At 50.7% G+C, this 115,343-nt stretch carries 102 protein-coding genes and 1 tRNA gene (2 of these 103 cut by a window edge); 43 read left to right on the top strand and 60 right to left on the bottom strand.

All coding sequences use genetic code 11. The annotated features are described in order from the left end of the window. The 3 genes in view from EHT87_RS04955 to EHT87_RS04945 are tightly spaced (at most 25 nt apart) and all read right to left on the bottom strand, a layout consistent with a single transcriptional unit that may run on beyond the window. On the bottom strand, positions 1–51 hold the beginning of the coding sequence (locus EHT87_RS04955) for a shikimate kinase (protein ID WP_124904436.1). Its footprint begins 459 nt before the window's first position; the window shows 51 of its 510 coding nt (coding positions 1–51); the start codon lies at positions 49–51; its stop codon lies beyond the left edge, outside the window. A 25-nt stretch (positions 52–76) separates the two neighbouring features. Next, on the bottom strand, positions 77–1,225 hold the full coding sequence (locus EHT87_RS04950) for a BT_3928 family protein (protein WP_124904434.1): 1,149 nt from the start codon (positions 1,223–1,225) through the stop codon (positions 77–79). Beyond that, positions 1,222–1,779, bottom strand: coding sequence for a DUF1599 domain-containing protein (locus EHT87_RS04945; RefSeq protein ID WP_124904432.1), 558 nt, complete (start codon positions 1,777–1,779; stop codon positions 1,222–1,224). Before EHT87_RS04945 ends, EHT87_RS04950 begins: the two co-directional genes overlap by 4 nt. A 101-nt stretch (positions 1,780–1,880) precedes the next feature. Between EHT87_RS04945 and folP the strand changes: the two genes are divergently transcribed. From folP to EHT87_RS04930, 3 genes are all read left to right on the top strand, one after another. Then, positions 1,881–2,729: a dihydropteroate synthase gene (gene folP / locus EHT87_RS04940; RefSeq protein ID WP_124904430.1), complete on the top strand. Its 849-nt coding sequence runs from the start codon at positions 1,881–1,883 to the stop codon at positions 2,727–2,729. A gap of 40 nt (positions 2,730–2,769) precedes the next feature. Further along, positions 2,770–3,600, top strand: a complete 831-nt coding sequence (cdaA, locus tag EHT87_RS04935) for a diadenylate cyclase CdaA (RefSeq protein ID WP_124904428.1) — start codon at positions 2,770–2,772, stop codon at positions 3,598–3,600. 181 nt (positions 3,601–3,781) lie between these two features. Further along, positions 3,782–4,075, top strand: a complete 294-nt coding sequence (locus EHT87_RS04930) for a hypothetical protein (protein WP_124904426.1) — start codon at positions 3,782–3,784, stop codon at positions 4,073–4,075. A 14-nt stretch (positions 4,076–4,089) separates the two neighbouring features. On the opposite strand, the gene EHT87_RS04925 is transcribed toward EHT87_RS04930, so the two are convergent. The 3 genes from EHT87_RS04925 to EHT87_RS31230 all read right to left on the bottom strand — a co-directional run bounded on the left by EHT87_RS04925 (position 4,090) and on the right by EHT87_RS31230 (position 7,189). After that, on the bottom strand, positions 4,090–5,613 hold the full coding sequence (locus EHT87_RS04925; protein ID WP_124904424.1) for a capsule assembly Wzi family protein: 1,524 nt from the start codon (positions 5,611–5,613) through the stop codon (positions 4,090–4,092). 175 nt (positions 5,614–5,788) lie between these two features. Then, on the bottom strand, positions 5,789–6,931 hold the full coding sequence (glf, locus tag EHT87_RS04920; RefSeq protein ID WP_124904422.1) for a UDP-galactopyranose mutase: 1,143 nt from the start codon (positions 6,929–6,931) through the stop codon (positions 5,789–5,791). A gap of 81 nt (positions 6,932–7,012) precedes the next feature. Next, entirely contained in the window at positions 7,013–7,189 is a 177-nt protein-coding gene (locus EHT87_RS31230; RefSeq protein WP_185716143.1) for a hypothetical protein, read from the bottom strand. 129 nt (positions 7,190–7,318) lie between these two features. Here EHT87_RS31230 and EHT87_RS04915 point away from each other — a divergent pair, with 129 nt between their 5' ends. Beyond that, on the top strand, positions 7,319–8,341 hold the full coding sequence (locus tag EHT87_RS04915; RefSeq protein WP_124904420.1) for a S1C family serine protease: 1,023 nt from the start codon (positions 7,319–7,321) through the stop codon (positions 8,339–8,341). Positions 8,342–8,413: 72 nt separating this feature from the next. On the opposite strand, the gene EHT87_RS04910 is transcribed toward EHT87_RS04915, so the two are convergent. The 4 genes from EHT87_RS04910 to EHT87_RS04895 form a co-directional block, all read right to left on the bottom strand. Then, a complete protein-coding gene (locus EHT87_RS04910; protein WP_229320854.1) occupies positions 8,414–9,634 on the bottom strand; it encodes an FG-GAP repeat domain-containing protein in 1,221 nt (406 codons plus the stop codon). 82 nt (positions 9,635–9,716) lie between these two features. Continuing rightward, positions 9,717–10,844 (bottom strand): FG-GAP repeat domain-containing protein, encoded by a 1,128-nt coding sequence (locus tag EHT87_RS04905; RefSeq protein ID WP_229320852.1) that lies wholly within the window; start codon positions 10,842–10,844, stop codon positions 9,717–9,719. Between the two features lie 36 nt (positions 10,845–10,880). Then, entirely contained in the window at positions 10,881–12,068 is a 1,188-nt protein-coding gene (locus tag EHT87_RS04900; protein WP_124904414.1) for a class I SAM-dependent rRNA methyltransferase, read from the bottom strand. Between the two features lie 45 nt (positions 12,069–12,113). Next, positions 12,114–13,118 (bottom strand): zinc dependent phospholipase C family protein, encoded by a 1,005-nt coding sequence (locus EHT87_RS04895; RefSeq protein WP_374756017.1) that lies wholly within the window; start codon positions 13,116–13,118, stop codon positions 12,114–12,116. A gap of 90 nt (positions 13,119–13,208) precedes the next feature. Here EHT87_RS04895 and EHT87_RS04890 point away from each other — a divergent pair, with 90 nt between their 5' ends. From EHT87_RS04890 to radC, 3 genes are all read left to right on the top strand, one after another. Beyond that, complete coding sequence (locus EHT87_RS04890; RefSeq protein ID WP_124904412.1) at positions 13,209–13,610, top strand: Dabb family protein; 402 nt, start codon at positions 13,209–13,211, stop codon at positions 13,608–13,610. Positions 13,611–13,705: 95 nt separating this feature from the next. Beyond that, positions 13,706–13,969, top strand: coding sequence for a 30S ribosomal protein S20 (rpsT, locus tag EHT87_RS04885; protein WP_124904410.1), 264 nt, complete (start codon positions 13,706–13,708; stop codon positions 13,967–13,969). Positions 13,970–14,095: 126 nt separating this feature from the next. Beyond that, a complete protein-coding gene (radC, locus tag EHT87_RS04880; RefSeq protein ID WP_124904408.1) occupies positions 14,096–14,791 on the top strand; it encodes a RadC family protein in 696 nt (231 codons plus the stop codon). A gap of 74 nt (positions 14,792–14,865) precedes the next feature. Here the strand turns inward: radC and EHT87_RS04875 are convergent, their stop codons facing one another. Together EHT87_RS04875 and hisB are read right to left on the bottom strand one after the other, a co-directional pair. Beyond that, on the bottom strand, positions 14,866–15,297 hold the full coding sequence (locus tag EHT87_RS04875; RefSeq protein WP_124904406.1) for a hypothetical protein: 432 nt from the start codon (positions 15,295–15,297) through the stop codon (positions 14,866–14,868). Between the two features lie 458 nt (positions 15,298–15,755). Then, positions 15,756–16,880: a bifunctional histidinol-phosphatase/imidazoleglycerol-phosphate dehydratase HisB gene (gene hisB, locus EHT87_RS04870; RefSeq protein WP_124904404.1), complete on the bottom strand. Its 1,125-nt coding sequence runs from the start codon at positions 16,878–16,880 to the stop codon at positions 15,756–15,758. Between the two features lie 243 nt (positions 16,881–17,123). Here hisB and EHT87_RS04865 point away from each other — a divergent pair, with 243 nt between their 5' ends. From EHT87_RS04865 to EHT87_RS04855, 3 genes are all read left to right on the top strand, one after another. Then, complete coding sequence (locus EHT87_RS04865) at positions 17,124–18,083, top strand: NYN domain-containing protein (RefSeq protein WP_124904402.1); 960 nt, start codon at positions 17,124–17,126, stop codon at positions 18,081–18,083. Beyond that, positions 18,083–19,426, top strand: coding sequence for an anthranilate synthase component I family protein (locus EHT87_RS04860; protein WP_124904400.1), 1,344 nt, complete (start codon positions 18,083–18,085; stop codon positions 19,424–19,426). The genes EHT87_RS04865 and EHT87_RS04860 overlap by 1 nt, the downstream gene beginning before the upstream one ends. A gap of 395 nt (positions 19,427–19,821) precedes the next feature. Further along, a complete protein-coding gene (locus tag EHT87_RS04855; RefSeq protein ID WP_124904398.1) occupies positions 19,822–21,717 on the top strand; it encodes a DEAD/DEAH box helicase in 1,896 nt (631 codons plus the stop codon). Between the two features lie 126 nt (positions 21,718–21,843). On the opposite strand, the gene EHT87_RS04850 is transcribed toward EHT87_RS04855, so the two are convergent. The 3 genes from EHT87_RS04850 to apaG form a co-directional block, all read right to left on the bottom strand. Next, a complete protein-coding gene (locus EHT87_RS04850; protein WP_124904396.1) occupies positions 21,844–23,223 on the bottom strand; it encodes a monooxygenase in 1,380 nt (459 codons plus the stop codon). A 77-nt stretch (positions 23,224–23,300) separates the two neighbouring features. Beyond that, a complete protein-coding gene (locus EHT87_RS04845; protein ID WP_310587509.1) occupies positions 23,301–24,032 on the bottom strand; it encodes an O-methyltransferase in 732 nt (243 codons plus the stop codon). An 80-nt stretch (positions 24,033–24,112) separates the two neighbouring features. Then, positions 24,113–24,499, bottom strand: coding sequence for a Co2+/Mg2+ efflux facilitator ApaG/CorD (apaG, locus tag EHT87_RS04840; RefSeq protein WP_124904392.1), 387 nt, complete (start codon positions 24,497–24,499; stop codon positions 24,113–24,115). Between the two features lie 169 nt (positions 24,500–24,668). Between apaG and ung the strand changes: the two genes are divergently transcribed. Beyond that, positions 24,669–25,334 carry a uracil-DNA glycosylase gene (gene ung / locus EHT87_RS04835; RefSeq protein ID WP_124904390.1) on the top strand — a complete coding sequence of 222 codons (666 nt, stop codon included), beginning with the start codon at positions 24,669–24,671 and terminating at the stop codon, positions 25,332–25,334. A gap of 33 nt (positions 25,335–25,367) precedes the next feature. Here ung and EHT87_RS04830 read toward each other — a convergent pair whose 3' ends face one another. The 7 genes from EHT87_RS04830 to EHT87_RS04800 form a co-directional block, all read right to left on the bottom strand. Next, positions 25,368–26,567 carry a hypothetical protein gene (locus EHT87_RS04830; protein ID WP_124904388.1) on the bottom strand — a complete coding sequence of 400 codons (1,200 nt, stop codon included), beginning with the start codon at positions 26,565–26,567 and terminating at the stop codon, positions 25,368–25,370. Positions 26,568–26,902: 335 nt separating this feature from the next. After that, positions 26,903–28,039, bottom strand: a complete 1,137-nt coding sequence (lepB, locus tag EHT87_RS04825) for a signal peptidase I (protein WP_124904386.1) — start codon at positions 28,037–28,039, stop codon at positions 26,903–26,905. Positions 28,040–28,134: 95 nt separating this feature from the next. After that, positions 28,135–28,863: a 4-hydroxy-tetrahydrodipicolinate reductase gene (gene dapB, locus EHT87_RS04820; protein WP_124904384.1), complete on the bottom strand. Its 729-nt coding sequence runs from the start codon at positions 28,861–28,863 to the stop codon at positions 28,135–28,137. Between the two features lie 20 nt (positions 28,864–28,883). Next, entirely contained in the window at positions 28,884–29,561 is a 678-nt protein-coding gene (locus EHT87_RS04815) for a DUF5683 domain-containing protein (protein ID WP_185716142.1), read from the bottom strand. A gap of 85 nt (positions 29,562–29,646) precedes the next feature. After that, positions 29,647–30,564 (bottom strand): ParB/RepB/Spo0J family partition protein, encoded by a 918-nt coding sequence (locus EHT87_RS04810; protein WP_124904380.1) that lies wholly within the window; start codon positions 30,562–30,564, stop codon positions 29,647–29,649. Between the two features lie 22 nt (positions 30,565–30,586). After that, the gene (locus EHT87_RS04805; RefSeq protein ID WP_124904378.1) at positions 30,587–31,375 is read right to left on the bottom strand and encodes a ParA family protein; all 789 of its coding nucleotides are present in this window, start codon (positions 31,373–31,375) and stop codon (positions 30,587–30,589) included. Between the two features lie 191 nt (positions 31,376–31,566). Beyond that, positions 31,567–32,589: an SPASM domain-containing protein gene (locus EHT87_RS04800; RefSeq protein WP_124904376.1), complete on the bottom strand. Its 1,023-nt coding sequence runs from the start codon at positions 32,587–32,589 to the stop codon at positions 31,567–31,569. 258 nt (positions 32,590–32,847) lie between these two features. Between EHT87_RS04800 and EHT87_RS04795 the strand changes: the two genes are divergently transcribed. Together EHT87_RS04795 and EHT87_RS04790 are read left to right on the top strand one after the other, a co-directional pair. Further along, positions 32,848–33,201, top strand: coding sequence for a hypothetical protein (locus tag EHT87_RS04795; protein WP_124904374.1), 354 nt, complete (start codon positions 32,848–32,850; stop codon positions 33,199–33,201). Between the two features lie 185 nt (positions 33,202–33,386). After that, entirely contained in the window at positions 33,387–33,920 is a 534-nt protein-coding gene (locus tag EHT87_RS04790; protein ID WP_124904372.1) for a ferritin, read from the top strand. An 80-nt stretch (positions 33,921–34,000) separates the two neighbouring features. Here the strand turns inward: EHT87_RS04790 and EHT87_RS04785 are convergent, their stop codons facing one another. Further along, positions 34,001–36,004: an alpha-amylase family protein gene (locus EHT87_RS04785; RefSeq protein ID WP_124904370.1), complete on the bottom strand. Its 2,004-nt coding sequence runs from the start codon at positions 36,002–36,004 to the stop codon at positions 34,001–34,003. A gap of 103 nt (positions 36,005–36,107) precedes the next feature. Between EHT87_RS04785 and EHT87_RS04780 the strand changes: the two genes are divergently transcribed. After that, positions 36,108–37,223, top strand: coding sequence for an NAD(P)/FAD-dependent oxidoreductase (locus tag EHT87_RS04780; protein ID WP_124904368.1), 1,116 nt, complete (start codon positions 36,108–36,110; stop codon positions 37,221–37,223). Between the two features lie 6 nt (positions 37,224–37,229). Here the strand turns inward: EHT87_RS04780 and EHT87_RS04775 are convergent, their stop codons facing one another. Beyond that, positions 37,230–37,691: an Lrp/AsnC family transcriptional regulator gene (locus EHT87_RS04775; protein WP_185716141.1), complete on the bottom strand. Its 462-nt coding sequence runs from the start codon at positions 37,689–37,691 to the stop codon at positions 37,230–37,232. A gap of 172 nt (positions 37,692–37,863) precedes the next feature. On the opposite strand from EHT87_RS04775, the gene ald reads away from it, so the two are divergent. Further along, entirely contained in the window at positions 37,864–39,003 is a 1,140-nt protein-coding gene (gene ald / locus EHT87_RS04770; protein ID WP_124906027.1) for an alanine dehydrogenase, read from the top strand. Between the two features lie 152 nt (positions 39,004–39,155). Here the strand turns inward: ald and EHT87_RS04765 are convergent, their stop codons facing one another. From EHT87_RS04765 to EHT87_RS04745, 5 genes are all read right to left on the bottom strand, one after another. Then, positions 39,156–40,376, bottom strand: coding sequence for a PQQ-dependent sugar dehydrogenase (locus EHT87_RS04765; protein WP_124904366.1), 1,221 nt, complete (start codon positions 40,374–40,376; stop codon positions 39,156–39,158). 174 nt (positions 40,377–40,550) lie between these two features. Beyond that, positions 40,551–41,513, bottom strand: a complete 963-nt coding sequence (locus EHT87_RS04760; protein ID WP_124906025.1) for an alpha/beta hydrolase — start codon at positions 41,511–41,513, stop codon at positions 40,551–40,553. Between the two features lie 310 nt (positions 41,514–41,823). Beyond that, entirely contained in the window at positions 41,824–42,618 is a 795-nt protein-coding gene (locus EHT87_RS04755) for a carbohydrate-binding family 9-like protein (protein WP_124904364.1), read from the bottom strand. 102 nt (positions 42,619–42,720) lie between these two features. Next, a tRNA-Thr gene (locus tag EHT87_RS04750) sits at positions 42,721–42,793 on the bottom strand. 151 nt (positions 42,794–42,944) lie between these two features. Then, positions 42,945–45,149, bottom strand: coding sequence for a DUF349 domain-containing protein (locus EHT87_RS04745; RefSeq protein WP_124904362.1), 2,205 nt, complete (start codon positions 45,147–45,149; stop codon positions 42,945–42,947). Positions 45,150–45,245: 96 nt separating this feature from the next. On the opposite strand from EHT87_RS04745, the gene pdxH reads away from it, so the two are divergent. Beyond that, positions 45,246–45,887 (top strand): pyridoxamine 5'-phosphate oxidase, encoded by a 642-nt coding sequence (gene pdxH, locus EHT87_RS04740; protein ID WP_124904360.1) that lies wholly within the window; start codon positions 45,246–45,248, stop codon positions 45,885–45,887. An 88-nt stretch (positions 45,888–45,975) separates the two neighbouring features. Here pdxH and bshB1 read toward each other — a convergent pair whose 3' ends face one another. The 5 genes from bshB1 to EHT87_RS04715 all read right to left on the bottom strand — a co-directional run bounded on the left by bshB1 (position 45,976) and on the right by EHT87_RS04715 (position 51,706). Further along, on the bottom strand, positions 45,976–46,710 hold the full coding sequence (bshB1, locus tag EHT87_RS04735; protein ID WP_124904358.1) for a bacillithiol biosynthesis deacetylase BshB1: 735 nt from the start codon (positions 46,708–46,710) through the stop codon (positions 45,976–45,978). A gap of 14 nt (positions 46,711–46,724) precedes the next feature. Further along, complete coding sequence (locus EHT87_RS04730) at positions 46,725–47,798, bottom strand: peptidoglycan DD-metalloendopeptidase family protein (RefSeq protein WP_124904356.1); 1,074 nt, start codon at positions 47,796–47,798, stop codon at positions 46,725–46,727. 157 nt (positions 47,799–47,955) lie between these two features. Further along, positions 47,956–48,909, bottom strand: a complete 954-nt coding sequence (gene trxB / locus EHT87_RS04725; RefSeq protein ID WP_124904354.1) for a thioredoxin-disulfide reductase — start codon at positions 48,907–48,909, stop codon at positions 47,956–47,958. A 227-nt stretch (positions 48,910–49,136) separates the two neighbouring features. Continuing rightward, positions 49,137–51,119 carry an OmpA family protein gene (locus EHT87_RS04720; protein WP_124904352.1) on the bottom strand — a complete coding sequence of 661 codons (1,983 nt, stop codon included), beginning with the start codon at positions 51,117–51,119 and terminating at the stop codon, positions 49,137–49,139. Continuing rightward, on the bottom strand, positions 51,074–51,706 hold the full coding sequence (locus tag EHT87_RS04715; RefSeq protein ID WP_229320848.1) for a 7-carboxy-7-deazaguanine synthase QueE: 633 nt from the start codon (positions 51,704–51,706) through the stop codon (positions 51,074–51,076). The genes EHT87_RS04720 and EHT87_RS04715 overlap by 46 nt, the downstream gene beginning before the upstream one ends. 62 nt (positions 51,707–51,768) lie before the next feature. On the opposite strand from EHT87_RS04715, the gene EHT87_RS04710 reads away from it, so the two are divergent. Beyond that, the gene (locus EHT87_RS04710; RefSeq protein WP_124904350.1) at positions 51,769–53,154 is read left to right on the top strand and encodes a sulfatase family protein; all 1,386 of its coding nucleotides are present in this window, start codon (positions 51,769–51,771) and stop codon (positions 53,152–53,154) included. Positions 53,155–53,222: 68 nt separating this feature from the next. Continuing rightward, positions 53,223–53,918, top strand: coding sequence for a head GIN domain-containing protein (locus EHT87_RS04705; RefSeq protein WP_124904348.1), 696 nt, complete (start codon positions 53,223–53,225; stop codon positions 53,916–53,918). On the opposite strand, the gene EHT87_RS04700 is transcribed toward EHT87_RS04705, so the two are convergent. From EHT87_RS04700 to EHT87_RS04640, 13 genes are all read right to left on the bottom strand, one after another. Further along, positions 53,915–54,919 (bottom strand): ABC transporter ATP-binding protein, encoded by a 1,005-nt coding sequence (locus tag EHT87_RS04700; RefSeq protein ID WP_124904346.1) that lies wholly within the window; start codon positions 54,917–54,919, stop codon positions 53,915–53,917. The genes EHT87_RS04705 and EHT87_RS04700 overlap by 4 nt on opposite strands. A 238-nt stretch (positions 54,920–55,157) precedes the next feature. Then, positions 55,158–56,255: a TFIIB-type zinc ribbon-containing protein gene (locus tag EHT87_RS04695; protein ID WP_124904344.1), complete on the bottom strand. Its 1,098-nt coding sequence runs from the start codon at positions 56,253–56,255 to the stop codon at positions 55,158–55,160. Positions 56,256–56,299: 44 nt separating this feature from the next. Next, positions 56,300–57,280: an SPFH domain-containing protein gene (locus tag EHT87_RS04690; protein ID WP_124904342.1), complete on the bottom strand. Its 981-nt coding sequence runs from the start codon at positions 57,278–57,280 to the stop codon at positions 56,300–56,302. A 170-nt stretch (positions 57,281–57,450) separates the two neighbouring features. After that, complete coding sequence (locus EHT87_RS04685; RefSeq protein WP_124904340.1) at positions 57,451–58,296, bottom strand: hypothetical protein; 846 nt, start codon at positions 58,294–58,296, stop codon at positions 57,451–57,453. Beyond that, positions 58,293–58,820: a GNAT family N-acetyltransferase gene (locus tag EHT87_RS04680; RefSeq protein WP_124904338.1), complete on the bottom strand. Its 528-nt coding sequence runs from the start codon at positions 58,818–58,820 to the stop codon at positions 58,293–58,295. Before EHT87_RS04680 ends, EHT87_RS04685 begins: the two co-directional genes overlap by 4 nt. Before the next feature lie 82 nt (positions 58,821–58,902). Then, positions 58,903–59,793, bottom strand: coding sequence for a cupin-like domain-containing protein (locus EHT87_RS04675; RefSeq protein WP_124904336.1), 891 nt, complete (start codon positions 59,791–59,793; stop codon positions 58,903–58,905). A 231-nt stretch (positions 59,794–60,024) separates the two neighbouring features. Beyond that, positions 60,025–61,653 carry an NADP-dependent glyceraldehyde-3-phosphate dehydrogenase gene (locus EHT87_RS04670; protein WP_124904334.1) on the bottom strand — a complete coding sequence of 543 codons (1,629 nt, stop codon included), beginning with the start codon at positions 61,651–61,653 and terminating at the stop codon, positions 60,025–60,027. Between the two features lie 301 nt (positions 61,654–61,954). After that, the gene (locus EHT87_RS04665) at positions 61,955–64,324 is read right to left on the bottom strand and encodes a beta-galactosidase (RefSeq protein ID WP_124904332.1); all 2,370 of its coding nucleotides are present in this window, start codon (positions 64,322–64,324) and stop codon (positions 61,955–61,957) included. 329 nt (positions 64,325–64,653) lie between these two features. Next, positions 64,654–65,523 (bottom strand): helix-turn-helix domain-containing protein, encoded by an 870-nt coding sequence (locus EHT87_RS04660; RefSeq protein WP_124904330.1) that lies wholly within the window; start codon positions 65,521–65,523, stop codon positions 64,654–64,656. A gap of 391 nt (positions 65,524–65,914) precedes the next feature. Then, the gene (locus EHT87_RS04655; protein ID WP_124904328.1) at positions 65,915–67,330 is read right to left on the bottom strand and encodes a DegT/DnrJ/EryC1/StrS family aminotransferase; all 1,416 of its coding nucleotides are present in this window, start codon (positions 67,328–67,330) and stop codon (positions 65,915–65,917) included. A gap of 218 nt (positions 67,331–67,548) precedes the next feature. Then, on the bottom strand, positions 67,549–67,842 hold the full coding sequence (locus tag EHT87_RS04650; RefSeq protein WP_124904326.1) for a hypothetical protein: 294 nt from the start codon (positions 67,840–67,842) through the stop codon (positions 67,549–67,551). 4 nt (positions 67,843–67,846) lie between these two features. Continuing rightward, entirely contained in the window at positions 67,847–69,271 is a 1,425-nt protein-coding gene (locus EHT87_RS04645; RefSeq protein WP_124904324.1) for an ATP-dependent DNA helicase, read from the bottom strand. 42 nt (positions 69,272–69,313) lie between these two features. Continuing rightward, entirely contained in the window at positions 69,314–69,703 is a 390-nt protein-coding gene (locus EHT87_RS04640) for a hypothetical protein (RefSeq protein ID WP_124904322.1), read from the bottom strand. Between the two features lie 190 nt (positions 69,704–69,893). On the opposite strand from EHT87_RS04640, the gene EHT87_RS04635 reads away from it, so the two are divergent. From EHT87_RS04635 to coaD, 4 genes are all read left to right on the top strand, one after another. Continuing rightward, positions 69,894–70,331, top strand: a complete 438-nt coding sequence (locus EHT87_RS04635; RefSeq protein ID WP_124904320.1) for a CBS domain-containing protein — start codon at positions 69,894–69,896, stop codon at positions 70,329–70,331. Positions 70,332–70,460: 129 nt separating this feature from the next. Beyond that, complete coding sequence (locus EHT87_RS04630; protein ID WP_124904318.1) at positions 70,461–70,949, top strand: NUDIX domain-containing protein; 489 nt, start codon at positions 70,461–70,463, stop codon at positions 70,947–70,949. 123 nt (positions 70,950–71,072) lie between these two features. Further along, positions 71,073–71,945, top strand: a complete 873-nt coding sequence (locus tag EHT87_RS04625; RefSeq protein ID WP_124904316.1) for a DUF3822 family protein — start codon at positions 71,073–71,075, stop codon at positions 71,943–71,945. 25 nt (positions 71,946–71,970) lie between these two features. Next, positions 71,971–72,426: a pantetheine-phosphate adenylyltransferase gene (gene coaD, locus EHT87_RS04620; protein WP_124904314.1), complete on the top strand. Its 456-nt coding sequence runs from the start codon at positions 71,971–71,973 to the stop codon at positions 72,424–72,426. A 57-nt stretch (positions 72,427–72,483) separates the two neighbouring features. Here coaD and EHT87_RS04615 read toward each other — a convergent pair whose 3' ends face one another. Next, entirely contained in the window at positions 72,484–73,188 is a 705-nt protein-coding gene (locus tag EHT87_RS04615) for an NUDIX hydrolase (RefSeq protein WP_124904312.1), read from the bottom strand. A 146-nt stretch (positions 73,189–73,334) separates the two neighbouring features. Here EHT87_RS04615 and EHT87_RS04610 point away from each other — a divergent pair, with 146 nt between their 5' ends. The 4 genes from EHT87_RS04610 (at position 73,335) to EHT87_RS04595 (ending at position 78,622) form a co-directional block, all read left to right on the top strand. Then, a complete protein-coding gene (locus EHT87_RS04610; RefSeq protein ID WP_124904310.1) occupies positions 73,335–74,618 on the top strand; it encodes a hemolysin family protein in 1,284 nt (427 codons plus the stop codon). A gap of 123 nt (positions 74,619–74,741) precedes the next feature. After that, positions 74,742–75,368 carry an orotate phosphoribosyltransferase gene (pyrE, locus tag EHT87_RS04605; protein WP_124904308.1) on the top strand — a complete coding sequence of 209 codons (627 nt, stop codon included), beginning with the start codon at positions 74,742–74,744 and terminating at the stop codon, positions 75,366–75,368. An 11-nt stretch (positions 75,369–75,379) separates the two neighbouring features. Further along, positions 75,380–76,843, top strand: coding sequence for a capsule assembly Wzi family protein (locus tag EHT87_RS04600; RefSeq protein WP_124904306.1), 1,464 nt, complete (start codon positions 75,380–75,382; stop codon positions 76,841–76,843). 198 nt (positions 76,844–77,041) lie between these two features. Next, positions 77,042–78,622, top strand: coding sequence for a DUF4394 domain-containing protein (locus EHT87_RS04595; protein WP_124904304.1), 1,581 nt, complete (start codon positions 77,042–77,044; stop codon positions 78,620–78,622). An 82-nt stretch (positions 78,623–78,704) separates the two neighbouring features. Here EHT87_RS04595 and dprA read toward each other — a convergent pair whose 3' ends face one another. Next, the gene (gene dprA, locus EHT87_RS04590) at positions 78,705–79,811 is read right to left on the bottom strand and encodes a DNA-processing protein DprA (protein ID WP_445477008.1); all 1,107 of its coding nucleotides are present in this window, start codon (positions 79,809–79,811) and stop codon (positions 78,705–78,707) included. 100 nt (positions 79,812–79,911) lie between these two features. On the opposite strand from dprA, the gene EHT87_RS04585 reads away from it, so the two are divergent. The 4 genes from EHT87_RS04585 (at position 79,912) to EHT87_RS04570 (ending at position 85,657) form a co-directional block, all read left to right on the top strand. Further along, positions 79,912–81,396 carry a PhoX family protein gene (locus tag EHT87_RS04585; RefSeq protein WP_124904302.1) on the top strand — a complete coding sequence of 495 codons (1,485 nt, stop codon included), beginning with the start codon at positions 79,912–79,914 and terminating at the stop codon, positions 81,394–81,396. Next, positions 81,359–83,236: a cytochrome-c peroxidase gene (locus EHT87_RS04580; RefSeq protein WP_229320846.1), complete on the top strand. Its 1,878-nt coding sequence runs from the start codon at positions 81,359–81,361 to the stop codon at positions 83,234–83,236. The genes EHT87_RS04585 and EHT87_RS04580 overlap by 38 nt, the downstream gene beginning before the upstream one ends. 703 nt (positions 83,237–83,939) lie before the next feature. Further along, entirely contained in the window at positions 83,940–84,152 is a 213-nt protein-coding gene (locus EHT87_RS04575; RefSeq protein WP_124904298.1) for a hypothetical protein, read from the top strand. Continuing rightward, positions 84,149–85,657: a capsule assembly Wzi family protein gene (locus tag EHT87_RS04570; protein ID WP_124904296.1), complete on the top strand. Its 1,509-nt coding sequence runs from the start codon at positions 84,149–84,151 to the stop codon at positions 85,655–85,657. The genes EHT87_RS04575 and EHT87_RS04570 overlap by 4 nt, the downstream gene beginning before the upstream one ends. 105 nt (positions 85,658–85,762) lie before the next feature. Here the strand turns inward: EHT87_RS04570 and EHT87_RS04565 are convergent, their stop codons facing one another. Next, a complete protein-coding gene (locus tag EHT87_RS04565; RefSeq protein ID WP_124904294.1) occupies positions 85,763–86,092 on the bottom strand; it encodes a MerR family transcriptional regulator in 330 nt (109 codons plus the stop codon). A 106-nt stretch (positions 86,093–86,198) separates the two neighbouring features. Between EHT87_RS04565 and alaS the strand changes: the two genes are divergently transcribed. After that, positions 86,199–88,856: an alanine--tRNA ligase gene (gene alaS, locus EHT87_RS04560; protein ID WP_124904292.1), complete on the top strand. Its 2,658-nt coding sequence runs from the start codon at positions 86,199–86,201 to the stop codon at positions 88,854–88,856. Between the two features lie 71 nt (positions 88,857–88,927). Here alaS and EHT87_RS04555 read toward each other — a convergent pair whose 3' ends face one another. Then, positions 88,928–89,200 (bottom strand): hypothetical protein, encoded by a 273-nt coding sequence (locus tag EHT87_RS04555; RefSeq protein ID WP_124904290.1) that lies wholly within the window; start codon positions 89,198–89,200, stop codon positions 88,928–88,930. A gap of 185 nt (positions 89,201–89,385) precedes the next feature. Between EHT87_RS04555 and EHT87_RS04550 the strand changes: the two genes are divergently transcribed. The 9 genes from EHT87_RS04550 to EHT87_RS04510 all read left to right on the top strand — a co-directional run bounded on the left by EHT87_RS04550 (position 89,386) and on the right by EHT87_RS04510 (position 99,153). After that, positions 89,386–91,083 carry a tetratricopeptide repeat protein gene (locus EHT87_RS04550; protein ID WP_124904288.1) on the top strand — a complete coding sequence of 566 codons (1,698 nt, stop codon included), beginning with the start codon at positions 89,386–89,388 and terminating at the stop codon, positions 91,081–91,083. 18 nt (positions 91,084–91,101) lie between these two features. Next, complete coding sequence (locus EHT87_RS04545; protein ID WP_124904286.1) at positions 91,102–91,458, top strand: S-adenosylmethionine decarboxylase family protein; 357 nt, start codon at positions 91,102–91,104, stop codon at positions 91,456–91,458. A 14-nt stretch (positions 91,459–91,472) separates the two neighbouring features. After that, positions 91,473–92,741, top strand: a complete 1,269-nt coding sequence (locus EHT87_RS04540) for a DUF4178 domain-containing protein (protein ID WP_124904284.1) — start codon at positions 91,473–91,475, stop codon at positions 92,739–92,741. A gap of 18 nt (positions 92,742–92,759) precedes the next feature. Continuing rightward, positions 92,760–92,954 carry a hypothetical protein gene (locus tag EHT87_RS04535; protein ID WP_124904282.1) on the top strand — a complete coding sequence of 65 codons (195 nt, stop codon included), beginning with the start codon at positions 92,760–92,762 and terminating at the stop codon, positions 92,952–92,954. A gap of 11 nt (positions 92,955–92,965) precedes the next feature. After that, entirely contained in the window at positions 92,966–93,181 is a 216-nt protein-coding gene (locus EHT87_RS04530) for a DUF350 domain-containing protein (RefSeq protein ID WP_114404874.1), read from the top strand. After that, positions 93,174–94,697, top strand: a complete 1,524-nt coding sequence (locus EHT87_RS04525) for a polyamine aminopropyltransferase (protein WP_124904280.1) — start codon at positions 93,174–93,176, stop codon at positions 94,695–94,697. Before EHT87_RS04530 ends, EHT87_RS04525 begins: the two co-directional genes overlap by 8 nt. Beyond that, on the top strand, positions 94,672–96,327 hold the full coding sequence (locus EHT87_RS04520) for an NAD(P)-binding protein (protein WP_124904278.1): 1,656 nt from the start codon (positions 94,672–94,674) through the stop codon (positions 96,325–96,327). The genes EHT87_RS04525 and EHT87_RS04520 overlap by 26 nt, the downstream gene beginning before the upstream one ends. A 79-nt stretch (positions 96,328–96,406) precedes the next feature. Continuing rightward, on the top strand, positions 96,407–96,853 hold the full coding sequence (locus EHT87_RS04515) for a nuclear transport factor 2 family protein (protein ID WP_221621978.1): 447 nt from the start codon (positions 96,407–96,409) through the stop codon (positions 96,851–96,853). Positions 96,854–97,404: 551 nt separating this feature from the next. Next, entirely contained in the window at positions 97,405–99,153 is a 1,749-nt protein-coding gene (locus tag EHT87_RS04510) for a response regulator (RefSeq protein ID WP_124904274.1), read from the top strand. Between the two features lie 64 nt (positions 99,154–99,217). Here the strand turns inward: EHT87_RS04510 and EHT87_RS04505 are convergent, their stop codons facing one another. From EHT87_RS04505 to EHT87_RS04465, 9 genes are all read right to left on the bottom strand, one after another. Beyond that, positions 99,218–100,651 carry a sulfatase family protein gene (locus EHT87_RS04505; RefSeq protein ID WP_229320844.1) on the bottom strand — a complete coding sequence of 478 codons (1,434 nt, stop codon included), beginning with the start codon at positions 100,649–100,651 and terminating at the stop codon, positions 99,218–99,220. 41 nt (positions 100,652–100,692) lie between these two features. After that, positions 100,693–101,994, bottom strand: a complete 1,302-nt coding sequence (locus tag EHT87_RS04500) for an MFS transporter (RefSeq protein ID WP_124904272.1) — start codon at positions 101,992–101,994, stop codon at positions 100,693–100,695. Between the two features lie 48 nt (positions 101,995–102,042). Further along, positions 102,043–102,687 (bottom strand): bifunctional 4-hydroxy-2-oxoglutarate aldolase/2-dehydro-3-deoxy-phosphogluconate aldolase, encoded by a 645-nt coding sequence (locus EHT87_RS04495; RefSeq protein WP_124904270.1) that lies wholly within the window; start codon positions 102,685–102,687, stop codon positions 102,043–102,045. A gap of 11 nt (positions 102,688–102,698) precedes the next feature. Then, entirely contained in the window at positions 102,699–103,697 is a 999-nt protein-coding gene (locus EHT87_RS04490; RefSeq protein ID WP_124904268.1) for a 2-dehydro-3-deoxygalactonokinase, read from the bottom strand. A 110-nt stretch (positions 103,698–103,807) separates the two neighbouring features. Further along, on the bottom strand, positions 103,808–105,043 hold the full coding sequence (dgoD, locus tag EHT87_RS04485) for a galactonate dehydratase (protein WP_124904266.1): 1,236 nt from the start codon (positions 105,041–105,043) through the stop codon (positions 103,808–103,810). A 128-nt stretch (positions 105,044–105,171) separates the two neighbouring features. Then, entirely contained in the window at positions 105,172–106,719 is a 1,548-nt protein-coding gene (locus EHT87_RS04480; RefSeq protein WP_124904264.1) for a SusD/RagB family nutrient-binding outer membrane lipoprotein, read from the bottom strand. A 78-nt stretch (positions 106,720–106,797) separates the two neighbouring features. After that, complete coding sequence (locus tag EHT87_RS04475) at positions 106,798–109,932, bottom strand: SusC/RagA family TonB-linked outer membrane protein (RefSeq protein WP_124904262.1); 3,135 nt, start codon at positions 109,930–109,932, stop codon at positions 106,798–106,800. Positions 109,933–110,061: 129 nt separating this feature from the next. Continuing rightward, positions 110,062–111,303 carry a mandelate racemase/muconate lactonizing enzyme family protein gene (locus EHT87_RS04470; protein ID WP_124904260.1) on the bottom strand — a complete coding sequence of 414 codons (1,242 nt, stop codon included), beginning with the start codon at positions 111,301–111,303 and terminating at the stop codon, positions 110,062–110,064. A gap of 62 nt (positions 111,304–111,365) precedes the next feature. Then, a complete protein-coding gene (locus EHT87_RS04465; RefSeq protein ID WP_124904258.1) occupies positions 111,366–112,403 on the bottom strand; it encodes a LacI family DNA-binding transcriptional regulator in 1,038 nt (345 codons plus the stop codon). Positions 112,404–112,577: 174 nt separating this feature from the next. On the opposite strand from EHT87_RS04465, the gene EHT87_RS04460 reads away from it, so the two are divergent. The 3 genes in view from EHT87_RS04460 to EHT87_RS04450 are tightly spaced (at most 7 nt apart) and all read left to right on the top strand, a layout consistent with a single transcriptional unit that may run on beyond the window. After that, on the top strand, positions 112,578–113,225 hold the full coding sequence (locus EHT87_RS04460; protein WP_124904256.1) for a (2Fe-2S)-binding protein: 648 nt from the start codon (positions 112,578–112,580) through the stop codon (positions 113,223–113,225). Next, a complete protein-coding gene (locus tag EHT87_RS04455) occupies positions 113,222–114,220 on the top strand; it encodes an FAD binding domain-containing protein (RefSeq protein ID WP_124904254.1) in 999 nt (332 codons plus the stop codon). Before EHT87_RS04460 ends, EHT87_RS04455 begins: the two co-directional genes overlap by 4 nt. Positions 114,221–114,227: 7 nt before the next feature. Next, a protein-coding gene (locus EHT87_RS04450; RefSeq protein ID WP_124904252.1) for a xanthine dehydrogenase family protein molybdopterin-binding subunit crosses the window boundary here: on the top strand, positions 114,228–115,343 show its beginning. The gene runs 1,134 nt beyond the window's last position; 1,116 of the gene's 2,250 nt are visible here — the first part of the coding sequence; its start codon is at positions 114,228–114,230; its stop codon lies beyond the right edge, outside the window.

Raw genomic sequence — 115,343 nt, 5'->3', positions numbered from 1 at the left:
GAGCGTGCTTTTTCCCGAAGACGGCATTCCTACCAAAAAAATATTTTTCATTCACTATGCCTTGATAAACAATCACTTATTTCGCAGCCACCAAAGCCACGGCTTCCTCCGGAGTTGGCGTATCGGTATGGTGCCACTTGCCTTTCACAACACCGCCACTAACCAGCCACAAGCCGGGATTGGAGCGAACAATGGTTTTCAGCACCGTGGCATCGGCCTTGTACACCGGAATAGAAAGCTGGTATTCATGGCGAAAATCATTGATTTCTTTATCGCTCACCGACGTCAGAATCATCGGCATGATGTTTTTGGACTCCACCCCTTTCATCAATTTCCGGATGGCCGGCATATCGCCAATGCTCAGATCTTCCAGATCCCGGATAATAAGCATCAGTTTATTGCCTTCAAACGTAGACTGGGTGAAGTCTCCTTCATCGTTCCAGACGCGATAATCCGTAATTTTGGGTTTGGCCGACTCATTGAGCAGGATCATTTCCTTGAACTTGTAGGTCGTATCAGTCGGGTATTTTTCAAACTCAACGTCCTTTCCGTCTTTCTCCATTTTATAGGAAAACCGCAAAGGCTCAGACGGTTGCATTTGGGTAGGAATACTTTTCCCAACCGCATACGGCAATAAATCAAGCGGTGGAAGGTGCTGAATGGCGTAGACGCCAATGCCGATTGAGAGGACCGTGGCCATACCGACCAGAAAACCGGTACGGGTATTGCGAAATACGTTACGCTGCCAGATGATGACCAGAATCAGCACCAGCAAAAAGATATCTTTACTGAACGAAGTCCACGGTTTGAGCTTGATCGCATCGCCAAAACACCCGCAATCCGTCACTTTATTGAAATAGGCCGAATAGAACGTCAAAAATGTAAAAAAGACGATCAGCGCCAGCAATACCCAGGCGGTAAACCGGATTCGGTACGACAGTAGCAGGGCAACGCCCAACACCACTTCGGCTGCGCAGAAAAATACCGACAGAATCAGCGTGAACGGAATCAGACCGTGGAAAAAACCCGCCATCGACGGCACATCGAGCGCAAAGACTTCAAAATATTCGGTGAGTTTAATCTGGGTGCCAACGGGGTCATTGATCTTGATCAATCCCGAAAAAATAAAAATCATCCCCACGATAAAACGGGCGATTTGCGCCATGACGCGCTGCCAGGTTGCCACTTTGGGGACGGCAACGGCACGGGTTTTACTACTATTCATTCAGGTACAGAGGTTGCTACGACGCCTAGTTTTATTAAACAGAATACCGCATAATTGATCATATCCATGTAGTTGGCATCGACGCCTTCGGAGATCAGCGTTTTGCCCTGATTATCCTCAATCTGCTTCGTACGAAGCAATTTCATCAGGATAATGTCAGTCATCGAACTGACCCGCATTTCCCGCCATGCTTCGCCATAATCGTGGTTTTTGGCAAACAGCAGGGTCATTACGTTACTTACCTGCCGGTCATACAGTTGCGTCAATTCGTCCACCGGAATGTCCATCTGGTCGTTATCCGCCAGCTCCAGTTGTATCAACGCCATGACGCAGTAGTTGATAATGCCCATGAATTCCGGGATTACGCCCTCTTCGATGCGCTGCGTTTTGAGTTCCTGTAACGTACGAATGCGTTGCGCTTTAATGTAGATCTGGTCCGTGATCGAGGGCAGCCGCAGAATGCGCCAGGCCGTACCGTAGTCTTTATTCTTTTTCTGGAAAACCTCTTTGCAGAGTTGAATGACTTGCCGATATTGAGCTTCGGTTTGCAACATACGTTGGAATCTTCAGTTGTCAATCTTCAGTAGCCATTCGTTTTCTGCCGCCCTTTGACTTTTGACCGCAGAAAGAGAACCAATGACTACCCACTAATTTCATGCCGAAAGTTAAGAAAAAAACGCTCAATCTACGGGGAAATGTTCTGGACCTGACCACGCCGGTGGTGATGGGAATACTGAACGTGAATGCGGATTCGTTTTATGCTGACAGCCGCATACTGTCTGTCGATCAGGCCATTGAGCGGGCTGCAAGCATGCGTTCGGAAGGCGCTTCGCTGCTCGACATCGGCGGTTACTCAACGCGTCCCGGAGCAGTCGATATTAGCGCGGAAGAAGAATCGGACCGGGTTTTGCCGATTCTTGAAGCCCTTGGACGTACGTTTCCGGATCTGTGGCTGTCGGTCGATACCTTCCGGGCAGCGGTGGCCCGGCAGGCCGTTGAAGCCGGTGCGGTATTGATCAACGACGTTTCGGGGGGAACCCTCGATGCCATGATGTTCGAAACCGTTGCCCGGTTGGGGGTTCCGTATATACTGATGCACATGCGAGGCACTCCGCAAACCATGACCCAGTTTACCAGTTACAACGACCTGGTGCCCGATATTCTTTTCGAAATCCAGCAACAACTGGCCCGGTTGCGGGCCCTGGGCCAAACCGATGTGGTGATCGACCCGGGGTTTGGATTTGCGAAAACGCCACCACAGAACTTTCAGGTGTTGAACCAGCTGGAAGCCTTCCAGACGTTCGACGCTCCGCTGCTGGTGGGGCTGTCACGCAAGTCAACGATTTGGCGAACGCTGGCGATCCGACCCGAAGACGCTTTAAATGGAACGACGGTATTGAATACGATAGCCCTGACAAAAGGGGCGGACATTTTACGGGTTCATGACGTACGCGAAGCCGTGGAAGCCATCAAACTGGTGGCAAGTTGTCAACCTGTTGCTTAAAACCGGATTCCCTGAACCCACTAAAAAGTTGAATTTTGATATGAAAATTGGTTTTCTCGATATTGAATGGTTCGATGTGCTGGACGTACTTCTGCTGGCCTTTCTGCTGTATCAGATCTATTTTCTGGTAAAAGGCACCATCGCCAGCCGGATATTTCTCGGCTATTTGCTGGTTTATTTGCTATATCTGGTGGCAAAAGCCATTGGGCTGGAGTTGCTGACCACACTGTTGGGCTACTTCATCAGCGTCGGTGCGCTGGCATTGATCATCATTTTTCAACAGGAAATCCGACGATTTCTGTTGATTATCGGAAAATCGACCAACATTGCCAACAGCCGGTTTGTGATGCGCTGGTTCCGTCAGCCTTCTGCCACAGAACCAACTACGCCCCTGAAGCCAATTATCGACGCCTGCAAATCCATGTCGTCCGAGTTTACCGGCGGTTTGATCGTTATTGCTAAAAATGATGATCTGGAGAAATTTATTCAATCGGGCGACCGTCTGGATGCTCTGATTTCCAAGCGGTTGCTCCTTTCTATCGCCGGGCAGTATAGCCCCTTGCGCGACGGAGCCGTCATTATTTCCGAAGACCGCATCCGGGCCGCACGGTGTATTTTGCCCATTTCTGAAAACGACGAAATCCTGACATCCACCGGTTTTCGACACCGGGCCGCCATCGGCATTAGCGAAGTCACCGATGCCGCATCCATTGCCATATCGGAAGAAACCGGTCGCATTTCATTAGCGATCGATGGTGAATTATACCCCAATATTTCATCTGGCGAACTGGAAGAAAAACTACAGCAATACTTAATGGAACTAAACAAAGTCAGGAAGCGGGAAGGCGGAAAAGATACCCCGGTCGAGTAATGAAATGTTACTGATTCTTTTTTTTAATTAACTAATAATCAGCCAGCTAGTCGTTATTTAAACAAATAATACCGCTTACTAACTTTGGGAGTTTAATTGCCCTAACCAGCTTATTTTTATAAAGCGGAAACGTAAACTGCATTGTTATACTACCAAACGAACCTAAATTTCACTGCAGCTTATGTTAACTCAAATTGAATATAATCAGCTTCCTCTGCCGAAAAAGGCCGATTTGCTCTGGCGTCATGGTCAGCATTTGTTGAATCGGCCTTCGCCCCCGTTCACGGTTAGCCTCTATCTTGTCGGCGATTTTTTTGTTGAAGCTTATTTCGGTGAGAGTACGTACTACGAAGGCAATCATGAGCTCCTGCATCTGTTTTCACTTCATACTCAAAACCGACGCAAATCGAGGAGCCAATACCCGTTTGAGCGGTATCTGGATCAGATCGATCTGCAGGCACTTATTCGGGATTAGACCGCTTTTACAACTCAATGCGTCGATTTATCACCCCAGTTTTTCCGTAAACTGAGGTAAAAGCCCGAACTGTTCGAATACAGTCTGCCCTGATCGTCCGCAAACGAAACCGTTGCCTGCATGCCCTGCAGAAAAGACACCGGAAAGCCCACCATCAGGAGTGATGAAAACTGACGGATTCTTTCAGGAAACGGTTTGTTATACGTTCCATAGTTTTCACTCCAGGAGCATTTCAGTTGAAAAACATAGACCTCATTACAGCGGCCTTCTACCCCCAGGTGCAGGACTCGTACGCGGTTATTGTTGGAAAATATCACCAGCTGATCGGTGTAGGAGCGCGGTAGCGTGGGGTTTGTATCGTTCGCAGGGGGAATGAAAGGCGTACCAATCGTTCGGCCTACATACGACCAACCATCGATGTATTGCCCGTGATTAAAATAATTATCCGATCCGCGTTCCTTGTTCAGGTAACTAAAAGTAGAACCACCCTGACTTTTGGTAAACAAAAACTCCGCTACGGCCGTTTGAATGCGCCATCGTTGGGTAGCCGGTTTTGTATTCCGAAAACGCACGCCATTCAACCCGTCGGCGATATTGGTTAAATAATAAAGTGAACCATCTTCATAAATACTCTGGCGATAAAAAAGCAGGGTAAATGATTTATTCAGTATTTCAAAACCGACGTCCACCGTCCCCAGGTGATTGCCAACCCGATTTCCCCGGTCGTTTTTGCTGTATTCCGTCGTGTCGATTGCGTTCCCTTTTGCGGCCAGTGACAAGCCGGTTATCGCATTGATATAATTTTTAAAACCGCTTGGAAAGCGGCCGTTCTTAATTACATCATCCCCGGTAATAACCTCACTCCGACCGGCCCACTGCACCTGGTGATTGAATCCGCCGTACAACCGAATCGGCCAGTTGGGTTTGCCCAGACGCCCATACAAGGCCTTCTGATGCAAATAAGAATGCGTGACCGGACCTTTGTTACCGAACCATCCGTGGGCAAACAATCCGCGAAAGGCAATGAGTCCCTTTGTAAAACCGATGGGTGTATAATCGGCCAGTGAAAGCTGGATTTTGGGCATCGGTAGCGCATTTCCCGACCAGCTATACGAACCTGATCCCACGTGGGTCGAGTCGGCGAGCCCAATCGTTTCCCGACGCCGACCCGCCAGCAGTTCAAGACCCCGGAATTTTACTTTTCCGTAGCCTTCGGGAAGTAGAAATGCGGATTTTGATGCGATATTCCCAACCCATTCCAGACCGTAACCCCAGGCGATTCGCCGGTGTTTCCTGGCATAATCGGCACTGATTCCGGCGCGTGCCATCAGGAATGGCGATGTGTTGGGAAAAATACCGTATTGGTTGGTCCGCAGCCAGAAAGGCGTTCGTTTGGCGGTGCTGCCCGACAGACCCAGTTCCGCGAAGATGTGAATGGATGATTTCCTGTCAACGGTTTCTGTGTGCGTAGAATCCTGTCCAAAAACCGGGAGCAAACAAACAAAAAAGTAGAATCCTACCAGCAAACGTATCCTCATACCGCATCGCGTCAACTATAAATCATCCGATGTAGTTTAGACGACGTATGCGGTAAGAAGTAATTAATTCTACACTGAATTTTCAATAAAGCAGAAATAGCCGTTTCCGGTTTTGTACAGATCTGATCAACCAGGATTTGTACAAAACCGGAAACGGCTATTGGAACAACTCTTTTTATTTGCTTGGCACTTTGCCCGCAGCTACATCCGCCAGCGAATCAGCGCCAACCAGTTTTTTATACAGTGTCAATGCCTGGGCCACCACCTGATCCATGTTGTAATAGCGGTAGGTTCCTAGTCGGCCAACAAAGTATACATTTTGTTGTTGATCGGCCAGTTGCTTGTATTTCCGGTACAATTCGGCATTTTCCGGCATCGGAACGGGGTAATAAGGATCGCCCTCCGCTTGTGGATATTCGAAGGTGATACTGGTTTTGGTCGGATGTTCCTGCCCCGTCAAATGCTTGTATTCCGTCACCCGGGTATACGCATTGTCATTGGGATAATTGACAACGGCCACCGGCTGATGCCACTCTTCGTTCAAGGTTTTGTGCTCAAAATGCAGGGACCGATACGGCAGTTTACCAAAACAGTGGTCAAAATATTCGTCGACCGGACCAGTATAAATCAGCTGATCGTATGACAAACTGTCTTTTACATCTTTAAAATCCGTCCCCAGCATCAACGTAATATTCGGATGATCGACCATTTTCTCGAACATCTTCGTAAACCCGTGCAAGGGCATCGACTGAAATTCATCCGAGAAATACCGGTCGTCCTGATTGGTCCGGGTCGGAATTCGGGAGGTAACGGATTTGTCTAATTCCGAGGGGTAAACGCCCCACTGCTTTTTGGTATAATACTTAAAAAACTTCTCGTAAAGATCACGGCCAACCTGGCTAACCACCACATCTTCAGAGGTTTTTATTTCAGCAACCGGTTCTCCTACGGTCTTGAAATAGTCACTGAGTTCTTCCGATGTAAAGTTTTTCCCGTACAGTTTATTGACGGTATCCAGATTAATCGGGATGGGTAGTAACTGCCCTTCGACCGACGCCAGTACCCGGTGTTCATAAGGCCGCCATTCCGTAAAATTAGATAGATAGCCAAATACTTCCGGCGAATTGGTATGAAAAATATGGGGGCCGTACAGATGGATTAAAATACCGTCTTCATTGTAGTAATCATACGCGTTTCCGCCAATGTGGGGGCGTTTATCAATTACCAGAACTTTCTTTCCGGACTGGCTGGCCAACCGTTCGGCCAACACGCTACCGGCGTATCCGGCTCCAACAATTGCAAAGTCGTAATGCTGCATAAACAGACAAAAAGGTGATTTTAACGAAGCTAAAAGTAGTAATTTTTCTTCAATTGACCGTTGAAAACCGGTGATCCTTATTTAACGCATCAGGTATTTGCGCCGAATTTCATTGATCAGGAATTTTTTCTGTGTCGTAAAACTTTCCGGGTGCAATTGTTCGAATTCCGTTTTCCAGACGGCATATCGAACCGGTTCGTTCTGTTTGAATTGCTGTTGGTCGATCTTCTTAACAGCCAGATAGTCTTCAAAGGTCATGGCAGAAGGCCGATAAATATACGGTTAGACATACGATGAACAGGTCCTGACAAATTGGCCGACTTCCCGCTACCACTTGACTTGGTATGTATTTTGAAAGTTGCATTTACAACTAAAACCATTCTTGCTATGGAATTACACTTTGTAACCGATACTGAATCGGAATCGATACCTGGCGGGATCACCGATCAGGATGCGCCCCTGCTCGATGCCTACTCGAATACCGTGGTAAATGTAGCGAAAAAAGTTAGCCCCTCGATTGTACAGATCAAAGTTAGCGGGCGGGCCAAAGAAGGCCAGCCGCCGGCGCGTGGCCGTGGACCGCAGGATGGCGGAACGGGTTCAGGCTTTATTATTTCGTCGGATGGCTATGTGATTACGAATAACCATGTCGTGGCCGGAGCCACTAAAATTGAAGTTGCACTGCCCGATGGCCGTGACTTTGAAGCTACATTGATTGGTCGTGATCCAGCGACGGATATAGCCGTCATTAAAATTTATGGCGAAGGGCTGAAAGCCATTCGGTTTGCCGATTCCAACCAGGTTCAGGTGGGGCAGATTGCCATTGCGGTCGGAAATCCGTACGGTTTTCAGTATTCTGTAACGGCGGGCGTCGTCAGTGCGCTGGGCCGAACCCTCCGCTCGGAATCAGGCCGGCTCATCGATGATGTGATTCAAACCGATGCGTCGCTGAATCCGGGAAATTCCGGCGGTCCGCTGGTCAATTCGCAGGGCGAGGTCATTGGCGTCAATACCGCCGTCATTTTGCCCGCTCAGGGAATCTGTTTCGCGGTATCATCCAATCTGACAGCCCTCGTTGCCGGCAAGTTGATTATGCACGGCCGGGTGCGCCGGGGCTACCTGGGCATTTCGGGCCAGGTAATCAACCTGACCGAACGAATCAAGCAGTATAATCACCTGAACGCCAAAACCGGTGTTATCGTGGTGAGTACCGAAGCCGACGGCGTTTCTTACAACAGCGAACTTATGCAGGGCGACATTATTGTTGAGTTCAATCAACAGCCGGTAGCCTCCGTCGACGACCTGCACAAACTCCTGACGGAAGAAACGATTGGCAATCGCATTTCGATGGCGGTATTGCGGGAAAATTTCCGTCAAACGATTACCGTCATTCCGGGCGAAGTCAAATGAAGCCTTAAAAAAACCGCCCCTGCATCCTGACTAACCAGCAGTCAGGATGCAGGGGCGGTTTTTTTAGGAAGGTTACTTCAACTTTTGCTGTTCAAATACATGAACGCCTTTTTTATTGCCTACGGTAATATCCGGCAAGCCGTCGTTGTTGATGTCTTCGACATTGACGTGTAATCCAACACCGGAATTGGCGTCAATTTGGTGCGGAATCCAGGAAGGGTTTTTACCGGGCTGAAACTGAAACCAGTACAAAACCGAGGGTTCTTCCCGGCCCGGATCATTATCCGTATTGTTGTGGGCGTAATACCGTTTCCCGGTTACCAGATCGGGCTTTTTGTCGCCGTTCATATCCACAAAAGCCAATCCATGGGTTTGAGAAATCGTCTTGTCAATCTCGTGGGTCATCCAGGTTGGATTGCCCTGTCCGTCTTTGCCCTGCTCATGCCACCAGATACCGTATTTATGCGCCGAAGAACTGATCACGTCGTTCAGTCCGTCGCCGTTGACGTCGGTAATGTACATCTGGGCACATTCTTCGCCCAGTTTAGCAGAATGAAAAGCCCAGTTGCTTCGCTTCGGGTCGGTCGGTCCTTCCCACCAGCCGATGTGAAGCACAACATCCGGTTTTTTGTCCCCGTTGATGTCGCCAAAACCCAGGCCGTGGGTAAACATATGGATACCGGGTGTAGAATCGCCTTTGCTGATGACAAACCGCTCCCACTCGTCCGAGAAATTGTTATCCGGGGATTTCAGCCAGATGATTTCCTTCGCCGATGGGTCATTACAGACGATATCCTGCCGGCCGTCCCCGTCGACATCCACGAACAGCGGAGACTCGTTGCCCACCGATGAATGAATCGGATGCGTTTTCCAGTGGCCGGGCTGATTTTTCGGATTTTCGTGCCAGACCGCCGACTTGCCCGGGAAATCGATCCGGATCATATCGATCCAGCCATCCTTATTGACATCCATCGCAAAGTTCAGGAAGGAGTTGCTGTATCCCGTACTGTAGGAGAATTTCTCGGGTTTGGCCAGTTCGTGGGGCGTCCAGTTCGGCGCTTCAAACCAGTAAGCACCGGCCATCACATCCTTTTTGCCATCCTTATTCACATCGCCGACGGTTGCGCCTTCGGTAATGAAATCAGTCGTTAAAACATTCTTTTTAAACGGAATCTCAGCTCCTTTTTTCCCTTTATCCTGAGCGCTGCCGGTCAGAATGCTCATCAGCAGGCAGCCGATAAAGATCATCCCATCTTTCCGCAATACTGCCAACTTGATTGCACTGTTTTTCATTTTTGTCATCATGAATGGAATTTCAGGTTACATCTATACGCAGGTAAGCAATCGGAATGGCGGTTTTACTGGTGGCGTCTGGTTACTTTTCATTGAAAAAGATTTCCAATCCATCTTTGCCCGCAACAACAATGTCGAGACGGCCGGTACCCCGCAGATCGGCGAGCGCAAAGTAAATACCGGTCCCTTTACCTTTGCCCGGCTGACCGTAGGCGATGGTGTGTTTTACAAACTCCTTACCGGTCCAGGTGAAGTAATACAGGCCCACATCATCGTAGGCCCCGTCGTCGCCATCGTTGTGGGCGCGGTAGCGTTTGCCGGTAATGAGTTCCGGCTTTTTATCCCCGTCAAGATCGGCCCATTCCAGAACATGGTATTGCGACGCTTTCTCGTCGATGCTGTGTTTTTTCCAGCCCCGTTTTCCGCCTTCCAGGGTTTGCTCATACCAGTGCAAGCCGTAGCCGTGGCCCTGGCCCACAATCAAATCATTGCGTTTGTCGCCGTTGACATCGACCACTAAAATGGGAACACTGGCGGTACCTAATTCAAATTCAGAATGCAGCGTCCACGGTCCTTTTTCTCGGTCGACGGGTGCTTCGAGCCAGCCTTTACTCACGATAAAATCGTTGCGTCCGTCACCGTTGACGTCGCCCATTCCTAAACCGTGATCCTGGGTTGGGGCCACGTCGATTTGCTTAAAAGTCCCTCCTTTTTCTAATTTGAAGTATTTCAGCGGATGTCGGGGATTATTCGGTACGATTTCGATGGCGCCATCGCCGTCTACATCCCAGGCACGGGTGGTTTCGACATTGCCCACTTTCCCAATTTCGTGTACAGTCCAGAGGTCTTTTTTGCCGACACCGGGATTTTCCAGCCACTTCAAATTCTGCTCGAACCAACCGCCCGTAACCACGTCGAGATTGCCATCGCCATTGACATCCAGCGGAATGGACGAGAAGTCATCGTAATATTGATCAAAGCGTTTCTGGTTACCGATCAAATACCGCTTGCGAAAAAGCGCCTTTGGGTTGGCCGAATTTTCATACCAGAAATCGCCCGAAACCAGATCCGGCCGGCCGTCCTTGTTGACATCCATCACCCCAACCGATTCGTAACTTTCGGCCGCCACAAAATAGCGGCTAAACTGACTATCTTTTGAGTCTGTTGCCAGTGAAACCAAACCCGCAAGTCCGATCGATAATACACTCATCTTCATACTTGCAAGTTTATAAATAATCTCGGTTAATTACTCAACCCATAAAACCAATCCTTTCAAATAACCACCTTCTGGATGAAATAAATTGACGGGATGATCGGCTGGCTGGCTGAGGTGATGCAACACCCGAACCTGACGTCCGGCTTCAATGGCCGCGGCCACAATGGTATTGTAAAACAGCTCCCGATCGATGACCTGTGAACACGAAAAAGTAAACAGAATACCGCCTTTGGCTATCCGACGCAACCCCTCGGCATTCAGCCGTTTGTAGCCCTGCACGGCCCGGTGCCGGGCCGAAAGGCTTTTGGCATAAGCCGGTGGATCTAAAACCATCACGTCATACGGCTCATCGTGGGCATGGAGGTATTTCATGACATCATCGGCATACGCCTGATGCCGCTCCGCCACCGGCGAATCGCCAAAATTGAGCGTCACATTCCGGTTGGTCAGATCGATGGCTTTCTGGGAAGCATCCACGGAATGGACCAATGCGGCCCCGGCTTTGAGCGCATACACCGAAAAGCCACCCGAATAGCAGAAGGCATTCAGAACCTTTTTTCCGGCAGAATAGTGCGCCAGTAACTTCCGGTTGTCGCGTTGATCGAGAAAAAAACCGGTTTTCTGACCACTGATCCAATCGACCAGAAACCGGTGACCGTTTTCCTCCACCTCATGCGGCACGTCCGTGCAACCATACCGGTATGCATTCTGAATCGTGGCTGCGTAGTCGTCGGGAAGGGTTTCGGCACTTTTGTCATACACGGCCAGCAGCTCATTACCAAATACATTTTTCAGCGCTTCGGTAATGAGACTGCGTTCGCGGTGCATCCCGATGGAATGAGCCTGTAAAACCGCGACGCCATTATACAGGTCAATGATAAGACCGGTGCAACCATCGCCTTCGCCGTGAACCAGTCGGAAACAATTCGTATGGGGTGGCAAAAGGGCGGTTCGAATGCGACGGATATTGGCCAGTTTGGCGGTCCAGTAGGCCACATCGGGGATGACGGGTTCAAACGAAAAAATGCGAACCAGGATGCTTCCGTTGTGAAAATGACCGGTGGCCAGGTAGGTGCCTTTTTTATCGAGGACTTCCACTACATCGCCGTCCTGAGGATCGCCTTCGGTTCGGGAAACCGCCCCGGAAAAAACCCAGGGATGAAACCGCCGGATGGCTTCCTCCCGGCCGGGGCGCAGGTATATTTTAGGTAAATTCATTTGTATGGTCGCTTTGAAGGGGCGAAACTACAAAATTCACGGCCGTTAATCTTCGCTCCGCACTTTAAATAACCGCTTTAGCCAGCTTTGCTTTTCATCGGCTTCCGCTTTTTGATCGTCATCGGTTTCGTTTAATTCAGCCAGTTTATTCAAATCCGGCTGCCCGGCATCAACCCAGCAGGTATACCAGAAATCGCCCACCATTTTGATCGACGCCCGCATCTGCCGCTCCACCTGCCCGCGCAATCGCTCGTGGTATTTGCGGGAAAACTCCTCGGAGACTACTTTAACAGTTAACCCGTTACGCTCTTCAAACCCGTATTTCCGGGTTTCGCCAAGCTGGTCGGTCAATTCTTTTTCGAACCGCAGAACGGTATCCAGTGCGGCATGGGCGTCGAAAACCGCTCGCCAGGCGGTTTTCTGGGGAGCGCTTAAGTAACTCGCCGGTCCGGTAAAAAAATCGTAGTCCACACTAAACAGTTCCGGGAGCCTCGACTCCCAGAAACCGTGTATCCCCTGTTGCCCCGAAAGTTGACCGTTGTAATTCCGGGTGGTATGAAGCGGCACATTCGCATCGGCAATGTAATGCCCCAGATCAGCCGAAATTTTCAGGATCCGTTTCGCATCGCGGGCCTTAAAAGCTTCGGTCAACTGAAATTTTGCCAGTTGAATATGCCACGGGACAATGCCATGCAACGCCAGGGTGTCGGCTCCGTAGTGTTCGGTTGCGGTCTTCCACGAACGGGGCAGCGTATGTCCCGATGTATCAGGATACGCATCCAGATCAATGAAGTGCCGGGGCGCTTCACCCACAACCGCATACCGCCGGCGGTCCGGATTGACGGCATTTTCGGTCAAATAATCGATGTGTTTCTTATAGAACCCCATCATCTCCGGCGGTAAGGTAAACACCGCCAGGCGGTTAATGCGCTTATGGGCATAAAACCCCCATTTCGGCTCGACGGGCTGATGCGAATAGGCAACCGATGAAAAAAAAAGTAAGACAACTACTTGATTCAAAACATTTATACTATACCTTTGCTCAAACATGGTACTTTAACAAGAAAAGTTTCTACTTTATTTATAACAGACTATGTTGTTCAGAATAATATTTGGAATAACATCAATTTAGCAAACATCATGAAACGCAAATCACTTGGCTACGGCCTAATTCTTTTATTCTTCGGTATTTTTGGCCTAATTATCTACGGTGCCTACTCACCTGCCCGAAAAGCCCAAAAACAACGAATTGTATGTTTTAAATTCAAAGAAGGCACTAAAAATGAAGCGATTGAGCAACATATGCGTGAGTTTGCCGCTTTAAAGCATGAAATTCCGCAGATCATTTCTTACACATCCGGCAAGACTTTGAACAGCGATGGCGGTCATTCTTCCGAATATGATGTGATGCATTATCTCACGTTCCAAAGTGAAGCTGACATTGAGACGTTTAACCGGAACGAAAAGCAACAGCAATTCGTAAAAAATAATCGCCGTAGCTGGGATAAAGTATTTATTATCAATTCGGACATCCGGCAGTAACCCACAGGGGCAGTTCAAGATTTATTTGCATAGTTTCCTGCAAATGCCTACTTTTGCGGATATTTCTGAGAAACTGTATACTGTATTAATAAGCAATGGCAAATCATAAGTCGGCATTGAAGCGGGTCCGGGCAAACGAAAAGAAACGTTTGTTGAACCGTTTCCAACACAAAACGACCCGTTCAATGATCAAGAGATTGCGGCTGACAACCGACAAGGCGGCTGCAACTGATCTTTACAAAACGGTGGCGTCGCTGCTGGATAAACTGGCAAAGCGTAACATTATTCACAAGAACAAAGCTTCTAACAACAAGTCGAAACTGGCGAAACTCGTCAACGGACTGGCTGTTGCGGCTTAATCAATGTACCTACGGACGTTAGTCGGTATTTGATCTGTATTTAATACGGACTTTAGTCCGTAGGTACGTATGAAAACCTTATCTGAGAAAATCAGGTAAGGTTTTTTTGTTATCCCACCACCCACCATGACCTACGAAAGCTCCCGAAAAATAATGAGTTGGGCCGAAGAAGACCGCCCGCGCGAAAAATTGATGCTCAAAGGGCGGGCAGCTCTTTCGGATGCCGAATTAATTGCCATTCTTATTGGCTCTGGTACGCGGGAAGTATCCGCCGTTGATCTTTCGAAGGTGATTTTGCAAAGTGTGGGCAATAACCTCAATGATTTGGCTAAATTGAGTATAAACGATTTATCGAAGTTTAAAGGTATTGGCGAAGCAAAAGCCATTAGCATTGTGGCCGCCCTCGAGCTGGGCCGTCGCCGGAAGGAGCAGGATCGGCCGGTTCGGCTTCGAATTACCAGCTCGAAAGATGCCTATGACGAAATAAAACCGCACCTGCTCGACAAACAGCACGAAGAATTCTGGATTTTATTGCTGAACCGCGCCAATGAGGTAATCAGGCCGGTGCAGATCAGTTCCGGTGGTGTATCGGGCACGGTGGCCGATCCGAAGCTGATCTTCAAACACGCCATCGAGCAACTGGCGAGTGCCCTGATTTTGATTCACAACCACCCCTCCGGCAATTTAACAGCCTCTCAGGCCGATAGGGATTTAACCAAGAAGCTGAAAGACGCCGGGCGATTGCTGGATATTCCGGTGCTCGATCACCTGATTTTTACGGATCAGTCGTATGTAAGCTTCGCCGATCAGGGCATGTTATAAAGACCGGTAAAAAAAAGACCGGTACAGTTTATAAAACCCTACCGGTCAGGCGTTTCACTCATTCACTTGCCTTCCTATTTCTGGTTGACCGTTATCACGGCTTCTTTCGGTGTACCGTCCGGTTTGGTACCGGGAAATGGCTGCACATCCGTCAGGATCACGTCATAACTTTCGTTCCCCAGCTGAACCGTAACCGCGTCGCGGGTTTTTGATTGTTGGCCGCATTGACCAATGCATAATTCCCCGGTTTTCGTTTCCGTATCATTTTTCAGCGAAAACTTTACGGTTGCATTACCGGCCCAGATACAATTCGCATTGATCGGGCAGCGGCTGTCCGTAATCGTATCGGCAGTCAGGGAAACGTTCGGTTTGATCCGTGCCAACTGATTAATTTTCACCGTAACCGGTTGATTTTCTTCGGCAGGAGTCACTTTGTTATTTTTCTCGCAACCGAATGCCAGTAAGCCTACCAGCAGAAATCCACACAAACTCTTCAATGGTGTCATCTACTTTTGTTGTTTTTTCTTAATGACCCACTTCAATTTGTGACGGTTGGAATGACGACTATTATTTTTTTATGCTTCCATTTAATAATATCTGGCTCGATTCGTCGGATCGGACTGGTACAAGTGGCGTTCATTGGCACGAACAAAAAAGGGCCATAAAGGCCCTTTTTTGTTGAATCATATCCTAACAATGGCATCAGATGACCTGATTAAGCCAACTAACAAATTATTTACGCATTCTTTAGTACTTCCGCTCGTTGTTTTCCAGCCAACGCCCGGTAATGAAGGCGGCAGTTAACAAAACAATATAGAAAATAATGGTTGCGATAGTGGAGATCATGGAGATACCGGTTTATTGGTTGTTATCACAAAAATATAAAAAACTCCATTGGGAGCACACAATTAACGGGATAAATCTGTTCGTTTGGCCCAAATGATTCATCCCAAACCCGATCTTGTTACAGAACCCCCTTGGTACTCGGCAAGGTATCCAGCTCTTTCAGATCGCGCTTTACCGCCATTTTGATGGCTTTGGCGAAGGCTTTGAAGATGGATTCAATCTTGTGGTGTTCGTTCTGGCCTTCCACTTTGATGTTGAGGTTGCAGAGAGCGGCATCGGAAAATGATTTGAAGAAGTGGTAAAACATCTCCGTAGGCATTTCGCCAATCTTCTCCCGGCGAAATTCTGCTTCCCACACCAGCCAGGGCCGACCGGAAAAATCAAGGGCTACCTGAGCCAGGGCTTCATCCATTGGCAACAGAAAACCGTATCGGCTAATGCCCCGTTTGTCGCCCAGCGCCCGGCGATAGGCTTCTCCCAATGCCAGGGCTGTGTCCTCAATCGTGTGATGTTCATCGATTTGCAAATCCCCTTTCACGCGAATCGTCAGATCGGAACCCGAATGGCGCGCAACCTGATCGAGCATATGATCGAAAAAGCCAAGGCCGGTTTCAATCGTAGCACGGCCCCGTCCGTCGAGGTTCAGTTCAATATGGATTTGGGTCTCGTTCGTATTTCGATCGACCGTGGCAGTGCGGGCCGGCAGCTTCAGCAATTCGTAGATCAGGTCCCAATTATCCGTCCGCAAAGCCAGGGCCTTCTCCATGGCCTCGGTCATTCCTTCCGAGGGATCTTCCGAAGCAATCAGGATCGCCTTCGCACCCAGATTGACCGCCATTTGAATATCGGTTAGCCGATCCCCGATTACGTAACTTTCCGGCAAGTTATAGGCGTCGGTCAGGTAATCGGTCAACATACCAATTCCGGGTTTGCGGGTTGCGGCTCCTTCGTGCGGGTAGGTCCGGTCAATATAAACGGCTTCGAAGTGAATCGTTTCTCCTTCGAGGGTTTTCATCATTTTTTCATGGGCGGGCCAGAACGTCTCTTCCGGGAATACCGCCGTTCCGAGGCCATCCTGATTGGTTACCATCACCAATTCAAAATCGGTTTCGTTGGCAATCTTGCGCAGATTTGAAAGCACTTTGGGAATGTATTCCAGCTTTTCCAGTGAATCAACCTGCTGGTCGGGCTGAGGCTCGACGATGATGGTACCATCCCGGTCGATGAACAAAACTTTCTTCATAGAGTTAATTAGTGGTATGCAAAGGTAGCGAATGCATGAAACGGAACGGCATTTCTATTATTTTTTACTACTATTGTACCCAAATACCCTATCCTCTCAATTTCTTACCGATAAGAATTAAAAAAATATCCGTTATCTAACCGGTAGAGTGTTAACTAGATAAATCAGATAGTAATTAGATTAACTCCTGCGTTTTCATTCAAATAGTAGTCTTTTATTGTTTATTTTCCTCTTTGTACAAAAATGCACCCAGAAAAAACCACCAAATTAACCCGGATTGCAGTAATTTATGATGGCAACTATTTTTTACATGTAAGTAATTATTACAACTATTCTCACGAAAGACGAAGTCGCATCAGCATATCGGGATTACATGAATTTATTCGGTCACAAGTAGCCCAGGAAGAAAATACCGATTTCCGCCTGTGCCAAATCGTCGATGCGCACTATTTTCGGGGCCGGTTGAACGCCCACGAAGCCAGCCAGCGCGGCAATCAACTGTTTTATGATCGGCTGTTCGACGATATTTTAATGTCGGAAGGGGTCGTTACACATTACTTACCGGTAAAAACCTTTCAGGGTTCGCGTCAGGAAAAAGGAATCGATGTCTGGCTGGCACTGGAAACGTTTGAATTGACCATTTCCAAAAAGTTCGATGTGGTCGTATTGATTACGGCCGATGGCGATTACGTTCCGCTTATCCGGAAGCTCAATACGCTCGGAACCCGGCTGATGGTATTGAGCTGGGACTTCGAATATTATAACGATGAGGGCGAAAAAATGGTTACCCGCACCTCTCAGGATTTGCTGGCGGAGGTTTCGTATCCGGTAGCCATGCACGAAATGATCGATACCCGGCTGCGGAAAAACGATCCGCTGATTCAGAATCTGTTTGTTAAACAATCGGCGCGCGTACTGATCGGAAATGCCAGCACCGTTGCTACCGGGAACGGTTTTGACAGTTATACCGAAGGACCGGAGGATGATTCTGATCCCTCTGAATTTAAGATCAGCACCATTCGCAGTCTGAAGAATGGGTACGGTTTTATCAATTACCCTCCCAATAATCTATTTTTCCATTACACGAGTTTGAATGACATCGATTTCAATGAATTGCAGGTCGACGACGAGGTAAAATTCCGCATTGGAAAAAATGCCGAAAGTAAGGACATTGCCATCGATGTGCATCTGGAGAGTAATTAATGAGTGAAACGGCCGGAAATAGTCGTCAGGAACGTACGCTACAGCTTAAATCAACGGGTACCCAACCCGTTGATTTTTGGCAAAAAAAGGCCCTGGAATGGGCCGTTAGCCAGTATGATCACGTTGTCTACTTCAACAATGCTCACGCTGATCACCAGAATGCGGCCTTGCCTCACACCGGTTTTCCAAACCGGCTGGCAGCTGGACTTTACAAAATCGTTGACTTTACACCCACTGCCGATCCCTTCGACACCCTGTTTTGGCACCATCAGCAACAGCCCGACTTTTTGATTGGCTACTTTGGTTACGATCTAAAAAACCGTATCGAAGCTTTGACCAGCCGCCATACTGACACGCTGGCCTTTCCGGAAGTTTATTTTTTTCAGCCGCTCCATCTCATTGACTTCCAGGGGGATAGCCTGACGGTTCGATCCTGGGAAGATCCCGATGCCGTCATCGATGCCATTCTAAGCCGTCCCCCGCATTCGGGTATGGCCAACGGTCAACACGCTAAAAGGACGAATACCGTACAATGCCGCGTTTCTCCGGATGACTATGACCAGACCGTTCGCCAGATCCAGCAGGACATTATCGACGGCACGGTTTACGAACTGAATTACTGCATCGAGTTTTTTGTAGAAAACGCCGACCTGGAGCCACTGTCTGTATATAGGACATTGACAGAACGGTCACCCATGCCGTTCTCGCTCTTTCAGCGAATCCGGAATCACTACGTTATGGGCGCGTCACCCGAGCGATTCCTGAAGAAAGCAGGCAACCGCCTTATTTCCCAACCCATCAAAGGCACCATTCGACGCGGAACTACCTCCGACGAAGATGAGCAGCTTCAACACCAACTCCGTACGAGTGAAAAAGAACAGGCCGAAAACCTGATGATTGTCGATTTGGTGCGCAATGATCTGGCCCGCAGTGCCGAAACCGGATCGGTTCAGGTCGATGAATTATTTGGGATCTACCGGTTTCAGCAGCTGTTTCAGATGATTTCGACGGTTTCGGCCACCCTGAGAGACGGACTGCCATTCACGGATGCTATTCAAAACGCCTTTCCGATGGGCAGCATGACGGGCGCGCCCAAAATTCGGGCGATGGAACTGATCGATCAGTACGAAGCGAGTCGCCGGGGTCTGTATTCGGGAGCAGCCGGTTTCATTACGCCCGATGGCGATTTTGATTTTAATGTCATGATTCGTAGTATTTTTTATAATCAGGAGAATGGGGCGGCTTCCTTTTCCGTTGGAAGCGCTATTACCTATGACGCTGATCCTCAACAGGAATACGAAGAATGTTTATTAAAAGCGCAGGCCATCCGGACCCTCTTCTAAAACCGGCTTCGTAAAATAATACAATTAAGAATAGTCATAGCTTGCAAGAATCGAAGTTTTTTCTTACCTTTGCATCAGTTTTCAAGCGGACATCCGTCCGAACTCTGTAACAGATACTCTTCATGAGATTCTTTCTAGTACCACAGAGCTGCACGGATGTCAACCGGTAAGGGGTTTAACATTCGTTGGGCGCATCTGTTGGGGCAATTGCATTGGTGAATCATATTTCACTTTGGGCTAAGCTGGGCATTTTCGGGGGTTCCTTCACGTTTGTATCTCAAAATTTTACGTATCGTTCGCCGATTTTTCGCAATCGGATCTGCATGGCCGTGCAGCACGAGCACTTCTGCCGATAAACGCTTGTATCAGTTTCATTTTTAAAAACTCTTACAAGTATGACTCCTGAAATCATTGAACAGGAAATTGTTGTTACTCCGGGAATTCCACAACGGACATTCGCCGATCTGAATCTTTCAGATGAAATTTTACAAGCGGTTACTGAAATGGGCTTTACGCATCCCTCTCCCATTCAGGCCGAAGCTATTCCTCCCATTCTCGACGGTCGCGACGTCATTGGCCAGGCCCAGACGGGTACCGGAAAAACTGCTGCTTTTGGTATTCCGGCCATCAACATGATCGATGTTACCGAACGCCATCCGCAAGTGCTGGTTCTGTGTCCAACCCGTGAGCTGGCCGTTCAGGTGGCTGAAGAAATTCGGAAACTATCGAAATTTAAACGAGGAATTCGCATCGAAGCGATTTACGGTGGTGATTCCATCGACCGCCAGATCAAGTCGCTCAAAACCGGAGTTCATATCGTGATCGGTACGCCGGGCCGCGTAATGGACCATATGGAACGCCGGACGCTGAAGCTGGATAACGTCCGGATGATGATCCTCGACGAAGCCGACGAAATGCTCGACATGGGTTTCCGGGAAGATATCGAAAGCATTCTGGAAGATATGCCGGAAGAACGTCAGACGATTCTGTTTTCGGCCACGATGTCGAAACCGATCATGACGATCACCCAACGTTTCCAGAAAGATCCCGTTCTGGTGAAAGTGGTTCGGAACGAGCTGACCGCCCAGAATATCGAGCAGGTTTTCTTCGAAGTGAAACCAAAAGCGAAGGTTGAAGTAATGTGTCGTCTGATCGACATGCACAACCTGAATCTGTTGCTGGTTTTCTGTAACCAGAAGAAACGGGTGGATGAAATTGTTGAAGATCTGCAAATCCGGGGCTATCAGGCCGAAGGCTTGCACGGTGATCTGCGTCAGGCGCAACGGAATAACGTTATGTCGAAATTCCGTTCGGGCGTAACCAACATCCTGGTTGCCACCGATGTAGCCGCTCGCGGTATCGACGTTGACAATGTTGACGCCGTTATTAACTTCGACATTCCCCTCGACGAAGAATATTATGTACACCGGATTGGTCGGACTGGCCGCGCCGGAAAATCGGGTAAAGCCTTCTCGCTGGTGGGTAAAGACGAAAAATACCGCCTGCGTGAAATCCAGAACTATACCAAGGTCCGGATTGAAAAAGGCGTTATTCCTTCCTTTGAAGACATCGTTGGTCTGCGCAAGGCTCGCTTTATCGATCAGGTAAAACAAAGCATCGAAACCAGCACCGATCTGAATCTGTATGATGATTTGCTGACGGCTCTGCATCACTCCGGTTTTACAACGGAGCAAATCGTAGCTGCGCTGGTGAAACGGGGTATGGGAATCGAGAAAAACGAATTCTCCGACCAGAACCTGGGCCACGACGACGATCGTCGGGAACGCAAGGAAGGCGGATCACGCTTTGGTGATCGGGCCGGACGGGGCGAAAGCGCCGGACGCTTCGGTGACCGGGATCGCGGTGGTCGCGGAGAAAGCGGATCCCGTTTCGGCGATCGCGCCGGACGGAGCGAAGGCCCCGGACGTTTTAGCGAACGCGGTACACGCGGTGAAAGCCGCTTCGGTGATCGGGAACGGGCTCCCCGTTTTGGAGCCCGCGAAGAAGGCCGGAAATTTGAGCGTGATGACAACCGGGCTCCCCGCGAACAGGAAGCCAATATGACCCGTATTTTTGTTAGCGTTGGGCGTCGGGACTTTATCCGTCCGGGCGACATCGTTGGCGCGATTGCCGGCGAAGCGAATATTCCGGGCAGCAGCATCGGCCACATCGATATCTTTGACAAACACACCTACGTGGACGTTCCCCGCGAATTAGCCAGCCGGGTGGTGGATGTGATGGAAGGAAATACCATTAAAGGCAAGCGCGTTCAGGTTGAAGTTGCCCGATAATTTGCCTGCTACTACCTATAAAAAAACCGCTCTAGTTAATAGAGCGGTTTTTTAATTTACAGGAAATCGGTCGCCTGTTTATCGATCGAACTGGCTTCGTTTTCTTTTATTTTTCTTATAAAAGCACTATTCTTCAATATAATACCCAAAGATAATTCCCATCTCGTCTTCGCTTGTTAAACCGAAACTAACGGGTTTATCGGTGGTGTTATTGTACGTAATTTCAGATACAAGGCCCTCGCCTTTTGCCAGTTGAATGGGTGTTTTCAACGTGACAATTTCAGGATGTTCCCAATCGGTTGTGGTATAAACAATCTCGCCGTTCCTGGCTCCTCCTTTAATTTTAATCACAAATTTTTCTCCCAATTTATGGGTGTGAGACGTCAGAACCAGAATTTTAACTGGTTTTGACATGGTAAATGTTTTAGACAGTGTGACGCGGGTTTTAGCCGGTATATTCAGGTCGGTATTCGCATAATCCATCGTTTTAACCACATTTTTCACCTTGGATTTGTCCATCGTGTACAAATTCATGTACACCTCTCCGGTAATGGGACTCGTGGATTTATTGACATAATGCGAGTTCAGATCCACAGTCACATTAGCGGGCATCAAGAGGGCCGTGCCTTCCGGAAAAGAATAGTCGATGGATGGTGATTGGGTCCCGGCGAAATAGACGTGATTCTGCATCGTAAGTGCTGTCGCCAGGTTATAGGAATTATCGGGATTCCGTAGATCACGAACCTGGTTCATAGCGGGCAAATTCTGATCATTTCGAAAATTATACATCAAAAAGTGATGGCTGTTATTCCGCATTTTAATCTCAAACCGATTCACATAAATGTCCTGCGTATTTCCAATTGACTTTCGGACAAATAACTCCCGTTCAAAATTTGGGATAACCGTAAACGGCTCAAGTTTAACCTGAAATCCCTCCGTAGCCGCCGGCACTTTCAGGCCTTCAAAATTTTCCGCAGCGGGTGTACTCGGTGTTTTGTCGTCGAGCAGCGTCGAATCGGCCACATTGCCTTCTTTGGGTGCTCCGGCTTCAATCCAGCGCCGAACAAACTCGATTTGGCCCACGGTCAGCAGCTCTTTTCCCAACGGCATCGGATTGCCATAATTGGCGCCACTGTGGTGGCTGGCAGCCGCATTGATTTTATGATAAAGAAGACTTTCCAGAGAGGCAAACGGTTTCACCCGAAACAAACCGTTGGTTTTGGCGGTGGCATTGCTGGGTTCAACACCAACCAGATTTTTATAGGCGACATTAGCCGCTAAAACCAGATGGTGCTGGGCAAAAACAGGATCGGTTTCGGAAGAATGGCAACCTGAAACTGCGCAGGTCGGCGTTAGAATCCGCCGTTGTAACTGCTCCAGCGTTGAAACGACGGCTTTAGGTTGGGCCTCGGTTCCATCGTCGGCTTTCTGGCAGGAAGCAATCGCGGTAGCCAAGCCCAAAGCTCCCAGTAAACTCAACTTGAAGGGATGGAAATAGTGTTTCATGTACCAGAGAGTCTTAAGTGAGTATACGGTAATCGTATGGGAAACGCAGCCAGTCAACGCATTCGTTGCGCAGCCATTTAAAACTTCAAGATGAAATCCTGCTTGGGCTGCTGGCTACGGAAAAATACCAGGCCCACGTAGAAAAGATCAATTGAAACCGTCACGGCAGGATGGGCTTTGATGGTGTCCCAAGCCTGCTCCATCTCATCCGACCAGTGAATATCGTCAAAAATAAAACAGGTATCGTTATGAACTTTCAAAAGACAGGTTTCAAAATAGCGCACGGTCGGCTCGTAGCGGTGATTGGCGTCGAAAAAAGCCAAGTCGATGGCCGGGACCGTCTTTAATCGCTCCGCCAGCGTCTCGTCGATATTGCCCGTAATGATTTCAATATTCTGATAATTCAGCTTGCGAAAGTTTCGCTGAGCTACCGCAGCGGTTTGCGGACATCCCTCAAATGTCAGGATTTGGGCGGCTGGTGCGGCAGTAGCCTCATATAAGGTGGTGATGCCGAGCGATGTTCCCAGGTCGACAATCGTCCGGGAATCAAACCGTTGAATCAACCGATACAGCAAGCGCCCGAAACGCGCCGGTTTCTGCGAATTTTTGGCGATGTCCCGAACGGCCCGCTCACGCGAGGCATTGATGCGGGAACCCGCCCCGAAATCCGTAATCTGAATCTTGCGGGCATCTTTTAATAATTCCTGCTGCAAAGCCCGGATTGGAGCAAAGCGTTGCTCGCCCGGATTGTCGCGACGAATGAGATTGGAATACAGATCGAATACAAAAGGCGAATGCAGAGAATGCACATTGCGAGCCTTAAGAAGAAATTTTAAATAAGCTCGAATCAAGAAACTAAAACCGCAAGAACGGCAATTTAACGAATAAATTAATTCAACCGGTACGGAACAACCATCGTGAATTCGGGAATGTTGACCCGAAATTGTTTTCCGTCAATAATGCGCTCCATCAGATAAGTCCCGCCCATTTTACCGAGACTTGACCGCAGGTTACAACCCGAAACGTATTCATGGGTTTCGCCGGGTTCCAGAATGGGCTGCTGACCAACCACGCCCTCGCCTTCCACTTCCCGGGCCATGCCATTGGCATCGTAAATAACCCAATGCCGTCTCAGCAACTGAACGGTTGAGGTACCTTCGTTTTCGATGGTAATCCGATACGTAAAAACATAATGCGCCTGCCCTGGACTGGAATATTCAGGTTGGTATTCGGTCATAACACTAACCTTGACGCCGTCGGTAACTGCCGATATCATTATAGCTGCTGTTGTTTGATTACCTTAAACGAAAATTAAATTTAAGAGTTTATAATTCCAATAAGGGTCAGAAATTAATTTTGGTTTCGTCTACTTTTGTCCTGACAACGAAAAATACGTCCCAAACTTATCCGTTCTGATCGATTCGTTAATCCCAAACCCCAATTAAATGAAGGTTGCTATTGAACCCTCCTGGCAGCAAAGGCTACAGGACGAATTTGAAAAACCGTATTTTCCCAAACTGGTCGAATTTGTCCGGGAAGAATATACCACTCAACGCTGCTACCCACCGGGCAAACTGATCTTCAATGCTTTTGATAAATGTCCGTTCGACCAGACAAAGGTGGTCATTTTAGGCCAGGATCCCTACCACGGCGAAGGACAGGCCAACGGACTGGCGTTTTCGGTCAATGACGGCATTACCAAGCCGCCTTCCCTGGTCAATATTTTTAAAGAGATTCTGGATGATGTCGGAACACCCATTCCGAAATCCGGAAATCTGGAACGCTGGGCGGTTCAGGGGGTTTTGCTGCTGAATGCTACCCTGACGGTGCGGGCCAATCAGGCCGGTTCGCATCAGAATAAAGGCTGGGAAACGTTTACCGATGCGGCTATCCGGCATCTTTCCGACGAAAAAGAAAACCTGGTTTTTCTGTTATGGGGCGCTTATGCCCAAAAGAAAGGCGCGGTTATCGACGGTACAAAACACCTTATTCTGAAAGCCAAGCATCCGTCACCCATGGCAGCCCAATGGGGCGGCTGGTTTGGCAACAAACATTTCAGTCAGACGAACGCGTATTTAAAAAGTAAAGGTTTGAAAGAGATTGAATGGTAAGAAAAGCGCCCAACCGACTGGTTTACCGGTTTTTCAAAAGCCGAAATAGTTGATTATCTGGTTGTAATTAGAAACGACAATCGGAGTTTTACCCAAATAAAAAAGATTAGGATAGACCATGGTGATCAGTAAGGCCGTCAGGATAACGGTCCGGGAAAAATCTGTTTCGTTTAACCGGTGAATGAACACAATTGCAAACAAGATCCATGGGAATGTATAGGTCAGGCTCCTGGTTACATCCACAACACACAAAGAAGAAACAAAGGACATTGAAAAGAACAGCAATACAATTAAAAGCGAGCGTTGATTTTTTCTATTCCACAACCAGTGAATCATCAGAATAAACGGCAACCATAATCCTTCATAGATTGAAAAAACAGAATTAGGCACCGGCTGTAAATTAATCAAAACCATTTTGAAACCAACCAGTGCATTAAATCCTAACGGAATTGTTAAGCCATAAGCGGTGCCTAAGTAGGTTCGGATACCGAAGTAGCAAACTAAACAGGCCAGATACCAGCGCGTAAAAGAGTGCTTAAGGATGTATTTTATGTCAACGTTTTTAAGGTCTTTTTGCTGTAGAACTAACCAGAAAAGCACTATCGGTGAGACAATTAGGGCTCTTTCATCGGTCCAGAAAGCCGCCGTCAGGCTTAAAAAGGCGAAGGCCCAGTTAGCTTTTGAAATGGAATAAAGAGTGACTACCAGCAGAAAATAGGCTATTCCATCAAACCAGCCGTAAAGATCCCAAAAAAACGAGTTTCCAAAATAAATAAAAGAAAATCCCAGCGTAGCAATCAGCGCGTATACGTTGTCTTTTGTTGTCAATACGACCAGTTCCAGTACTAAATAAAAGCAAAGAAAGCCGAGTACATGCTGAAACGCGAACAACCAGATCATTTTGGGCAATGCGCCCTGAACGGGAAATACTTTACCAATAATGGCGGGTAGTAAGCGAAATGTTCTCTTCGACTGATGCGAAATCTGGGGGTGTAGCTGCGGAGTAAGCGGATGACTAATCTGGTTGGTAAGAGCCTGCCAGTTATACCGATAATCCTTGAATTCCGGATTAATGCTTTCCGCATTTTGAAAACGTTGATAATCCGGATTATTTAGAAAAAGGCAAAACGAAACGCAAAGAAAGGCCGTCAATGGTTTCCACAAAGGTAGCCCCGTATAATGCGCTAAATAATCAAAAATAGTTAATCGAAGTTCCAGAAATCGCTCTTTCATATATTAGAAGTATACACGTGTGCGCAGCACCCTATTTGCTATATGAAAGCCGATAAGTGGCTAGCTAAAACAATTGTTTGCCCATAAAAATAATGTAAATATCAAATGTATACAATCCATAGTACGTTTTATTGCCGGCTTTAACTAAAATTTATAAAATACTCACAAACGAAATTATTCGTACAGGTAACATCCTAAGTAAAGTTCTTTTTCCGGAAGGGGTAATACCATTCAATCCTCATTCATCCTTCAAAAGGATAAGAATGAGGATTGAATGGCAGACTACGCTGATTTAAAAGTGATTGAAAAGCAATATAAAAGAAGCAGCAAACTGGTTATTCAATAATCCGGAACAACCGATTCCAGCGAATTTTCTTCAGGACGCTCTCCGGATTCGGATCGATGGACATCCAGATGAAAACCGCCTTGCCAACAATATGATCGGCGGGCACAAACCCCCAATACCGGGAATCGGCGGAGTTGTGGCGGTTGTCGCCCATCATAAAGTAATAATCCTGCTTGAAAGTATAGGAAGTGATGGCTTTCCCGTCAATCTTGATGGTTTTTTCGGCCAGTTCCACCTTTTCATTGTCTTCGTATTTCTGAATGACCGGGCCATAAAGGGCGATATTTTTTTCATCCAGCTGAATAGTCACGCCTTCTTTTGGAATGGTAATTGGGCCGTAATTATCCACATTCCAGGGAAATAAGGAAGACTGCGGATACACTGGCTGGAATGGATTTACCGATCCTTTGGGCGAACTCAGGGTTTCCAGACCCTGCACAAAATCCTGCTGTTTCAGTAAGGCGGCCGTTTCCGGCGTCGTATGGATCCGGTATCCCGAGGCATCATTCGCCGATATGGTATCGTTGAAGGTTTCGGTACTTTGCTCAAAATCAGTAATATCGTAGCGTTTGAATACTTTCGCGCTGATCACCGAGTTGGTTTTCAAAAAATACTCTGTTTCCGATTTTACCGGATCGGGAAAGACTTGCCCGTTGACGTACACCTTCCGGTCACGCACTTCCAGAACATCACCGGCCACGCCAATGCAGCGTTTGATGTAGTTTGTTTTTAAATCGGTCGGATACTCTTCGGGTGGATAATTAAATACCACCACATCGCCCTGCTTGACGGAGGAGAAACCGGGTAGGCGGTATTGGGGCAGTTGAATCCAGTCGAGATACGACGGTATGTCGGTTCCCCATATTTTCTGGTGCGTCAATGGCACCTGTATAGGCGTTTTCGGGGTCCGCGTCCCGTAGTGGAGTTTGCTGACAAACAGAAAATCACCAACCAGCAGACTTTTTTCCATCGACGGCGTTGGAATCGTAAACGCTTCCATAAACAGCCAGCGAATCAGCGTTGCCGCCACAACCGCAAACACAATGGAATCCAGCCACTCGCGGAACGGTGATTTTTTCTTGGCAGTGCGCCGGGTGGCGGTTTCCTGATTTTTAACTACAGACATGATATAAAATGATAAATAATAAATGTAAAATGGATGGTGATGAAGGCTGATGCGATGAACTTTAAAAGTTAAAATTCATCATTTTACACCAAAAATTAAATAGTGCCGGTTTCCCCCAACAAATCTTCCATTCCAAAAACACCTTGTTTACCCACCAGCCATTCACTGGCAATGACGGCTCCCAGAGCGAAGCCCTGACGGCTGCGGGCGACGTGCTGAATCTCGATAAAATCAACGTCCGAGTCATACCGAACGACATGCGTTCCGGGCACGGTTCCCTCGCGCAACGACTCAATCACCACGGCGTCCGGCTCTTCGGGTGCATCGTTGACCCACCGTTTTTTCGAGGGCATCTGCTCGATAATGCCTTCAGCCAGCGTAATGGCCGTTCCACTCGGGGCATCCCGTTTCTCGGTGTGGTGAATTTCCGTCATCGAAACCTGGTAGGACGGATGATTCTTCATAAACCGGGCCAGGATCTTGTTCAGCCGAAAAAACAGATTGACGCCAATGCTGTAATTCGATGCATAGAAAAACGCGCCGTTGGTTTGCCGGCACAGGTCTTCAATTTCAGCCCGGTGTTCGAGCCAGCCGGTTGTGCCGCAAATCACCGGCCAACCCCGCTTCAAACAGTCGCGGATGTTGTCGACGGCAGCTTCCGGCGAACTAAATTCAATCGCCACATCGACGTCGCCCTTCTGAAAAGTTTCCAGCAGGGTGCGGTTATTGACATCGATCCGGCCCACAATTTCGTGCCCCCGGTCCAGCGCAATCTGCTCGATGGTTTTACCCATTTTGCCATATCCGAGTAAGACTATTTTCATTCAACGAAGGAGTTCTGGATTCAATTGGTAAACTGAAAAGCAACCCGTATGCCCGGAACCGGCAGCCCTCCAGTGATGGGCATCAACAGACCGGGTTTTATTTTCATGGTCAAATCTTCCGAAATATCGAATGTTTTAAGGTGAGCCGTCACGTTGGCTTCGATCACATTCACCCCCCATAACAACCCGATTCCCAAATAATTATAATCCCGGTAACGGGCAACTGCACGGGCAGCACGCTCTAATTGCGCCACGGCGATGGGATCGGTATAACCGGGAACGGATGCGGTTTGGCCCGGACTGTAATTGGCTATAATTCCGTATTTCCGGTAAAAGCGGTATTGGTTGCTGTATTTTTGGGAAAAATAAACCATCGTCCCAAACCCGGCATAAATAATCGGCACCTTCCACCAGTGTCCGTTGTGAATCTGACCAAGTCCCGGCAGCATGGCCGAACGAATGGTGGCGGTTCGGGGTACGATCTTGCGAATGTTGGCATTCTGTTTCGGGCTCAGCGGCAGCGTATCAGCGGGCAAACCCATGCGCAACGAATCCGTGGAAATCTGGACGGTCTTCCCATCAGGCACGGCCACCGCAGGATTCTGGCCCCAGGCCATACCGCCCAGCATCATCAACATGCCAGCCCCCACGTAATTCTTCCATTTCATTCGATCAGTAACCCGGTATTCCGTTTTCATGTGTCCAGTCGTTGTATATCAAATCTTTCATGTTGAACGAAAGATGAAGCGGATCAACCACTGGCCTTCAGAAAATTAACATTTTTTATGCCTTGTAATTCAATACTTCCAAAATCCGGTTCATTTCATCCTGCGATGTAAACGGAATTTTGATTTCGCCTTTGTGCTTATCGTCAGCCTTGATGGAAACCTTTGTTCCAAACATCGACGATAACTTGAATTGCAGCCCTCTGATTTCCTGTTTGTAAGGTGTCGAGCGTCGTTCCGGTTCATTTTCGGGCGTTGTCGAAAGGCCTCTTACGGCTTCTTCCACCCGGCGAACCGACCAGTCTTCATCGATGAGCCGATTAAAAAGCTTAATCTGAATATCCGGATTATCGACATTGATAATGGCGCGGGCGTGGCCCATCGAAATCTTGGTATCACGCAAAGCGGCCTGAATTACCGGCGGTAATTTCAGCAATCGGATGTAGTTGTTGACCGTCGTGCGGTTTTTACCAACCCGGGCACCCAGTTCCTCCTGCTTGAGATTACATTCTGTAATGAGCCGCTGATAGCTCAGGGCAATTTCAATTGAATTCAGGTTTTCACGCTGAATGTTCTCGATCAACGCCATTTCCAGCATTTGCTGGTCGTTGGCCTGCCGGACATACGCCGGGATGTGCGTCAACCCAATCAGGCGGGATGCCTGCAACCGCCGTTCTCCGGCAATCAGCTGGTATTGATCGCGACCCAACTGGCGAACGGTAATGGGCTGGATAATACCCTGTACGCGAATCGATTCGGCCAGTTCCATCAGGGCTTCTTCATCGAACCGGGTTCGGGGTTGAAACGGGTTGGTTTCAACATGATTGACGCTGATTTCCGTCATGGTCGAAATCGACTCATACGGCGACGGTTTACTGGGCCGATTGACCTGGTCACTATCGTGCAATAAGGCTCCTAACCCACGGCCCAAACCTATCATTTTCTTCGGATTACTTTTTGCGTTCGTATTATCCATGGCTGTTCATTCTTGTCGGATATTATACGGTCTGATCCTGGGGCAACCGGCCATTCTTTATCAAAATTTCGCGGGCGAGATTGAGATAACTGATGGCACCTTTACTATCGGCATCCTGCGCCAGAACCGGCAACCCGAAGCTGGGAGATTCACTCAGGCGAATGTTACGCGGGATTATGGTATTGAATACCATCTGCTGAAAATGAGCCGTTACTTCACCGACCACCTGATTGGACAACCGAACCCGTAAATCGTACATCGTCAGCAGAATTCCTTCAATCGCCAGGGCCGTGTTCAGCCGCGACTGAATGATCTTGATGGTATTCAGCAATTTACCAAGTCCTTCCAGCGCGAAATACTCGCACTGAACCGGGATGATCACGGAATCGGCGGCAGTCAGACTATTGATGGTAATCAGACCCAGTGAGGGCGAGCAGTCGATGATCACGAAGTCGTATTCATCTTTCACATCATACAAAGCCTCCTTCATTTTTTCCTCCCGGTTTTTGAGATTGATCATCTCAATTTCGGCCCCCACCAGATCGATATGGGAAGGCAACAGGTCGAGGTTCGGGAAGTCGGTCTGGATAATGGCGTCACGCGTGCGGATGTCTTCAATCATGCACTCGTAAATACTGTTTTCAATTTCTTTCGGATTATAACCAAGACCCGACGTGGAATTGGCCTGTGGGTCGGCATCGACAATCAGTGTTCGAAATTCGAGAGCCGCCAGACTGGCGGCCAGATTGATCGTAGTAGTGGTTTTTCCGACGCCCCCCTTTTGGTTGGCAATAGCAATAACTTTACCCATGGGTTTGTTCGTTACAGACCCAAATATCTATAGATGGTTATTCTAAAGCAAGGAACGTTTCACGGTTTTTTAGAAAATGTTTCACGGATGAAAAAATGACGAACAGTGAAACCGGGTTGGTTCTTGAGCTAATCGTCTGACTGTCTATGAAGTTACCCAACCGCGTCCGGGGCTATATTATTTATTCATTATCAAGCCCAGACCTGCGTTCCTTCCGTACAATTCTTACACATCTCGATCCCGGAGCGCGATTGAATGAGCGTCTGCCGGAATTGCTGATACGGTTCACTGGCCCAAAGCCGCGTGAAACTCTGCTCCTTCAAATCGCCCAGTCGGTAATGGGCATCCTTGTCGAAACAACACGGAACCACCAGCCCGTCCCAGGTAATGACGCACGAATGCCACATTTTCCAGCAATGGCCATCCAGCGCATTTTTGATCGCGTAGGTTCCATCGGTTGTTTTTTCGTAGCGGGAATATTTATCGATGGTCGGCATCAGGTCCGAACCGTGTTCGAAATCGTAAATCTGGGCGGTTTTCAAACCGACCTCATCCACGCCCAGTTCTTTGGCCAGTTGATACACCTCCCCGATCTGGTGTTCATTCGGCTTGACGACCAAAAACTGGAAAATAACGTGGGGCGTTTTCGACTTCAGTGCTTTTTTCCACTTGATGATATTCTTCGTTCCCTCGATCACCTTGTGCAGCTTCCCGCCCACCCGGTATTGCTGATACGTTTCCTGCGTCGTGCCGTCGATCGAAATGATCAACCGGTCCAGACCCGACTCTACGGTTTTTTTAGCGTTGGCGTCCGTCAGGTAATGGGCATTCGTGGAGGTTCCGGTATAAATTCCCTTTTGAGAAGCGTAACCGACCAACTTCAAAAAATCGGGATGCAGATACGGTTCGCCCTGAAAATAAAACGTCAGATACAGTAGCGTATCGGCAATTTCATCAATCGTCTGCTTAAAAAGATCCGCAGGCAACATCCCCGTCGGGCGGGTAAACGACCGCAAACCGCTCGGACATTCGGGACACCGAAGGTTACAGGAAGTCGTCGGTTCAAACGAAATGGCGATGGGCGAACCCCGGTGTACGGCCTTGCCGGTCCATTTCGATTCGTAATAACTCGACAACACCTTCAATGCATTCCAGGCCCGTTTTGGCGTTACTTTCGAGAAAAAATTCAAGCCATCGGAAATATTACGATTCATGCGGTTCAATCAAGATGTGGAACAAAAGTAAACGATTAACGTACGGATTAACCGATCTGATGATGAAAATACAGCATAATGGATCTGACGGTTCCCTTCAGCCACCGATTGTTACGGTTCAGACCAATTCCTTTCCGTTTGAAATAAATTTATTTAGAATTGTTTCAAACAACACTTGACACGTCTTCAATCCAAGTGTACTTTTACGGAGTCAAACGCACAGAAGTCGTTTATTCACTGTTTCCACTTGTAGTATCCGTGTCGAATACCCTTCCATTAACCGAATTGTTTGCCAGCTCCAAAGGCGCAACCTACCAATGCGATACAACCAATCGTATTATTATTCAGTTCGGTGATGCCCGCGTTTCGCTCCGTATTTCCGATTTTCTGACGTTCAAGAAGCGTGTGGATTCGGTGGATATTCATACCATGATTTTCAATACCGACGACGCTTATGACGTCGAAGTGATCGATGCCCCCCGCACTGACCATCTGTTTGTTCTCAGCCTCTGCGACCTCATCGCCCTGCGCGACCTGCTGGCCGGAACCCGCTTCGTGCTGGATTTGAACACCCTGCTTAACGAACGTATTTACAGCTCATTAGTTTATTAATCTGCCGGATCGGATAAAAATCAACGGCGATTGACGGCACCCTCCTTTCTACGGTGTCCAATCACTGCAATTAGACTGTTTCCAAATTTTGTTTGTTCAAAACTTTTTTCATCCGAAATCAGTATTCTTGTAACAGAAAAGGCACATCCCCTCCATCTGGTCAAGGACCAAAAACTGAAATAACGATGAAAGATTTAGTGAGAATGAGAACGTCGCTGAAAGAAGAAATCGAGCGGATTCTCAACGAACAGATAAAAATGGAAGCCCACTCGTCAGCCATTTATTTGGCGATGGCAGCCTGGTGCGACCGCAACGGATTTGATTACAGCGCAGGCTATTTCTATAAGCAATCGAACGAAGAACGGAACCACATGCTGAAGCTTTTCAACTACGTTTCAGACATGGGTGGCCATGCCCTTTCGCCCGAAATAACCAACGTTCCGCAGGAATTTGACGGCTTCCGGGATGTATTCGAACTCGCTCTGCAACAGGAAATTGCGGTTACCAACTCGATCAACCGCATTGTTGGAACAGCGCGGCAATTGAACGATTTTGCTACGGATCAATTCATGCAGTGGTTTGTTAAAGAACAGATTGAAGAAGAATATGTAGCACGCCGGGCAGTCGAATTATTCGATGTCATTGGTGAAGAAGGCGTGGGTCGTTATATGATCGACAAGGCTATTCCCAAAATTACGTACGGGGATGTTGAAGCGTAGTTAAACGCGAAGTCTACCCATTTTCTATAGCTCACTTACTGGATTTATAAACCCGGATTTAAAACGTCCGGGTTTCGTTTTTATACGATTTTATAAACCCGGCATGCCCCCGGATTTAAACCGGGTAAGGGATAATGATACCCGTTAGCCATACAACAGTCTGCTGCCTGTTCGTCTGTCGTATCCAGCACACGCTCCAATTTTCCTGCCTCCCCGGTAAATAAAGGCAGGGACACGTGCCGCACCGGTTTTGCCGGATCCAGATTTACGACAAACACATACGCCGGTCGATGCCGCTGCGTCCAGGCAATTGCCGACTGAACTCCGGCCGGATCGGGCGGAATGAGCCAGTGAACGGGCTGATCCATGATTTCCGAACCTAGCTGATCGGCTAAAAGCCGGAGTTGCAAAATCGCCTGAAATTGTTCCGCATTTTGCCCCCATTGAAACGGGCCGTGGGTAACCTTGTCGATTTCAGTATCGTCCTGAATGCTGAAAACGTACAGTTTGCTGTATTCTTCATTCGCTCCCCGTTCCTCATGCCGATTCCGGACTTCGAAACCCAAGCCGACGTAACTGGGTAAGCTGTTCATAAACAACGCGATAAAATAGCGAATACGGTTTCCGGCCCGGTAAAACCCGTCGAACCGCGGATCATCCTTATCAGCCGTCATCACCGTAAAATTTGGCGCAAACCGCCGGGTTTGCGCCAGATCGAGGTATTGACGAAACCGGGCGCGAAATTCAGCGGAGTTCACGACAGTCGATTGCAAATCGCCCAGGGTGGTTTCCGCTTCAATGGCTTCCAGATGCGACAGTTCATCGCCATAGCCCATGGTGTCGGGTGGGGCCAGAAAAGTTTCGGCAAAGAACCCGAAGTGGCCAACGCCCTGCCCCCGAATGAATCGTTTAATGGTGCGCAACGGATCGTAATACGCATCGATTTGAGCTGGCACTCCTTCCGGTCGCATTTGAACATGCGCCATATCACCCCGCATAAAATCAAATGCATACCGCTGCTGACACTCGAAGTAACGCTGGGACACATACGACCAGGCGGACGAATTCGGCTGGTCAAAATTCAATTCGCCGGTAGTGTCATTCGTTTTCGTATGATAGAATTTGTACCTCGCCAGCGGGCCAAACACTCTCGACATCGGGCCGGGCTTCAGAAAACCGTATTGATACCAGGTTTGTCCGTATTCATCGACCACAAACTCATCCGGCTTGCTGTACAAACCGCGGTAAGGTGGTGCCATCGTCATCGGTACGGTTTCAAAACCGCCCGCTACCAACTGCTGAATGAGCGACAAACGCCGGTTGAGCCGTCCACCGTAATCGGACACTTCCCCAAAAAGTGCCTCTGGCGTCAAGGGTGCCCCGTCGGGTAGTGATCGGTTAGCCCCGGCCCAGTCGGCAATGGCGTGCCTGACCTGTTCTGTAACGGATTCGGATGTGTCGACCAAAACCGGGCCTTCCCGCCGAACCCATTCAAAAAGCTCCGGCTCGCTCAGCACCATTTCCGAAAACCGGTCAGTATGCGGAATGACATCCATTCCAACGGTCCGGCCCATCAAATGCAGCAGGTTGACAACCACTTTCAATTGTTTCTCCGGCGTATCCAGTTGATTGAGAACCTGATAGAGATCATGACTAAAAAATTCCGGATTGATATTCCAGCTGATCATACCGTACAGACTTCCCACGACGCCCGGTTCCCAGATGGGCAATAAATGGATGCTATCATGCAGGGCGGGCAACGTCAGCGCATAGTTGACCGCATTCCAGAACGTACCGATGGTTCGTACGTTGATGCCGACCATTTTACTTTTTTTCAGCCAATCGCCATTCTTCTGACCGGCCACCGGGCTATCCACCGACTGGTTCGGATCAAGTGCCTGCTGAACGGAAGAAAATCCAAACCGCTTCGCCAGAATATCCAGGGTCTGGTAAACCGGAAAATCCACCGCTTGCTGCGGCAGCAAATTCGGTATAAACGACTGCTGTCCAACCTGATAGGCATCCAGGTAAGCAGCACGATTCTGCTGCCAATCATCCCGAAAATGGTGATACAATGTCGGCATACCGCAAATGTAGGACGGTTTTGCAAACTGTCCCGTGTTGAATCGGTTTTGTTTATATTTACCGTTTCCAATCGGAAAATACGGTTAAAATTCCGGCTATAGCATGGATGTCATCATCATTGGAGGAGGGTTGGCCGGTCTGGTCAGTGGGTTGGAACTGGCGCGCGCCGGGCACCTGGTTACGATCGTCGAACGGAAAACGTACCCCTTTCACAAAGTGTGTGGCGAGTATGTCTCCAATGAAGTCCGGCCCTACATCGAATCCCTGGGCGTTAATTTACAGGTTTTAGGCGCAACCCACATCAACCGGTTTCAGTTTACCTCCCCATCGGGGCGGCTGCTGGAAACGGTGCTCGATTCGGGCGGTTTCGGCATCAGCCGGTATACACTGGACGACACGCTTTACCAACTGGGACAGTCGGCGGGAGTCCGGTTTTTACTCGGCAAACAGGTTGAAAGTGTCCATTTTATGGCCAACCGGTTTTCGGTTGACGTAAACGACGGTCAGGTTCTGACCAGCCGGCTTGTGATTGGGGCTTTCGGAAAACGGTCGAAAATCGATAAGCAACTGCAACGGTCGTTTGTGCAGAAGCCGTCGCCGTACCTCGGTGTCAAATACCACATCCGAACCGATTTTCCGGCTGACACCATTGCACTCCACAATTTCAGCGATGGCTACTGCGGTTTATCATCGATCGAAGACGGCAAGCACTGTCTGTGCTACCTGACGACCCGCAAAAACCTCCGTCCGTTTGGCTCGATTCCGGCGATGGAGCGGGCGGTTTTATATCAAAATCCGCATCTGAAACGGATTTATGAACAGGCGGAATTTATCTACGAAAAACCGGAAGTGATCAACGAATTTTCTTTTGCTCCCAAGCGCGCCGTCGAGCAGCACATTCTGATGGCCGGTGATTCGGCGGGTTTGATTACGCCACTTTGCGGCAACGGTATGGCCCTGGCAATTCACAGCGGCAAGCTGGTCAGTGAGCTAGGATCGGCTTTCCTGCGGGGGCAACTAACCCGTCAAGAGCTGGAGCAACGGTATCAGGCCGAATGGTCAAACCGCTTTGCCCGGCGGCTTTGGGTTGGCCGAACCGTCCAGCGACTGTTTGGCGATCAGTGGCTATCCGAAGTCGCGGTTTCGGTTTTCGGTAGCTTTAAGCCCTTGCTGCGCGGAGTAATCCGGCAGACGCACGGAGATGTTATTCCGGTGTGAGTCTCATTAAACCGGAATAACCGTCGTATTTTTCACCTCCGACATCACAAAAAAACTGCTGATATTCAGAATACCGGGAATAACGGAAAGCCGTTCCTGGTAAAACCGGTTGTAGGCTTCCATGTCGTGGACAACAATTTTCAGCAGATAATCAAACGTGCCCGACACCAGGTTACACTCCATAATTTCCGGAAGTTCGGCAATGGCCTGGTCAAACTCCACGAACGTATCACGGGTTTGCTTGTCGAGGGTGACGTGGCAGAAAACCACCAGCAGATTTCCGAGCTTTTTCTTGTTCAACAAGGTTACGTATTTTTCAATAACCCCTTCGCGTTCAAGCCGTTTGATTCGTTCGTGAACGGGTGATTTGGAGAGGTTGATCCGCTGCCCGATCTCCTGAATCGTCAGTTGGGCGTTTTCCTGCAATAGAGCCATGATCTGCCGATCAATCTTGTCTACCTGAATCATAACGGAATTTTTTCTTTCAGAAGCCTTTCGCAGCGCCGGTTGCCAAATTATTTCCTTCTATACTACGATAATTAAACAGAATTTCCCAAAACGCGTTGTAGAATCAGAAATCTGTTTGGCAATTTGTACCTTTGTGCCTTCAAATCTGTACCACTCCCAACCGCAGAACAAAATGGTAATCGGTGTTCCTAAAGAAATCAAAAACAATGAAAACCGGGTGGCACTGACACCGGCCGGTGTTGCCGAATTCCGGCGATATGGTCATACGGTTTATGTTCAGGTCAATGCGGGGGTGGAAAGTGGTTTTGAAGACGAAGAATACATTGATGCGGGTGCGATCATGCTGCCGACCATCGAGGAAGTGTATGGTATTTCCGAGATGATCATGAAGGTAAAGGAGCCCATCGCTTCTGAATATGAATTGATTAAAGAAGATCAACTGCTTTTCACGTATTTCCACTTTGCCTCTTCCGAAGAATTAACGCACGCCATGATCGACCGTAAGGCGGTTTGTCTGGCCTACGAAACGGTGGAGAAAACGGATCGCAGTTTGCCCCTGCTCATTCCCATGTCGGAAGTGGCCGGCCGAATGGCCGTGCAGGAAGGGGCAAAATACCTGGAAAAACCGCAGAAAGGCCGGGGTATCCTGCTGGGCGGAGTTCCGGGGGTAAAACCGGCCCACGTCCTGATTCTGGGTGGTGGAATTGTCGGCACACAGGCGGCCAAAATGGCGGCTGGTTTGGGAGCACACGTCACCATTATGGATATCAGCCTGCCACGTCTGCGGTATCTGTCGGATATCATGCCCGAAAATGTCGACACGCTGATGTCGAACGAATACAGCATTCGGGAAGCCGTGAAAACTTCCGATCTCATCATCGGTGCGGTATTGATTCCGGGCGCCAAGGCCCCTCACCTCATTACACGCGACATGCTGAAACTGATGCGGGCCGGAACCGTTCTTGTCGATGTAGCGGTCGATCAGGGCGGTTGCATTGAAACCTGCGTACCCACGACGCACGAAAATCCGACGTATGTCATCGACAATGTGGTGCACTATTGCGTGGCCAACATGCCGGGTGCCGTGCCCTACACCTCCACCGTTGCGCTGACGAATGCAACGCTTACCTACGCCCTGCAACTGGCCAACAAAGGCTGGCAGAAAGCGTGCCTCGACAACGACGAACTGAAACGCGGCCTGAATGTCGTTAACGGAAAAATCGTCTATAAAGGCGTTGCCGATGCGTTTGGGTTGCCGCTGGAAGACGTTACTGAACTGCTCAAAAAAGAAGAAGAACAAATCGATTTTTGATACGTATCCATTCCAACCTGGTTAAGAGAACACTTCATCGACCTCATTAAAAGTACGACTTCATCAACATGATTTTTTAAGGGTTTAGGAATAAAAACAGCAAAGACACGACCACTATGAGTCGTGTCTTTTTTTTGCTATGAATGCGCGGATTACTTTTGGTAGCTGACCCGATAAATAACGCCGTTGTTGTCATCGGTGAACAGCAGGGAACCGTCGGGCATGGTGGTGATACCGACCGGCCGGCCAAATTGCGCGCGGTTGTTGTCCACCAGGAATCCCGTTACAAAATCGTCAATGCGGACCGGTTTTCCGTTTTCAAAATGCACGCGGACCACTTTATAACCTGACGGCTTTGTGCGGTTCCAGGAGCCGCGCATCGTAGCAAAAGCATCGTTTTGATACTCCGCAGGGAAATAGGTTGCCGTGTAAAAAATCAGTCCCATTGGTGCCGCGTGAGCCTCATAGGAATAGCTGGGAAGCGTCGTTTTCGCCAGAATCTGCGCGTAGGTCGTATCACCCATCGGGCGGGGATGTGGGTTGTAAGCCCCGTCTCCGTAAATGTACGGCCAGCCATAAAAGGCCCCCGGTTTGATCTGGTTCAGTTCTTCTTTCTGCTGTTCGTCGCCAAGCCAGTCAATCCCGTGGTCTAAACCGTACAGCTCGCCCGTTTGCGGATGCCAGTCGAAACCGATGGTGTTGCGCAGGCCACTGGCGAATATAATTCGCCCGCTGCCATCGGGGTTGGCCCGGAGAATCGTCGCATTTTCGGCATTGGGTTCCGCGCAGGCGTTGCAGGTACTGCCAACGGTGAGGTACATCAGGCCGTCCGGGCCGAAATCGATGGTCCGGTTGGGGTGCTGCCCGCCGTCGGGCAGGTTATTGATGAGTTGCTGAAGGGTACCCAGGGTACCATTGGAATTGATGTCGGCCCGGTATACTTCCTTAACCGTAACCAGATACATTTTCCCCTCGTGGATCGTGATTCCGTGTACAGCCTTCAGGTTGGCCACCACCTGGTTCTGGTCCGCTTTTCCATCGGCATCCGAATCAATAAGTAGCGTCACGGTGCCGGCTTCCCGGCTGGTCACGTAAACGTTGCCCGCTGGACTGACGGCCAGCATCCGGGGCTTACCAAGCTTATCAGCAAATTTGGCAATTTTGAAACCCGCCGGAAGCTTTAACTGCGCAATTCGGGCATCGGTGGCTTCGACCAGCGCGGGTTCAAAGACGTTTCCCTGGATACTGGCCGAAGTGGGTTCTTTGTTGGTTTCGGGAATTTGGGCATCAATCAGGTGATCGTTCGTACAGGAGCTTACCGTCGCTAGTCCGGCCAGCCCCACCATCAGGGAGGTAATCCGTAAACTTTTCATTGAGTTGGATGTAAACGTTGAGTGAATTGAATCAGGTATTAGTTTTCGTTTTACAGGTACAGAAGAATACCGTAACTCCAGCGAAAAAAAATGGTTAGAAAATCCGGCTGGGTTTTAAGGAAACGGAGCTGCTAACCATTTTCCAGTTCGTAGCGTCTTATATTAAAAGACCGTTTATTTAAACGCTTCTTTCAACTGGGCGGCAGCAAAATTCTGCGCCTGCTCGGCTTTCGACACAAGGGCGTTTGTGCCAAAAAATTCGTGTGTAGTCCCTTCGTAAAGCAGGTAAGTGACCTTAACCCCGGATTTCATAAACTTATCCCGTAGTTGTTGCCCTTCCGTTTGCAGCGGATCGATCTGGGCAGCGATGATGGTTGCCGGTGGCAGGCCACTGAGATTGGCAACATCTACCAGTGAAATCAACGGACTGTCGCCATCGGCGGGAGTCTTGAAATACCGAGCGGTAAACCATTCAATCAAGGGTTTATCCAGCGGTTTTGCGTTCTGGTATTTAATATATGACTCGGTCATCAGGTCGTTATTGGCTACGGGATACACCAATAACTGATGCACGGGCAAGGCCGTACCGCTGTCGCGGGCCATCATACAAACCCCAACCGACATGTTGCCGCCCGCACTTTCGCCGGCTACGGCTACCTTAGCCGGATCACCGCCCAGTGAGGCCGCATTCTCTTTCACCCATTTGTAGGCTTTGTAGCAATCCACATGAGCAGTGGCAAACTTATTTTCGGGGGCCCGGTGGTAATCGACCGAAACGACGATGGCTCCTACTTTTTCGGCCAGCCCTTTTGTAGAAGCTTCATACACTTCCGGACTAGCCAGCACCCAGCCACCACCGTGATAATAGACAATAACGGGTAAGGGACCCGTAGCTGTAGCGGGTTTGTAGACCACCGCCCGAACCATAAGTGGCGGAGATCCTGGCAGAAAGAGTTCGCTGGTGGTAACGTTGGGCATAGGAATTGGTTGCCCTTTTTTTACCAAAAGCGAATTGACGGCATCTTTTATAGTAGGCCTTTTGCGGGCCTCCTCCGTACTGAGTTGCCAGAGTGGCGTAGGATTTAGAAGCAGGAATTCATCGATGACCTCCTTCATCTGCGGATCAAGCTCCGACATCCAATCTACCGGACCGGCAATTTGGGAAGGAGGCAGGTGATCACGCAGACAGGAGGACAAACTAGCAATCAGTACAATTGCAATCCAAATGGACTTAATAAACCTACTCTTTTTCTGAAGCAATCCCCATCTACTGCCTCGTTCGTCTACACCGGAAAACACTTGGTCAAAAGAATTCATACGACGTTGTTTTAAGTTGATTTTAAAAAAACTTACGTACGTATGAACACCTTTGGGCGGATTTAAAAAAGGAGAAGAGTGAGGTTTCGGCCCAGGCAGGTGCAGCCTCATGGCTCAACTTCGCGGTAATTTAGTCCTGAAAGTCAATCTCACTCCAGCGCTCGGGCAGGTGAGTGTCATACAGGCCGTGGGGCGTCAGAACCATCGCCTGATGTGATTGCGCCCTACTAGCCGAAACCGGTAACTTTTGAAAGCGACCCAAAAACAGTCGCCAGATATCGCCTTTTTTGGGTGGCAAAGAGCGTCCGTTGGCCAGCCACCCCAGGCTCTGCCAGGGAATTGCGATCTCCAGGCTCCAGCCGCGGTCTATATCCCCGTTATTGTTGAGCGTTCCGTCCACCTGCACGGCGGTTTCCAGCCCCGGTAAATCGTAGTTGAGAAAAGCCCAGCGCAGGCCACGCGGATGCGTCCCATACCAGAATGTCTCGCCGTCGCGGTCGAAGTTGCCCCCAAACGTGAGTGCCTTCGGATCGTGAACGTCGAACAGGGGAACATCGAACCGCCCTCCCCGCTGATAGGCGTCACGCCAGATAAAAAACACTTCATAAATCGTATTCCGGGCGTTCACTTCCAGTTCATAATAGCAATCGCCCCCGTCGATCAAAAGCTCAAGATCGTTCTCCAGAAAAATAATCGAATCCCGTTCAGTCATATGGGCTTCCACAAAAGGTTCTTCGGCAATGAAAGCGACATAGAGATGGGTGTCGTTCCAGAGAATAGCCGTCCGCGTATCATACAGACCCGGAGCTGCGGTTTCCATGTCCACAAATCGCTGGCTCCAGGTTGCCGATTGCCAGGCCGATTTAGATAGGTCACCGTTTATTTCCAACGTTTCGTTAATTTTCCGAGCGGTATAGTGCGACATGAGCGGTTTTTTTGGCAAATATACACTTGTTTGCCAATGCGGGGGCTGGAAATGAAAACAAAAAAAGCACTTACGATTTCTCATAAGTGCTTGATTTTGAAGAGCCCCCAGTCGGGATCGAACCAACGACCTACTGATTACAAGTCAGTTGCTCTACCAGCTGAGCTATGGAGGCAAATAGATTTGAGTTTCCCACCACTTGGCAGTCGACTGAAAACCGGATTCGCTGGAATGGCTTTCTTTAAATCTGGTGCAAAAATAGCAATTTTGCTTTTTCGGTCAAACAAAGCTTCCTTTATTTTTCCCGATAGAGGCAGTTTTTTCGTTTACTGAGCTTCGCGGATCACCTTAAGCTGGTGCTTCAGATCGTCCAGCTGCTTCTGGGCAGCCTGAATCTTCTTATCAATGTCGGCCCGTAATTTTTCGGCCCCTTTCGAGCGACCAAAAAATTCGATGTTGTTGTTATAAACCGCAATATCGTTTTCGAGCGTCGTCATTTTCCGGCGAATATCCCCTTCTTTTTTATACAGATCCCGCGACGAACCGGTATCCCGAATCATCTCGGCTTCGTTCTCCAGCGTCAGCCGTTCTTTTTCTTTCGGCGAAATTTTTCCATTGGCACCCACAAACGAATTGACGGCGTTGATGTAGCGCTTCTGGATCGACTGCATGTCTTTTTTGGGTACATACCCGATCTGGGCCCACTCTTTTTTGAAGTCGTTCAACTGGGCTAAATCGGCATTGCCACTCGCTGCCACGGTTTCGATCCGCTCACAAAGGGCAATTTTCTTCGCCAGATTTTCTTCAAATTCTTTTTCAACTTCCTGATTCCGCGACCGTTTCTTATTGAAGAATCCGTCGCAGGCGGCTTTGAACCGCTCGAAAATGGTGTCTTTGAATTTTTCGGGAACCTGGCCGATGGTTTTCCACTGGCGTTGCAGTTCAATGACTTTCTGGGTCGTTTCGGCCGATTCTTCGCCCGACTCCAGAATGGCTTCAACTTCTTCGCACAACTGCGTTTTTGCCTTCAGATTTTGCTCCCGTTTCCCCTCCAGTTGCTTGAAAAATTCTCCCTTGTGGTGGAAAAACTGTTTGAGAGCCGCCCAGAACTTCTTGCTCAAATCCTTGCCTTCATCGCGTGGCATAGGCCCCCGAATGGCGTTCCAACGATCCTGAATCGTCATCACTTCGCGGGTTTTCTCGTTCCAGTCGTTGATGCTGTTTGATGAAAATGACGTAAAAGGAATTAGCTCTTCGTATAATTTCGATTTTTCATCATACAACTGAGCGCCCTCTTTCCGAATCTCCTCGTTCTGGCCCCGACGACGGTCGTACAAAGTATCCAGTGCCTTTTTGAAACGCTGCCAAAGTACTTCCTGCTCCGCTTTTGGGGCCGGGCCAATGTGTTTATATTCCTCGAACAGGGCATTGGCTTCGTCGATAACGGCTTTGGTTACCGGACTGCCTTCATTAGCCTGAACCAGTGCTTCAACCTTCTCACAGAGTTCGGCTTTCTGGGTCTGATTCTTTTTTCGATCGAGTTCTTTTAATTCAAAATAAATATTCCGGTTGCTGTAATACCGGTCAACGAGAGCGTGGTAAGTAGCCCAAAGCGTGGCGTTGTGGGGTGACGAAACATTCCCGGCCGCTTTCCATTCATCCTGAATGTGCTTGAAACCGTTCCAGCTCGTTTTTGGATCACCGGCGTTATTTTCATCGGCTTCCACCAATTCGCGCAACCGGCGCAGCAACTCCGTTTTGACGTTAAAGTTGTTATCCTTGGCCTTTTCGAGCTGCTGAAAATACTGGTTTTTCTGGTCTTTAATCTGCTTATACAGACTATCGAACCGACCCACCAGTTCGTCCTGCTTAAACTCAAAACCTTCTTCCGAACCGGTTTCCTGAATATAGCGCTGCAAGGCATCGGCCCGATCCGACGCTTTCGATTGGTCAAACAACGGACGTAACTCCTTCAGCACTTCATCGGCCCGGCGATAATCCGAGGCAGAAACCGTATCCGTCTTGAGAGAAGCCAGATTCTTTTCGAGCAAAGCAACCATGTCGGCCCGGGAAAGCTGGCTGTAATCCGCTGCCGGCGTTACCTCTTCCAGTTCCAGTTCGACGGCTTCAGTCGGATCAGCATGCATTTCAGTAGCCACAGGAGGTTGTGGTGCTGCTTCATCACGATCAGCATCGGGCACTTCTGCCACGGGTTCCCCCGCATCCGCGGGCTCCGCTACGGATTCAGCAGCGGGCTCCGGCGTCGAAGCTTCCGGCGTTGCAGTCGATTCCGGACCCGGTTCCAGCAGACCCGTCGTTTCCTGATTACTTTCCGGTTCCCCCTGTTCAGTTGGTTCCGAAGCCGAATCTACTCCTTCAGCCGGTTCTTTTTTCGATTCCAGTTCCACCGTGTCAGTTGGTTCCTCATTTAATTCTACCGCATCAGTCGGTTCCGCATCCGGTTTTATCTCGGGAGATACTTCCGGATTCAGATCCTTGCGTTCAGTTATTTCTTGCTCTTCGCTCGCCATACGATTTTTAGGAATCGTTACTTTTGCAAAAATACGAAAAAAAGCGGATTATTATTTCTTTGCAGACCGCATCGCCGGTTCGAAACCCATACATCCATGTTATCTTCCCTGGCTGAGTTACGAAAAGAGTACACCCTAAACGGTTTAGACCCTTTAGATGTTTCAATAAACCCGCTCGCTCAATTTCAGCGTTGGTTCACCGAAGCCCTGAGCGCGGGAGTTCCGGAGCCTAATGCCATGCATCTGGCCACGGTTGGGCCGGAAGGGCGTCCTTCGGGGCGGATTGTGCTGCTGAAAGGGTTCGATGAAAAGGGTTTTTCATTTTTCACCAATTACCAAAGCCGGAAAGGAGTTGAACTGGCTTCCCATCCGTTTGCTTCGCTGACATTTTTTTATCCCGAACTCGAACGCCAGATTCGGATCGAAGGCACAATTCAGAAATTATCCCCGGCCGAGTCCGATGTGTATTTCCAGAGCCGACCCCGGGGCAGCCAGATTGGGGCCTGGGTTTCGCATCAGAGTTCGACGATTGAAAGCCGCGACGTCCTTGAAAACCGGCAGCGGGAACTGGAGCATCAGTTTGAAAACCAGCCTGTGCCGCGTCCTCCGCACTGGGGCGGTTTTAGCCTCATTCCCGACCATATAGAGTTCTGGCAGGGCCGCCCCAGCCGCCTGCACGACCGGGTCCTGTACCGAAAAGAAGGCGAAAACTGGGTGATTGAGCGGCTGGCTCCCTAAGGAGTTAAAAGTGAAGAGTTTAAAGTGAAGAGTTTAAAGTGAAGAGTTAAGAGTTGGCTGACCCAAGCTATTCTTAACTCTTTACTCATTAAGCTAAATCAAATAGATTTTTCACGCCAATTGTCCGGTCGACGGTGAATCCTTCGCCGTATTTGACACCGATGACATGGCCGAATTCCTCGGCGCGGGCTTTCAGAAATTCCATAAATTCCTGGCTGGCAATGTAACTCATGGGTTCATTGCTGTTCGGATCGTAAAACTGACTTTTATACGCCAGCAACGACGCCTGTTTTTGGTCGTAGAAATCGGTGATGTCGACAATAAAGTCGGGTTTGATGTAGCGATCCTGAATCAGATGATATACGATTTTCGGCCGCCAGGCTTCCTGCTCCAGGCCCGTAGCCTCTTCACCCAGGTTGTCCACGGTTTTGATTTGCCGCAAACCGGAATAAAAACACGCATCGACCACCAGTTCCGACGCCCGTCCGTGATCCGGGTGGCGATCGTAAATAGCATTGGTAATGACAATTTCCGGTTGATATTTCCGAATAGCCGAAATCAGCGCCTTCTGATGGTCTTCATCGTTCCGAAAAAAACCGTCCCGGAACCGCATGTTTTCCCGGGCTGACAACCCCAGAATTTTGGCAGCGGCTTCCGCTTCCTGCAACCGGATTTCGGGTGTGCCGCGCGTGCCCAGTTCCCCGCGGGTTAAATCAACGATACCCACTTTTTTGCCTTGCGCAACCAGGGATAGAATGGTTCCTGCACAGCCTAATTCGGCGTCGTCGGGATGTACGGCAATAACCAGAAGGTCGAGTTTCATTCGGTAAAGTTCGATTAATGCACTCTCAGTTTCTGCCCCGGCCGGATTCGCGAACGGGTCGAAAGGTGATTTTTACGGGCCAGCGTCGACGCCGTCAAACCATACCTCCGGGCAATGCTCGAAAGGGTTTCTCCCGAACGAACGCGGTGAAGAACCGTGCGCTTGAAACGGGGTTTAAAACCGGATAAGCTGACGTTCCGGCCCCGCAAATAATCCCAAACGGAAGCCGTTAAAATAAAATGATCCGAAATCAGGGAGTTGGTCGGGAAATCGTAGACGAACGTCGGGCTGAACGGATTGCCTTCGTAGCGGGTTTCAAAGTGAAGATGGGAACCGGAGCTGCGGCCGGTGCTGCCGCCCAGCCCAATCTGGTCCCCGGCTTTGACCAACTGACCGGACTCCACCAGGGCTTTGGATAAGTGGCCGTATACGGTTTCCAGTCCGTTGTAATGCCGCACGGTCAGATACCGTCCGAAACCACCACCGTCCCAGCCCGATACGCGCACAATACCGTCGAAAGCGGCATAAACCGGGTCGCCGGTTTCCAGGTCGAGGTCCATTCCTTTGTGCCACCGACCCCAGCGAGGACCAAACATCGAGGTTACTTTGCCGTCGACGGTTGGGGCCGACCAGAACCGGTTTTGCGATGGGTCGTATAATTTCAGGTCGATTACTTCGTCAAACTGAAGCGGGTCGATGCCGTAGGGATCGACGTTGTGCGGGTCCCAGATGGCGTAATAATCCGCAATCTTTACCCAATCATCGCCGACCTGTACGGAGTCAATGTACTCGACTACGGCGGGTTCGCCTTCATCGATCGTGGACGTATCTTCGGCAACAACGGGATTCACCTCTTTTCGGGGTTCAAACTGGTTGTTGAAGCGCAGATTGGAAGGTTCCTGTTCAAATTCATCATCCGGTTGCTGAACCGGTGACTGCGTGGGAAAATTGGGGTTTTCTTTTTCCGATTTCTTTGGCTTGATGCTCAGGTTCTTTTTAAACTTACCACGTTCCTGTGCTTCTACGGTCGTTACGCTTGCCATACAGCAAACGCTGGCGAACAGCCACCAGACTGCCAGTTTTCTCATCCTTGGGGATAAAGTTTGACAAAAAGAATGAAGAGTTAGGAGTTAAGAATGAAGAGTTGGCTGACGCGCTTCATTTTCAGTGCCTGCGTCAGCCAACTCTTCATTCTTAACTCTTCATTCTTAACTCCTTTTGTGGTGGTACTTAATTGTATATCATTTACGCTTCCGCGTGCATTTCGACTTCTTTCATGGCTAAGTAGCGCTCGGCATCCAGAGCGGCCATACAGCCCGTACCGGCGGCTGTAACTGCCTGACGGTACGTATTATCCTGCGCATCACCACAGGCAAATACACCCGGCATACTGGTGCGGGTGCTGCCTTTCTCGGTAATGATGTATCCGGTTTCGTCCAGCTCGATATACGGCTTGAAAATGGCGGTATTCGGGACGTGGCCAATGGCGACGAAAAACCCGGAAATGTCGATGACCCGTTTTTCACCCGTCACGGCATTCTTGATCAGCGCACCGGTAACTTCTTCTTCACCAAGCACTTCCTCCGTCTCACTGTTCCAGAGAATTTCAATATTGGGCAGCGACTTTACGCGGTTTTGCATAAACTTGGAAGCCCGCATTTCGCCCCGACGAACGATCATGTAAACTTTTCGGCACAAATTGGCGAGATAGCTGGCTTCTTCAGCCGCCGTATCACCCGCACCGACGATGGCAACATCTTTGCCCCGAAAGAAAAATCCGTCACACACCGCACAGGCTGAAACGCCTAATCCATTGAGCCGCATTTCCGACGGCAACCCGAGCCACTTGGCCGAGGCACCGGTGGATATAATAACGACATTGGCACTGATTTCCTGCTGATCGTCAATGACGGCTTTATGAATAGGGCCGGAAAAATCGACGGACGTAACCACCCCATACCGGATATCGCTGCCAAACCGACGGGCCTGCTGTTCGAGATCCGCCATCAGCTGGGGGCCATTTACACCGTCGGGATAGCCCGGGAAATTATCAACTTCGTTGGTGATGGTTAATTGACCGCCCGGTTGCATTCCCTGGTATAAAACGGGTTTCATGCCCGCACGGGAAGCATAAATGGCGGCAGTGTATCCGGCCGGGCCGGAACCAATAATTAGGCAATTGACGTGTTCGGTGGTCATCGTCTGACAAAGAATAGAATGTTTAATCTGGTCAGTTTTTAGTCAAATCGTAGGCCAGACACAGAAAAAACAAGCGCAAAGGTGCAAAAAATTCCCGGCGAAACCAACTTAACGGATAATGAACAATTAACCATGAATAATGAACACCAGCCCACAACTAATGCATCACTGATCGCTTCAAAGCCCCTTTTGGCCGTTCACTGAGCCGTCGTAACCGGCCGTTTCAACTATAAAATCCGCCACTCGATTCGGCGGTTAAGTTTGCGGTTTTCTTCCGTTGTGTTGGGCGCAACCGGGCGGGTTTCGCCATACCCCGCCGATTTAATCCGGGTTTGCGCCACACCCGCTTTGGCCAGATAACCGACGACGGCCTGCGCCCGCTTTCTGGATAGTTCCAGATTATTGGCCGTACCACCCTGGTTATCAGTATGTCCGGCGATTTCAATCGTGACGGTCGGGTTAACTTCAAGAAACTTTACCAGCCGGTCAAGTTCGGTGCGCGACTTGTCGGCCAGATCATACCGGCCGGTTTCGAAGAAAATATTGTTCAGCGTTTCTTTCGAAGCCGCCCCCCCATCCAACGGCTTGATCGGTTCCAGCGGCACCGTCATCGTCAATCCTTCTCCTTCCCGTTTCTGCGTAAAGTCGAACGACAGACTTTTGAATAAATAGCCCGGTCCAATGACATACAATGCATATTCGCCACCCGTCGGCAAGACGGCGGTATAGTGCCCCGTCTGCGGGTCGGACTGTACCCGCGTAACCAGTTGATTGGTTGCCAGATCGATCAGTTCAATCGTGGCCTTGAGCGGTTTTTTCGTGCGCGCATCGGCCACCAGTCCTTTTAAATAGCTGACCGGACGGACTTTCTGGCGAAGGGCATCGGGTAAATCGAATACGTAGAGCTTGGAGCGCTGCTTGCCGTCACTCGCCCCCTGTTCCTGCGAATAATAGGCGTGCGTGCCGTTGGCCGACACAAACAAAGCCGCCTGATCGTCGGATGTGTTGATGGGATAGCCCAGATTCTGCGGATTCGACCAGCCGGTGGCCGTACTGTCGGCCACAAATAAATCGTAGCCGCCCAGGCCCATGTGGCCTTCCGAAGCAAAAAACAGGCTCAGACCGTTGGCATGAATAAAGGGCGACGCTTCATCAAAAGGCGTGTTGATCGTTTTCAGATTGTAGGGCGGTTTCCACTCGCCATCGTCGCCGAGTTCACTGCACCAGATATCGCGCCGTCCGACCCCGCCTTTCCGGTCAGAAACAAAATACAACCGCCGGCCGTCCGCCGACAAAGCCGGTTGCGACTCCCACGAGCGGGTGTTGATCACCGGACCCAGGTTCTGTGGCTCCGACCAGGCCGTACCGGTTTTGTGACTGATGTAAAGATCACAACTTCCGTAGCCGGTGCGTCCCTGACAAACCGTAAAAACCAGCGTCCGGCCATCGGCTGAAAGCGACGGCGTGCCCTCGTTATTGATCGAGTTGATGAGGGGCGAAATCGATTCCGGTGGGCTCCAGGTTTCGCCTTTTTGGGTCGAAACCATCAGATCCTCGTCGCCTTCCGGTTTCAAAACCGTGTAGACCAGCGTCTGTTCATCGGCGGTCAGGACCGGGAAATATTGCGAAGGAAACGCCTGAACCGTGGCCGATAAGGGTTGCGGCTTCACCGGCAGCGGATTTTGAACCGCCTGTTCCCCAAAATGCGCCGTTTGCAGCAAGCGATCGACGCGCTTCCATTGCAGGGACTGGGGCGTAAACAGTTTCTGATACCGCTCGATGTAAGGAATCGCTACCTGATAATTCCCTTTTTTGAGCAAATATCCGCTCACAAACTGATAAGCCGGCCCCGTGATGGGATTCTCAGGCTTCTGACGGATTGCCCGCTGATACACCTGTAATGCCTGATCGGGTTGCCGCATAAATTCGTACACCTGCCCCAGTTTCAGGTACGCTTCTGTGTAGCCGGTATCCCGTTCAACCGCTTGATGAAACAATTCCAGCGACTCCGGCATTTGGCGATTAGCCAGGGCATCGACTGCCTTTTTATAAAGCTCAACGGCTTTTTTATTTTGGCCGAACGAAGAAAAAACGAACGGGGGAAAAAATAGAACGGCAAAAAGAACGGCAAAAAACACGCCCGTTTGTTGCCGATTCGCTTCCCCTACGGAATGTCCATGAACTTGTGTGTTTGCAACGAAACCTGCCATTGCGGATGCTGTTTTACATAGTCAACGATCAGAGGGAGCATTTCATTTGAACGACTCCACTCCGGTTGTAAAAACAATTTGCAATGCGGTTGCAGCGACCCGACAAAGGACTCTGCAAACGCAAAATCGCTTTTGTTATAGATAATAACCTTCAATTCGCTGGCCTTCTGAAAAATATCAGGATTCGGTTCTTTGAATTTCTTGGGCGAAAAACAAATCCAGTCCCAGATGCCGTTCACCGGATAAACGCCCGAAGTTTCAATATTCGTCTGAAAACCGGCTTTTTTGAGTGCCAGCGTCAATTCCGTCAAATCGTGCATCAAGGGTTCTCCGCCCGTAATGACCGCCAGGCGTCCGGGATACTGCAAGGCCCCTTCAACCAGCGCATCGATGGTGTATTTTGGATGCGCATGAACATCCCAGGACTCCTTGACATCGCACCAGTGACAACCCACGTCGCAGCCCCCAAGCCGGATGAAGTAAGCGGCTCGGCCGGTATGCGCCCCCTCCCCCTGCAGCGTGTAGAACGATTCCATGACGGGAAGCTGTTCCATCGTGTCAGTTTGTTGATTCAATACTTGATTCATGGCGCAAAGTTACAGAATTTGCGGGCGATGGTTTATGTATTCCCCGGCTTTCCGCAGCCTTTATGAAATATCGCCCTTGGATGTCCCTGATTGCCGGTCTGGTTTTGGCGGCAATCAGCACCTTATTCATCAGTACCCGTCCGCAACGTGCGGCCACGAGACCCAATATCGTGTTCATTTTTGCCGATGATCTTGGCTGGGGTGATCTCTCCGGGTATGGTGCTACCGACCTGAAAACGCCCCACATCGACAGCCTGATGCGGGCCGGCCTGCGCTTTACCCGCTTCTACGCCAACAGCTCGGTCTGCTCGCCCAGCCGGGCCGCTTTGCTCTCGGGTCGCTGGCCCGAACGCGTGGGTGTTCCCGGCGTGATCCGGGATGATTCGACCGATAGCTGGGGCTATCTGGCACCGGGTCTGCTCCTGCCGAATTATTTACAAAAGGCGGGCTACCATACGGCTTTGGTTGGAAAATGGCATCTGGGATTGGAGCCGGAGAACGCGCCCAACGAACGCGGTTTTCAGGAATTTTACGGTTTTCTGGGTGATATGATGGATGATTATTATACCAAGCTGCGGAACGGACATAATTTCATGCGCCACAACCGCCAAACTATCGATCCGCCCGGCCACGCTACGGAGGTGTTTACGGATGCCGCCATCCGGTATCTGACGGCTCGAAAGGGGAACTCCAAACCGTTCTTTTTATACCTGGCCTACAACGCTCCCCATAACCCGTTGCAACCACCCGCCGAATGGCTCGAACGGGTTTTGCAGCGCGACTCCGCCATCGACCCGACACGCGCTAAACTGGTGGCACTCATCGAGCATATGGACGCCAACGTTGGCCGGGTAGTCGCGGCTTTAAAAGCCAATGGTCAGCTGGCAAACACCTTGATCGTTTTCACAAGCGACAACGGCGGCTGGAAACCGGGGAAAGCCAACAATGGCCCGGTTCGGGATTATAAAGGAACTCTGTACGAGGGCGGTATTCGCGTTCCGGCCGGTGTGGCCTGGCCGGGTCACATTCAGCCGGGCCGGGTGTCGGACGAACGATTGCAGCTCAGCGACTGGATGCCAACCTTCCTTGAATTAGCCGGGATCAAAGCCCCTGCGGAGCTTGACGGAAAGTCGATGACCGGGGTGTTGCTGACTGATCAACCGGACGCTTCCACCCTGGAAGCGATCCGGCAGCGGCCACTCTTTTTTATCCGGCGCGAAGGCAACGATACCTACAAGGGGCTGACGACGCAGGCGGTTCGGCTGGGCGACTGGAAACTGCTGCAACCCAATCCGTTTGCTCCCTATGAATTGTATAATCTGCAAAAAGATCCGAAGGAGACGACCAATCTGGTCAGTCAGGAAAAACAGAAAGCCACGGAGCTAACCCAGTTGATAATGACTCATATCCGGCAAAGTGGCGCAACGCCGTGGCAGAAAAGAAAATAGGTACCGATGCAACTTACCGGTTTTTCACCGCATCTTGTGAGCAGGACACTTACCATTATCTAACCACCATGCAAACGAAAAGAGCATACCTGTCCGTACTGGCGTTAACGCTTCTGGCGGGTTTTTCAGAAGCCCAATCCGTTACGAAGCAATTCAGTATCAAGCCATTCGACCGCATCGACATTGCCAACGCGATTGATGTCGAGATCCGCAAAGGCGGTTTTGAAATTGTAGCGGACCTGTCTCCCGGCGAAACGGAGTATTTGACCGTTAAAAGTGAAAACGGGGTTCTGGTGGCACGCTTCAACCGGCCAGCCGGGCACTGGATTCCGGGTAAAAACCGCAAATCGCCCCGATTGCTGGTTACCATGCCAGCCTTGCGGGGCATCACCCTCTCCGGCGCTTCGGACGGCGAAGTGACGGATTCGTTCGACACGGAAGAATTGGATATTACGTTGTCGGGAGCCGCCGATTTGACGATGAAAGACGTTTCGGCCCATCGCATCCGGCTGAAAGCTTCCGGTGCTTCTGACACCAAACTACGCGGAAAAGCCAAACTGCTCGATGCCGATATCTCGGGGGCGTCGGATTTACAGGCTTACGATTTAACCGTCGATGAAGCCCTCATCCGGGCTTCGGGTGCCAGTGATGCGTCGGTTACGGTTACGAAACGGCTGGAGAAATATACGCGGGGTGGCGCCGATGTTTCACACCGGGGCAATCCGCAGACGGTTATTACCAACGAAAAAAAATCGGATGATTAAGCCGACGACCCCCGCATCCAGTGTACCGCATCGGGTGCCATTTCGAGGCCAACCAACTGCCCAACCTTGATTTTTTCGTTGGATGCGGCCATAAACGTGAGGTTTACGAAGCGGTTCATCTCCACTTCCACCTCAATGAAAGCGCCTTTAAAAAAGATATTCCGAATCGTGCCACCAAAGCGTCCGTGGTCGGACATCCGGATGTTTTCCGGCCGAACGCAGGCCAGGGCGTTCGGCTGATAAGCGTGGATGATGCCCATCAAAGGCAGGTGCTTGGCCCGGATCAGGTTGGCAGGCCCCGTCATCTGGGCCGCATACGCATTGTACGGTCGCCGGTATACATCCATCGGGGCGCCCATCTGAACCAGTTGGCCTTCCTGTAAAATACCGATGCGGCTGGAGATAGACAGCGCGTCGGTCGAATCGTGGGTTACAAACAGACAGGCGGTTTTTTCGTTGCGAACCAGATCCAGCAACATGCTCCGGATCAGTTCGCGGTTGGGCAAATCAAGGTGGCTGAACGGTTCGTCGAGCAATAATACGGCGGGTTTTTCGGCAACGGCGCGGGCGATGGCCGTCCGCTGTTTTTCTCCGCCCGATACCTGACGGGGTAAGCGGTGCTGGACCGATTCCAGCCGGCACAGACTGACCAACTGATCGACGCGAAAATCCTGGTAGCGTTTTTCGTAAAACCGCAACGAGTAGGCAATATTTTCCCGAATCGATACATTGGGCATCAACTGATACTCCTGATGCACCAATTTGATATGCGGATGCCCCGCCACCAACTGTTCCGATGGCCCTTTTATCCGTTCGTTATTAAGCGTAACGACGCCCTCTGTTGCATCGGTCAGACCGGCAAACAGATTCAGAAGCGTACTTTTCCCCGAGCCACTAGCGCCTATCAACCCCACAACCTCACCCGGTTTTATAACCAGAGAAACGCCCCGAACGGCGGTTACGTCCCCGAAAGATTTTATAAGATGGATAGATTCAAGCAATTGATCATACTCTTTTTCTGTGCATACAATTCACTCATCAGCAATGACTTATCGATATTTTAAACCAAATTAAGCTTTGCCGAAGCTGTAAAATTAATGAATTACGGGAATAACCCGCCGATAAGATTTTGTCATGTGTAAGAAAATAAATCCCTACATCCCAACCGTCGGACCGGTTTGAAGGGACTTTTCAGGGGCCCGTTCCTTCCGGCCGGGCCCTGTTCAGAATGCAGCGGTTTTATCGCTTTCCAAGCCAGTAGAAGAACACGACCAGCAAAATAAAAGCCAGGATCACCAGGGCAATTTTCCAGGCCGATTTGGGTCGCTCTCCGGCAATCTGGCCGGTCTGCCCGTTGACCAAAAACCGGTATTGCTTGCCGTTATAGAGATACATGCAGATCCAGAGCGGCAGCAGAATGTGTTTAAACGTCTGATCGGTCAGGGTCGTATCGACAGTCAGGTTGCGCTGCGTATCGCCCCCCATCTGCGACGCACAGGCACTTTCTTCGCGGCTCCGAATCTGTTCTTCGGCTTTCCGCGCACTTTCCTCCAGGTCGATGCTGTAGACTTCAGCTTCCCAACCCAGCAAAATACGGGGGTCGTAATCGACCACTTCTTCCAGGTTGTAGCGACTGGCTTCCTGGACCTGACTTTCCTGCTGCGACAGGTTCCGGGACGCCATTTCGAGCATATCGTCGTAGAAAGCCTGGTGCGAACCACTCCGGTATTCCCACCGAACCCGTTGCTGCTGCTGCGTTACGACTTTCCCGTTGGCATCCCGTACCTGCACCGGAACATAATAATAGAAACCGGCTTCGCCCGAATAATCCGAATGAGCCTGCGCGTCGAACGTCCAGAATGGAATATAAATACCGTGCAGATTATCCAGCATGGCACCCGCTTTCAGGTCCGAAGGAGCCAGCCAGCTATCCCCCACCCAATGCCTGAACCGTTCCAGGGCCTGCTCTTTCGAAATTCGAAACGGTAACAAACCCGCCGGTTCGATGAGCCGGGTTTTCTGAGCATCCGGATTGACATTTTTAGAATTACAAAATGCGCAGGTAATCGTCGGCGCATCGTAATTGACGGTGGTTTTCGCACCGCAATTCTGGCAGGTAAACAGACGCTTTTCTTCCGTCGGCGCGTTGGGCAACTGGCGGTTTTCCACCCGAAACGAAAGCGGATTTTCGTGTAATTTACTCTTGGTGAACGCAATAGCTTCCGTGTTGCCACAGTAGTCGCAACTCAGTTTTTGTTTCTCCGCCGAAAATTTCAACTGCGCTCCGCAGGTCTTGCAGGGAGCACGAACCAGGTCCGAAAGTTCTGATGGCTGCATGGTGGGACGCGTAAACGGCTTGCCGTATACCTACCAAATTTGGGCTATAATCGGGCTAATAACTCGGCTTTCTTGGCATTGAACTCTTCCTCGGTCAGAATCCCGGCGGCTTTCAGTTCGCCGAGCTGTTTGAGCAGATTCATCACTTCGGTTTTGTCTTCTTTCTGCGGTTGGGGCGTGTTGGCAGCGTTGGTGTTCTGCATGAAGTTGCCGAGTCCGCCCAGCAAAACGGCGGCCCCGCCGGCGCCACCGTTTTCGGCGGCATCTTCGAGTGCAACGCCAGCCTGAAACTGCTGAAAACGAGCCATATCACCCACCATATTCATCTGCGTCGTTTTGTCGAGGAACGCTTCGACTTCGGGCGGCAGACTGGTATTTTCGACGTAGAACTTGGTCAGCTCAAGGCCGTAGCCCGTAAAATCGGACTGGAGCAACGGCAGCAGTTTGTCGCCAATTTCCTTGTAATTGCGCGCTAAATCATAGACCGAAATCCCGGCTTCGGCAATTGTATCGGTAAAATTGGTGACGATGGCCGACCGGAGTTGATCTTCCACATCGCTAATGCGGACGATTGGCGTCGTTCCGGCAAATTCCTTGATAAACTTCCCGGCATCGGCCACCCGCAGCGCAAAAACGCCAAAGGCCCGAACCCGCACCTGTTTCAGTTCGGGGTCACGAACAATAAACGGGTTTTGGGTGCCCCATTTCAGGTTGGTGAATTGCTTGGTGGAAACAAAATAAATATCGACTTTGAACGGCGACTCGAAACCCATCTTCCACGAACGCAGGGTGGTCATGATCGGCATGTTCTGGGTCGTCAGTTCATACCGGCCCGGCTGATAAACATCGGCAATCCGGCCTTCGTTGATGAATACCGCCACCTGCGACTCCCGAACGGTTAGTTGCGCTCCGTATTTGATGTTATTGCCGTTGTCCGGAAATTTCCAGATAACCGTATCGTTCGAGTTGTCGACCCAGTCGATAACCTCGATAAACTCATTTCGGATGAAGTCGAAAAGTCCCATATGCTGGTCTTCGACGGCCCTAAGACCATCGCATTTCAGGGTTTTGAAGTTTTATATGCCCAATTCTACGCAAAAAAATCGAACCCGCACGGATTCGATTTTTTGAACGGCAAGAAAAACCCGTCAGGCGTTCCAATTCCGGTAAGAAAGTGATGAAGGCGACCGGGTGGTTATTCCTGCCAGCCGTATTGATCTTTATCCAGAAGCAACAGGCTCATTAACAGGTGGTCGCGCCTATCCTCGGGCGTTGATGGCCCGAAGGTCACTTGTGGGCCGTTACGATCACCCCAATGTCTCCTGTAATTTTCTTCGTTTAAAGTCGTCAGTTCAGCAAACTTCGTTTTTACATGGTCGTAGATTTTGTCCTGGATGTAGTAAAGTTTTTGCCGTAGATAAGTTGCCGTAGCCCGGGTTGGTTCGTCCATCCATTGATTAAACTGAAAGTAATTCGGCCATATATAATCCAGTTTATGCTGCAGTAACGTTATCTTCAACAGATTGGGCATACACGTTCGGGCAAACCGAAAATGATCAACCAACAACATCTTTTTGGTTGCGTTTAAATACCGCTTGTATTCCGCCTTTAAAAAGTCAATTTTGGTAGTTTCCTGAAATAGCCCCGTCAATTTTACCGCAGCTGCCTGGTTTAAACAATCAGGTAAAATTTTTTCTTCAAGAATCGTTAGCAGCGATTGATTGTACTCAATTTCATGAAATTTCCGGTTGTCTTCCTCCACCAGTGCGCTTTCGTAATTGCGAAGGCGAGTTTTCAGGTCGGCTTCATACATTTCGAATTGATCGCTCGTCAGAATATCTTTATACGTTGCCCATTCAAAGTCATATTCTTCCCACTGCAAAAAGTCCTTATCTTTTGATTCCAGATTTTTATCCGCTTCGTATTTATAAATACATTCCGCCTGACCCCGGGTTAACGTGAGAGCATGCAGAGCTTTATATCTCCCCTGCACCAGTTTAATCAGTCGGCTGTATTCCTTAGGAGTTGTTTGAAAGCTCATTTTCCAAAATTTCGATTAAACCAGGCCATTGGAATATCGGCTTCAAACGGACCGGTTTTGGTATCAATTCGTTTTTCAAATCGCCCTTCACTTGTAAAGCCTATTTTCTGATAAAATTCAATCGCTCTTGCGTTGCTTTCTCTGGCAATCAATTCGATCCGTAAAATATCCGATCGGTTTTCTTCAACGTGCTTTAACAAATCCATAAAAAGGCGTTTTCCCAGCCCCTGATTCTGAAAATCTGGATGAACGACGATTGTTAATTCAGACAGAATGTGATTAAAAACGCGGGGTTCCAGCTTATAACTGTGAATTTCAGCACGTATAACGCCAGGATTTTCCGGATCTTCGATGACCAGCGAAACACCATTCCGAATCGATTTTTGCAAATTACCAGCCACATAACCGGGCGTTATTTCGTCTACTTCCCGGGCAATTCCGCCGGGTATCCGGGCAACCTGTTGATAGAGGTCGTAAATGCCAGCCTCATCTTTTAATTCGGCAAACCGGGTTTTGTAGTTCATAGTCAGTCGGAATTTACTAAATCCAGGTAAAATAAAAACCATCCCCTATACAGAGAATGGTTTACTATCGTTTAAAGGACGTTTAAATTTCCACATTTTCTACCTTCTGAAAGTGCTTCATCGCTTCATTTGCATTTTCAAATGCTTTCCGGTTTTTATAGCGAAACCAGCGCTGGGTAAAATATTTCTTCATAAAATTATCGATCCGCATTTCACCAAGCAGGTTCCAGGCGCCTTCGATCCGTTTCAACCAGGACTCGTTCAGCACCCGAAGAGACAAGGCATAACCGCCATCGATGTATTCGATGTAATGCCAGTAACCCGCTGGAATATAGAGCGTTTCACCGTAATCCAGCGTGCATTCATAGCCTTTTACGTGTTGCAAAGCCGGGTATTTTTCGTAATCCGGCTTATTGACATTCATGTACGAAATAACCGAAAATGGCAGTCGATACAGCAACGGGGTGTATTCGGGGGCAAATAAAACCACCCGCTTCCGACCCACAAACTGCGTCAGGAATACGTGCGAAAGGTCGATATCATAATGCATATGCACTACCGAACCGGCCCCGCCGTAAAACATGAAGGGCAGACTCATGGCAAAACCATCGACCAGATCCGGTTTCAGAATATCTTTCTTCAGCGAGGGAATATGCTTGAAAATATTGAAGAGAAAAATGCGGAGTTCAACTTGCTGATTGGAGGAGATTTTATCCAGATAGTCGCCGAAGTTCATGCGCTCGTCGACAAACATGGTGCTCTTATCGGGATCAGCTGGCTTGTTATTGTACAAATCAACGGTTAAATGCCCGGCGCGCTCTTTTAATTTATCAAACGACCAGTTTTTATACGCAGGCCAGTCGTGGCAAAAATCCTGAATAACGGCGGGTTGGTGATTTTTAAAATAAGACTGCTGAAAAAGTGCTTTATCGTGCTTACTAATGCGATCGATTGGTACGAGGTCCAGTGCCATACGGGTAGATGAATACAATGTACAATCAAAATTTTATTGGATGTAACAAGATTCTTACCGATGAGTTCACGAAAAGGCGGGAAAGTTAGGTAGTTTTAGAATTAAAATTGGATTAATTTTATCCAAAAACGAGACCGATCAGCCTTGCCGCCGTACCCCGTCCAACGATCATCTGTAAACGTGCAAAATGATGGGTTGAAAGGTACGGCGGAGGCTGGCCAGGATGACGAATCAGAAGATAAATTTCGTCGATAAAAACTCGGATTTATGCTGCTCGACGATGTCGTTCAAAATGCTCTTGTTTTGTTCCGTGTCTTTCGTAGCCACAACGGTACGAATGGAAAACGACCGTAGCGCATCTTCCACTGACAGGGTTCCTTCGGCCGAATCTTTCCGACCCGTAAACGGAAACGTATCCGGCCCGCGCTGACACTGGGCATTGATATTCACGCGGCTCACCTGATTGACCAACGGGTCGATCAAATGGGCGATCTGCCCGGTTTCGCTACCGAAAATACTCACCTGCTGCCCGTGATCCGAATTGATGATGTAGTCGATCGGCTCTTCAATGTCATCGAACGGTACCACCGGAACGACGGGGCCGAATTGCTCTTCACGGTATAGTTTCATGCCTTCTTTAACCGGATAAACCAGCGCCGGAAACACAAACGATTCCACGGTTGTGCCGCCCCCTTCGTTCATAATCCGGGCCCCCTGCGCTTCGGCATCACGCAGACATTCGTCTAGATAAGCCGGTTTTCCGGGTTCGGGCAGCGGGGTAACCTGCGCGCCTTTGCCCCACGGCATACCGGGTTTCAGCTTGTTCAGTTCTTCGCCGAACCGCTGCAAAAAGGCATCGGCTACCGACCGGTGCACCCAGAGAATTTTTAAAGCCGTACACCGCTGCCCGTTGAACGACATCGTCCCCAACATGCACTCTTTTACGGTCAGTTCAATGTCGGCGTCGGGCAAAATGATGGCCGCATTTTTGGCATCCAGACTCAAAATAGCCCGCAGTCGGTTGCTTTTGGGGTGCATTTTTTTGAGACTATCGGCCACCCGGCTCGAGCCGATCAGGGCTAACACATTGATCTTGCCGGACTTCATCAGGGTCGGCACCACCGTAGCCCCCCGGCCATATACGGTATTGACAACTCCTTTGGGAAACGAGGTCCGGAACGCTTCCAGCAACGGATAATGCAACAAGGTTCCGTGTTTCGGAGGTTTGAATAAAACCGTATTTCCCATTAAAATAGCGGGAATCAGAGTCGTATACGTTTCGTTGAGCGGGTAATTGAACGGCCCCATACACAACACCACGCCCAACGGCGACCGGCGGATTTGCCCGATGATGCCCTCCTCGATCCGGAAGCGCGAACCGGCCCGGTCAATGTCCTTGAAGGCATCGATCGTATCGTAAATATACTGCACCGTGCGGTCGAATTCCTTGATGGAGTCGGCCAGTGTTTTACCGATTTCCCACATCAGCAGGTTCACGACGTCTTTTTTCTGCTCCATCATTTTTCCGACGAAGCGCTCCATGCAGTGAATACGATCGGTTACGGATAAGGTCGGCCATTCGCCCCGACCGTTGTCGAAAGCCCGTACGGCCGCATCCAGCGCGTCCAGGGCTTCGTTGTCGTCCATCGGAAGCGGATAACTACCGATCACTTTCCGCACCAGCCCGTTTGGCGTTTGAATAAAAACCGGTGACACTACCTCCTGCGTCGGGCCATCCCACGGGCGGATTTCACCGTCGACGAGATATTCCCGCTGGTGCAATTCTTCGATCCGAAATTCGTCCGGAACCTGGTCTTCTGCCGGAAATAACATTTCCAGCTGCTGCGCTAAATTAGTCATACTATAAAATTAGAAATGGTACTTGCAGAGCAAATTGACACAAAAAACCGCCCCGGATTAAGGCCGGCCGGTCAATGAATACGAAGTCGATGAAGAAGATAAAGGTACGCGCATTCCTGGAACCCTTGTGCAAAAGTACGGAAACTGTACTTAAACGAAGCGAAAACACCAGGCGAAAAATGGATTGAAGGAACGATTTGGCGCTCTATATTTCCTGCTTTTTTAAACAATACGGCGCACTAGTTCAAAAAAACAGCCCAAACCGGGTCGTTTGGGCTATTTTAAAAAAAAAGGATTCAACTTACTGCTTCAGCAATTTCACCGTAACCGCCCGCAGGCCACTACTGACCCGCAAGATCAGCATACCAGTCCGTTCGCGGTCCATGCTAAATCGTTGCGTTTCCAGAGCGCCGGCGGTTTCTACCAACCGCTCACTCACAACACGCCCGCCAAGGTCGGAGATTTGCAGACGAACCGTTTTTCCTTCCGCTCCGCGTATTTCCACCTCGACCTGGTCTGTAACCGGGTTGCCCAATACCGTTACGTCCAAACCGGGTTCCGCCGGTTCGGCCGACAACCGCGCTGACGATGAGCAAGTCAACGATTTAGGAGCATATTTCAAGACATACGAACTATTCAGCACCCGGGCACTTATCTGGTGCGGGAGGTTATCTTTCAAACTCGCCGGGGTGGTAAAGCTATAGGCGTGACTGCCATTTCCTTTGCCGGCATCCAATAGATCGGTTCTGAAAATAGTCGCGTTTGTGGTGCCAATCACTTTGCCATCGGCCGAAAATTCGAGCATTACCGGCGAATTCGGCTTGTTGCGGTCCCAAACCCACCCCCGGATGGTTCCACACTCGACTTTGTCCAGATACCCCTCAAAATTGCCGGAACCATCCTGATCAGGTGGAGAATCGGAGCCCGGCGGGGTGGCAGAACTCACCTTTATCAGAAAGTGGTCCGTCACCGAAGCGCCATCGTTATCCGTTGCTTTCACCGTCACACCAAGGGTTGTTGCCGACGTTGGGGTGCCCAAAATGAGATTGGTGGATGAATTATAACTCAATCCCGCCGACAAGCCAGTTACTTCCACCTTCGCAATGGTTCCGTCCGAATCCCTGAATTGATTCTCAGACACTTCACAACTAAAAGGTTTGCCAACCGTTGCGTCGCGGTCCGCAAAGGCATTGATGACCTGCGGAGCCTTGTTGACGTCCGGCGAAACGGGCGCATCCGTCTCATTCAGTAAATCTTCGATCAGTGTCACCTGTACCGGTTTCTGATCTGAATTAGTATATTGATTGGTCCAGCGGGTGCTGACCGGCGAATAGGAATCGCGGAGTATTTCCGACAGTTTGTAGCTGATGGTTCCGCCGGTTTGTACCTGCGTTACGGGCTGGTTGAGTAAACCGGCATCGACCACCCGCCGGATCAATTGATTGAGCATACCCCGAGCCTCCGACCCGCCAAAGTTGGCCAGCGTCATCATGGAGGCCCCATGTTCGAAACACTCCTTTACCTGGTCGAAATACGTCCCGACCGTCGTTGTTCGAAAAAACATGCCATCTACCGCATTGATCAGAAACGCACCGGGGGTTAGATTGCTCCGCACCACGTCCATCGAAAACCGGTGGTTGTAGGTGGGGCCGTCGTTAAACTTCAACCCGTCGGCATTCTGGTTCAAACTTTTGAAAGCATACGTCCCCCGCAAGCCGCTCAACCGATCCCACACCGCTCCGTGCTGGTTGACCACCCGGATTGACCCATCGACGGATTTTATCGTATTGGTTATATCATTCAAAAACCGTTCGAGCATGCGGTGACGAAAAACGTACCAGTCGAGTCCCTGGCGGCTGGCACTGAATACACCCCGCGGATCGCTGGCGTTGCCGGACGGTGGCGACACGGAATTCCAGTCGCCAAAACCGGTATTCCAGCGTTTATTCAGATCGCTTAATGAAAACCGGCCCCGGAGCCACTGCCGGAATGCTTCCCGCATGGGATCACTGTAATCAAAGCCGATGGTAACCTTGGTGCCGTCGGCTTTGTCTAGCACCGGAGAATACTCCGATTCCAGAGCCGGAGAAGTCACCACGGAGAAAAATAACAGGCGGTTTTGCTCCTGCAAATACCGGTACCGCTGCGTACTTTCCCTGACAAACGCCTTCGCCAGCTCAACGGAGGGCTGGTAGGCGTAGCTGAACTGGGTAATCCCACTCCCCGTGCTGCGTGAACCATCGGCGGCCTGCATCGTTTCGTTCGTTCCCCAAAAGCCGCCCAGTTGCGAAATTTCGCGCCCTACGTGAATGCGCAGGGCAATTTTCAAACCAAGTCGCATGGCGGTCTGCACGTGTGAATCAATGACCTTCCAATTGGCCACGCTTTGCCGGGTTGGATACACTTTGTCCCAATTGATGGTAATTTCAACGGCATTACAGCCGGCAGCGGCCGAATTTTCGATGTTTTCATCGTCGACCCGGGGATCCGTTTCAAAATTAAAAATGGTAATACCCACATATCGCTGGTGGTTGACGGGCACCGATTCCCTCAGAAGCCGGGCAGCACGGACGGGCGCAGGAGGAGCGGCAGCCCCCGTACACCAGTAGGAATTAAAACTGAATCCCAAAAGGAAAGCAAGGGAAAACACTGAAAAGTTACGGTTTTTCATTTTGTGTTGAGTTGGTGGAAAAAAAGCGTATGCCGTTAGTTTGCTTGCAAAAGCACACGACTATGCCTCTCGGGTAGAAACCCCGAAACAGCTTGTGATCCGGTAGCTGGCTACTTACCGGTTTTCCCCCTTTTGAATGAAGTACTTGATTTACCTACATGCAGGACGCCACGACCTTTTGCTTATTATCAGACAGGACCAGTACCAAAGTTTCTGATAAAAAAACCACAATTGCCTAAAAAGGCGATAGAAGTATGTTTACAAAACGCACAAAAGTACCAATGACGGCAGTATCCTGCTAAGACAAAACCGACCTTTTATGGTACATATCAGCGTTTATCTTTTTGGTGTAATCTGAAGTTGGCGGGTGTTTCGCCCGAATTTTTCCTGAAGAAACGAACGAAATAAGAAGGATCCTGAAAGCCTAGCCGGAATCCAATTTCTTTGATGGAGAGCGTCGTATTTCGCAACAAGTAGCTGGCTTCAAGCAGGATACGCTCCTGAAATAACTGACTGGCGGTTTTCCCAAGAATCTTTTTACAGAGCTGGTTCAGGTAATGCGGAGTCAGATGCATCTGGGCAGCATACGCGCTGACTTCACGAACCGTTAAGAATTGATCTTCGATGAGTTGTTCATATTGCCGCACACGATCATACAGATACGTATCCTCATTGGTCCACTGTTGATTGTACAAGCGGTCCGCCAATTCCAGAACAATGTGACAGGCCGACAAAATTACTTCATAGCGATTGGACTGGTTGCCCGTGTATTCCTCATAGATAAAATCAAAAATACCGCTAAACAAGCTCTGCTGGTCCGTAATGACCAGAAAGGGTTCATGCTTTGTTGATTGAAAGAACGGATAATGGTATAGACGACGGCTGACCCGGCCCCGGCAGAAATTGGAATCGAAATACAAGTTATAGCCTTTGCTATCGGCCGACGCTTGCCAGCTGTGCACTTTTCCGGGCGAAAGAAAATACAGTTGATTGGGCGCAATGGAATAGGTTTTGGCATCGATGGTATGAGTGCCACTGCCGTCTTTAATCCACATGACGAGGTAAAAGGAGTGAGAATGCGGTTTGTTGATGTCCTTAAACTCCTGCAAAACCGTTTCCAGACGGCGCATGTGAAAGAGTTTTTCGGCCTCATTCTCCGAAAATGCCTGCAATTGATAAACCGGCTTTTGAGATAGCATGGCAGGAAACTATCGTAAAACAAGTTTCTGATTTATACTTCCTGAAGCGTTCAACTCCCGGGAAATATCATCTCCGATTTACCCGGCCCAATTAGTTTAAAACTAACCGGTTGTACTGTAAGACTAGCCAACGGTATAAACCGTCACTTTTTACAAACTACGCACTAGATAAACATGACCAGTAATTACTCAGTAAATCACCTGATTATATTCTGAAAACAATACTACCTGGTTTAAATACAAATTATCAGACAATAATAAATTCTACCTATAATTATTTAAAACCGTTATCGACCCGGTCAGGTCGTTGCTTCGAAAGAGTAAGTGAACGAATTTTAAGTGATCTATTCGGCAAAAATCAGTCAATCCGCATTCCTGGTTTCTCCTTTTTTCATTTCTGCGTCAGCAATTTATCAGCGTGCGTATGGATTTTCAGGATTGCGTTGGCAATCTCGTCCATGTCGGCCCGGGTGCCCAGCAACATGTTTTGCGTAAACCAGACGGCTTCTTCATTACATAAGCGGTCGTTTTGAGGGCAGTGGTTCCGCTCGACATAACTCTTGAAGTCCAGCATGGTTTTGGGATACATTTTCCGGAAATTCTTCGACTGAAACGTATCGTTGAGATAGGGCATGGTATTCAGGGGGGCATACCCTTTTGAACACGGTATTCCTTCCGCCGAAAGTGCCTTCAAAAACACCTCGCGCGGCAGCCCCTTGAACGCTTCTTTCTGGTATCGAAACGGAAATAAATGAAAAGCCGCCCGGGTTACATCATCGTACAGTTTGTACGGAACAATACCCGGAATGTCTTTGATTTTCGATTTCAGATACTCCGCATTTTCGTTCCGAAGCGTCGTTTGTGCGTCGAGTCGTTTCAATTGCGCCAGACCGATCGCGGCCTGGTATTCCGTTAAACGCAACTTGGTTCCCTGAATCAGCGAGCCCGCACCGATCACCCCCGACACCATCCCGAAGGGGTTGCCATAGTTGTGGTACGAAAAACAGCGATCCATAAAAGCGTCGTCGTTACTGACGATGGCCCCGCCTTCACCAATGGCCAGGTTCTTGGAGTTCTGGAAGCTAAAACAGCCCGCATGGCCCAGTGTACCCACTTTCCGGTGATTAATTTCGGCCAGATGAGCCTGGCAGGCGTCTTCGATCACCACCAGATTGTGCTTTTTAGCAATCGGCAGAATTTGCGTCATGTTGGCGGGCAAACCCAGAATATGCACCGGAATAATGGCCCGGGTCCGGGGTGTAATTTTGGCTTCAATTTTGGCCGGATCAATCTGAAACGTTTCGGGATCAACGTCCACGAAAACCGGCATGGCGCCGGTCGCCAGTACGGGTGCCACTGTTCCGATAAAAGTGTAGGGCGGCACCAGCACTTCATCTCCTCCCCGAACGTCCAGTTGCGCCAGCGCGGCCATGATCGCATTCGTGCCGTTTACGACCGCCAGCGAACGTTTGACGCCGAGCGCGGCCGCCCATTGGGTTTCAAATTCGCTCACTACACCCGCCCGCGACCAGATTCCGCTCCGGATCACTTCCAACAGTTGCTTTTCGTCACTTTCCGGTTTCCACAACGGCCAGGTTGGCCACTCCCGGGCGCGCACGGGTTTTCCGCCCAGCAAAGCCGGTGATTCGGCGAGCGAAAAAGAGGTCGGCGTGGTGGCTGGAGAAGCCGCCGGTGGTGGCAAACCAGCCGGACTACCGGTTAGCAGTGAAGGCGTCAGAACCGCACCGAGCCCGGTTAACGAATGACGTCGGATAAACTCACGTCTTGAGAAATTGGTAGACGACATGGACCTGCTTTTTGAGAGTAGAGCTTCGTTTCAAGGCTGGCATTTTCGGGGGCAATGTAAAAAATACCGGAAACTTTTGCGTTATAACACGCTAACTTTTAGTAGATTGAATAAACCGACCGGCATTCCGGGTGCGCATTCAACGACCACAGACAAACCGGTTTTTCGGGAACCGTCCGGCCCGGTCTTGCCCAGTCCGTCTGTCTGGCCCTGATCGCCTATTTTGCCAGAAAAGTCTCCGTCAGTTCCTTCCACTCTTCTTCCAGAGTACCGGCAAAAACCGGTGCTCCGGCCCGGCGATACCAGTAACCCGCGTTATACTCATCGCCTTCCTTGCGGTGAAGATAGGCGTGTAAGTGGTCGTAGTCGCGGGTGCCTTCCCGGCTTTGCGCAATGTTGTGGGCCTGTTCCCAGTTTCCTTTGGCGTCGTACCAGAGGGCTTCGGCAACCGGGTGCAGGCCGAACGGTGGTTTGGCGTTCGCCAGCGTGGCCGTAAAGTCGTTGAGTGTCATGGGTTTATTGCTCAAAAAATTGGGGCATAAAATTCATCAGAAAAGCTTCGTCGGTGGCTCGGGTGATGGCCGTGTAGAGCCATCGCACAAAATCCTGATTTACCTGGCCGTCAGGCAAATAGCCCTGGTCGACAAAAACCGCCGGCCACTGCCCCCCCTGCGCCTTGTGGCAGGTCAGGGCGTAGGCAAATTTCACCTGCAGGGCGCTCAGATACGGGTCGCGACGGATGGCATCGGAGCGCTCTTTTTTCGACTTAATATAAAAATAATCCTTCTGGACGCTTTCGTACAACTGCTTGTTTTCCTCCCGCCCCAGCGAAGGTTGCGGAGAATACAGCGTGTCGAGGATAATTTTGCTTTCAAATTCGGGTTGCTCCTCCAGATCGACCAGCCGCAGGGTTACGGTTGCAAATTTGAGTCCGTGCTGCTCTTCGCGCTTCCGGATTTTCATCACTTCCACAAAGTCGCCATTGGCCAGAAAACCCGCCGGAGAATCGTCGTCCAAGACGGAATAATTGTTCTTGACAATCATCAGCATATCGCCCGCGTCGAGTTCTTCCTCGCACTGGTTGATGGCCCGGCGGATGTACTGATTATACTGCACGGCCATTTTGTTCGACCGCGTAATGATGATGGTATTTTCGCGACCGTATTTATCGTAGCAATACCGAATCCCGTCTTCCAGCTTTTCGCCGGTCATTTTATAAATATCCCGGTATTTCCGAACATTCAGATTGATCTGTGGACTCGGGTCATTGAGCACATCCCGCAAATTGGTCGCATTCAACAGAATACCCGAATTTTCGTCCTGCCGCATAACTTCCATCAGTTCCTGCTCAACGACCACCATATCGAAATGCCGTTCCAGATAGCCCTTGTCGAGAGCCGGGCTGATCTCTTTGCCAACGGGGGGCAGCTGCGCCACATCACCCACCAGCATCAGGCGGTTTCCGGGGTTTTCAAAAACAAAATCGACCAGATCGGCCAGCAGACCGTTCATGCCGATTTCCGAATCGTCGCTGATCATCGACGCTTCATCGACGATAAAAACCGTGTCTTCGTGGTAATTTTTCTGCCGCTGAAACACCAGATTTCCCGAACTGGAATCGGCCACCTGGCGGTATATTTTCCGGTGAATGGTCTGGGCCATCCGTTTTGAATAGTTGGCCATCACCTTGGCCGCCCGGCCCGTGGGCGCCAGTAAAACGGATTTGAATCCAAACTTCGGCAACACTTTGATCAGTGTACTGATCAGGGTGGTTTTACCGGTACCGGCATACCCTTTCAGCAAGAAGCAATCCCGATAATTCTCGTGTTCAGTACGAATCATGAACTGATTCATCTGTTCAAAAAAATGCTGCTGTCCGGAAGTAGGCTTAAAAGGGAAGCGTTTCGCCAGCAACTCTGCGGGCGTGAGAGTTTCATTCATTGGACTAATATACGGAAAAAGGACCGGTATTTTCAACCGGTTTTACATACGGCGATAGGGAACCTGGCAACCCTGTTCGTCTTCAAACGTAACCATTCCATTTTTGATAACAAACCGGTACGTCTTCGAAACTTCCAGGGCATTGGCGATCTTAACGATCTGCCGATCGACTTCATACGTTCCGGCGTCCCAGGCCATGGGAACGGAGGTCAGCTCCGACTGCGTTTGGTAGACTCCGTTCGCACTGAATTCGATCACATCGGGATAAATCTGGCTGCATTTTGCCGGGCTCACTTTTTCCCACGAACCCACCAGCACGTTGGTGTCTTCCCCGCTTTCCTTCACCGGGGCCCGGTGACAGGAAATGCCCAGCAATGCGCTGCAATGTAGCCAGATAAGCAGTCGGACCAGTCGGAATGTGGTGGTATTCATACGATGTTTTTTCAAACTTATAAGAACCCTGTTTCAAAAACAAATCGACAGGTGCCCTTGGATAAGCAAACAAGTTTTGACAATTCGTAGAAATTTAATGCCTTTATCCAGCAAAATGCAACCTTGGATTGCTTTTATCATACCTTTTTTCTATTTTGAACCCGACCCATTCACCAAACTTCCTCCGATCATGAATATCCGCCAGATTTTGCAGGGCAAAACCATTAACACCATCTATTCCGTCACCTCCGAAACGACGGTTTATGAAGCATTGGAAGCGATGGCTACAAAAAATATCGGGGCCGTACTGGTCATCGATGAGGGAAACCTGTCCGGAATCTTCTCCGAACGCGATTATGCCCGGAAAGGGATTCTGAAGGGGCGGGCCTCGAAAGACACCCTCATCCGGGATGTAATGACCGCCAATCTGATCACCATCAGCAGTGACCAGCGGCTGGAAGACGCGATGCTCATCATGTCGGATAAACACATTCGCCACCTGCCCGTTGTCGATGAAGGGAAACTGATTGGCATCATTTCGATCAACGATGTCGTTTCCGCCATTATCCACGACCAGAAAGCCCGCATCAATTCACTGGAAAGCTACATTTCCGGAAGCCCCTATTGAGTTAGGAGTGAATAGTCAGGAGTTAAGAGTGAAGAATTAAGAGTTGGCTAGCGCATAGCAACTCTTAATTCTTCACTCTTAACTCTTAACTCCTGTTATATTTGCGGGCTGAAACTACCAAAAACCAAATTGGATATTGCACGCGAAGAAGTTAAGCGGCTCTACGGCAATCGCCTGCGGCTGCGGGTATGCGGTTTATGCCTGATCGACGGGAAACTGCTGATGGTTCGGCACCGGGGTATTGGCCCCACCGATACGTTCTGGTGTCCGCCAGGAGGTGGACCACAGTATGGCGAAACGGCTTATGAAGCCCTCATCCGGGAATTTCACGAGGAAACGGGACTTGACATCGAGGTTGGAGAACTCCAGTTTGTCAACGAATTCATGCAAACTCCGCTGCACGCGATGGAGTTGTTTTTCGACGTCCGGATTGTGGGTGGCCAGCTCCGCCAGGGTTTCGATCCGGAAATGGATGCCGAAAGCCAGATTATCACCGAAGTGCGGCTGATGACGTTCGATGAAATCAAGAGTTATCCCGAAAATGAAGTCCATCGCCTGTTCCGACTTTGCCGGTCGATGGAAGATGTATTCCACTTAAAAGGTTATTTAAAACAATAACCGTAGTCTGTCGGGTATTTTTGTACATTTAACGCAAGATCGGTTTCCGGTTTCGGCAACCGATCACTTCCCACTGTACTCCATCAATAATTTACTTTTGTGCGTATCGAGAACATTGCTACTGTGACCCCAACCGTCGCCATTCGGGAAGATTCCTTTGATGTTTCGATGACCGACTCCTATCAGCTCTGCCTGGAAATGGGCAACGACCGTTTCCGGTTTTGCGTGGTCGAACCCGGAGTTCGGCAGTGCTTCTGGCTGGAAGATTATATATTTCCGACCTTGCTGACCGAAAACCCTCTATTGCCCTCATTACGAACCATTTACCAGAATCATCCGATCCTTCAGTCGTCGTACTGGAAAACCATTCATGTGTCGGTCAATTCGCCGTCTTTCACCCTTGTTCCGTCCAGCCTGTTTCGGAAAGAATACGCGGCCCAGTATCTTCAGCTGATGCGTGGCAATCCGCTTTCTACGTCGGAACATGCGCTGGCCCACGCTCATAAAAAAGATGATTTTCACGCGGTTTTCAGCATCGACAATGCCCTGACCGACTGGCTTTCGGCGACCTATCCGCTGCAGCAAATCACCCTGGTTCATCAGTCGAGCACCCTTATTCAGGCTACTTCCCTGACGGATTCGGTCTTAAACTCCGACCAAAAACTATCCCTGAACTTTGAAGGAGAATCGGTTACGGTTATTTTTCGCAAAGGGGGGCAATTTATGTTTTGCAACCGGTTTGCCTATAAAAACGCCACCGACCTGGTATACTACATCCTGTACGTCATCAACGAGCTCAAGACGGAACCGAAGGAGTTGCAGGTCGTTTTGTACGGCGAGATCACCCCTTTTGCCGAAAACTACGCGTCACTCGAACGGTTTTTACCGCACATTTCCTTTGGCTCAACTCCCACGGAACTGCAATTGACGCCCGCATTCGATGATTTGCCGGAACACCGCTATTTCAGCCTGTACGGGAACACGCTGATCGAGTGATCATGTCTTTCTTCCTCAAACCTTTATGAAACGAATTGCGCTTTTCCCCGGCTCCTTCGACCCTTTTACGAAGGGGCATGAAGACATTGTTTTGCGGGGCCTTCGGTTGTTCGATGAAATCGTTATCGGCATTGGCCGCAACGCCAGCAAACAGCGGTATTTTCCGCTGGAAATGATGGTTGGCCTGATCGAGAAAACATTTGCCAGTTATCCGGCGGTAAAAGTGGTGAGTTATGACGATCTGACCGCCAACGTCGCCCGCGATCTGGGCGCCCGGTTTTTGCTTAGGGGGCTGCGCAACACAACGGATTTTGAATACGAAAACAGCATTTCCCAGGTCAACCGGTACGTTTACGAAGACGTTGAAACCGTCTTCCTGATCACTTCGCCCCACCTCGCTCCCATCAGTTCGAGCATCATCCGGGAATTGCACCGGTATTCAAAAAACATCGACGAGTTCCTGCCATACAAGCTTAAGTAGTGAAGAGTTAAAAATTAAAGACCAGGCGGATAACTTTTAACTCTTCACTTTTAACTCTTAACTCTTCATTCTTAATTCTTCATTTACGGTTTCGATCACAAAGCGGATCGAGCTGAACGAGTTGGTCAGGGCCAAGGCCGTTTGTTTCTGGTCCATCCACTCAAGCCGCTCGATGTCTTCGTCCGTTTGTGGTTTCATCCGGACATCGTCGATGCAATTCATGTGGTACCATTTCGTCTTTTTCAGAATTCGGCTGCCGTTGATCGTATAGGTATGCCAGGTCGTGCAGATCCGGTTTTCCAGAGCGGCCACCACGCCGGTTTCTTCTTCTACTTCGCGGAGCGCGGCCACCCGGGACGATTCATCGCCATCCAGTTTCCCTTTCGGTAAATCCCACTTGCCCCGGCGGAAAATCAGCAACATTTTGTCTTCTTTGAACACCACTCCCCCGGCCGCTTTCACAATCTTGTACATACTCTTGAACTTGTCTTCAACGGCGGTCTTGTCGACGGCCACCATCGTTACCGAGCTCAATTCGCCCATTTCGTAGTTATTGAGCAAAGTGACCAGTTTTTCAATGGTGATGGGGGTTGCGTTGAGCACCAGTAAATGCCCTTTCAGCATGCCCAGTTTCAACCCATCGAGACGGGCGTCGATAATCCGGTCATAGTCCACGTGATTATCCAGCGCAGCGTCCTGCAATTTTGCTGCCTTCTTGGAACCCTTCAAATGAATGGGTCGGTCATCAATAAAAATGGTCATCAGGGTAGTTGAACTGCTGGATGAATTTACCCGTCGAATCGTCGACGTGCCGAATAGCGCGAATTAGAAAACAAATTTAGATAAACCATTCATCTTTGAAGAGAAACTAAATCCACTATTTTTGCAGAACGCCAACTTTCCCCCGTGTGGAACTTGCAATAATTCTTTTTTTAGTGATTTTGAACGGTGTTTTCTCTTTATCGGAGATTGCGCTTGTGTCCTCCCGCAAAGCCCGACTCGAAACCGACGCCCGAAATGGCGACCGCCGGGCCGAAGAGGCTCTAAAACTGGCCGAATCACCCAACCGTTTTCTGGCAACCGTTCAGATCGGTATTACCCTGATCGGTATTTTAACCGGTATTTTCAGTGGCGACAGCCTGACGGACCAGATTTCGGGCTTCGTTTCGCAGTTTCCTCTCCTGCAGCCCTACGCCAATAGCATTGCCGTGACGCTGACGGTGATCCTGATCACCTACCTTTCGCTCGTTCTGGGCGAGCTGGTTCCCAAACGAATCGGTCTGTCCAATCCGGAGGGAATTGCCAAATTTATGGCGGGTCCCATGAATATGCTCTCCCGCATTACGTCGCCATTCATCAGCCTGCTCGGTTTTTCCAGCGATTTGATCATCAAAATCCTGAACATCAAACCCAATTCCAGTGCGGTGACGGAAGATGAGATTAAAAGTCTGATTCAGGAAGGCACCTCCGGGGGCGTTATTGAGGAAATTGAACAGGAAATCGTACAGAACGTTTTTCAACTCGGCGACCGACGGATCACCTCCCTGATGACCAATCGGCAGGAAATGGTTTTTCTGGACCTGGAAGCTACCGTTGAAGAAAACCGCCAGTACATTATCGAACACCGCCATTCCCACTATCCGCTCTGCAAGGGGGGCGTCGATGAAATGATCGGCCTCATTCACAGCAAGGATTTTCTGGGAAAAGACCTCGATGACCAGCTCACCCGGCTGGAAGAACTCAAACGCGATATTCTCTACATTCCCGAAAGCAATATGGCCTACCAGGTGCTGGAACGCTTTCGCGAACGCCGGCAGTACGTGGGCATCATCGTCGACGAATACGGTGGCGTTTTGGGCATGGTCACGCTCAATGACATTGTTGATGCACTGGTGGGCGACATTTCAGACACCAACGAATTCGAGTTCGAAATCGTGGATCGTGGCGACGGCAGTTACCTCATCGACGCCCAGATTCCCTTCGATGATTTTCTGGATTACTTTGACATCGTTATCCAGAACCGACGCGAAATGACCGGTTTTGACACGCTGGGCGGCTTTGCCCTGCAGATTATCAAAGATATTCCGAAAACCGGGGAGACATTTTCCTGGCAGGATTACCAGTTTGAAATTATCGATATGGACAAAAGTCGGATCGACAAAATTCTGGTTACGAAACGGGTTGAAGAGTAAGTAAAAATAAGGATGAATGATGGATGATGAACGATGAATGGGCTGTCGCATTTCATACCCCGAATGGCTCCTTGATCGTACGCATCCATCATTCATCGTTCATCATCCATCATTTATTGCTACATGATTGCAAACCAGGTTGCCCGATTGCTGTTGGAAGTGAAGGCCGTTCGATTACGGCCGGAAGACCCTTTTACGTGGAGTTCAGGCTGGAAATCACCCATCTATTGCGATAACCGGCTTACGCTTTCCTATCCCGAAGCCCGGACTTACATCCGAAATGCGTTAGCCGGGGCGATTCAAAAAGAATTTCCCGACGTCCAGGCCATTGCAGGGGTTGCCACGGCCGGAATTGCGCAAGGTGCGCTCGTGGCCGACGCCCTGAACCTGCCATTCCTGTATGTTCGGCCCGAACCTAAAAAGCACGGCATGGGCAATCAGATCGAAGGTCGTCTGGAAGATGGGCAACGCGTAGTAGTGATTGAAGATTTGATTTCGACCGGCGGAAGTTCGCTCAAAGTGGTCGATGTGCTGCGGGCAGTCGGCGCTGAGGTGCTGGGTATGGCGGCCATTTTCACGTACGGTTTTCCGGTAGCAACGCAGAATTTTGCGGATAAAAACGTCAAACTGATTTGCCTGAGCAATTATGAAACGCTGGTCGGCGAAGCCCGTGATTTGAACTACATTGCCGCAGACGCCATGGATTCGCTTTCGGCCTGGCGCCAAAATCCGGCCGAATGGAACAATTAGCGTAACGGCCGATGAAGCGGCTTTGTAGTTTGGCACTCAGCGGGCTGCTGATGGCCACCACCTGGGCACAATCTCCTCACCCGATTCAGGCCGATCTGGAATTGGGCGCAATGGGGGCGTCTACCCGCCAAACTCCGTTCTGGCTCCGCACCAATCAATACGGTATTGTGCCTTTGCAGGGCCCTTTCGGCACGTTGCGGGGCAGCCTGAAGCGCGATTACCGATCCGATCCGGATTCAGCAAAAAAACACCGGTTGGACTGGGGAGCGGGCGGTTATGCCGTCGTAAATGCGGGCAAAACCAGCCAGTTTCTACTGCCGGAAGGGTATGCCAAAGTCCGTTTTGGCAAATTCGAACTCTGGGGCGGGCGACGGCGCGAAGTATACGGTATCGGCGACACGACGCTGACCTCCGGTTTTGTGGCCTGGTCGGCCAATGCCCTGCCCATCCCCAAAATTCAGATACACACGCCGGATTTCGTCCCGATCGGTTTTCTGAAAAATAGTGTCGCTTTCCGACTGGGCTACGCCCACGGCTGGTTCAATGCGCCCTATATCAAAGGCGCTTATCTGCATCAGAAATACCTGTATGGCCGGTTTGGAAAACCGCACTGGAAGGTCAAACTGTATGCCGGGATGAACCACCAGGTGCAATGGGGTGGCCACGCCGATTATTTGGTGGGCAGTATTTATGCCGTCGATGGCAAATTACCCTCTTCGTTTCAGGACTACCTCAGTCTCATTTTAGGGCGGTATCCAAAAGATCTCGTCAACCGGCAACATACCGCATTCGACGGCGAAAACCGGATCGGGAACCACATTGGTTCCATTGATTTCGGGTTCGAATGGACAACCTCCCGGCTGAACGCACTGCTTTATTACCAGCATTTTTACGAAGATGTCAGTGGAATCGTTTTTCTCAATTTCCCGGACGGTTTATGGGGCCTTCGTTTGCGGAATAAAACCAGCGTTTCCGCTTCGCGATTCCGGTGGAATGCCGCCGTTGTGGAATGGCTGCCCATGACCAGTCAAAGCGGATCGGTTTTTGACCAAACGGCTCAATACCAGGGTGCCGATAATTATTTTAACCACGGACAATACCGGGAAGGCTGGTCGTATTATGGCCGCACCATCGGGACCCCCTTCATTGCCCCGCGCACCGATTTTACGGCTAAAGTCAACAGCTATACCGGTGGCGGTTTTTTTCCAAATAACCGCGTAAATGTCTGGTATCTGGGGTTGGAAGGTGGTGTCTACCGGGTTCAACTCACTGCCCGTGCGTCGTTCAGCCGCAATTACGGTACGTACAACCAGCCGTATCCCACTCGCTTCGAACAATTCTCGGCTTTGCTAACCGCTCAGTACGCCCTTCCCCGGCTTTCGCATACCGCTCTGTCGGCTTCTTTTGCCCTTGACCGGGGCGGGTTATATCCGACTCAAACCGGCGCTTATGTGTCGGTTAAAAAGAGCTGGTAGGCCGCTTTTCCCTTTTTACTCCGATTATTTTTCAGACCGGCCCGCTTCGCTAAACACTTGCCTGCCAAGCTGTTGAACAGCTCTGCTGATTCTGTACGCTACGATTATTTTTTCGCGGCAATCCAAAGGCCCCGCTTCATTCGTATGGCTGTCAATATCCTATCTCATCCATTCAACCATTCTTAACCAATTTGAAACATGAGTACGACACAACACGGTGAATTTCGCCTGACCGCCAGCGCGTGGGTGATTGGCCTGCTGCTCGGCCTAAATGCGTGTACCTCTTCGGACAATGCGCTGAAGCCCGACCCGGCCAGGCACCAGAGCGGGCGCGAAAGTGCAGTGGAACCCGAGTTTTTTGTTTTGACGGATGACAATCGGCTGAACAAAAAGAGCCTGCTGAATCCCGCTGCCGATCTTTCCTCGACCGGGATTTCGGGTTTGCAGGACAATGAAAAAATGCTGGCGATTGACTTCCGGCCAGCGACGGGTCAACTCTACGGCCTGGGCAGCACCAGCCGGATTTACGTTATCAATCAGGAAACCGGGGCGGCCCGCGCGGTGAGCACGGATGCCTTCTCACCCGCCCTGAGCGGAGATGCCATTGGCTTCGACTTCAATCCGACGGTTGACCTGATTCGCGTCGTTACCAACACCGGTCAGAATCTGCGACTCAATCCCAATACGGGCCTGCTGCAACCAGGGGGCCAGGATGGCGCCATCAATGGAGGAATGAACCCGACGATTTCGGCGGTGGCCTACACCAACAGCAAAGGTGTAGCCCGGAACACAACGCTGTACGACATCGATCCGGTTTCCGATCGGCTGTATATCCAAAATCCACCCAACAACGGCACACTGGTGGAGGTAGGTTCGCTGGAGAAAGACATCGCGGGTACGGCTGGTTTTGATATTTCTTCCGACAACAATTACGCGCTGCTGGCCTACCAGATCGGCGGCAAATCGGAATTGGGCCGGGTGGATCTAACCAAAGGTGCGATCAAAACGCTGGGCGGTCTCGGTCCCAAAACCATCATTGGGCTGGCCATTCCGACCGACCCGGTTGCCTACGCCGTCAGTGGAAACGATCTGCTGATTTTTAATCCCTGGGATCTGGGGCCGACGTTGCGGAACATCACCGGCCTGCAACCCGGCGAAACGATTCGGGGAATCGACATGCGACCGGCAACGGGGCAACTGTACGCGCTGGGAACGTCCAGCCGCATCTACGCCGTAAGCTATCCGGCCGGTACCACCAATGCGCAACTGACCGTTGTGGGTTCGGGAGCGTTTACACCCGCCCTGACCGGCAGCGACTACGGCTTTGACTTTAACCCAACCGTCGACCGGATTCGGGTGATCAGCAATTCGGGACAAAACCTGCGCATCAATCCGGTAACCGGCGAAGTGACGGTGGATAAACCGCTCAATTACGGACCAACGGCGGTGGATAAACCGTCAGTCCGGGCGGCTGCCTATTCGAACAACTTCCAGGGTGCCACGACGACGGTTTTGTACGATCTCGATGACTTTTCCAACCGCCTATACCGTCAAGTTCCGCCCAACGACGGAACCGTGGTCGGTGGCAGTCCGCTGGGAATCGACATCACCGGCACCAACGGGTTCGATATTGGCGGACGCAGCAACAAAGGGTATGCGTTGCTGACGTCGGGCAATTCCACTAACCTGTATATGATCGATCTGAACAACGGCGGTCTCACGAACATGGGTCAATTTTCGACCACCGTTCGCGGTTTTTGTATTGGATTAGGATTTTAGTGTATGTACCCACGGACTTCAGTCCGTGAGATTCCTGTCACTCGAAAGCGACTGGTTCTCACGGACTGAAGTCCGTGGGTACTTAATACAGCTGGTATTTTTTTCCTGGCAACGTCCTCAGAATTCCTTTAAATTCCAGATTCAGCAACAGCGACGCCAGCTTGCCCAGGTGAATCTGCGTCTGCCAGCTAAGTTCATCGATGTGCCACTCCGGCTGTTGCCGAAACAGGCTCATAATCTGACTTTCTTCTTCAGTGAATTCCAGAGCCAGCGGGCTTTTGTCGATCGATGCGGTTTTGGCAGCGGGCTGATCCCAATTCAAGGCTTCGATCAAGTCTTCGGGTTTGGTATAAATCTGGGCTTTATTTTCCCGAATGAGTTTATTACACCCCTGCGAAAACGTCTGGTTCAGATGCCCCGGCACGGCAAAAACTTCCCGGTGGTAATTGTTGGCGTATTCAGCCGTAATGAGCGCCCCTCCTTTCGTGGCCGCTTCCACCACCACAATGGCATCACTCAAGCCCGCGATGATGCGGTTTCGGGCCGGAAACAAACGGGCATCCGGTTTAATACCGGGCCGGTTTTCGGTCAATAAACCGCCGAGTACCAGCATCTCCTGCGCGGTTTTTTTGTGGACATACGGATAGACAATATCAACCCCGCTGGCCATTACGCCTATGGTTGGCAAATGCGTCTGCAAACTCGCCCGGTGAGCGGCAATGTCAATGCCATAAGCCAATCCGCTGATGATCAACGGCTGATACGGTTGAACCGCCTGAATGATTTCTTCGGTTATGCGTCGCCCGTAGTCGGTGGCCTGCCGGGTGCCGACGATGCCAATGGTTCGGGCGGTATTCAGGTCGGCCGTTCCCTGAAAGTAGAGCATCGCCGGCGAATCGTACAGCGCTTTTAACCGGGCCGGATAGCGTTTGTCGGTGTAGAATAGCTGCTCGATCCCTAATTTTTCGCACCGCTGCTGGATTTGCTCGGCTTCCCGCAACACTTCCGGATGCAGAACGGCCCGGGCGATGACTTCCCCAACGCCCGGCGTTTTTCTCAATTTTGCTAATGGCGACCGGAAAACTTCCGATGCGGAGCCACAATAACTCATCAATTGACGAATCAAAACATCGCCTACGCCGGGTACGGCGGTCAGAGCCGATTGGTAGAATAATTCGGGTTGGTTCACAAGCTTGCAGCAACGGTTTTTATCAAGACGTAAGGGGAACCCCGGAGTAACGGTGCGGGGCAAAATAAAAATTAGTTACATTTGGCAAATGCCTTTCGCCATGTCAACGTTTCCCTTTTTTTTCTCTTCGAAGTCGCTCGTCTTTGCGGTATCCATCCTTGCGCTGGCCGGCTGTCATAAAGATGACAAAGGCGGTTCGGGCACTACCAACCCGGATGTGGTCCTTAAAGCGCATTCCGTTTCACCCCCGTTGGTGAAGGCCCTGCCCGGTTTTGAAAGCCTGGAAATCCTGCCACTCATCAGCAGCGACGATAAACTGGAACAATCGCCCGGTTTTGTTTTTGCCGGAGAGCCCGACGGGGCGGGCTTACTGAAGAATCCGACGGGAGACGGGTATATTTTACTGACCAATCACGAGATCATCCGCTCCCTTTCCAGGGTGTATCTGGATAAAACGTTCAAACCGGTCAAGGGTGAATACCTTCTCGATGCGGAAGGCGGCCTGTGGCGGCTGTGCTCGGCAACGCTGGCCACCCCGGCCGAACACGGTTTTGGCCCGATTTTTCTGACCGCCGGCGAGAGCGATGCCGAAGGCCGGGTTCACGCCATCGATCCGGTGGGAGCGGCTGACAAAAAAAACAGCAGCCGGACGCTCCCGGCTTTGGGCAAGGCATCGTTCGAAAACGCGCTTCCCCTGCCCAAAGGTGCCTATCCCAACAAAACCGTCATCTTGATGTCGGAAGATGAAGGAAATGGTCAGGTGACACTCTACGTTTCCAACACGGTGGGGGATTTGCAAAACGGAAAACTCTACACCCTGCGCCGAACCAACCTTGATCCGGTCGAGAAAACCATGCAGGCCGACCAGCGGTATGACGTCGAATTTGTCGAGATCGCTAACGCCAAAACCGCTACCGGAGCCCAGATTGCCGCTCAGCAACTGGAGAAAAACGCCATCCAGTTTGCCCGCGTCGAAGATATTGACTACCGGAAAGGCAGTGCTGCCAACGGGCGCGAAGTTTTTTTTGCCGTAACCGGTTCGTTCGCCAGCGACCGGGTGCAGTGGGGCCGCGTCTACCACCTCGAACTCGATGCCAGCGACCCGTTGAAGGGCAAATTGTCGTTTATTGCCGAAGGATATTCCAATCCCGGCAAGAGCCTCGTCAACCCCGACAACATCTGCGTTACCGAGAATTACGTTTACATTGGCGAAGATGGCGATGCACCGATTTCAACGCCCGATCACGACGGTCGAATCTGGCAATACGGCATTGCCACCAAACAATTGAAACCGTTTCTGGAAATGAATCACCGCCGTTCCGATGCCGAATTTCAGAAAAAATTCAATCTGATCGGGCACCAGGGTATCAGTACCTGGGAATATGGTGCCATGACCGATATTTCGGAGGTGGTTGGAATATCGAATACGTTTTTAATCAATCTGCAACCCCACACCTGGCGCGATACCAAATTCGTCAATGCAGACGGGAGTTCGATTACCAAAGACGTTAACATTTACGATAACGCGATTGGAAATATGGGCGAAGGTGGACAGATCGTTCTTGTGCGCGGTGTTCCGAAATAAGGCACTGCTTCCGGCTTTTTTTCTGGGGACGACCTGGCTGTTTGTGGTCCTGCTTGGTCAGCTCGACTCGCAGCCGTCGGTCGCCAAATCCGCAACGCAGCGGGTCAAGGGGCAATTTTCCACGGATCTGGCCGCGTTCGATGCGGTTCTTAGCGAGCAACTTTTACCGCTGGCCGAAAATAGCCGCCATTCCGATTCACTGAAAGCCGCCTTTCGGGCCTGCCGCCGGGCCTATAAAAAGCTGGAACCGTTTACCGCGTATTATTTTCCGGCAACAACCCGCCTGGTGAACGGCCCGCCCCTGCCCGAGATTGAAGCGGAGGACAACCGGATTTCGGAACCCGGCGGTTTGCAGGTAATCGAAGCGTTTATTTTTCCGGAATTTAACCTCGACCAACGCTCTGGTCTGGTTCGTGAAATCAAAAAACTCCGGCGCGAACTGGTCCGGTATGCGAATTTCTGGCAGGATACCGAGTTAACCGACGCGCACGTTTTCGATCTGTTGCGGTTGCAGATTTTTCGCCTACTTACGCTCGGAATCAGCGGATTCGACACGCCTATTTGCCAAACGGCCCTTCCGGAAGCCGCCACCTCGATAGCCGGTTTGCGAACGTATGTTAGTTTTTACGAACGAACCCAACCCGGTTTCAGCCAGCTTGACCGGCTGTTGCAGAAAACCGAAGCCCACCTGAATCAGGCAACCGATTTCAATGCATTCGATCGCGCCCATTTCATCATCACCTACGCCAATCCCCTCTCAACCCAGCTACTGGCTTACCAGAAACAGCTGGCTATTCACCCTTTTAAAGAAATTCGGGCGCTGCGAACGGAGGCCAAAACCCTGTTCGATCCTAACGCTTTCGATGCGGATTTCTACGCACCCACTTCGGCCATGCGTTCGAATGAGGCCAAAATCCTGGTAGGAAAAAAGCTGTTTTCCGACCTCCTCCTGTCGACGAGCAACGATTCTTCGGGCGGAAAACGGTCGTGTGCTACCTGCCACCAGCCGGGCCGGGCCTTCACGGATGGTTTACCCAAAAACGCAACGCTTTCCGGGCGGGGAACGGTCCGGCGCAACACGCCTACGCTGCTGAATGCCGCTTTGCAAAACCGTCAGTTCTACGATTTACGGTCCCATACGCTCGAAAACCAGTCGTCGGATGTGATTCAGAACACGGACGAAATGCACGGTTCTCTCGAATTCGCGGCCCGAACCCTGCAGCATAACAGCGCGTATAAAAGCGGGTTTAAACGGGCCTTCCCGACTATGCGGGATTCGATCGAACCCATTCACATCCAGAATGCACTTGCCGCCTACGAACGTTCGCTGGTTCGTCTCAACGCCCGGTTCGACCGGTATATGCGGGGAGAACGGGATGCGTCGGGCAAGCCGGTTATGACGGCCGAGGAAGTTTTCGGTTTTAACCTTTTCATGGGAAAAGCCAAATGCGGCACCTGCCACTTCATGCCACTGTTCAACGGTACGGTTCCGCCGGAATTTACCCAAACCGAGTCCGAAGTCATCGGCGTCCCGGTTCGGCCAAACTGCCGGCAGATCGATCCGGATCCGGGTCGTTACGCCCTCTTCCCGCTCGATCCGCTCAACTATGCCTTCAAAACACCGTCCGTTCGAAATGTAGCCCGGACGGCCCCGTATATGCACAACGGTGCGTTCCAAACGCTGGAGGAAGTGATCGAATTTTATGACCGGGGCGGTGGCCAGGGGTTGGGAATTGCGCTCGACAATCAGACTCTGCCATCCGACAAACTAAATCTGACCTCCAGCGAAAAAAAGGCATTGATCGCCTTTATGAATGCGCTCACCGACTCCATTCCGTAGTTGGCGATGGTTACGCAGTCAGGCAAAAACCAGAAAATTCATGTCTTAAACGTATAGTGATGAATGTTGTTTTTAACATGTAAATTTACTCAGCATACTGAATAAACCGACTTCCAAAAAAATCCCCGTTTCATTTAAACTCCTCTAAAACAGTCATTCAGTACCTTAATTTGGGCCATTTTTGCTTTTTTTGTAGACACTCAATCCGGCTGGCAGAAATAATTACCTATTTTTTTACAAGTAGACTGTTTATAAATTACCTAAAATCACCGTTCAGGGCAAACATATTTTGTAACTGAAAGTTCTAAGTTGACAACATACATCAGACCTAAAATCAATGCTTGCCTTTTTACTTGCTGAAGCGTCGAACGGAAAAGAAAACCTGTCTAAATCGGGCAGAATCGACTGTTCGCCACGACCTAGTGGGACCAAAACAACTTCCGGTCCTTTCAATTCGAGGTCTCATCTCGATTAATCCCGTTTAGTACCCACCCCGTACGTAGCCTTTTTTTTGAATCTTTTTGGATTGGCTGGCATGCCGGCCACTGAACCCGGTTGTTCTTTTGGTGCCTGGCCCAGGCCAGTTGACTAGCGTTCCCCGCTAAAAATGATCCGGCAGACCACGATTGGGGCTTCGTTTCGGCCCGTTCAATCTGCCGCTGCGGATTGTACCAAAACATGTTTCATTTTTCTTAACCAAACGATGGCACCTAAGCAAGGTACGTTTAAACACCAGGCCCTTTACTGGAGTCTATTTTCTCTTCTTCTGGTAATCAGTGGTTTCCTGGCTTTGGGAAGCGGCTATATGGCGTATCAGCTAACCCGGGAAAGTTCAATTACCGTTGGTTCTGCCGGTATCGGCTTTTACGTAATGTATTATCTGGGCAGTTCATTTTTACTGGTCAGATCAAAATGAAAACGCTGCTCCTTTTTCTCTGTCCCCTCCTTGGATTTTGCCAAAACCGGATTGAAGTCAAACCCATCCAGCTTTTTGCGGAGGTCGGTGGCTTTTATGGAAATTCCGCTCAAACGCCGTTTTGGCTTCGGACCAACCAATACGGTATTGTTCCGACATCGCTGCCTTATGCCACGGTGCGCGCCGGACTTCGCCGGGATTACCGGTATTATCCGGTCACGGATAGCCTACCGGCAAAACGCCGTGATTTTTTTGGTTTTGGCTACGGTGCCGAACTGGTTGGCAATACCGGTACGAGCGCAAAAACGGATGTACTAATCCCGGAACTGTACGCCAAAGTCCGCGCTGGTGCTTTCGAATTGGTCGCCGGGCGACGTCGGGAAGTCGTCGGTCTGGTGGATTCGACACTCAGTTCGGGGTCCTACAGTTGGTCGGGCAACGCTCTGCCAATCCCCAAAATCCAGATCGGACTTCCGCAGTTCACCCCGATTCCATTCACCAACGGAATCATTTCGGTCAGAGGCTTTTATGCGCATGGCTGGTTTGAAAACCGGGGCATAGTTCACCATGCGTATCTGCATCAAAAGGCGTTGTATACGCGATTGGGAAAAGCCAGGTGGCCGATCAAACTATACGCCGGTTTCAACCACCAGGTAGAATGGGGCGGAGTGACGCAGGAGCTTTCCGATGGCCTGGTTAAGAACGGGCGCTTTCCGGCCAACTTTCAATCGTATGCGTATCTGGTGACGGGTAGTAGTCTGGGGTATAATCACAACGTTGACACCACGTATTACAGCCGGTTCGACCGGGAAAACCGGATCGGAAATCACCTGGGGAGCATTGACATCGGGATGGAATTCAGTAGTAAAAAACTGTCGATTCTGGTCTACCGCCAAAGCGTTTATGAGGATGGTTCACTCTTTTACCGCACCAACCTCGAAGACGGCCTCAATGGGATTCGTTTCCGGAAGTTGACCCCGTCGTCGTCCGGGTTCCACATTACGGGCGCCGTCGTTGAGCTTTTGTACACAAAAAGCCAGGGTGGCAGTGTTTTTCAGGATCTGGATAAATTACGGGGTCGGGATAATTATTTCAACCATACGCAATACCGGAACGGCTGGTCCTATTTTGGCAACACGATCGGGACGCCTTTCATCACCCCCATGAATGATACCCGTCCGGACCTGCCGCGCTACGGTTTCTTTGCCAACAACCGGGTTCGGGCTTTCCACACGGGCCTCCAGGGCGGGTTTGCCCCATATTGTACCTTTCAGGTAAAGGTGTCCTACAGTGAAAATTTCGGAACCTATGACGTGCCCTACCCCAACACCGTCGAGCAGTTTTCGTCGCTTTTGCAAGTGGGCGTGCCGCTCAATCAAAACGGCCTGCTCTTCACGCTTGCCGCAGCTTCCGACCGGGGCGGTTTGTTCCCCAACAGCAATGCCGTATACGCCAGCGTGCGTAAAACGTGGGATTATTATAAATACCGGTCCCGAAAGGGGTAAGGAACGGTTTTCGGAATTCGGTTTAGCGTTTACAGGGCGTGCCGCCTACCTAAGAACGCGTCAGTCAGCAGGCGGCAGCTACTGTAAACCGAATACCGTAACCCGTTATCCTTCCAGTTGATTCCGCGTCTCGACCAGAAATTTGCGGATTTCCTGCAAACGTCCAATCATCTGCTTGATCTCATTCTGGCGCGACGACCGGGCTTTCAGGTGTTGCCGGGCCCCTTCCAGCGTCAGTTTTTTTTCTTCCACCAGCTCCAGGATTTCCCGCAGGTGCTCAATGTCCTCTTTGGTATAAATCCGGTCACCGGCGCGGTTTTTTCGGGGCTTGAGCGTGGGAAACTCTTTCTCGTAAAACCGCAGTTTTGATATATTGGCCCCCAGCATATCGGCCACCTCGCGAATGCCGTAATACCGTTTTGTTAACTGCTCCATAGAACAAACTTCCGTTCAAACCGGAAGAAACACAAGTTTTCCGTAAATTTGCGAATCAATTCAATCCATGAGTCGTCAACCCGTTGATGACGGACCCTAAAGTACCATGACTTCTTCCGAAATTCGCCAGCATTTTCTAGACTTTTTTCAGCGTAAAAACCACCTGATTGTTCAGTCAGCGCCCCTGGTTGCCAAAAACGACCCGACGCTCATGTTCAACAACTCAGGCATGGCTCAATTTAAGGATTTTTTTCTGGGCAACGGAACACCGCCCGCCAAACGGGTGGCCGATACCCAAAAATGTCTGCGGGTTTCGGGCAAGCACAACGACCTCGAAGATGTCGGTTTCGACACCTACCACCACACCATGTTCGAGATGCTCGGCAACTGGTCGTTTGGTGATTATTTCAAAACCGAAGCCATCACCTGGGCCTGGGAACTGCTGACGGAAGTCTATAAATTACCGAAAGACCGGCTGTATGTTTCTGTTTTTGAGGGCGATACAAAAGACAACGTTCCCTTCGATCAGGAAGCCTGGGATTTGTGGAAGCCCATTGTGGGGGAAGATCGCATCATTCTCGGCAATAAAAAAGATAATTTCTGGGAAATGGGCGATACGGGTCCGTGCGGTCCCTGCTCCGAAATCCACGTCGATTTGCGGCCTCAGTCGGAAGTCGACGTACAATCCGGCCGGGAACTGGTGAACGCCGATCACCCGCAGGTGGTCGAAATCTGGAACCTCGTTTTCATGCAGTTCAACCGCAAAGCCGACGGCTCGCTCGAACCGCTGCCCGCCCGGCACGTCGATACCGGCATGGGTTTCGAACGGCTTTGCATGGCCATTCAGGGCAAGATGTCGAACTACGACACCGACGTTTTCACGCATACCATCAAGGTGATCGAAGAACTGTCGGGCATTCCCTACGGTGGTTCGCAGCGCGATTATCCGGACGTGGCCATGCGTGTAATTGCCGACCACATTCGGGCGGTTTCGTTCGCCATCGCCGACGGGCTGATTCCCTCGAACGCGCGGGCGGGCTACGTTATCCGCCGGATTCTGCGCCGGGCCGTTCGCTACGGGTATTCGTATCTGGGCTTTACCGAACCGTTTCTGACCAAGCTGGTGCCAACGCTGGCGATGCAGTTCGCCAACGTTTTTCCCGAACTGAATGCCCAGCGTGATTTTGTGGCGACGGTGATTCGGGAAGAAGAAGCGGCTTTTCTGCGGACGCTGGAGAATGGTCTGAAACTCCTGGATAAAATTACCGCCGATTTAACGCAATCGGGTGGCACCGTCATCGACGGCGAAACGGTTTTCGAACTTAACGACACGTTTGGGTTCCCGTCGGACTTAACGGCCCTGATTGCCCGCGAAAAAGGACTTTCCATCGATGAAGCCGGTTTTCAGAAAGCCCTTCAGCAACAGAAAGAACGCTCGCGCAAGGATGCATCCTCGGCAACCGGCGACTGGACGGAACTGAATGACATCGACGGTGTCGAATTTTTAGGCTACGATCAGACCGAAGCCGAAGCCCGGATTGCCAAATACCGCAAAGTTCAAAACAAGCAGGGGACGCAATACCAGATTGTGCTGGACCGGACGCCGTTTTATGCCGAATCCGGGGGACAGATTGGCGATACCGGCCGTCTTGAAGTACGGGTTGGTGACCAAACGGTTTTAATCCGGATTGCCGATACGAAGAAAGAAAACGACCTGATCATTCATATTTCCAACGACAAGAATCTGGAGGAAATTTTGGATACTCATTCGTCGGTTCTGGCCAAAATCGACAGCAGTCGGCGCACGGCGATCAGCGATAATCACTCGGCCACGCACCTGCTTCACGCGGCTTTGCGCGATGTTCTGGGCAAGCACGTTGGTCAGAAGGGTTCGTACGTCGGGCCGGATGCGCTGCGGTTTGACTTCTCGCATTTCGCTAAAGTGACGGATGAAGAACTGGCTGAGGTTGAACGTATTGTGAATGAAAAGATCCGCGAAAACATTCCGCTGGACGAACGACGGAACGTGCCCATCGATGAAGCCAAAAACCTCGGGGCGATGGCATTGTTCGGTGAAAAATACGGCGATTTCGTCCGGGTTATCACCTTCGATCCCGCCTATTCCGTCGAACTTTGCGGAGGCACGCACGTTCCGGCCACGGGGCAGATCGGCCTTTTCAAATTTACATCCGAAGGGTCGGTATCGACCGGTATCCGACGCATCGAAGCGGTAACGGCTGAACGGGCGCTGGCCCTCCTGAACGAACAGCAAGCAACGGTTGACCAATTAAAAGAACTCCTGAAAGCGCCGAAAGACGTCCTGAAAGCCGTTCAAAGTCTGATCGATGAACGGCATCAGTTACAGAAGAAAATCGAGGCCCTGGAGTCCGAAAAGTTACAACAGATAAAAACCGACTTACTGACGAAAGTTCGGGCCAGCAATGGGCATTCGGTGATCGTTGAACGCGTCGAGGTGCCTTCGGCGGATGCGTTGAAACAACTGGCGTATGATCTGAAAGCCAAAGTCGACAACCTCGCTCTGGTACTGGGTTCGGATATCAACGGAAAACCGCAACTGGCCGTGATGCTGCCGGACGAATTGATCAAGGGAAAAAATCTTCACGCCGGGAATCTGGTGAAGGAACTGGCGAAGGAAATCCGCGGGGGTGGCGGTGGGCAGCCGTTTTTCGCCACCGCCGGCGGTACCGATGCCAGCGGACTGGATCGGGCGCTGGCAAAAGGCCGGGAGTTATTGGAAAAATAGTTTTCGGTTTACGGTTTACGGTGGCTGACGCACGCTTACGAAAAAATGCGCCAGCTACCGTAAACCAAAACTCAATTCTCGGCGTCTTTCTCTTCCTCCACTGCGGGAAGATCCGTCCCCATGACCGACCCCAGAAACGAATGATGCCAGTTATCGACTTCGCCGGGCGTTTTCAGTTCTTCAATTTCAACGACCCGGTGTTTCAGGTGCGGATATTGTTCATTCAAATCCTGCTCAATGAGAGCCGCATCGGGTGAAGTCTCAAATTTCATCGGGATGGTGGCCGGGGTTTCGGCCCCTAAATCATCGACACCCACCACCCGAACTACGAACATCTTTTCCATATTTTTTGACGCTGTTTTTTACTTAACTCGCCAGCCGGACAAAAGTTGCCGATTCGTCATTTATTGAACGGCAATCATCTCAACCATTTAATTGCTATTTTTACGTACCTACGGACTAAAGTCCGTATTTTTTCTTCTTCCAATACGGCTTAAATCGGAACGCCGGCCGGTCAACAGGTACGACTATGAAACGACTCTACGCTTACTCTTTTTTGCCCATACTCCTGATCGCCGTTCTGGCCGGAAAATTTTTCAATACGGAAAAACAGTCCGCGCCGGAGCCTATCACCCCCACGCCCGATGTTCCCTACGCGCCCATCTGCGGCATGGCGAGCGTCGGCGGTATTCCCAGTTCATTATTACAACAGGCTGTTGCCCTGCGATCGGATGTCGGACAATACCCGACGCCGACGTCCACCAAAAATCCGAAAGCGCAGGCGTATTTTGAGCAGGGCATGGCGTATCTGCACGGTTATTCCCTGGTCGAAGCCGCCCGGTCGTTTCACGAAGCCCTCAAGTATGATTCGACGTTCGTTATGGCGCATGTCGGACTGAGCCGCCTGTATATTCAGCTGGAAGACAATAAAGCCGCCCTGAAAGCCGCCGAAACGGCCAAATCGCTTTCGAAATACGCTTCGGAACGGGAGAAAGCCCACATTGATTTGCGGTTTGCGCAGTTGAAAGCCGTCGATTCGCTGAGCAATCAAAAGCTGCTGAATGACTACCGGTCGAAGGTCAACGGGGCTGTAAAACGCTTCCCGACCGATCCGGAACTGTGGTTGCTGTCGGGGAATTCTTACGAGAAATTTGCCACGGGCCGCGGCCAAGGTTCGTCCACGGGGAGCATCGCCATTTATGAAAAAATCCTCCAGTTTGCGCCCGAACACCCGGCAGCCCATCATTATCTGATTCACGCCTACGAAGGCATGAGCGATTATTCAGAAGCCCTGAAACACGGTAAAGCCTACGCCCGGCTGGCTCCGAATCTGGCCCACGCGCTCCACATGTACGCCCACGACCTGATGAAAACCGGGGATGTGGACAGTGCCATTTCGGAAATGAAACAGACGGACGCCATCGAACGCAGTTTGTATACCAGCGAAAAATACGATCCGATGTACGACTGGCATCACATTCACAACATTTCACTTTTGGCGCTGTGTTACCAGTATCAGGGCCGGATTCAGGAAGCGGAGCGGCTGGTCAGGGAGCGGTTTGAGATCAAACGCCCGATCAACCAGGAACGCACCTTTTACAATAAAATGGGCTACCCTACCCTGTTGATTACCCAAAACCGGGACGGAGAAGCCGCCCCCATCGCCGAAGACATGACGAAGGGCAAAACTCCGGGTGAGCGCGTGATCGGCCATTATCTGCTGGGGATGATTGCGCTGAAAAAGAACCAGCTCGAACCGGCACGGGCGTCGTTGAAAGCCGCCCAGACAGAACTGGTCGAGGCTAAAAAGATTGCCCAAACAGACTGGCTGAATGCCTGGCTCGATCCGCATCCGAAGTTTTTAGCGGCACTTCTGGCACTTCATGATCCTGCCGACCGCGAAAAAGGTCTGGCCGACATCCGGAAATTCCAGGCCAGCGCCCGCGACCAGACTGGCCCCGACCCCTGGATCGAAGCCCTGTTCCAGCTCGAAATGATTGCGCAGGTGGCCTACCAGTTGAAACTGAACGATTTCGCCGAAGAGGCCACAAAAGTACTGGCGGAGCACGATCCGTATTACCCCGGAACGCACCTGGCACTCGCCCGGATAGCCGATCTGAAAGGCGATAAACCCACCGCCGAACGCGAGCGTCAGCTGGCGCGGCAAGGCTGGTCGAAAGCCGATGCGGTATTTTTAACCCAGAATTTTTCCAAAAAGAAACCGTAAAATTTTATCTTGCAGGCGATGAGTCCCTACCGCCCCGGCCTGCACATCCTGTCGACTTTCAAAGCGCCACTGGCTGCGCTGACGGACGTTGAGCAATGCCGCCGGGGTTTCGACCGGCTGATTCAGGAACTGGAGCTGGCAAAAGTCGGCGAGGTGTATCATGGGTTTCCGAACGGCGGTTTTACGGCGGTCGTTTGCCTGACCGAATCCCACGTTTCCATTCATACCTGGCCCGAGAGCGGCCTGGCGACGTTCGACGTTTTTCTGTCTAATTTCCAGCAGGATAACACCCAAAAAGTCCGGCGGTTTTATGACGAATCCCTGCGTTTGTTCGGGGCAACGGCGGTCATCAATGAACAGGAAATTATCCGTTGAATTTGTCCGAAATTATGCCCACCGATCCACCCGTTCCCGAAACATCGTTTAACTGCCCGCATTGCCAGGCTCCGATTCCGGCCTACGACCTGGCCGAGAGTTCGTATTTCTGCTGCGGCCAGTGTTACACCTATTTTCAGTATGGTGACACCGGACCACCGCGCATCATCACGGCGTTTCCGGCCTTACCTACACCGCCGGCCTTGCCGCTCGGGGCAGAAGGTTATCTCGACGGAAAATGGGTTCGGGTGACGGGGATTCTGCAAAAACGGGAAGTACAGTATGAGGATACGTGGCTGGAGTATGTCCTGATGACCAAAGAAAACGGCCACCAGATGCTGTCTGAATACAACGGTCACTGGATGCTGATTCGGCCGGAAGACGGCGACTTTAAAGAGGCAGAACGCTCTAAAATCCGGGATAACGAACGCGAGTATGCGCTTTACAACCGTTATAACTGCCTCACGCTTAACGCCATTGGAGAGTTTTACTGGGATATCCTGGATGATACCAAACTGACCATTTCGGAATACATTCATCCGCCCTATATGCTGAGCCGGGAGGCTACCAGCCAGAAAACCGAGTACTACAAAGCCGTCTACAAAACACCGAACGAAATTGCGGCCGGGTTCGGTCTGGAAGCTGCGGCCTTGCCTCATGTAATTGGCGTCGGGGCCCTTCAACCCAATCCGGCAACCGAAAAATTGCCGCCAGCCGTTTGGCTGGCCACCCGACTGGCCTTGCTGGTGGTGGTTATTCAGGTATTTTTCTATTTTCTCAAACCGCATCAAACCCTTTTTACCCATACGTATACCTGGAACTCGGATTCGACGAAGCAGAGCTATTCGCAACCCCTTGTATCGCCGGAATTTGCCGTCGACGGACCGGCTGCTCTCGCCATCCGGTTGCGGGTGAATGTCGACAATAACTGGGTTGAATTACCGGTGAGTCTCATCAACGGGGAATCCGGGCAGACCTACGAGTTCACCCGAATCGTTGAATACTACCACGGCATCGACGGGGGTGAAAGCTGGGTAGAAGGGGCCCAGGAAGATGAAGCTATTTTGGCACGAATACCGTCAGGGCGTTATCACCTCAACTTTTACCCCTCTTCCGAAGGGAAAAACCTGCTCAATTTTGAGGTAAAAGTCGTGCAAAACCCGGTTTTATATTCCAATCTGTTTCTTGTGCTGGCGCTGATTGCGCTTTACCCGCTGATCCTGTTTTTTCAAAAAAACGCTTTTGAACAGAAACGGTGGGAACAAAGTGATTACACGGCCTAACTGTATGACCCGAAAACGATGTGGCAGAACCTCAAAAAAGTCAAATACGTTGCCCTGGCTGGCGGTTTGCTGGTAGCGGGCTACACCTGGGTCGAATTTTCCGGCTCCCGGCTGCTGGGCGACGACCTGGAAAGCGTCGATAAGCTCGAAAACTACAAACAAGGTTCAGGAGGTCGGCATTCGGGCCGACGCAGTTATTTTTACCACAAATAAACCCCATTCCCATGGACTTGTCTACGCTGAAGTACATCGTTCCCTCCGTCGTTTATTCCTTTGTCGGTATTCTGATTCTGGTCATCAGTTTCGTCATCATCGAGAAAATTGCGCCCGAAAACCTCTGGAAAAAGATCGTCGACGAAGAAAACGTCGCCCTTTCCATTCTGGCAGCCGCCTTTATGATTGCGGTGGCCATTATCATCAGTTCGGCCATACATGAGTAACCCCGAAAATCGGCACCGGCACCTGCTTTTGCTGTTGTCCGTTTTTGTCATTGCTACCTGCGGACTCATTTACGAACTGGTGGCCGGAACCCTAGCGAGTTACCTGCTCGGGGATTCGGTTACGCAGTTTTCGACCATCATCGGGGTCTATCTGTTTTCAATGGGCATCGGCTCGTGGCTCTCCAAATACCTCGACGGCAATCTGTTGAAGTGGTTTATCCGCATTGAAATTCTGGTGGGGCTGGTCGGCGGTTGCAGTGCTCCCCTGTTGTTTGTGTTGTTCGAATACGCGGCCTCGTTCCGGCTGGTTTTGTATACGCTGGTGAGTCTGACCGGTATTCTGGTGGGGCTGGAAATCCCGTTGCTGATGCGGATTCTGGAAAATCAGTTAACCTTCAAAGACCTGGTTTCCAGAGTATTTACATTCGATTACATCGGTGCGTTGCTGGCATCGCTGATCTTCCCGCTGGTGCTCGTTCCGTATCTGGGATTGATCCGGACCTCGCTGTTTTTTGGCCTCCTAAACATCGCCGTCGCCGGGTTTCTGCTTCATCAGTTTGCCGACACCAAACCGTATCGACGGTCGCTCGTCAGCATTCTCGCCCTTTCCTCGTTGCTTCTGCTGAGCGGTTTTGTCTACGCCGAACGGATCATGACCTACACCGAAAATCTGACGTTTCAGGACAAAGTCATTTACAGCAAAAGTACGTCCTACCAACGGATCGTGCTCACCGCCAACCCCCGCGAGCTGCGGCTTTTCCTGAACGGCAATCTTCAGTTCAGTTCGGCGGATGAATACCGCTACCACGAAGCCCTCGTCCACCCGGCTTTGCAGGCACTTCCGAAGGCAAACCGGGTGCTCGTGCTGGGTGGCGGAGACGGTTTGGCCGTTCGCGAAATCCTGAAATACCCGCAGATCCAGTCGGTTACGCTCGTCGATCTCGATGCCGGTATGACGGATTTATTTCGGCAAAATGACCTTCTGGTCAAACTGAATAACCGCTCTTTACATTCGTCTAAAGTCCGGATTATCAACACTGATGCTTATAATTTTGTCCGGCAGGATACGGCCCGCTACGACCTGATCGTGGTGGACTTTCCCGACCCGTCCAACTATTCGATCGGCAAATTATACAGTACAGCCTTTTACCGGGAACTCAACCGCCTGATGCGTCCGGGTGGGCTGGCGGTGGTGCAATCGACCTCGCCCTACATCGCCCGGCAGTCGTTCTGGTGCATCCGGAATACGATTGCCGCTTCCGGTTTTCAGACCATTCCCTACCATGCCTACATTCCCTCGTTTGGCGAATGGGGTTACGTTCTGTTGCTACGCAATCAGCACTGGCGGGGCGACGGGCCGTTGCCCGCGGGTCTGCGGTTTATCAATGCGCGAACGATTCACGACATGCTGAATTTTCCGCCCGACATGGCCGAAGTGCCGACCGAAATCAACAAGCTCAACAACCAGGTTCTGGTGCATTATTTTGAAGATGACTGGACGCCCTACGCCCACTGACCCGCCCGAATCGCCGGGCCGCCGTCAGTTTCTGGAACAGGCCGCCGGGCTTGGCTTTTCGGTTTTGCTGGCCGGTTCTGCCGGTTTGAACGCCTGTCAATCGTCGGCGTCCATCGCTCACATCAAAGGCGGGATGATCGGGGCCAATCACCAGACCGGCCATTTGCTGCGGTATCCGGAAAAACTGCCCCAGCCGACGCAAACCCGGGAAACGGATGTTCTAATTGTGGGGGGTGGCATCGCCGGACTGTCGGCCCGGCGCTGGCTCTGGCAGCAGGGCAAGCGGGATGTGTTGCTGGTGGAACTGAGTGGGCAGTTGGGCGGCAATTCCGTCGGTGGGCAGAATACCGTATCGGCCTATCCGTGGGGGGCTCACTACCTGCCCATTCCCGATCCGAGAAACCGCGAACTGGTTGATTTTCTGAAAGAATGCCACGCCATCACGGGTTTCGACGCGAACGCGCTACCGGTTTATAATGACTATTACCTTTGTCACGACCCCGAAGAGCGGCTTTTCATCAACGGACACTGGCAGGAAGGGCTGGTGCCGGATGTGGGGATTTCGGACGACGACCGGCAGCAGATTTCCCGGTTTTTCAAACTGGTTGAAGAGCTGAAACAAGCCAAAGGAAGCGATGGCCGGGACGCGTTTGCCATTCCGCTCGACCGTTCCTCGACCGATATTATTTACCGGCAACTGGATGGTATTTCGTTTGAAACCTACCTGAATCAGCACCAGTTTACGTCGCCGTATTTGCGCTGGTTTCTGGAATACGGCTGCAAGGACGATTACGGAACCACGCTGGCGAACACGTCGGCCTGGGCGGGTTTGCATTATTTTGCTTCCCGCAAAGGCGTCGCAGCCAATGCCGGAGCCAATTCGGTGCTGACCTGGCCGGAAGGCAATAGCTTTTTAGTCAAGCAGTTAGAGCAACAGGCCCAGTCTGCCATTGAGTCCAACAAACTGGTATTCGGTATTCAGGAAAATGCCGAAGGCGTCCGGGTTACGTGCTACGATGTGCTCAAAAAGGAAACCGTTGCTATTCAGGCCCGAACCGTGTTGCTGGCGACTCCGCAGTTTATTACCCAAAACCTGCTGAAAAACCGGGTTGCAAGCGGCTTTCAGTACGCGCCCTGGCTCGTTGCCAACCTGACGGTCAGCGTTTTACCGCAAAGCCGGGGCATGCCGCTTTGCTGGGATAATGTTATTTACAACAGCGCTTCGGTTGGCTACGTCACGGCCACCCACCAGCACCTCAACGCAAGTGACCAGAAAGTGATTACAGTCTATTGGCCGCTGGTGCAGGAACCGCCCGACGTGGCCCGCCGAAAAGCGTACGAAACGACGTATGCAACGTGGTTGTCGCGCCTTGTGGCCGAATTGGAAACCGCCCATCCTGGTGTTACGGAATACATTTCGGCGGCCGACTGCTGGGTTTGGGGCCACGGGATGATTGCGCCAACGCCCGGTTTTATCTGGGAGGAATCGCGCCGGAATGCCGCCCGATCAGTCAACAACAAACTGTTTTTCGCCCACTCCGACCTCAGCGGTATTTCGATTTTCGAAGAAGCATTTTACCAGGGTATTCGGGCAGCCACCGAAATTTTAGCGCAAATTCCTTCCGCCTGACACTATACCCCGGCGGCTGATCGTTGCTGCAACAGGAAGCATCCACCGCTCGTTCGTAATGAAACACCTTGTACTTAGTATGCTCTGCCTTTTTGGATTTCTGATTGACTGCCCGGCCCAGTTGACAAACCGGAAACCAATCAACCGGGCGGAATTTATTCATCTCATGCAAACCGTTGCCGCCGGTTTGAACGAAAACAACGGACGAAAAGCCGCCGACTGCTTTGCGCTGGATGCCATTTACTCCGAACCACCCAACAAACAGATTTATAGGGGCCGCGACCGGATTTTTGAATTTTTCGGGGGCTGGAAAGGCCGCCCGAAAGTGGTGCAGATGGTCTGGCATCATCTGGCTTTCGATGAGCAGACGCAGGTGGGTTCCGGCGAGTTTACCATCACGTACGGGTCAACGGTCCACGGTATGGTCAGCGTGAAAATCCGCGAAGGGCTGATCGGCAACTGGCGGGAATATTTCTACCCGTCCGCACTGGACTGGAACGGTTTTATTCTACAAAACCCGTTTTGACACGGGCTCAAAATTAATGAACCCTAGCAAAAGAAGCCTGGCCGTGCTGGCTGGGGTAGCGTTCCAAACAGTTCACTTTTAGCCGCTGTAGCGACTCCATAACCCCGTGATGCCGGGGTTTCCGATGCCAAAAAGCAACCACGCTTTTCCGGAACACCTGCTAAGTTCATTGGCTTTTGTCAGACAGACCCCTATCAGGACCGAACTTTACCAGGTTCAGTCGCCAGTCATTCAAAATTTCTTAATTTTAGCGCCGGTTGTCAGTGAAAAGGAAACGCACAAATTGTCCCGGCATAGTTTGCAAAATCGATCGGAAGGCAAAGCAACCTCGATTTTAGCTTCCACTGAGCAATGAGCTTCTCCCGATTTAAAGGGACAAATCAAGGGCTGTCTTCGGTTTAGCGTCTGGAAAGTTGCTCAATCCGGCTGTAAAATTTGCCTACTTTTATTTGAGCAGGCTGGCCACCGTTATACCGGGTATACCAACTTTACGGAATAGCAGGAGACCGGACCACTCTGCTCTTTTTAATATAGTGTTGTCTAAAGTGCTTATGACCAAAAAGTTATCCTCCTGGAATTTCTCCTTAACCAAAACGCTCGATACGGTTTCCGATTCGCTGATGAAAGAACAGATTCGGATCTTCTATTTCATGTTCATCATGAACATTCCGAAATTGTCCGTACAACTCGTCAGCTCGTACCAGGCCCACGACCAGACCGCGATGGCCAAACAGGCCCGTGCCTTCATCATAACGCTGGTGGTACTCAAAATCCTCCTGTCCAGACCCAAATCGATTTATGTCCTGATCCATATCCTTCAACTTTCGCGTGTTTTTTTTGCGGGACTGGCCTTCTACAACCAGCACATTGTCTGGGGGATTAATGCCTTTCTCCAACTGTTCATGTTTATTCTCGCCGGTTTCTTCGGACTGGGTCGAAAATGGGGCCTTATTTATTCCATTCTGCACATTTTACCGTTCCTGATCGGGTTGGTCGGCCTGAGTGGATTGGTTAACCCTTACACGGTCTTTGTAGATGAACCCGTTAATGCGGAATTCCTTTTTGTCACAGCGGCCAATTTTGTGGTCCTGGTGGTTTCCTGTTACATTTTTCACCGCGCCCTTTTTAACACCATCCACGAGAAAAACGCACTGAATGCCCAACTGGAAGAATCCATTCAGGCTAAATCCTATTTTCTGTCAACCATGTCGCATGAACTGCGGACACCCCTCAACACGGTGATTGGGATGACCAACCTGCTGCTCGCGGACAAACCCCGTACTAATCAACTGGAAAACCTCAACATTCTGCGATTTTCGGCCGAAAGCCTGCTTTCGCTCATCAACAACGTTTTAGATTTTAACAAGATCGATTTAAAGAAGATCGAACTCGAAGTCATCCCTTTTTACCTGCCCAAGCTGATCGAAGACACCAGCGCAGGTTTACAGTTGATCGCCTTCGAAAAGGGCCTGACGTTTGAGGTAGTGATTGACCCGGAATTAACCAAATGCAACGTGATTGGCGACCCCACCCGACTCACCCAGATTCTGTTCAATCTAGGGGGAAATGCCGTTAAATTCACGCTGGAGGGCAAAGTTGTCCTCAGTGCCCAGATTCTTTCTCAGAAAGCCGACGCGCTCGACATCCGGTTTACGGTTCAGGATACCGGTATTGGCATTAGCCCCGAGCAGCAAACCGCCATCTTCGATCCGTTCACGCAGGCATCCCGTGAAATCAACCGTAAATTTGGGGGTACGGGCCTAGGTCTGGCTATTGTAAAGCACTTGTTGCAGTTGCACAATAGCCAGATCCATGTAAAGAGCCAACTGAATCAAGGTTCGCAATTTTATTTCGATCTACACTATGCAACAACTCCACTTCAACAAACGCTCCACAGCCCGGCAACAGGCCAACCCAAAAGCCTGGAACAACTACACATCTTGTTGGCTGAAGACAATGCGATGAATGCCTTATTGATGCAAAAGCTTTTTACCCGATGGGGTTCCAGAATGACACTGGCAGAAAATGGCCAGCAAGTACTGGAGTTGATGGAAGCAAATCAGTATGATGTCATTTTAATGGATATCAATATGCCGGAATTAAATGGTTTTCAGACAACGGAACGCATTCGGCAATTCGCCGACCCGCAAAAAGCCAACATCCCCATTATTGCGCTGACAGCCGCGATATCGGCGGATATTATTGTTCAGATAAAAAAGAGTGGAATGAACGATTATATTGGAAAACCATTCAAAATAATTGAATTACAGAATAAGCTCATCAACAACAGCAGTCGTTAATCGTTACGATCTGGCCCTCATTCTGGCCACTGCCGGAAAGCAACCGCCTACTGATTTTAACCCCTTAGTTCCCGACCCGCCCCGCCGGGCGCCCGTTTTTTCCGGCCCGTTTCTGTAAATCATCGCCCAGATCCGCGCGGGCTTCTTCCGCCAATTTTTCCAAAACCGCCACTATTTTCGGGTTCTGTTCCCGAACATCATACCGCTCGCCGGGGTCGCGCCGGAGATCATACAAAGCCGTCGGAAACTCGTGTTCTTCGGTAGAAGGCCCCGGTTGACCGCCTTTACCCGGCAAAAATCCTTCGTAGGTGCGCCCCGGATGCGCAAACACCAGCTTCCAGTCGCCTTTTCGGACGGCTTCCAGACTATTTTTCCGGTAATAATAAAAGAAATGATCGCGCGGGGTAACGGTTTCGTCGCCTTTCAACAAGGCCACCATATCCACGCCATCGATCGATTTTTTGGGCAGTCGGGTTCCACACAGTTTCGCAACCGTCGGCAGGATTTCCAGCGTCGTCAGCAGCTTGTTGCAAACCCGCCCCGCCGGAACCACGCCCGGCCAGCGAATGAGGCACGGCACCCGGTGACCGCCCTCGAACGACGTTCCTTTTCCTTCCCGAAAACCGCCCGCCGAACCCGCATGGTCGCCGTAATTCAGCCACGGACCGTTGTCACTCGTGAAAATCACAATGGTATTTTTATCCAGCCCCTGCTGCTTCAGTTCCTGCATGATCTGCCCCACCGACCAGTCCAGTTCCATCATCACATCGCCCAGCAAACCGATGGCACTTTTACCGCGAAACCGCCTGGAAGCTGCCAGCGGCACGTGTGGCAACGGGTGTGGTACGTACAGAAAGAACGGTTCTTTCTTGTGTTTCCGAATAAATCCGACCGCCCGCTCGGTAATTGAGGACGTTAGCTGGCTCGCATCTTCCAGCGTTTTCACTTCCTGGGTGGGCGCGCTGCCCTCAATCAGGTACAAAGGCGGATAATGGGCCTGCGCCTGGTTGGGGTGTAACGGCCACATGTCGTGCGAATACGGCACCCCATAATAGTCATCGAAACCCTGCTGCTGCGGTAAAAACTTCGCCTGACTCCCCAAGTGCCACTTGCCAAAAATGCCGGTCGCATAGCCTTTCTCTTTCAACAATTCGGCAATCGTTTCTTCATCTGGATTCAGACCAATGGGTGAATTTGGACCGAGCGCACCAAACATGCCGACGCGGTTGGGGTAACAGCCCGTCAGCAAAGCCGCCCGCGACGCACTACAAACCGCCTGAGCCGCCAGAAAACTCGTAAACCGGATTCCCTCAGTGGCCATCTGGTCGAGGTTGGGAGTGGTGTATCCCGAAGCGCCATTGCAAGACAAATCGCCGTAGCCCAGGTCGTCGATAAAAAACAGCACCACGTTGGGCGTAGTGGCCGCTGGCCGGGCAACCCAGCCGCCGAGGGCCGACCAGACTCCGGCTATCAATACGATGAAAAAGGTAATTTTCAAGAACGGTTTTCTATAAATCCAGGTCATTCGAGTCATTCTGATCAGAGCAATTGATTTAGCTCGACCAATTTAGAATTTCTCGTTAATAAATGAATAATAGTCCAGACAAGTAAATACGTAAATCCGCAAATGGTAAACAATAGGTTATAACCGGCCGACAAATTTCCGGCGGCTTTATAGGTGTCGAGTAAATACCCGACCAGCATCGGAAAAAAGATTCCGCCGATCGCTCCGGCCATTCCGCCGATGCCGACAACGGAACTGACGGCCTGTTTGGGGAACAGATCCGAAGCAATCGTAAAAATGTTCGTCGCCCAGGCCTGATGCACCGCCACCGCCAGACTGATCAGCGCAACCACCATCCAGACGTTGGTTGCAAACTGGGCGAGGATGATGGAAACTTCTAAAATCGCGAACAGAAACAGGACGGTTTTCCGTGCCTTTAAGGTAGGCCAGCCCCGTTTGATGAGCCAGGAAGAGAAATACCCCCCGCCAATACTACCAATCGTCGTGGCCGTATAAATGATCAATAACTCCGGGCTAAATTTCTTTAAATCCAGTTGGTATGCGGAAGAAAAATAGGATGGCAACCAGAATAAAAAGAACCAGAATATCGGATCGATCAGCGCTTTTCCGACAATAAAAGCCCAGGTTTGCGGCAAGGCAACTAATTTAAACCAGTTGATCGAAACGCGTCCCGCTTCATGCTCTTCCTTTTCCTGCCCCGCGGTAATGAAGGCAAACTCCTGAGCAGTAAGCCGCTTTTGTTTGGTCGGTATTTCGTAAAAAATCAACCAGAAAATTAGCCAGACAAAACCCAACCCGCCGGTAATCCAGAACACTTCCTGCCAGCCGTAGTGATTTAATATCCAGGGGACAATCATTAAAGCCAGAACAACACCCACGCTCGTTCCCGAATTAAAAATACCGGTGGCCAACCCGCGTTCTTTTTTAGGAAACCATTCGGCAACGGTTTTTACGGCCGCCGGAAAATTTCCCGCTTCGCCCAGTCCCAAACCAACACGCGCGATGGCAAAGCCCATAGCGCTGCGGGCCACGGCATGAAGCATTCCGGCCACACTCCAGAATACAATCGTAAGGGTATATCCTAATTTGGTGCCGGTTTTGTCGATCAGCCAGCCCGACAGCCCTAATCCGATGGCATAAGCCGCCGTAAAAGCCATCACAATCCGGGCATAATCCGTTTCCGACCAGTTAAATTCCAGTTCGAGAATGGGTTTTAACAAACCAATAATCTGGCGGTCGAGGTAATTAATCGTCGTTGCTAGAAAAACAAGGAATACGACAATCCAGCGGTAATACTTAATTTTATAATCAGTCACAAGGATGGGGCTTAGGAATTTATCTGCACTACTAAAACGACGCCATTTTCATTTAACCGGATTCAGCTGATTGACAAATTTCTCAAAATGAAAGCCTAAACCAGTCCAGTCTTTTTTCAAAATTAACCCGGAATCGAAGAGGTGCCCGCCAACACCTAATCCATCGGCACCGGCTTTTAAAAAGTCGGTCATATTGGCAAGGCTAATTCCACCAGTCGGCACCAGTTTGACCTGATTCAACGGTGCTTTCACCTCTTTCAGATACGCCGGGCCGAGTGTGGCCGCCGGAAAAACTTTGACCATTGTGGCACCCAGCGACCAGGCTTTATAGATTTCGGAGGGTGTAAATGCCCCCGGAAAAATGGGAACGCCCCGCTCGACGCACGCCCGAATGACCGTCTCGTTGATGATGGGCGTTACAATAAACTGCGCTCCAGCCGCCAGCGCCCGTTCCAGATCCTGTTCGGTGCAAACCGTTCCGGCTCCAATGTTCAATCCGGTTGACTCATGCTCCAGGGCATAGCGAATAAGATCCTCAGCGCCAGCGGTATTCAGGGTTATTTCGATGGTTGTCAGTCCGGATTTGCGGTAAATCGGCAACATTTCCACGACATCCTCAGCCGCAACATTCCGCACAATCCCGATCAGGGGCGCTTTCGCAAATAGATCCCACGAAAAATTAGTTTGACTCATTTCAATGCGACTTAAACTTTTAAATTCTGATTTTGAAACAGGATTATCTGACCAACAATGGCGGCTTTATCGATTAGGTCAGCGGGAATAGTGGTCGTCCGACCGGACAGGTTCAGGTAGTCGATTGCCTGTTTGTAGAAGGGAAATAAATTCGTACCACTGCACAAAACCAGCTGCCAATTTGCTTTCTCCTGAAGCGGTTTTAATTCACTGCCAATTAGTAAACCGCTTAAATAAAACGCGTTTTGTATTTTGGTTAAATGACCAAATAACTGGTTGGTTCGTACGGTAAAAAGCCGATTAAGCAGCGGAGATTCTGACTCGGCAAGGCCCGATTTAAAAGCGGTCAGGTTAAGTTCCGAGAAATCACTTAAACCACTCACGTCAACCGAATCTTTTAGAATACTTTGGGATGCCATCAGATTAAAAATCTCGCCGGTCATGTAGGTTTCAAAATTCATCAGCTGCCCCCCCTGCACGTACATGTGCTTGGAATGCGTTCCGGGGAAAATAAAAATGGCCTCGTTTAACCGCTCCTTTTCCGAATCGAGTAACGCGGTTAAACCGATCAGCTGAGTCTCTTCTCCCCGCATGACGTCTTCCTGACTTTTCACGCCGGAAATCAAAATCAGTTCATGCGGAAACGTTTCGCTGGCTTCGAAAAGCCGCATGCTCGCCTGACTTCCGTCCATCGCAAACGGTAAAGAAGCATACGGCAGTTCGGCCATACCAATGGAAGAAGATGCCATACCGGAAACCGCAATGGGAACATTTTCCAGTTTTATCGCAGCTTTATCCGCCACTAATTCAATGTGTTTTCGAAGTTCTTCACGAAAGAACTGTTCCTTTAAACTACCGGAACGCTCACCAAAATTCTTCCACTTGGTAAACGTACTGGCAATTCCCTGCTGCGAAGTAACTTCTTCAATCAGTCGATAATCAGAACGATTAACTAATCGCAACCGAAAAAAGGAAGTCCCCCAGTCGCAGCACAAAAGATAGTTTATCATCAATTAGTTTGAGTTAAGAAGATGGTTTATAGTTTACAGTCTTCAGTTTACGGTAGTTGACGCACGAGTGACCGTACTTCGTCAGCCATCGACAAACCATAAACTAAAGATTACCAATCAACAACTGAGCCATCCAGGGCATTGTACGTCTCCGGATTTTTCCAATCGTGACCAATTTTATCTTTAAGTTGCGCTTCATCCAGTTCAACACCCAGGCCCGGCCCCGAAGGAATCAAAACCGTACCATCTTTTTCCAGTTTAAACGGTTTTTTTAAGTACCCTTCGCCCAGTGAGACCTGCTCCTGCACCAGAAAATTGGGCACACTGGCCGCCAGATGCAACCCAACGGCCAGCGAAATGGGTCCCATCGGGTTATGCGGAGCAATCGGCACGTAATACGCTTCGGCCATTCCGGCGATGATGCGCCCCTCCGTAATGCCGCCCGCGTGACAAAGATCCGGCTGAATGATGCTGGCGGCCCCTTTTTCAAGAATTTCACGGAAGCCCCATTTCGTAAAAATCCGCTCGCCGGTGGCAATTGGCAAATGAGTTCCCCGCGCAATGTCCACCATCGTATCGACGTTTTGCGCCTGACAGGGCTCCTCGACAAACATGGGTTGGTAGGGTTCCAGCCCTTTGATCAGGACCTTGGCCAGCTGCGGAGAAATGGCTCCGTGAAAATCGATGGCGATGTCCATTTCCGGCCCTCCGGCTTCCCGAAGTGAAGCAAAATTATCAATTGCGTACTTCACAAACTGCGGGTTCTCCACAATATTAGCCGGATTCTTTTTAGCAACGCTGGTTTTGATCACCGTATACCCTTCCGCCTTCCGTTTCTTCATGTCCTCGGGAGTACTGGCCCGGCCATAAATCCGGACGCGGTCGCGGGTTGGCCCCCCGAATAATTCATACACCGGCACATTCAACAGTTTGCCTTTAATGTCCCACAATGCGTGATCGATGCCACTCAGGGCACTGGTTAAAATGGGGCCACCCCGGTAAAACGCGTGCCGGTAAATCGCCTGCCAGTGGTGAATAATATGTCGCGGATCTTTGCCAATCAGATACGGTTCCACTTCCTTGATGGCGGTTTGAATGGTCAGCGCCCGGCCCTCCAGCAGCGGTTCGCCCAAACCAACCACGCCCACATCGGTGTGAATTTTCAGGAAAATCCAGCGGGGCTTGACCAGAAACGTTTCCAGTTTGGTGATTTTCACTTTGCCGTAATCCCGAAATGGGCCGGGGTTGGAGGCATACGAAGTCTGGGGTAGAGCGGCCATGGCCGTACCGGCAACGCCCAAAACCGACTGGATCGCCGTGCGCCGGGAAATACTCGATTTTTTCATGTTTTTATACAGTTAAGTATGTACTGTTACACAGAGTTAATCAGGGAACATCAGAGTCTATCAGAGAATAATTTCTCTTTTTTGCTCTGATAAACTCTGATGTTCTCTGATTAACCCTGTGTAATAACTCATTTTTTATCCCACCAAACCCGCGTGCTCAAGGTGTTTGGCCCCTGCCGGGCGATGGCGGCATTCACATTTTGCAGATTGACGATGGTTTCGCTGTCCGGATACGGCATCCGGCGAATGAAATCCTCGGTAATTTCAGAAGCCGGATACGGGTTTTTGGCTAAAGTCGGAAAGCCGCTCCGGCGGAAATTGGCGAACAATTCGGGGCCATTCAGGAACGACGCTACCCAGTATTGGGTATTGATTTGATCCAACGCCTTCGTCATGTCCAGCGGGTGAGCCGCGAGGTAGGCCTGAATGGCGTCTTCCTTAATGGCCGCACTGACGTCGTAAGCGGCCATTTGCTCCATATTCGCCCGAATTCCTTTGGCAAAATAATCGGCCGCATTGCCCGTCACCCAGCCGCGCACTGCCGCTTCGGCCAGCAGCAATTGCGTCTGGGAATAGGTGACGTGAAACTCCGGCGCGTCCAGTTTCAATACCGTGTTGAGGTTGACCTGCGTAAAATCCCACAGACTGGCAACGCCATATTGGGCGAGAACCGCCGGGGTCGAAACCGTCACATTATCGTAACCCATCGGCATTCCGACCTGAACTTTGGGATCCGTCGAAGCCCGGGAAGCAACCTGTTCCGGACCGCCTTTTGCGCCCACATACCGCACCGCAATCGAGCCCAGCCGCGGATCGTTGTTGGTTTTCAGGTAATTGACGAAGGGCGCAGCCAGGTAAAAATTGGTTTTCTCGCGGGCCTGCAAATGGTTGCCAATCCAGTTGTTATACAAAGCCGAATGCCGCATCACCGAGTTATCGTCGTTGGACTGCATCACCCCACCGGCAACGGCTTTTGTCACGTATGTTTTGGCCGTTGTCGGGTCCACTTTGGTCAGTCGCATGGCCGCCCGCAGCATCAGCGAATACCCCAGCTTCTTCCATTTGGCCACATTACCACCGTACAGAATATCCGTCGATTCAACGGCCCTGGTGGCGTCCAAACCCGCCGAAGCTTCGTCCAGTTCCTTGAGCAAATCCTTGTAAATCACCTCCTGGGCGTCGTATTTCGGCGATGTGATCTCGCTGATGTAGCCTTTGGCGGCTTCCGTGTAGGGAATATCGCCGTAGGTATCGGTCAGAATCATGAACGAATACGCCTTCCAGATCCGGGCGGAATGGTATAAATTCGTCCGATTGGCATCGTCTTTGGTTCGCTCCACCACATCCACGATTTGCTTCAGCACATTGCGGTAAAAATTCTGCCACACCAGGGGCGTGTTGCTCACGTTGTTCTGGTTGTAATTGGCCCCGGCCAGCGAACTGCCGTAGGGCGTAATGATCTGCTGCACAATACCGAACTCGTAGCATAGCATTTCGAGGGTTCCAAAACCGTCCAGATAGGTCGCATCGATGATGGCCTTGTTCATCACAAATGACGGTGCCAGCGTGGTTGGGTCCACTTTGTTGGTGTTGATTTCGTCAAACTTATCGTCACAACCCGAGAGCAAACCGAGGGTCGTGAGCAAACCAAGAAGGTATATCAGTTTCGTTTTCATCGTTAAAAAATGAGTGGTTGAGTGATTGAATGGGCTGCCAGTGTGGCAACTGATCGAACCGGAGCCATGAAAACAAGCTTAAAACTTGATGTTCAGGTTGAAACCCATGCTTCGGGTGGGCGGCAAACTCGGCCAGAAATCCAGCCCGGTGGCGTTATCCGACGCGTTGTTCACCATTTCGGGGTCCATGTTTTCCGTCCATTTTTTCAATACCGCCACGTTGTTGGCCACGGCACTCAACCGAAGGCCCTTGATGAAAAATTTCTGCGGCAACAGCTTCGTAAAATCGTAGCCCAGGGTGAGCTGACGCAGTTTCCAGAAACCGGCATTGTAAATGAAGTCCTCGTAAATCCCGAGCACATTCGGCGTTTCATAGAACGGCTGAACGGCGGAGCGCGTCGTGTTCACTTCGCCATCCGGATTGACGCCCTTGCCGATGACGTAGCCTTCCGCCCGGCCATCCAGCGTCTTTTTGTGCAGGCCATGACGCAAATAATTCATGTTCTGACCGCCAATCATTTTGAAACCCAGCTTGAAATCGACGAGAGCCGTAAGCGTTATGCCCTTGTAATTGAAGGTGTTGGTAATACCGCCAAAATATTTCGGCAGCGCATTGCCGACGTTCACCGGCGTGTTGTTGCGCAAGGGCCGTCCGCTGCCTTTGTCAAAAACCTGACGCCCCTGGGCATCCCGCAAATAGTTGAAGGTGAACAATTGTCCGATCGGTTTGCCCACCACCTGACGGAGGGTACTGCCGCCCGAACCGCCAACGGTAATCATGGTGTCGCCGGCCGATAAGCCCAGGGTCAGCACTTCGGAAGTGTTGTAGGCAAAATTCGCGCTGACATCCCAGCGGAAAGCCGCGGTATTGACCGGCGAACCGGTCAGCAATACCTCAATGCCTTTGTTCATACTTTTGCCGACGTTGATCAGCTTGTTGGTATACGACGAAGCATCCGAAACCTGCGTCGCCAGAATCTGATCCTGCGTGATTTTGCGGTAATACGTAAAATCGAGGCCGAGCCGGTTATTGAGAAATTTCAGCTCCACACCCGCTTCGGCCTCCGACACCCGCAGCGGTCGCAGGTTGCGGTTGGGCACCGACGTGGCGCTGATCCCGCCCACCGGAACCAGCTGACCCGAAGGCGTTGCGAAGTTGTTGTTGTTGACGGCATAAAACAGCGCGTTGGAATACGGGCTCACGTTGTCGTCTCCCACCTGCGCATAAGCCGCCCGGATTTTCCCAAACGTCAGCCAGGCTGGCAGGTCGGAAAAAGCTTGGGAGAACACGAAACTTCCGGTTACGGACGGATATAAAATGCTGCGGTTTTCGGGCGAAAGTGTTGAAAACCAGTCATTCCTGGCAGTCGCATTCAGGTACAGAAATTCCTTGTAAGAGATCGTCGCGGCCGCGTACAACGAATTGATTTTTCGTTCCGACAAACTGTACAACGGGTTTTTGACCCGCCCGTTCATTACCGTATACAAGCCGGGTTGCACAAAATCCTGCACGGTTACGCTGTTGTAATCCATGCGCACATACCGCTGGTTGCCACCGAGGGTGACGTCGACACCGATGTTTCCGAAGGTGTGGTTACCACCCAGAATGAAGTCATAATTCCGTTCCACAAACTTGCGAACGTCCTGCGTATACGAGCCATTGACGTAACCCGCCGGAGCTTTGGCAATCGGGGCATAGCCGTTCGGAATGTTGTAATCCTGATCGCGGGTATACAGATCCTGCGCCAGCCGCCCCTGCAAATACAGCCATTTGGTGAACTGGTATTTCAGCGCAACATTCCCGAAAAGCCGGTCGCGTTTGATATTTTCGAAGTGATAATTGACGGAATAATACGGATTGTTGCGCACTAAAAACCGGGAAAACACGAACTCATCGCCATTGGGCAGCACCTGGTTCTTTTTCAGAGCTTCAAACGGCATGGAATTCGCGAGGGTCATCACCACCGTCGGCGTCGCAAAATCCTGGGCGTTGAGCTGGGTCGGGTTGCGGTTATACTCGTTGGAATAATTGACATTCCCCGAAGCCACCAGGTTTTTGCTGATGTTCTGCGTAAACCCGATGTTGATCGTTTTCCGGTTAAAATCCGAATTTGGCGTGATGGCTTTGTTGTCGGTATTCGAAAACGACAAGCTGAATCCGCCATTCTCACCGTTGTTGGCCACCGTCAGGGTATTCGTAAAATTGGTCCCGATGTTATAAAACTGCCGAACACGGTTGCGCACCGGCTCATACGGATAGGTTTCGCCCCCGAACAAAACCTGCGTCATACCCGGCTGAAATTTCTCACCGAAACTCCACACACCCGATGTCGGATTCGGCGTGGTGGGCCGGATACCGCCTTCGCCCTGGCCGTATTCGTACTGAAAATCCGTAAAATCCAGCGGTGTATCGGTCGTAAAATTGGTGTTGTATTCCACGCCGAAACCTTTGCCCGCGCCCCGGTTTTTGGTGGTAATCATCACCACGCCGTCTTTGGCGCGCGATCCGTAGAGCGCAGCCGCCGTCGCGCCTTTCAACACCGTCATCGTCTCGATGTCGTCGGGATTGATGCTCGAAAGGCCGTCTCCCCCATCCGAATTGTTGGCCGACCGGGCACCGAAGTTGCCGCCGATGGCGTAATTGGAATTATCGACCGGAACGCCGTTGATGACAATCAGCGGATTATTCTGGCCGCTAAACGACGACTGGCCGCGAATCCGGATTTTGGAGCTGCCACCTGGCCCGGTCGACATCGTTGAAATATTGACCCCCGCCATTTTTCCCTGTAAACCCGTCATCAGATTCGGACTGCGGTTGGTCGAAATCTGGTCCGCATTCACCGTTGCCGTGGCATATCCCAGTGTCTTGGCTTCGCGTTTAATCCCCAGCGCCGTCACCACCACCTCGTTCAGATTCTTGGTATCTTCCGCCAGTTGCACATTGATCACCGAACGACCGTTCACCGGAACCGTCTGACTCACGTAGCTGATGTACGAAAAGACCAGTGACGCATTGGAAGGCGCATTGATCGCGTAATTACCGTCGGCATCCGCGACCGTGCCCACCGTCGTACCGCTCACCAGCACGTTGACGCCGGGCAGTACCTTATTGTCGGAACCGGTGACCTTTCCGGTCACCCGGTTGTTCTGGGCAAAGCCGTAGCTCTGGCTCAGAAACAGCAGTAGAATCAGGAGTTTTACAGGTTTTTTCATGTTCAGGAATGGGATAAGGATGAAGGAAATGGAGGGAGAGGTATGAATTGAGAGTGAAGAATGAAGAGTTGGCTGACGCAAGCTGCTCTTCATTCTTAACTCTTAACTTTTAACTCTTAATTCTTCGTTTTACCAGTTGTGGATGGAACCATCCGGGGCTTTCAGGATCGGGTGCGGGAATTTCGTATTCGCGGTAACTTCCAGAAGAAAGGTGGCTTTTTTCGGGTCGAATTTGACACCTAGCCCCGGTTCGGGATTGAGGTACAATTTGCCGTTTTTGAAGTTCACGAAATCCTCGTTGAAGTAGGGCGGTCGTTCGGGTTCGCCCCCACCCAATTCCATCAGGCAGCGCGTCGGGCTGCTCGACCCGAGGACGTGCACGAGCGTTGCCGTCGCTAGCGGGCCGGTGAAGTGCGGGATCATGCCCACGTAATGGGTTTCGCACATGGAGGCCAGTTTCTTGAATTCAGAAATGCCGCCGGTATTCGGAACCGTAAACCGGGTGTAGTCGATCAGATGCTGCTCGATGAACGTATTGCTGTCCCAGCGGTCACCAAACTGCTCACCGACGGCGATGGGAACCGTGGTCATGGCCCGGACGGTTTTGTAGACATCGGGGTTTTCCGACCGGACGATGTCCTCCACAAAATACGGTTCCAGCGATTCGAGTGCCTTGCAGATTTTGATGCCTTCGGTCGTATCGAACCGGGTGTGTAAATCGACCGCCCAGTTGCCCCCACCCCCCACGGCGGCATCGATCCGTTTGCAGAAGTCGATGGTTTTCTTTGCATTATCGTAGAAGTCGAACGGTTCGGCGCCGTTTCCGCCCGTTGGCCCGATCCGGTAGGCCCGCAAACCCGCTTTGATGCAATCTTGCGCGCGACCTTCTTCGGTGGTGGCTTTGGAAGCGCGGAAACCGGTGGCGTAACATTCGACGTAATCGCGGGTGGCACCGCCCAGCAATTCATACACCGGTACGCCAAGCGCCTTGCCCTTCAGGTCCCACAGCGCCATGTCCAGCGCGCCCTGGGCGTGCAGTTTTTCCCGACCGGGCGGATAGAACATGCCGCGGTAGAGATTTTGCCAGATGTGTTCGATGCGGAACGGATTTTCGCCAATCATCATCTGGGCACACTGTTCGATCATATCCTTGGAACCACCTTCACCAATACCGACAATACCGCCATCGGTTTCGATTTCGACGATGCCGCGGGCCTGATTAAACAGCGGTTTGTTGTAATTGGGAGCCGCATAATACCGGATTTTGGTAATCTTCAATTTGGGCACTGCGGCTTCACTCAGCAGTGGAAAACCGGACAAAATGGCACCGGAACCAAGTACGGCCGATTTTAGAAAATTTCTTCGTTGCATAGAAAAAGGGGGTCTAGTGTCGGTTGTTTAAACGATTAAGCAATCAGTCAAATAAATACTTTTCAGGCTACTTTTACTTTTAATCGGGACGAATCTCTCGCCACCAGTTTTGCTTCCATCAGGATCTGCTTTTTGTCTGCATCCGGCTGTTTCAGTTTATGAATCAGAATTTCCACGGCGGTTTTGCCCAGTTCTTCCATCGGTTGCAGCACGTACGTAATCGGGCAATAGTACAGATCGAACACTTCGGCCTGACCGAAACTGACGATTGCCAGGTCATCGGGAACTTTCAGACCCAGCGAGTTAATGTATTTCAGGCCGGCAATGGCCAGCCGATACGTCGCAAAGATCAGGGCATCAACCGGAAAATCGGCAGCCAGCATGTCGTCGATGCCAACCCTGATTTCCTTTTCCACGGTCTCGAATCCAATCTCCTTCAGCCAGGTCGACTGAAACGGAATCCGGTTTTCGGCCAGCGATTGCCGGTAGCCCCGAATTCGTTCCTGCATGTGAAAAAGCTGCGATTTATAGGCAATCAATCCAATGTTTTTATACCCGTTCTGAATTAAATGTGAACCGGCGTCAAACGCGGCTTTAAAACTATTCAGGGAGACGAAATCAGTCGCTAAATCCGGAAAATGCCGGTCCAACAAAACAAAGGGAACATTTTTATCCAGCAAATACCGGATCTGTTCTTCCGAATCTTCCGACGAAACGATGATGAACCCGTCGACCTGCCGGTTCAAAAATACCGCAATCAGATCCCGCGACTTCTCCGCATTTTCGTCCGAACTTCCGATGATGACCGTATACCCATTTTTTTTGGCCTCGTCTTCAACAATTCGGGCAATGTTGGCAAAAAACGGGTTCGATATATCCGCAATGATCAACCCAATGGTCTGGGTTTTTCCACTTCTCAGACTTTTCGCCAGATAATTCGGCTCGTAATTCAGCTCCCGGGCAATCGCTTTGATTTTAACCGCAATCTCGTGGCCGACCCGGCTTTCTTTCTCCTTTCCATTTAAAACGTAGGATACCAGCGCAGTTGAAACCTGCGCTTTTTCAGCAATGTCCTTCAGAGAAACTTTCTTCTTATTCATACCGGAACCGGGGGTGCTTCAAATGTATGTTTAAACGATTAAACTAAAAACAAAATGGTATAATTATTTTATTTAATTTTGTTATTTGTATTTAAATTGGTTAATCTGTTCAGAGTTCTTACTTTATTGGTATAGTTTACAGACTCACCTGCAGCCCTCCTAACCCCGTAGTTGATGAAGGATAAAAATGAAATCGATGCCACCGGCCCACGCCGTGATGGTGACCATCATCAGGAAGATCGTCGGCTTTTCTTAAAACAATCGCTGGCCATGACCGGCCTGACGCTGACGCCCTTTTCATTCTTCAACGCCGAACCGGATTCGTATTCAGTCCTGGCCGGAAATGCGGATCGCGTCGACCTTTCGCTGACCATTAACGGAGTCAAACGGCGGCTTTCGGTCGATCCGCGGACAACCCTCCTCGATTTAGTGCGCGAACAACTCGGACTAACCGGCACCAAAAAAGGCTGCGATCTGGGTCAGTGTGGAGCCTGCACGGTTCACGTGGATGGGCAACGGGTACTTTCCTGCCTGAGTTTTGCGGTGATGCAACAGGGTCGAAAGATAACTACCATCGAAGGGCTTTCCAACGGCGCGTCATTGCATCCGATGCAGGAAGCGTTTATCAAACACGACGGTTTTCAGTGCGGCTACTGCACCCCCGGACAACTGATGTCGGCGGTTTCGTGCATTCGCGAAGGCCACGCCAATTCCGAAGCCGAGATCCGGGAATACATGAGCGGCAACCTGTGCCGTTGCGGGGCCTATCCGAATATCGTGAAGGCCATTCTGGCGGTTAAAACCAGTGGTCAGAGCGTATGAAACCGTTTCACTACCTGCGTCCGACCACGGTAAAAGATGCCATCAACGCCCTGGCGTCCGCTCCGAACGCCCGCTTCATTGCCGGTGGCACCAACCTCATCGATCTCATGAAACGCGGGCTGGTTGCGCCGGAAAAGCTGGTCGACATCAATTCCTTACCGCTCAAAAAGATTGAACAGAAAGCCGGTTTTGTGCGCATCGGCGCGCTGGCTCTGAACAGTTCTGTAGCTGATCATACAATAATTGCGGCCAAACACCCGCTGCTGGCACAAGCGCTGAAGGCCGGGGCTTCCGGCCAGTTGCGCAACATGGCGACGATGGGCGGCAACCTGCTTCAGCGAACCCGTTGCCCGTATTTTTACGATACGGCTTTCCCCTGCAACAAACGAAATCCGGGCTCGGGATGCAGTGCGCTCGAAGGCATCAACCGCCTGCACGCCATTTTTGGGTTTTCCGAAAAAACCGGCCCACCGACCTGCATTGCTGTAAATCCCAGCGACCTGAATGTGGCTCTGTCGGCTTTGGACGCTACCGTTGTGGTCCAGAATACCCAGGGGGAACGGCGGATTCCGTTTGCCGATTTTCACCGGTTGCCGGGCGACCGTCCGGATCGGGATACCACCCTGGAAGCGGGCGAACTGATCGTTGCCGTCGACATTCCGGATGCGCCTTTCGCCCGCAATGTGCATTATTTTAAAGTGCGCGACCGGGCTTCTTACGCCTTTGGACTGGTTTCGGTGGCGGCTGCGCTGGACCTTGACAACAACCGCATCAAAACCGCCCGGCTGGCCCTGGGTGGCGTGGCCCATAAACCGTGGCGGCTCTTCGAAGCCGAAAAAATGCTGGTCGGCCAACCCGTTTCCGAAACCGCATTTCGACAAGCCGCTGAAGTGGCGATGCGGGACGCGAAAGCGTTTGAGCATAATGCCTACAAATTGAAACTGGCACCGAATTCCATTCGTCAGGCGTTAACACTAGCCGCCGGTATTTCCTGAAAAACGCATGGCAAACGCCCATCAAAATCCCGCCGAACCGCACCCTTCCCTCGACCGCGTGGATGGTCGACTGAAAGTAACGGGGGCGGCTACCTATTCCGCCGAATATCCATTTGAGAATCTGGCGCATGCGGTATTGATTACCAGCACCATCGCCAAAGGACGCATCCGTACCATCGACGCCAAAGCGGCCGAAACCGCCCCCGGTGTGCTGGCCGTTCTCAGCCATATGAACTCACCCGGAGTTCCGGCCTACGGATCGGTCAAACTACCCGCCGAACGGGCGCCCGTCGGAACGGCTTTTCGGGTGTTTTACGACGAATTTATTTATTTCAGCGGGCAGCCGGTGGCGATGGTAGTTGCCAATACGCCGGAGCAGGCCCGGCACGCGGCTTCGTTGGTACACGTTGATTATGAGTCGGAAAAGCACCAGACCGACTTTGAAGCCAACTTGTCAAAAGCCGCTGTTGCGACCAGTGTTCAACGAAATAAAACCTCGCCCTTTCAGGATTATGACCGGGGCAATCCCGATGCGATCTATACCGCCGAAGTCAAAATTGAAGCGACCTACACCATTCCCACGCAGCACCACCAGCCGCTGGAACCCCACGCCATCATTGCGGTTTGGGAAGCGGATGACAAGCTGACGGTTTACGATAAGAATCAGGGAGTTAAGTCGGCGCAGGGCAATTTGGCGCAGGCGTTTAAATTACCCCGGGAAAATGTAAAGGTCAACTCGAAATTTATCGGCGGAGCCTTTGGTTCGGGCATCCGGGTCTGGCCCCACACGGTGGCGGCTGTTCTGGCGGCCCAAAAAGTGAACCGCCCCGTCAAGCTGGTGCTGGGTCGCGAACTGATGTTTACGTCGGTGGGTTACCGACCCTTTACCGTCCAAAAAATAGCCATCGGTGCCACGAAAGACGGACAATTTACCGCTATCACGCACGAAGGAACCGGGCAGACGTCCACCTACGAAGAACACCTGGAACGGACGATTCTGGCCACACGGGCGATGTATGTCTGCCCGAATGTTTCGACCCGGTATCGACTACTCAACCTGGACGTCAACACGCCGACCTGGATGCGCGGCCCCGGCGATGCCACGGGCATGTTCGCGCTCGAA

Source organism: Larkinella knui (genome assembly GCF_003858645.1).
Lineage (GTDB): Bacteria > Bacteroidota > Bacteroidia > Cytophagales > Spirosomataceae > Larkinella > Larkinella knui.
The sequence above is the reverse complement of the archived record's forward strand: the minus strand, read 5'-3'. Positions and strand labels throughout refer to the sequence as shown.

Bases quoted from the DNA above. Each gene is read 5' to 3' on its own strand.
- EHT87_RS04475 (WP_124904262.1), bottom strand. From the start codon at position 109,932: ATGAAAAAACCTGTAAAACTCCTGATTCTACTGCTGTTTCTGAGCCAG.
- EHT87_RS04680 (WP_124904338.1), bottom strand. From the start codon at position 58,820: ATGAACTACAAAACCCGGTTTGCCGAATTAAAAGATGAGGCTGGCATT.
- ung (WP_124904390.1), top strand. From the start codon at position 24,669: ATGAAGGTTGCTATTGAACCCTCCTGGCAGCAAAGGCTACAGGACGAA.
- EHT87_RS04635 (WP_124904320.1), top strand. From the start codon at position 69,894: ATGAATATCCGCCAGATTTTGCAGGGCAAAACCATTAACACCATCTAT.
- EHT87_RS04875 (WP_124904406.1), bottom strand. From the start codon at position 15,297: ATGACACCATTGAAGAGTTTGTGTGGATTTCTGCTGGTAGGCTTACTG.
- EHT87_RS04805 (WP_124904378.1), bottom strand. From the start codon at position 31,375: ATGGGTAAAGTTATTGCTATTGCCAACCAAAAGGGGGGCGTCGGAAAA.
- alaS (WP_124904292.1), top strand. From the start codon at position 86,199: ATGACTTCTTCCGAAATTCGCCAGCATTTTCTAGACTTTTTTCAGCGT.
- EHT87_RS04790 (WP_124904372.1), top strand. From the start codon at position 33,387: ATGAAAGATTTAGTGAGAATGAGAACGTCGCTGAAAGAAGAAATCGAG.
- EHT87_RS04765 (WP_124904366.1), bottom strand. From the start codon at position 40,376: ATGAAAAGTTTACGGATTACCTCCCTGATGGTGGGGCTGGCCGGACTA.
- EHT87_RS04510 (WP_124904274.1), top strand. From the start codon at position 97,405: ATGACCAAAAAGTTATCCTCCTGGAATTTCTCCTTAACCAAAACGCTC.
- EHT87_RS04815 (WP_185716142.1), bottom strand. From the start codon at position 29,561: ATGAAAACGGAATACCGGGTTACTGATCGAATGAAATGGAAGAATTAC.
- EHT87_RS04800 (WP_124904376.1), bottom strand. From the start codon at position 32,589: ATGAATCGTAATATTTCCGATGGCTTGAATTTTTTCTCGAAAGTAACG.
- EHT87_RS04535 (WP_124904282.1), top strand. From the start codon at position 92,760: ATGTGGCAGAACCTCAAAAAAGTCAAATACGTTGCCCTGGCTGGCGGT.
- EHT87_RS04575 (WP_124904298.1), top strand. From the start codon at position 83,940: ATGGCACCTAAGCAAGGTACGTTTAAACACCAGGCCCTTTACTGGAGT.
- radC (WP_124904408.1), top strand. From the start codon at position 14,096: ATGACCTACGAAAGCTCCCGAAAAATAATGAGTTGGGCCGAAGAAGAC.
- EHT87_RS04780 (WP_124904368.1), top strand. From the start codon at position 36,108: ATGGATGTCATCATCATTGGAGGAGGGTTGGCCGGTCTGGTCAGTGGG.
- EHT87_RS04785 (WP_124904370.1), bottom strand. From the start codon at position 36,004: ATGCCGACATTGTATCACCATTTTCGGGATGATTGGCAGCAGAATCGT.
- EHT87_RS04490 (WP_124904268.1), bottom strand. From the start codon at position 103,697: ATGATAAACTATCTTTTGTGCTGCGACTGGGGGACTTCCTTTTTTCGG.
- EHT87_RS04890 (WP_124904412.1), top strand. From the start codon at position 13,209: ATGAAACGCAAATCACTTGGCTACGGCCTAATTCTTTTATTCTTCGGT.
- EHT87_RS04730 (WP_124904356.1), bottom strand. From the start codon at position 47,798: ATGAGAAAACTGGCAGTCTGGTGGCTGTTCGCCAGCGTTTGCTGTATG.
- EHT87_RS04685 (WP_124904340.1), bottom strand. From the start codon at position 58,296: ATGAGCTTTCAAACAACTCCTAAGGAATACAGCCGACTGATTAAACTG.
- EHT87_RS04495 (WP_124904270.1), bottom strand. From the start codon at position 102,687: ATGAGTCAAACTAATTTTTCGTGGGATCTATTTGCGAAAGCGCCCCTG.
- EHT87_RS04585 (WP_124904302.1), top strand. From the start codon at position 79,912: ATGTCAACGTTTCCCTTTTTTTTCTCTTCGAAGTCGCTCGTCTTTGCG.
- EHT87_RS04455 (WP_124904254.1), top strand. From the start codon at position 113,222: ATGAAACCGTTTCACTACCTGCGTCCGACCACGGTAAAAGATGCCATC.
- bshB1 (WP_124904358.1), bottom strand. From the start codon at position 46,710: ATGAAACTCGACCTTCTGGTTATTGCCGTACATCCCGACGACGCCGAA.
- EHT87_RS04775 (WP_185716141.1), bottom strand. From the start codon at position 37,691: ATGATTCAGGTAGACAAGATTGATCGGCAGATCATGGCTCTATTGCAG.
- EHT87_RS04480 (WP_124904264.1), bottom strand. From the start codon at position 106,719: ATGAAAACGAAACTGATATACCTTCTTGGTTTGCTCACGACCCTCGGT.
- EHT87_RS04555 (WP_124904290.1), bottom strand. From the start codon at position 89,200: ATGGAAAAGATGTTCGTAGTTCGGGTGGTGGGTGTCGATGATTTAGGG.
- folP (WP_124904430.1), top strand. From the start codon at position 1,881: ATGCCGAAAGTTAAGAAAAAAACGCTCAATCTACGGGGAAATGTTCTG.
- EHT87_RS04530 (WP_114404874.1), top strand. From the start codon at position 92,966: ATGGACTTGTCTACGCTGAAGTACATCGTTCCCTCCGTCGTTTATTCC.
- coaD (WP_124904314.1), top strand. From the start codon at position 71,971: ATGAAACGAATTGCGCTTTTCCCCGGCTCCTTCGACCCTTTTACGAAG.
- EHT87_RS04905 (WP_229320852.1), bottom strand. From the start codon at position 10,844: ATGAGTGTATTATCGATCGGACTTGCGGGTTTGGTTTCACTGGCAACA.
- EHT87_RS04600 (WP_124904306.1), top strand. From the start codon at position 75,380: ATGAAGCGGCTTTGTAGTTTGGCACTCAGCGGGCTGCTGATGGCCACC.
- EHT87_RS04745 (WP_124904362.1), bottom strand. From the start codon at position 45,149: ATGGCGAGCGAAGAGCAAGAAATAACTGAACGCAAGGATCTGAATCCG.
- EHT87_RS04850 (WP_124904396.1), bottom strand. From the start codon at position 23,223: ATGAAACACTATTTCCATCCCTTCAAGTTGAGTTTACTGGGAGCTTTG.
- EHT87_RS04690 (WP_124904342.1), bottom strand. From the start codon at position 57,280: ATGGGACTTTTCGACTTCATCCGAAATGAGTTTATCGAGGTTATCGAC.
- EHT87_RS04710 (WP_124904350.1), top strand. From the start codon at position 51,769: ATGAAATATCGCCCTTGGATGTCCCTGATTGCCGGTCTGGTTTTGGCG.
- EHT87_RS04565 (WP_124904294.1), bottom strand. From the start codon at position 86,092: ATGGAGCAGTTAACAAAACGGTATTACGGCATTCGCGAGGTGGCCGAT.
- EHT87_RS04705 (WP_124904348.1), top strand. From the start codon at position 53,223: ATGCAAACGAAAAGAGCATACCTGTCCGTACTGGCGTTAACGCTTCTG.
- EHT87_RS04615 (WP_124904312.1), bottom strand. From the start codon at position 73,188: ATGACCATTTTTATTGATGACCGACCCATTCATTTGAAGGGTTCCAAG.
- EHT87_RS04595 (WP_124904304.1), top strand. From the start codon at position 77,042: ATGAGTACGACACAACACGGTGAATTTCGCCTGACCGCCAGCGCGTGG.
- EHT87_RS04945 (WP_124904432.1), bottom strand. From the start codon at position 1,779: ATGTTGCAAACCGAAGCTCAATATCGGCAAGTCATTCAACTCTGCAAA.
- EHT87_RS04715 (WP_229320848.1), bottom strand. From the start codon at position 51,706: ATGAATCAAGTATTGAATCAACAAACTGACACGATGGAACAGCTTCCC.
- apaG (WP_124904392.1), bottom strand. From the start codon at position 24,499: ATGATATCGGCAGTTACCGACGGCGTCAAGGTTAGTGTTATGACCGAA.
- EHT87_RS04860 (WP_124904400.1), top strand. From the start codon at position 18,083: ATGAGTGAAACGGCCGGAAATAGTCGTCAGGAACGTACGCTACAGCTT.
- ald (WP_124906027.1), top strand. From the start codon at position 37,864: ATGGTAATCGGTGTTCCTAAAGAAATCAAAAACAATGAAAACCGGGTG.
- trxB (WP_124904354.1), bottom strand. From the start codon at position 48,909: ATGACCACCGAACACGTCAATTGCCTAATTATTGGTTCCGGCCCGGCC.
- EHT87_RS04545 (WP_124904286.1), top strand. From the start codon at position 91,102: ATGAGTCCCTACCGCCCCGGCCTGCACATCCTGTCGACTTTCAAAGCG.
- EHT87_RS04540 (WP_124904284.1), top strand. From the start codon at position 91,473: ATGCCCACCGATCCACCCGTTCCCGAAACATCGTTTAACTGCCCGCAT.
- EHT87_RS04830 (WP_124904388.1), bottom strand. From the start codon at position 26,567: ATGAAAGAGCGATTTCTGGAACTTCGATTAACTATTTTTGATTATTTA.
- EHT87_RS04465 (WP_124904258.1), bottom strand. From the start codon at position 112,403: ATGAATAAGAAGAAAGTTTCTCTGAAGGACATTGCTGAAAAAGCGCAG.
- EHT87_RS04930 (WP_124904426.1), top strand. From the start codon at position 3,782: ATGTTAACTCAAATTGAATATAATCAGCTTCCTCTGCCGAAAAAGGCC.
- cdaA (WP_124904428.1), top strand. From the start codon at position 2,770: ATGAAAATTGGTTTTCTCGATATTGAATGGTTCGATGTGCTGGACGTA.
- hisB (WP_124904404.1), bottom strand. From the start codon at position 16,880: ATGAAGAAAGTTTTGTTCATCGACCGGGATGGTACCATCATCGTCGAG.
- EHT87_RS04675 (WP_124904336.1), bottom strand. From the start codon at position 59,793: ATGGCACTGGACCTCGTACCAATCGATCGCATTAGTAAGCACGATAAA.
- EHT87_RS04910 (WP_229320854.1), bottom strand. From the start codon at position 9,634: ATGAAAAACAGTGCAATCAAGTTGGCAGTATTGCGGAAAGATGGGATG.
- EHT87_RS04895 (WP_374756017.1), bottom strand. From the start codon at position 13,118: ATGTTTGAGCAAAGGTATAGTATAAATGTTTTGAATCAAGTAGTTGTC.
- EHT87_RS04470 (WP_124904260.1), bottom strand. From the start codon at position 111,303: ATGCAACGAAGAAATTTTCTAAAATCGGCCGTACTTGGTTCCGGTGCC.
- pdxH (WP_124904360.1), top strand. From the start codon at position 45,246: ATGTTATCTTCCCTGGCTGAGTTACGAAAAGAGTACACCCTAAACGGT.
- EHT87_RS04525 (WP_124904280.1), top strand. From the start codon at position 93,174: ATGAGTAACCCCGAAAATCGGCACCGGCACCTGCTTTTGCTGTTGTCC.
- glf (WP_124904422.1), bottom strand. From the start codon at position 6,931: ATGCAGCATTACGACTTTGCAATTGTTGGAGCCGGATACGCCGGTAGC.
- EHT87_RS04640 (WP_124904322.1), bottom strand. From the start codon at position 69,703: ATGAATACCACCACATTCCGACTGGTCCGACTGCTTATCTGGCTACAT.
- dapB (WP_124904384.1), bottom strand. From the start codon at position 28,863: ATGAAAATAGTCTTACTCGGATATGGCAAAATGGGTAAAACCATCGAG.
- lepB (WP_124904386.1), bottom strand. From the start codon at position 28,039: ATGTCTGTAGTTAAAAATCAGGAAACCGCCACCCGGCGCACTGCCAAG.
- EHT87_RS04460 (WP_124904256.1), top strand. From the start codon at position 112,578: ATGAAGGATAAAAATGAAATCGATGCCACCGGCCCACGCCGTGATGGT.
- EHT87_RS04550 (WP_124904288.1), top strand. From the start codon at position 89,386: ATGAAACGACTCTACGCTTACTCTTTTTTGCCCATACTCCTGATCGCC.
- EHT87_RS04855 (WP_124904398.1), top strand. From the start codon at position 19,822: ATGACTCCTGAAATCATTGAACAGGAAATTGTTGTTACTCCGGGAATT.
- EHT87_RS04720 (WP_124904352.1), bottom strand. From the start codon at position 51,119: ATGGCAGGTTTCGTTGCAAACACACAAGTTCATGGACATTCCGTAGGG.
- rpsT (WP_124904410.1), top strand. From the start codon at position 13,706: ATGGCAAATCATAAGTCGGCATTGAAGCGGGTCCGGGCAAACGAAAAG.
- EHT87_RS04650 (WP_124904326.1), bottom strand. From the start codon at position 67,842: ATGACACTCAACGACTTTACGGCCACGCTGGCGAACGCCAAACCACCG.
- EHT87_RS04915 (WP_124904420.1), top strand. From the start codon at position 7,319: ATGGAATTACACTTTGTAACCGATACTGAATCGGAATCGATACCTGGC.
- EHT87_RS04760 (WP_124906025.1), bottom strand. From the start codon at position 41,513: ATGTCGGAGCTTGATCCGCAGATGAAGGAGGTCATCGATGAATTCCTG.
- EHT87_RS31230 (WP_185716143.1), bottom strand. From the start codon at position 7,189: ATGACCTTTGAAGACTATCTGGCTGTTAAGAAGATCGACCAACAGCAA.
- EHT87_RS04865 (WP_124904402.1), top strand. From the start codon at position 17,124: ATGCACCCAGAAAAAACCACCAAATTAACCCGGATTGCAGTAATTTAT.
- EHT87_RS04660 (WP_124904330.1), bottom strand. From the start codon at position 65,523: ATGCTATCTCAAAAGCCGGTTTATCAATTGCAGGCATTTTCGGAGAAT.
- pyrE (WP_124904308.1), top strand. From the start codon at position 74,742: ATGATTGCAAACCAGGTTGCCCGATTGCTGTTGGAAGTGAAGGCCGTT.
- EHT87_RS04645 (WP_124904324.1), bottom strand. From the start codon at position 69,271: ATGAATGAAACTCTCACGCCCGCAGAGTTGCTGGCGAAACGCTTCCCT.
- EHT87_RS04520 (WP_124904278.1), top strand. From the start codon at position 94,672: ATGACTGGACGCCCTACGCCCACTGACCCGCCCGAATCGCCGGGCCGC.
- EHT87_RS04655 (WP_124904328.1), bottom strand. From the start codon at position 67,330: ATGTCGTCTACCAATTTCTCAAGACGTGAGTTTATCCGACGTCATTCG.
- EHT87_RS04515 (WP_221621978.1), top strand. From the start codon at position 96,407: ATGCTCTGCCTTTTTGGATTTCTGATTGACTGCCCGGCCCAGTTGACA.
- EHT87_RS04695 (WP_124904344.1), bottom strand. From the start codon at position 56,255: ATGCAGCCATCAGAACTTTCGGACCTGGTTCGTGCTCCCTGCAAGACC.
- EHT87_RS04810 (WP_124904380.1), bottom strand. From the start codon at position 30,564: ATGGATAATACGAACGCAAAAAGTAATCCGAAGAAAATGATAGGTTTG.
- EHT87_RS04670 (WP_124904334.1), bottom strand. From the start codon at position 61,653: ATGACTAATTTAGCGCAGCAGCTGGAAATGTTATTTCCGGCAGAAGAC.
- EHT87_RS04900 (WP_124904414.1), bottom strand. From the start codon at position 12,068: ATGAATTTACCTAAAATATACCTGCGCCCCGGCCGGGAGGAAGCCATC.
- EHT87_RS04665 (WP_124904332.1), bottom strand. From the start codon at position 64,324: ATGAAAAACCGTAACTTTTCAGTGTTTTCCCTTGCTTTCCTTTTGGGA.
- dgoD (WP_124904266.1), bottom strand. From the start codon at position 105,043: ATGAAAAAATCGAGTATTTCCCGGCGCACGGCGATCCAGTCGGTTTTG.
- EHT87_RS04950 (WP_124904434.1), bottom strand. From the start codon at position 1,225: ATGAATAGTAGTAAAACCCGTGCCGTTGCCGTCCCCAAAGTGGCAACC.
- EHT87_RS04570 (WP_124904296.1), top strand. From the start codon at position 84,149: ATGAAAACGCTGCTCCTTTTTCTCTGTCCCCTCCTTGGATTTTGCCAA.
- EHT87_RS04755 (WP_124904364.1), bottom strand. From the start codon at position 42,618: ATGTCGCACTATACCGCTCGGAAAATTAACGAAACGTTGGAAATAAAC.
- EHT87_RS04925 (WP_124904424.1), bottom strand. From the start codon at position 5,613: ATGAGGATACGTTTGCTGGTAGGATTCTACTTTTTTGTTTGTTTGCTC.